74 protein-coding genes, 3 tRNA genes, 1 other RNA gene and 1 pseudogene (1 of these 79 cut by a window edge) are annotated in these 86,311 nt (G+C 67.2%); 36 read left to right on the top strand and 43 right to left on the bottom strand.

Annotated elements, in window-relative coordinates:
* Positions 1 to 133 precede the first annotated feature (133 nt).
* A complete protein-coding gene (locus tag R4P95_RS19705; RefSeq protein ID WP_109329171.1) occupies positions 134 to 475 on the bottom strand; it encodes an oxidoreductase in 342 nt (113 codons plus the stop codon).
* A gap of 327 nt (positions 476 to 802) precedes the next feature.
* Here R4P95_RS19705 and sucB point away from each other — a divergent pair, with 327 nt between their 5' ends.
* The 5 genes from sucB to R4P95_RS19680 all read left to right on the top strand — a co-directional run bounded on the left by sucB (position 803) and on the right by R4P95_RS19680 (position 6,279).
* Complete coding sequence (gene sucB / locus R4P95_RS19700) at positions 803 to 2,572, top strand: 2-oxoglutarate dehydrogenase, E2 component, dihydrolipoamide succinyltransferase (protein ID WP_317746212.1); 1,770 nt, start codon at positions 803 to 805, stop codon at positions 2,570 to 2,572.
* A gap of 96 nt (positions 2,573 to 2,668) precedes the next feature.
* Positions 2,669 to 3,559: a TIGR01777 family oxidoreductase gene (locus R4P95_RS19695; RefSeq protein WP_213572457.1), complete on the top strand. Its 891-nt coding sequence runs from the start codon at positions 2,669 to 2,671 to the stop codon at positions 3,557 to 3,559.
* 47 nt (positions 3,560 to 3,606) lie between these two features.
* Positions 3,607 to 4,386, top strand: a complete 780-nt coding sequence (gene lipB, locus R4P95_RS19690) for a lipoyl(octanoyl) transferase LipB (protein WP_317746213.1) — start codon at positions 3,607 to 3,609, stop codon at positions 4,384 to 4,386.
* A 51-nt stretch (positions 4,387 to 4,437) separates the two neighbouring features.
* Entirely contained in the window at positions 4,438 to 5,448 is a 1,011-nt protein-coding gene (gene lipA / locus R4P95_RS19685; RefSeq protein WP_213572459.1) for a lipoyl synthase, read from the top strand.
* 72 nt (positions 5,449 to 5,520) lie between these two features.
* Positions 5,521 to 6,279, top strand: coding sequence for a DUF4191 domain-containing protein (locus tag R4P95_RS19680; protein ID WP_213572460.1), 759 nt, complete (start codon positions 5,521 to 5,523; stop codon positions 6,277 to 6,279).
* A gap of 86 nt (positions 6,280 to 6,365) precedes the next feature.
* Here R4P95_RS19680 and R4P95_RS19675 read toward each other — a convergent pair whose 3' ends face one another.
* Complete coding sequence (locus tag R4P95_RS19675; RefSeq protein WP_159921625.1) at positions 6,366 to 6,842, bottom strand: RDD family protein; 477 nt, start codon at positions 6,840 to 6,842, stop codon at positions 6,366 to 6,368.
* Positions 6,843 to 7,054: 212 nt separating this feature from the next.
* Here R4P95_RS19675 and glnA point away from each other — a divergent pair, with 212 nt between their 5' ends.
* Positions 7,055 to 8,491, top strand: a complete 1,437-nt coding sequence (gene glnA, locus R4P95_RS19670; protein ID WP_109329159.1) for a type I glutamate--ammonia ligase — start codon at positions 7,055 to 7,057, stop codon at positions 8,489 to 8,491.
* A gap of 222 nt (positions 8,492 to 8,713) precedes the next feature.
* Here glnA and R4P95_RS19665 read toward each other — a convergent pair whose 3' ends face one another.
* Entirely contained in the window at positions 8,714 to 9,448 is a 735-nt protein-coding gene (locus R4P95_RS19665; protein ID WP_213572479.1) for a GAF and ANTAR domain-containing protein, read from the bottom strand.
* A gap of 141 nt (positions 9,449 to 9,589) precedes the next feature.
* Here R4P95_RS19665 and R4P95_RS19660 point away from each other — a divergent pair, with 141 nt between their 5' ends.
* The 6 genes from R4P95_RS19660 to R4P95_RS19635 all read left to right on the top strand — a co-directional run bounded on the left by R4P95_RS19660 (position 9,590) and on the right by R4P95_RS19635 (position 15,489).
* Positions 9,590 to 10,594 carry an antibiotic biosynthesis monooxygenase gene (locus tag R4P95_RS19660; protein ID WP_317746214.1) on the top strand — a complete coding sequence of 335 codons (1,005 nt, stop codon included), beginning with the start codon at positions 9,590 to 9,592 and terminating at the stop codon, positions 10,592 to 10,594.
* A gap of 12 nt (positions 10,595 to 10,606) precedes the next feature.
* Positions 10,607 to 11,707 carry a DUF2332 domain-containing protein gene (locus tag R4P95_RS19655; protein ID WP_317746216.1) on the top strand — a complete coding sequence of 367 codons (1,101 nt, stop codon included), beginning with the start codon at positions 10,607 to 10,609 and terminating at the stop codon, positions 11,705 to 11,707.
* 162 nt (positions 11,708 to 11,869) lie between these two features.
* Positions 11,870 to 12,526: an ABC transporter permease gene (locus R4P95_RS19650; RefSeq protein WP_397517737.1), complete on the top strand. Its 657-nt coding sequence runs from the start codon at positions 11,870 to 11,872 to the stop codon at positions 12,524 to 12,526.
* On the top strand, positions 12,519 to 13,730 hold the full coding sequence (locus R4P95_RS19645) for an ABC transporter ATP-binding protein (protein WP_317746218.1): 1,212 nt from the start codon (positions 12,519 to 12,521) through the stop codon (positions 13,728 to 13,730). Before R4P95_RS19650 ends, R4P95_RS19645 begins: the two co-directional genes overlap by 8 nt.
* Positions 13,727 to 14,497: an ABC transporter permease gene (locus R4P95_RS19640; protein WP_213572481.1), complete on the top strand. Its 771-nt coding sequence runs from the start codon at positions 13,727 to 13,729 to the stop codon at positions 14,495 to 14,497. Before R4P95_RS19645 ends, R4P95_RS19640 begins: the two co-directional genes overlap by 4 nt.
* Positions 14,497 to 15,489 (top strand): glycine betaine ABC transporter substrate-binding protein, encoded by a 993-nt coding sequence (locus R4P95_RS19635; protein WP_317746223.1) that lies wholly within the window; start codon positions 14,497 to 14,499, stop codon positions 15,487 to 15,489. The genes R4P95_RS19640 and R4P95_RS19635 overlap by 1 nt, the downstream gene beginning before the upstream one ends.
* Before the next feature lie 2 nt (positions 15,490 to 15,491).
* Here the strand turns inward: R4P95_RS19635 and R4P95_RS19630 are convergent, their stop codons facing one another.
* The 4 genes from R4P95_RS19630 to R4P95_RS19615 all read right to left on the bottom strand — a co-directional run bounded on the left by R4P95_RS19630 (position 15,492) and on the right by R4P95_RS19615 (position 22,502).
* A complete protein-coding gene (locus R4P95_RS19630; protein ID WP_213572483.1) occupies positions 15,492 to 16,457 on the bottom strand; it encodes an endonuclease/exonuclease/phosphatase family protein in 966 nt (321 codons plus the stop codon).
* Positions 16,454 to 19,468 carry a bifunctional [glutamine synthetase] adenylyltransferase/[glutamine synthetase]-adenylyl-L-tyrosine phosphorylase gene (locus R4P95_RS19625; protein ID WP_317746224.1) on the bottom strand — a complete coding sequence of 1,005 codons (3,015 nt, stop codon included), beginning with the start codon at positions 19,466 to 19,468 and terminating at the stop codon, positions 16,454 to 16,456. Before R4P95_RS19625 ends, R4P95_RS19630 begins: the two co-directional genes overlap by 4 nt.
* 8 nt (positions 19,469 to 19,476) lie before the next feature.
* A complete protein-coding gene (locus R4P95_RS19620; RefSeq protein ID WP_109329144.1) occupies positions 19,477 to 20,817 on the bottom strand; it encodes a glutamine synthetase family protein in 1,341 nt (446 codons plus the stop codon).
* A 116-nt stretch (positions 20,818 to 20,933) separates the two neighbouring features.
* Positions 20,934 to 22,502 (bottom strand): alpha/beta hydrolase, encoded by a 1,569-nt coding sequence (locus R4P95_RS19615; RefSeq protein ID WP_317746225.1) that lies wholly within the window; start codon positions 22,500 to 22,502, stop codon positions 20,934 to 20,936.
* A 182-nt stretch (positions 22,503 to 22,684) separates the two neighbouring features.
* Here R4P95_RS19615 and panB point away from each other — a divergent pair, with 182 nt between their 5' ends.
* From panB to pip, 3 genes are read left to right on the top strand one after another with little or no spacing between them, the layout of a single operon-like run.
* Positions 22,685 to 23,554, top strand: coding sequence for a 3-methyl-2-oxobutanoate hydroxymethyltransferase (gene panB, locus R4P95_RS19610; RefSeq protein WP_109329140.1), 870 nt, complete (start codon positions 22,685 to 22,687; stop codon positions 23,552 to 23,554).
* 38 nt (positions 23,555 to 23,592) lie between these two features.
* Positions 23,593 to 24,051, top strand: coding sequence for a hypothetical protein (locus R4P95_RS19605; protein ID WP_213572486.1), 459 nt, complete (start codon positions 23,593 to 23,595; stop codon positions 24,049 to 24,051).
* Positions 24,052 to 24,070: 19 nt separating this feature from the next.
* The gene (pip, locus tag R4P95_RS19600; RefSeq protein WP_317746412.1) at positions 24,071 to 25,027 is read left to right on the top strand and encodes a prolyl aminopeptidase; all 957 of its coding nucleotides are present in this window, start codon (positions 24,071 to 24,073) and stop codon (positions 25,025 to 25,027) included.
* Positions 25,028 to 25,031: 4 nt separating this feature from the next.
* On the opposite strand, the gene R4P95_RS19595 is transcribed toward pip, so the two are convergent.
* Positions 25,032 to 26,432: an RNB domain-containing ribonuclease gene (locus R4P95_RS19595; protein ID WP_213578095.1), complete on the bottom strand. Its 1,401-nt coding sequence runs from the start codon at positions 26,430 to 26,432 to the stop codon at positions 25,032 to 25,034.
* A 54-nt stretch (positions 26,433 to 26,486) separates the two neighbouring features.
* On the bottom strand, positions 26,487 to 26,672 hold the full coding sequence (locus R4P95_RS19590; protein ID WP_109329136.1) for a hypothetical protein: 186 nt from the start codon (positions 26,670 to 26,672) through the stop codon (positions 26,487 to 26,489).
* Positions 26,673 to 27,053: 381 nt separating this feature from the next.
* On the opposite strand from R4P95_RS19590, the gene R4P95_RS19585 reads away from it, so the two are divergent.
* The gene (locus R4P95_RS19585) at positions 27,054 to 27,500 is read left to right on the top strand and encodes a MaoC family dehydratase N-terminal domain-containing protein (protein WP_213578097.1); all 447 of its coding nucleotides are present in this window, start codon (positions 27,054 to 27,056) and stop codon (positions 27,498 to 27,500) included.
* Complete coding sequence (locus R4P95_RS19580) at positions 27,497 to 27,916, top strand: MaoC/PaaZ C-terminal domain-containing protein (RefSeq protein WP_317746226.1); 420 nt, start codon at positions 27,497 to 27,499, stop codon at positions 27,914 to 27,916. The genes R4P95_RS19585 and R4P95_RS19580 overlap by 4 nt, the downstream gene beginning before the upstream one ends.
* An 11-nt stretch (positions 27,917 to 27,927) precedes the next feature.
* Here the strand turns inward: R4P95_RS19580 and R4P95_RS19575 are convergent, their stop codons facing one another.
* Complete coding sequence (locus R4P95_RS19575) at positions 27,928 to 28,731, bottom strand: alpha/beta fold hydrolase (RefSeq protein ID WP_317746227.1); 804 nt, start codon at positions 28,729 to 28,731, stop codon at positions 27,928 to 27,930.
* Between the two features lie 58 nt (positions 28,732 to 28,789).
* Positions 28,790 to 29,227: RNase P RNA component class A (gene rnpB, locus R4P95_RS19570), an RNA gene on the bottom strand.
* Positions 29,228 to 29,304: 77 nt separating this feature from the next.
* Here rnpB and R4P95_RS19565 point away from each other — a divergent pair.
* Positions 29,305 to 29,832 carry a DUF1697 domain-containing protein gene (locus R4P95_RS19565; RefSeq protein ID WP_317746228.1) on the top strand — a complete coding sequence of 176 codons (528 nt, stop codon included), beginning with the start codon at positions 29,305 to 29,307 and terminating at the stop codon, positions 29,830 to 29,832.
* A gap of 7 nt (positions 29,833 to 29,839) precedes the next feature.
* The gene (locus R4P95_RS19560; protein ID WP_213572490.1) at positions 29,840 to 31,075 is read left to right on the top strand and encodes an SLC13 family permease; all 1,236 of its coding nucleotides are present in this window, start codon (positions 29,840 to 29,842) and stop codon (positions 31,073 to 31,075) included.
* 6 nt (positions 31,076 to 31,081) lie between these two features.
* Here the strand turns inward: R4P95_RS19560 and R4P95_RS19555 are convergent, their stop codons facing one another.
* The 4 genes from R4P95_RS19555 to cobC all read right to left on the bottom strand — a co-directional run bounded on the left by R4P95_RS19555 (position 31,082) and on the right by cobC (position 35,196).
* A complete protein-coding gene (locus R4P95_RS19555) occupies positions 31,082 to 32,194 on the bottom strand; it encodes a bifunctional RNase H/acid phosphatase (RefSeq protein WP_213572491.1) in 1,113 nt (370 codons plus the stop codon).
* Positions 32,191 to 32,928, bottom strand: coding sequence for a zinc ribbon domain-containing protein (locus tag R4P95_RS19550; RefSeq protein ID WP_213572492.1), 738 nt, complete (start codon positions 32,926 to 32,928; stop codon positions 32,191 to 32,193). The genes R4P95_RS19555 and R4P95_RS19550 overlap by 4 nt, the downstream gene beginning before the upstream one ends.
* 88 nt (positions 32,929 to 33,016) lie before the next feature.
* Positions 33,017 to 34,165 carry a Nif3-like dinuclear metal center hexameric protein gene (locus R4P95_RS19545; RefSeq protein ID WP_317746229.1) on the bottom strand — a complete coding sequence of 383 codons (1,149 nt, stop codon included), beginning with the start codon at positions 34,163 to 34,165 and terminating at the stop codon, positions 33,017 to 33,019.
* Positions 34,162 to 35,196, bottom strand: a complete 1,035-nt coding sequence (cobC, locus tag R4P95_RS19540; protein WP_317746230.1) for an Rv2231c family pyridoxal phosphate-dependent protein CobC — start codon at positions 35,194 to 35,196, stop codon at positions 34,162 to 34,164. The genes R4P95_RS19545 and cobC overlap by 4 nt, the downstream gene beginning before the upstream one ends.
* Before the next feature lie 29 nt (positions 35,197 to 35,225).
* Here cobC and R4P95_RS19535 point away from each other — a divergent pair, with 29 nt between their 5' ends.
* From R4P95_RS19535 to R4P95_RS19525, 3 genes are read left to right on the top strand one after another with little or no spacing between them, the layout of a single operon-like run.
* Positions 35,226 to 35,933, top strand: a complete 708-nt coding sequence (locus R4P95_RS19535; protein WP_213572495.1) for an HAD-IA family hydrolase — start codon at positions 35,226 to 35,228, stop codon at positions 35,931 to 35,933.
* Complete coding sequence (locus R4P95_RS19530; protein WP_213572496.1) at positions 35,920 to 36,393, top strand: low molecular weight protein-tyrosine-phosphatase; 474 nt, start codon at positions 35,920 to 35,922, stop codon at positions 36,391 to 36,393. The genes R4P95_RS19535 and R4P95_RS19530 overlap by 14 nt, the downstream gene beginning before the upstream one ends.
* Positions 36,394 to 36,436: 43 nt before the next feature.
* Complete coding sequence (locus tag R4P95_RS19525; protein ID WP_317746231.1) at positions 36,437 to 37,318, top strand: SURF1 family protein; 882 nt, start codon at positions 36,437 to 36,439, stop codon at positions 37,316 to 37,318.
* Here the strand turns inward: R4P95_RS19525 and R4P95_RS19520 are convergent.
* Positions 37,259 to 38,242 (bottom strand): cobalamin biosynthesis protein, encoded by a 984-nt coding sequence (locus R4P95_RS19520; RefSeq protein ID WP_317746232.1) that lies wholly within the window; start codon positions 38,240 to 38,242, stop codon positions 37,259 to 37,261. The two genes, R4P95_RS19525 and R4P95_RS19520, sit on opposite strands and share 60 nt — an antisense overlap.
* A gap of 47 nt (positions 38,243 to 38,289) precedes the next feature.
* Here R4P95_RS19520 and R4P95_RS19515 point away from each other — a divergent pair, with 47 nt between their 5' ends.
* A complete protein-coding gene (locus R4P95_RS19515) occupies positions 38,290 to 38,652 on the top strand; it encodes a DUF5655 domain-containing protein (protein WP_159921579.1) in 363 nt (120 codons plus the stop codon).
* A gap of 111 nt (positions 38,653 to 38,763) precedes the next feature.
* Here the strand turns inward: R4P95_RS19515 and R4P95_RS19510 are convergent.
* The 4 genes from R4P95_RS19510 to R4P95_RS19495 form a co-directional block, all read right to left on the bottom strand.
* Positions 38,764 to 38,835 (bottom strand) — tRNA-Val (locus R4P95_RS19510).
* Positions 38,836 to 38,867: 32 nt separating this feature from the next.
* Positions 38,868 to 39,332 (bottom strand): peroxiredoxin, encoded by a 465-nt coding sequence (locus R4P95_RS19505; RefSeq protein ID WP_109329112.1) that lies wholly within the window; start codon positions 39,330 to 39,332, stop codon positions 38,868 to 38,870.
* Positions 39,333 to 39,370: 38 nt separating this feature from the next.
* Positions 39,371 to 39,796 carry a DUF3052 domain-containing protein gene (locus R4P95_RS19500; RefSeq protein ID WP_213572499.1) on the bottom strand — a complete coding sequence of 142 codons (426 nt, stop codon included), beginning with the start codon at positions 39,794 to 39,796 and terminating at the stop codon, positions 39,371 to 39,373.
* 165 nt (positions 39,797 to 39,961) lie between these two features.
* Positions 39,962 to 40,495, bottom strand: a complete 534-nt coding sequence (locus R4P95_RS19495) for a hypothetical protein (protein WP_213572500.1) — start codon at positions 40,493 to 40,495, stop codon at positions 39,962 to 39,964.
* 225 nt (positions 40,496 to 40,720) lie between these two features.
* On the opposite strand from R4P95_RS19495, the gene aceE reads away from it, so the two are divergent.
* From aceE to R4P95_RS19460, 7 genes and pseudogenes are all read left to right on the top strand, one after another.
* Entirely contained in the window at positions 40,721 to 43,573 is a 2,853-nt protein-coding gene (gene aceE, locus R4P95_RS19490) for a pyruvate dehydrogenase (acetyl-transferring), homodimeric type (protein ID WP_109329106.1), read from the top strand.
* Between the two features lie 80 nt (positions 43,574 to 43,653).
* Positions 43,654 to 44,925, top strand: a complete 1,272-nt coding sequence (locus tag R4P95_RS19485) for a PucR family transcriptional regulator (protein WP_213572501.1) — start codon at positions 43,654 to 43,656, stop codon at positions 44,923 to 44,925.
* Positions 44,926 to 45,052: 127 nt separating this feature from the next.
* The gene (locus R4P95_RS19480; RefSeq protein WP_208961860.1) at positions 45,053 to 45,970 is read left to right on the top strand and encodes an ACP S-malonyltransferase; all 918 of its coding nucleotides are present in this window, start codon (positions 45,053 to 45,055) and stop codon (positions 45,968 to 45,970) included.
* 107 nt (positions 45,971 to 46,077) lie between these two features.
* Positions 46,078 to 46,389, top strand: coding sequence for a meromycolate extension acyl carrier protein AcpM (gene acpM / locus R4P95_RS19475; protein WP_109329100.1), 312 nt, complete (start codon positions 46,078 to 46,080; stop codon positions 46,387 to 46,389).
* Positions 46,390 to 46,397: 8 nt separating this feature from the next.
* Positions 46,398 to 47,648 (top strand): KasA/KasB family beta-ketoacyl-ACP synthase, encoded by a 1,251-nt coding sequence (locus tag R4P95_RS19470; RefSeq protein ID WP_109335018.1) that lies wholly within the window; start codon positions 46,398 to 46,400, stop codon positions 47,646 to 47,648.
* 93 nt (positions 47,649 to 47,741) lie between these two features.
* On the top strand, positions 47,742 to 49,175 hold the full coding sequence (locus tag R4P95_RS19465; RefSeq protein WP_159921571.1) for an acyl-CoA carboxylase subunit beta: 1,434 nt from the start codon (positions 47,742 to 47,744) through the stop codon (positions 49,173 to 49,175).
* A gap of 101 nt (positions 49,176 to 49,276) precedes the next feature.
* Positions 49,277 to 49,357: pseudogene (locus tag R4P95_RS19460) on the top strand (hypothetical protein); the annotation flags it as partial.
* A gap of 144 nt (positions 49,358 to 49,501) precedes the next feature.
* Here the strand turns inward: R4P95_RS19460 and R4P95_RS19455 are convergent.
* The 7 genes from R4P95_RS19455 to R4P95_RS19425 form a co-directional block, all read right to left on the bottom strand.
* On the bottom strand, positions 49,502 to 50,011 hold the full coding sequence (locus R4P95_RS19455; RefSeq protein ID WP_109329046.1) for a DUF3145 domain-containing protein: 510 nt from the start codon (positions 50,009 to 50,011) through the stop codon (positions 49,502 to 49,504).
* 125 nt (positions 50,012 to 50,136) lie between these two features.
* A complete protein-coding gene (locus R4P95_RS19450; RefSeq protein ID WP_213572502.1) occupies positions 50,137 to 50,955 on the bottom strand; it encodes a serine hydrolase domain-containing protein in 819 nt (272 codons plus the stop codon).
* Positions 50,956 to 51,000: 45 nt separating this feature from the next.
* Positions 51,001 to 52,128 (bottom strand): NDMA-dependent alcohol dehydrogenase, encoded by a 1,128-nt coding sequence (locus R4P95_RS19445; RefSeq protein WP_109329042.1) that lies wholly within the window; start codon positions 52,126 to 52,128, stop codon positions 51,001 to 51,003.
* A gap of 110 nt (positions 52,129 to 52,238) precedes the next feature.
* A complete protein-coding gene (locus R4P95_RS19440; RefSeq protein WP_317746233.1) occupies positions 52,239 to 52,757 on the bottom strand; it encodes a DinB family protein in 519 nt (172 codons plus the stop codon).
* Between the two features lie 30 nt (positions 52,758 to 52,787).
* Positions 52,788 to 54,083 carry a wax ester/triacylglycerol synthase domain-containing protein gene (locus tag R4P95_RS19435; RefSeq protein ID WP_213572504.1) on the bottom strand — a complete coding sequence of 432 codons (1,296 nt, stop codon included), beginning with the start codon at positions 54,081 to 54,083 and terminating at the stop codon, positions 52,788 to 52,790.
* Between the two features lie 42 nt (positions 54,084 to 54,125).
* Positions 54,126 to 64,742 (bottom strand): SDR family NAD(P)-dependent oxidoreductase, encoded by a 10,617-nt coding sequence (locus R4P95_RS19430; RefSeq protein ID WP_317746234.1) that lies wholly within the window; start codon positions 64,740 to 64,742, stop codon positions 54,126 to 54,128.
* Between the two features lie 150 nt (positions 64,743 to 64,892).
* Positions 64,893 to 64,966 (bottom strand) — tRNA-Ile (locus R4P95_RS19425).
* A 152-nt stretch (positions 64,967 to 65,118) separates the two neighbouring features.
* On the opposite strand from R4P95_RS19425, the gene R4P95_RS19420 reads away from it, so the two are divergent.
* The gene (locus R4P95_RS19420) at positions 65,119 to 65,439 is read left to right on the top strand and encodes a DUF6480 family protein (RefSeq protein ID WP_397517736.1); all 321 of its coding nucleotides are present in this window, start codon (positions 65,119 to 65,121) and stop codon (positions 65,437 to 65,439) included.
* Here the strand turns inward: R4P95_RS19420 and R4P95_RS19415 are convergent.
* Both R4P95_RS19415 and R4P95_RS19410 read right to left on the bottom strand, forming a co-directional pair.
* Positions 65,380 to 66,612: an AI-2E family transporter gene (locus R4P95_RS19415; RefSeq protein WP_317746235.1), complete on the bottom strand. Its 1,233-nt coding sequence runs from the start codon at positions 66,610 to 66,612 to the stop codon at positions 65,380 to 65,382. The two genes, R4P95_RS19420 and R4P95_RS19415, sit on opposite strands and share 60 nt — an antisense overlap.
* 126 nt (positions 66,613 to 66,738) lie before the next feature.
* Positions 66,739 to 66,811, bottom strand: a tRNA-Asn gene (locus R4P95_RS19410).
* A gap of 137 nt (positions 66,812 to 66,948) precedes the next feature.
* Between R4P95_RS19410 and R4P95_RS19405 the strand changes: the two genes are divergently transcribed.
* Entirely contained in the window at positions 66,949 to 67,197 is a 249-nt protein-coding gene (locus R4P95_RS19405; protein WP_109335012.1) for a hypothetical protein, read from the top strand.
* Between the two features lie 13 nt (positions 67,198 to 67,210).
* On the opposite strand, the gene dnaG is transcribed toward R4P95_RS19405, so the two are convergent.
* From dnaG to R4P95_RS19385, 4 genes are all read right to left on the bottom strand, one after another.
* On the bottom strand, positions 67,211 to 69,142 hold the full coding sequence (dnaG, locus tag R4P95_RS19400) for a DNA primase (RefSeq protein ID WP_317746236.1): 1,932 nt from the start codon (positions 69,140 to 69,142) through the stop codon (positions 67,211 to 67,213).
* A gap of 48 nt (positions 69,143 to 69,190) precedes the next feature.
* Positions 69,191 to 70,396 carry a lipase family protein gene (locus R4P95_RS19395; protein ID WP_317746237.1) on the bottom strand — a complete coding sequence of 402 codons (1,206 nt, stop codon included), beginning with the start codon at positions 70,394 to 70,396 and terminating at the stop codon, positions 69,191 to 69,193.
* An 80-nt stretch (positions 70,397 to 70,476) separates the two neighbouring features.
* The gene (locus tag R4P95_RS19390; RefSeq protein WP_317746415.1) at positions 70,477 to 71,751 is read right to left on the bottom strand and encodes a deoxyguanosinetriphosphate triphosphohydrolase; all 1,275 of its coding nucleotides are present in this window, start codon (positions 71,749 to 71,751) and stop codon (positions 70,477 to 70,479) included.
* Entirely contained in the window at positions 71,751 to 72,443 is a 693-nt protein-coding gene (locus R4P95_RS19385; RefSeq protein ID WP_159921493.1) for a YdcF family protein, read from the bottom strand. The genes R4P95_RS19390 and R4P95_RS19385 overlap by 1 nt, the downstream gene beginning before the upstream one ends.
* Before the next feature lie 69 nt (positions 72,444 to 72,512).
* On the opposite strand from R4P95_RS19385, the gene R4P95_RS19380 reads away from it, so the two are divergent.
* Entirely contained in the window at positions 72,513 to 74,603 is a 2,091-nt protein-coding gene (locus R4P95_RS19380) for a TPM domain-containing protein (protein WP_317746239.1), read from the top strand.
* A 225-nt stretch (positions 74,604 to 74,828) separates the two neighbouring features.
* Here the strand turns inward: R4P95_RS19380 and R4P95_RS19375 are convergent, their stop codons facing one another.
* Positions 74,829 to 76,220: a glycine--tRNA ligase gene (locus tag R4P95_RS19375; RefSeq protein ID WP_109329028.1), complete on the bottom strand. Its 1,392-nt coding sequence runs from the start codon at positions 76,218 to 76,220 to the stop codon at positions 74,829 to 74,831.
* A 219-nt stretch (positions 76,221 to 76,439) separates the two neighbouring features.
* Between R4P95_RS19375 and R4P95_RS19370 the strand changes: the two genes are divergently transcribed.
* Both R4P95_RS19370 and R4P95_RS19365 read left to right on the top strand, forming a co-directional pair.
* Positions 76,440 to 76,784: an ArsR/SmtB family transcription factor gene (locus tag R4P95_RS19370; protein ID WP_159921489.1), complete on the top strand. Its 345-nt coding sequence runs from the start codon at positions 76,440 to 76,442 to the stop codon at positions 76,782 to 76,784.
* A 2-nt stretch (positions 76,785 to 76,786) separates the two neighbouring features.
* Positions 76,787 to 77,215, top strand: a complete 429-nt coding sequence (locus R4P95_RS19365) for a Fur family transcriptional regulator (protein ID WP_317746240.1) — start codon at positions 76,787 to 76,789, stop codon at positions 77,213 to 77,215.
* A 3-nt stretch (positions 77,216 to 77,218) separates the two neighbouring features.
* Here the strand turns inward: R4P95_RS19365 and R4P95_RS19360 are convergent, their stop codons facing one another.
* From R4P95_RS19360 to R4P95_RS19345, 4 genes are all read right to left on the bottom strand, one after another.
* Positions 77,219 to 77,620, bottom strand: coding sequence for a hypothetical protein (locus R4P95_RS19360; RefSeq protein ID WP_109329022.1), 402 nt, complete (start codon positions 77,618 to 77,620; stop codon positions 77,219 to 77,221).
* Positions 77,617 to 78,426: an isoprenyl transferase gene (locus R4P95_RS19355; RefSeq protein ID WP_109329020.1), complete on the bottom strand. Its 810-nt coding sequence runs from the start codon at positions 78,424 to 78,426 to the stop codon at positions 77,617 to 77,619. The genes R4P95_RS19360 and R4P95_RS19355 overlap by 4 nt, the downstream gene beginning before the upstream one ends.
* A complete protein-coding gene (gene recO / locus R4P95_RS19350) occupies positions 78,392 to 79,207 on the bottom strand; it encodes a DNA repair protein RecO (RefSeq protein WP_109329018.1) in 816 nt (271 codons plus the stop codon). Before recO ends, R4P95_RS19355 begins: the two co-directional genes overlap by 35 nt.
* Positions 79,208 to 79,311: 104 nt before the next feature.
* Positions 79,312 to 79,602, bottom strand: a complete 291-nt coding sequence (locus R4P95_RS19345; protein ID WP_213572511.1) for a DUF1905 domain-containing protein — start codon at positions 79,600 to 79,602, stop codon at positions 79,312 to 79,314.
* 154 nt (positions 79,603 to 79,756) lie between these two features.
* Between R4P95_RS19345 and R4P95_RS19340 the strand changes: the two genes are divergently transcribed.
* Complete coding sequence (locus R4P95_RS19340; RefSeq protein ID WP_317746241.1) at positions 79,757 to 80,389, top strand: pyridoxamine 5'-phosphate oxidase family protein; 633 nt, start codon at positions 79,757 to 79,759, stop codon at positions 80,387 to 80,389.
* Between the two features lie 34 nt (positions 80,390 to 80,423).
* Here the strand turns inward: R4P95_RS19340 and R4P95_RS19335 are convergent, their stop codons facing one another.
* The 5 genes in view from R4P95_RS19335 to kdpB are tightly spaced (at most 59 nt apart) and all read right to left on the bottom strand, a layout consistent with a single transcriptional unit that may run on beyond the window.
* The gene (locus tag R4P95_RS19335; protein WP_213572513.1) at positions 80,424 to 81,401 is read right to left on the bottom strand and encodes an iron-siderophore ABC transporter substrate-binding protein; all 978 of its coding nucleotides are present in this window, start codon (positions 81,399 to 81,401) and stop codon (positions 80,424 to 80,426) included.
* Between the two features lie 59 nt (positions 81,402 to 81,460).
* Entirely contained in the window at positions 81,461 to 82,141 is a 681-nt protein-coding gene (locus R4P95_RS19330; protein ID WP_213572514.1) for a response regulator, read from the bottom strand.
* Positions 82,138 to 84,675, bottom strand: a complete 2,538-nt coding sequence (locus R4P95_RS19325; RefSeq protein ID WP_317746242.1) for a sensor histidine kinase KdpD — start codon at positions 84,673 to 84,675, stop codon at positions 82,138 to 82,140. Before R4P95_RS19325 ends, R4P95_RS19330 begins: the two co-directional genes overlap by 4 nt.
* 7 nt (positions 84,676 to 84,682) lie before the next feature.
* The gene (locus R4P95_RS19320) at positions 84,683 to 85,333 is read right to left on the bottom strand and encodes a potassium-transporting ATPase subunit C (RefSeq protein ID WP_213572516.1); all 651 of its coding nucleotides are present in this window, start codon (positions 85,331 to 85,333) and stop codon (positions 84,683 to 84,685) included.
* Positions 85,334 to 85,339: 6 nt separating this feature from the next.
* Positions 85,340 to 86,311, bottom strand: partial view of a potassium-transporting ATPase subunit KdpB gene (kdpB, locus tag R4P95_RS19315; RefSeq protein ID WP_317746243.1) — the 3' portion only. It continues 1,131 nt past the right edge of the window; 972 of the gene's 2,103 nt are visible here — the last part of the coding sequence; its start codon lies beyond the right edge, outside the window; it ends in the stop codon at positions 85,340 to 85,342.

Here is an 86,311-nt window from a genome sequence, read left to right as displayed (position 1 = left end):
GGGGCGCGGGGGCCGGGGGCCACACTTTTTTGGGGTTCCCCCACCACCCCCCCACACGGGGGGGGGGGCGGCGGGGTGTTGTGTGTGGGCCCGCCCCGGCCCCCCCCCCCCCACTCACGGGCGGCGAAGCCGCCTAGAGGTCGCGTTCCCGCTCGCGTCTGCGTTCGATGCGCCGCCGCGCGTCGTGGTCGCGCATGCGCTGCGGGTAACCGGTCTTGCGGACGTCGTAGACGGGGATCTGCAGATCTTCGCCGAGCTTGCGGGCGCCCCGTTCGCCGCCGACGCGGCGCCGGGTCCATTCCCCGTCGGCGGCGACCAAGACCACGGTGACCTCGGTCACCGTGGTCTGCGGCTCCACATAGGCCTCGACGCCGAGGTGGGTGCGCGCCCAGTTCGCCAGATAGGAAGCGTCCTCGGGTGATGCCTGGGATCGGCGGCCCGGTCGTGGCCGCGAGAAACGGTCGAACAACCCCACGTCGGGCCTCCTCGGGAGCGTGCGCCGGTCGGTGTCGGCACGGTTCCCCCAGTTTGCCAGGCAACTTCCGCTCGGTGCCGCGATCGGAAACTACTCGTCAGTAGGGCGAACGTCGCGACACACCCGAGCCGACGTGGGGGAACCCTCGACGGACGCGCGCCTCCGATCAATGGAAAGATGTGGAGCGCCGACACAGCGAGTGGGTGACGACGAATCGGAATTACCTGCGAGTAGCCGCAAGATATGTGCATCTCGAGCACAATGGTTCACGACCACAAGTCGACAAAATTCAACAACCCGAACACAACTGTCGAGGAGTCAAAAGACATGGCCTTCTCCGTCCAGATGCCAGCGCTTGGTGAGAGTGTCACCGAGGGAACTGTCACGCGATGGCTCAAGCAGGAAGGAGACACGGTCGAAGTTGACGAACCCTTGCTCGAAGTCTCCACGGACAAGGTGGACACGGAGATCCCGTCCCCCGTGGCCGGCGTGCTCAGCAAAATCGTCGCTCAGGAAGACGACACCGTGGAAATCGGTGGCGAGCTTGCCGTGATCGGTGACGACGGTGAAGCGCCGTCGTCCGACTCCGCACCCGAGCCTGCCGCGGAAGAGCCGGCCGAAGAGCCGGCCGAAGAACCCGCTCAGGAGGCACCGGCCGCGGAATCCGCACCGGCTTCGTCCGGCAACGGGAGCTCCGACGGCACCCCGGTGACGATGCCCGAACTGGGCGAGTCGGTCACCGAAGGCACCGTGACCCGGTGGCTCAAGGCCGTCGGTGACGAGGTTGCCGTCGACGAGCCGCTCGTCGAGGTCTCGACCGACAAGGTCGATACCGAAATTCCGTCGCCCGTGGCCGGAACCCTCCTCGAGATCAGCGCGCAGGAAGACGACACGGTCTCGGTCGGCGGTCAGCTCGCCGTCATCGGATCCGGCGCTCCCGCCGCGAAGCCTGCTGCGGCACCCGAGCCGACCCCGGAGCCCGCAAAGGCAGAGCCGAAGCCCGAACCCGCAAAGGCGGAGCCGAAGCCCGAACCCGCGAAGGCGGAGCCGAAGCCCGAACCCAAGCCTCAGCCCGCGAAGGCGGAGCCCGCCAAGAGCGCACCGGCACCCTCGGCCGCGACATCGGCACCCGCTGCACCGTCCGGCGACAGCACCCCGTACGTCACTCCCCTCGTCCGCAAGCTCGCCGCGGACAACGGCGTCGACCTGTCCTCGATCACGGGCACCGGCGTCGGTGGACGCATCCGCAAGCAGGACGTCCTCGCGGCCGCGGAGGCCAAGAAGGCTCCCGCTGCAGCACCGGCATCGGCCCCCGCGGCGGCCGCCTCGGCACCGGCGCCCACCTCAGCCGGAGTCCGCCCGGAGCTGGCCCACCTGCGCGGAACCACGCAGAAGGCCAACCGTATTCGCCAGATCACGGCGACGAAGACGCGGGAGTCGCTGCAGACCACGGCGCAGCTCACCCAGACCTTCGAGGTGGATGTCACCAGGATCGCCGCACTGCGTGCGCGGGCCAAGAACACCTTCCTCGAGCGCGAGGGCGTCAAGCTCACGTTCCTCCCGTTCTTCGCGAAGGCTGTCGTCGAGGCGTTGAAGTCGCACCCGAACGTCAACGCCAGCTACGACGAGGCGAACAAGCAGATCACCTACTACGACGCCGAGCACCTGGGCATCGCGGTCGACACCGAGCAGGGCCTGCTCTCCCCGGTGATCCACAACGCCGGTGATCTGTCGCTCGCCGGGCTAGCCCGCGCCATCGCCGACATCGCCAAGCGCGCCCGGTCCGGTGGCCTCAAGCCCGACGAACTGTCGGGTGGCACGTTCACCATCACGAACATCGGTAGCCAGGGCGCCCTATTCGACACCCCGATCCTCGTGCCCCCGCAGGCGGCGATGCTCGGTACCGGCGCGATCGTCAAGCGCCCGGTCGTCGTGACGGACGAGTCCGGCAGCGAATCCATCGGCGTCCGCTCGATGTGCTACCTGCCGCTCACGTACGACCACCGCTTGGTGGACGGCGCTGATGCCGGACGCTTCCTGACCACGGTCAAGCACCGCCTGGAGGAGGCTTCGTTCGAGGCTGATCTCGGCCTGTAGTTCGCGGAGCACACCGAGTCGGTACGGTTCGGATTCGCGCAGGGGCACCATTCATTCCGGAATGGTGCCCCTGCCTTGTGAAGGAGGCTGTTGCACATGCGCGTTGTCATCGCCGGCTCCTCGGGGCTGATCGGAACTGCACTTGTCTCGTCTCTACGCGGCGACGGCCACGACGTCGTCCGGCTGGTGCGGCGGGCGACGGCCGGACCCGACGAATCTCGGTGGGATCCGCAGAAGGACCGGCTCGACACGGCGATCCTCGCCGACGCCGACGCGGTCGTGAATCTGTGTGGTGTCGGCATCGGTGACAAACGATGGACCGGGGCGTACAAACAACTGATCCGGGACAGCCGCATCGCGGCCACCGACGTCCTGGCCGAGGCGGTTGCGGAGGCTCGCGTCCCCGCGTTCGTCAGTGCCAGCGCTGTCGGCTACTACGGCGACACGGGCAATACCGTCGTCGACGAAAGCTCGCCATCGGGTACCGGGTTCCTCGCCGACACCTGTCGCGATTGGGAGGCGGCCGCAGCTCCTGCGGTCATGTCGAACGTCCGGACGGTTTTGCTCCGCAGCGGGATCGTCCTTTCACCGCGGGGTGGGCTGCTCGGCAGGCTGCGGCGGCTGTATTCGATCGGCCTCGGTGGACGCCTCGGGGACGGACGCCAGTACCTGTCATGGATTTCGCTGGAGGACGAGGTGGATGCCATCAAGTTCCTCCTTGCCCGCGACGACGTCGACGGACCAGTCGATCTCACCGGGCCCGCACCCGTGACAAATGCCGAGTTCACTAGTGCGGTAGCGCGGACCCTGCACCGTCCGGCGCCCTGGATCGTCCCGGGTTTCGCCTTGAACGCACTGGTCGGCGAGTTCGCGAGAGAAGGCATCCTGGCGGGCCAGCGCGCCATCCCCACCGTTCTCGAGGCGTGCGGCTTCTCTTTTCGCCACAACACGATCGGTGAGGCACTCGATGCCTGCCTCGTGCGGTGAAGGAGGTCACGTCCGCGGAAACTCGAGCCGGGCGTAATCTCTAGCACATGAGCAGCGTGTCACTTTCCGCCCGTTTCAGCCGCGACCCGATCACCGTCGAAAATCTCGGCCTGATCGATTACGTCGATGCATGGAATCGTCAGCGTGAGCTCGCTGCCCAACGCGCGGAGGACATCGGTGCCGATACGCTGCTGCTCCTCGAGCACCCGCCCGTGTACACCGCCGGGCGTCGGACGCAACCCGAGGACCTGCCGAGCGACGGCACGCCCGTGATCGACGTCGACCGCGGCGGGAAAATCACCTGGCACGGCCCCGGCCAGCTCGTCGGCTACCCGATCCTGAAGCTCGCCGAACCGGTAGACGTCGTGAAGTATGTGCGCCGCCTCGAGCAGGCACTGATCACCGTCTGCACCGACCTCGGCCTGGACTGCGGCCGGGTCGAGGGTCGTTCCGGAGTATGGCTGGCTGCCTCCCTGACCGACGGGCAGTGGCTACCGGAGCGCAAGGTCGCCGCCATCGGCGTCCGAGTGCAGCGGGGCGTCGCTTTGCATGGCTTCTCGCTGAACTGCAACTCGGTCCTCACGGGTTTCGACAACATCATTCCCTGCGGCCTGCGCGACGCCGGAGTCACCACGCTTTCGCGCGAACTCGACCGCGACGTGACGGTCGACGAGGTCACTCCCGCCGTGACCGAGGCGGTCCTGGCGGCACTCGACGGCACTCTGCCGATCACCGATCACGACATCGAACGGGTCGAGTTCGACGCTGCCGCGGCTGCCCAGCGCACCTCGTCGACCCCCACCTTCACTACTGTTCAGTACGGCTGACCGGCGTCCCCGGCCCGCCGGGTGCCTCGGGCCGGGCGTACCATCGTCTGCGTGACTGTGGCCCCAGAAGGACGCAAATTGCTCCGCCTCGAGATCCGAAACGCGGAGACCCCGATCGAACGCAAGCCGAACTGGATCAAGACGAGAGCGAAGATGGGCCCGGAATACTCCGAGCTCAAAAGCCTCGTCAAACGCGAAGGCCTGCACACCGTCTGCGAAGAAGCCGGCTGCCCCAACATCTACGAATGCTGGGAAGACCGCGAGGCCACCTTCCTCATCGGCGGCGAGCAATGCACCCGCCGCTGCGACTTCTGCCAGATCGACACCGGCAAACCCGACGACCTCGACCGCGACGAACCACGCCGCGTCGCCGAGTCCGTCCAGGCCATGGGCCTGCGCTACTCGACCATCACCGGCGTCGCCCGCGACGACCTCCCCGACGGCGGCGCCTGGCTCTACGCCGAAACGGTGCGCCTGATCCACCAGCTCAACCCCGGCACCGGCGTCGAACTGCTGATCCCGGATTTCAACGCCAAACCCGAGCAACTCGCCGAGGTGTTCTCCACCCGCCCCGAGGTCCTCGCCCACAACGTCGAGACCGTGCCCCGCATCTTCAAGCGCATCCGCCCGGCCTTCCGCTACCAGCGCAGCCTCGACGTGATCACCGCCGCCCGCGAGGACGGACTCGTCACCAAGTCGAACCTGATCCTGGGAATGGGCGAAACCCCCGACGAGGTCACCCAGGCACTGCACGACCTGCACGACGCCGGCTGCGACATCATCACCATCACCCAGTACCTGCGTCCCTCGCCGCGGCACCACCCCGTCGAGCGGTGGGTCAAGCCCGAGGAATTCGTGGCGCACTCCACCACCGCCGAAGAGATCGGCTTCGCCGGCGTCATGGCAGGACCACTGGTCCGCTCCTCCTACCGGGCCGGCCGCCTGTACGCACAGGCGATGGCCCACCACGGCCGTGAACTGCCCGCCGGGCAAGCACATCTCGCGGAGGGCGGCAGTGCGTCGCAGGAGGCGAGCTCCCTCATGGCCAGGCTCGCGCAGTAACGCGAACCGGCGACGTCGATCAACACCGGACGGGTCATCGGTCCCGAGTGCTGGGGACGTATCCTGAACAGCATGGCGAACGGCAGTAAATCTGGTAAAGCGGGCAAACCCGGCAAGGAAGCGAAAGCAGCCGCCAAGGCAGCTCGCAGGCAGGCATCGAAGGAGCGTAGAACCCAGCTCTGGCAGGCCTTCCAGATGCAGCGCAAGGAAGACAAGCTGCTGCTGCCGCTCATGCTCGGGACCCTGGTCGGACTCGCGGTGGTGTTCTTCCTCGTCGGTCTGATCTGGGGCATCCAGTGGCTTCTGCTGCCCATCGGTCTCCTGCTCGGCGTCCTCGGAGCGTTCATCATCTTCGGCCGGCGTGTGCAGAAGACGGTGTACGGAAAAGCCGAAGGGCAGGCGGGCGCCGCGGCGTGGGCGCTCGACAACATGCAGGGTGCCTGGCGAGTGACCAGCGCTGTCGCAGGTACCACTCAGCTCGATGCCGTGCACCGCGTGATCGGACGCCCCGGCGTCATCCTTGTCGCCGAGGGATCACCGCAGCGGGTCAAATCGCTACTCGCGCAGGAGAAGAAGAAGACCGCTCGACTCGTCGGTGACACGCCGATCTACGACATCGTCATCGGCAACGACGAGGGGCAGGTACCGCTCTCGCAGCTGCAGAAGTACCTCAACAAGCTTCCGAAGAACATCGACACCAAGCGCATGGACGCTATCGAGTCGCGTCTCGCGGCGTTGAGCAGCCGGAGCGGCGGTGCCGCACTACCCAAGGGCCCCATGCCGGGCGGCGCCAAGATGCGCGGGGTGCAGCGCACCATCCGTCGTCGCTGAGTTCGCCTCTGTCACACAAGCCCGATGCCGGGCCGATGCAGCTCGACTGCATCGGCCCGGCATCGGCGTTTTCATCGAGGTCGAGGTCAGCGTGTGCGCACGAGGGCGGTGCCTGTGGCGCGGTCCTGCATGCCGCGGCCGTCGACATCGGTGATGGTGCCCGGCACGACGAAGACGAGCAGGGCCTGACGCACCAGCGCACGGACGAAGCCGACACGCACGGGGCCGTCCACCCGCGCCACCCGTATTCCCAGGCACAACTGCCCAGGAGTGAAGGAGAACAAGGTGACGGCGGCGATCCCGACGACGAACCACACGAGCAACGTGACGCTCGACAACGGGCCTTCGAGCGGATTGTCTCCGATGATCAGCGCGGCCACGCCCGCCGACGACACCCAGTCGATCATGAGGGCCGCCAGACGGCGGCCGGTGCCGACGAGCGCGCCGGGCCCGTCCGCCGGCAGCCCGAGACGTTCACCTCGATAGGACTGTTGCGCCTCGGCTGCCCCGTTCGGCAGGGCAGCCGAGGGTCCGGAGAGCCAGGAGCCGGTGATACGTGCCATGCTGTCCAGGATAGGCGTCGCCGCTCGGGGCACCTCACACTGGCGTTCGGGCCTGTGTGCGCAGTCACACCCGGCCGCAAAAGCCCAGGACGTTGCGACGCGTAACATGCCGGAAACAAAAGGTTGACCAGCGGGCAACACCAGGTCCATACCGTCTGGCACGACGAATTCGCCAATATCTACTTGGCTGAAGCGACTTAAGGAGCACAAGCGTGGCGTTCACCACGGCCGAAGAGGTCATCAAGTTCATCGCGGACGAGAACGTCGAGTACGTCGACATTCGGTTCAGTGACCTTCCCGGCGTCCAGCAGCACTTCTCGATCCCGGCCTCTGCGTTCACCCAGGATGTCTTCGAGGACGGCCTCGCGTTCGACGGTTCGTCCGTCCGCGGCTTCCAGTCGATCCACGAGTCGGACATGATGCTCCTCCCCGACGTCGCTACCGCGCAGATCGACCCCTTCCGTGCCGCCAAGACACTGAACGTGAACTTCTTCGTCCACGACCCGTTCACGCGTGAGTCCTACAGTCGCGACCCCCGTAACGTCGCCCGCAAGGCTGAGGAATACCTGAAGTCGACCGGCATCGCCGACACGGCGTTCTTCGGCGCCGAGGCCGAGTTCTACATCTTCGACTCGATCCGTTACGACTCGCAGATGAACGGCTCCTTCTACGAGATCGACTCCGTCTCCGCATCCTGGAACACGGGCGCTGAACTCAACGCCGACGGCAGCCCCAACCTGGGCTACAAGGTCCGCCCCAAGGGTGGCTACTTCCCCGTCGCACCGTACGACCACTACGTCGACCTGCGCGACGAGATCTCGACCAACCTGCAGAACGCGGGCTTCGAGCTCGAGCGCGGTCACCACGAGGTGGGCACTGCCGGTCAGGCCGAGATCAACTACAAGTTCAACACGCTGCTCGCAGCCGCAGATGACCTGCAGCTGTTCAAGTACATCGTGAAGAACACCGCGTGGAAGCACGGCAAGTCCGCCACCTTCATGCCGAAGCCGCTGTTCGGCGACAACGGCTCGGGCATGCACGTCCACCAGTCGCTGTGGAAGGACGGCAAGCCGCTGTTCCACGACGAGGCCGGCTACGCGGGTCTGTCCGACATGGCACGCCACTACATCGGCGGCATCCTGCATCACGCTCCGTCGCTGCTCGCGTTCACCAACCCGACCGTCAACTCGTACCACCGCCTGGTGCCGGGCTACGAAGCCCCCATCAACCTGGTGTACAGCCAGCGCAACCGCTCAGCGGCCGTGCGTATCCCGATCACCGGCAACAACCCGAAGGCCAAGCGCCTCGAGTTCCGCGCCCCCGACTCCTCGGGTAACCCCTACCTGAACTTCGCGGCGCAGATGATGGCCGGCCTGGACGGCATCAAGAACAAGATCGAGCCGCAGGCTCCGGTCGACAAGGACCTCTACGAGCTCCCGCCGGAGGAGGCCCGCAACATCCCGCAGGCCCCCACCAGCCTGTCGGCAGTGATCGACCGCCTCGAGGCGGACCACGACTACCTCACCGAGGGTGGCGTGTTCACCTCCGACCTGATCGAGACCTGGATCTCGCTCAAGCGTGAACAGGAGATCGCTCCGGTCAACCTGCGGCCGCACCCCTACGAGTTCCAGCTGTACTACGACGTGTAAGTCGTAGGTCCCCGCCTTCGCGCGGGTCGTTTCTCCGACGAGCCCATCCGTGGTCTCGGCTGCCTGCAGCCGATGCCCGCGGATGGGCTCGTTCGTCTCTCCTGTGGCACACCTGTTTCACTCCAGGCGACTCGGGTAACCGCCACACCAGGCGTTCCAGTGTTCCGGACCATTGGATCGTCCAGGCGGCGCCGGTTCAGAAGTCGAGGCGGCGCCGCCGCCTCACCCTTCCTGCAGCGTCCGAAGCATCTCCTCGGCGATGACGCGCAGCTTGATGTTGCGGTTCTTCGACTCGGTGACCAGAACCTGGAACGCCTCGTCGGCGGAGACCCGGCGGGCCGCCATGATGGCACCCTTCGCCTGCTCGATCACCGCACGCGACTTCATTGCCGTCTCCAGTTGCTCACCCCGCCTGCGCGCCTCTTCGAGTCGCGAGGCGCCGTCGAGGGCGTATCGGACGGCAACGAGAAGCACGTTGAGCACGGCGGCATCGGCCCTGGTGAAACCGTGTGCCTCCCGGCTGTATACGTTCAGTGCGCCGAGGTACTTTCCCTCGAGCAGTATCGGCGCGGACAGGTAGCTCGCGACACCTAAGCGCCGGGCGCTGTGTGCGAACGACGGCCATCGCCGTGTCGCCTCTTCGGAATCGGCCCGCGTGATCGTCTGCGTACGGGCAGCTTCGAGACACGGCCCGTCGCCGGCGTCGTACTGGACACGATCCACGTCGACGACCAAGCGGTCGGTGGCGGCTCTCGTCGTGGCGTCTCCGTTGTCCAGAAGGACTGTGACGCCTGCCAGGTGGGCGCCCGGCACCAGGGCGAGGGCCTCCCGGCTGACTTCTTCGAGGAATTGGTCCGTTCGCCCCGCCGAGTCCAGTTCGGAGTACAAGCTGTGGAGCGCATCCTTCAGCGCGTCGAACTGGTGATCAGCGAGTCCGTCCCCACTCACTCCGCTCATCGTGCACCTTCCGTGAATCTCCGACACTCCATTATTCGTCACCGCCACGGCCGTGGATGGGAGGACTTCCCAGAAGTACAGGAATCTCCTCACCGCCACCGAGACCGGCGTTATGATCCGGAAACCCGGCCGCAGACTGCCATGGCCGAACCGATGGGGGTGAACGCGGTGCCTCGCTCCACCCGCGATTCGGCGCAATCGCCGGTATCGATAATCTTCCGACGCAGAATCGACGACGCCAGTTTCGACGAGTACCTGCGCTGGGAGCACCGCTCAGTCGAAATCCTGTCGGATCGTCCAGGATTCATAGATCAGGACATCATCCCGCCGTCACCGCCCGTGCAGGACGACTGGGTAACGGTCCAGCGGTTCACCACGATCGACGACGCCAGAGCGTGGCTGGACAGTGCCGAACGGACCGCCCTCGTCGCGGAGATCAAGCACGCATTCATCGGCAACGAGGACGTCCATCTACTCACCGGTGAACAGACTGCCGCGCAGGCTGCGTCGTCGGTGGTCATCTCCTGCCGCATCGATCCGGAGGACGAGTCGACCTTCATGGATTGGCAGCGTCGGATTTCCGCCGCCGAAGCCCGGTTCACGGGCTTTCGCGGGCACAAGGTGGAGCGGCCTGTCCGCGGCGTCACCGACGATTGGACGATCGTTCTCAGCTTCGACACCGAAGAGAATCTCGAGCGATGGATGAACTCGGCGGAGCGCGCCGAACTTCTCGAACAGGGGGCGCGCTTCAATCAGGACCTTCGAGTCCGCAGGGCCAGTTACGGTTTCGACTTCTGGTTTCGCGGGGCGAAAGGCGAACAGTCCGCGGAGGTTCCGGTTGCGCGGAGCAACCTTCTGGTACTCCTCGTCTTGTATCCGATGGTGGTGATCTGGGGCCACTTCGTCAGTGCACCGCTCATCGAGGGTCGCGGTGTCCCCGTTGCCGTCGCGCTGTTCATCGGCAATGTCGTCACCACCCAGATCTTGGGGTGGTGGGCGGTTCCGGCCGCGTTCAAGGCCTTCGGATGGTGGATGGACCCGGCGATCTCTCCTCGCAGGCGCAATATCGGATACGCCGTGATGATCGCATTGTTCGGTGTCTCGATCGCCGTGTCCACCCTGCTTTTCGCCATTCCCACCACCTGATGTTCCGGGGAAGTGAGCGCCGAGCTCGTCCAGGTGAAGGTCCGGATCGTGAGTAGGGCCCGCACACTCGCTCAGGTGTACCGAGACTTCGGTGAGGTCGATGCCGCCCCGACATCGCCGCTGTACCATCGCATCGCCGTCGCCCTGAGCGAGTCCGCCGAAGCGCTGCGCGCCATCGAAGTAGCTCCTGCGCGCAAGCGGCACCCCACGATCATTCTCGCCGCACTCCACGACCTCGCGCTCGCCGGACACGCCCCCGCGCTTGCCGCCGCCTATGCCGCCGCGGACCGCGACGCTGCCGCCGGCGCGGCGATCGACACGCTGGTGCACATGACCGACTCTGTGGTCGCCACCGCCGTGCGCCGGCCGATGCGGGCCGACGACACCGGTCGCTGCACTGTGCTGTATCCCGCCATCGCCGAGGCTGCGCGCCGCGTGGGTGCGGAGAGGATTGCGCTGATCGACGTGGGCTGTTCGGCCGGGTTCGATCTCACCGTCGATCGCGTCGGCATCACCTACAGCAACGGACAATTCCTGGGCGACCCGTCATCTCCGGTACAGCTGTCGTCCTCGATCGTGGGAGATCGCCCCGTCCCGACGCGGGCGATGCCCGAGGTTGTCGCCCGGGTGGGCATCGACCTCGATCCGGTCGACGTGACCGACGCGGACGAAGCCCGCTGGTTACGCGCCTGCGTGTGGCCGGATCAGCCCGAGCGGGTCGCCAGGCTCGATGCGGAGATCGCGCTGGCGGCGACGGAGCCTCCGCTGCTGCTCCGAGGTGACGCCGTCGAGGTGATGCCCGACGCCTTCGCCCGTGTGCCCGCGGACGCCCTGCCCGTCGCGACTACGACGTGGGCGCTGTCGCGCTTGCCCCTCGAAAGCCGCCTGCGCTTCCTGCACCGCCTCGGTGACGCAGCTGCCGGCCGGGCGGTGGCGTGGGTGTCGGCGGAGGGAGTCGGGGTCGCGCCGTCCATACCGACGCTCGGCGATCGCCGCGCCTCCGGCCACAGCATCATCGGGCTGGCAGTGTTCGACGCGTCGACTCTGCGCGCCGAGGCCATCGGCCGCTGCTGGTCGCGGGGCCGCTTGCTGTCCTGGCTGACCGGCTCCTGATGTTCTGACCGAGTGAGAGAACGTCCTGCCGAGATCGACGATCCCTGCCCCGACTGACTGTGTCCAACCCACCGAAGATTCGCATTTGCCTGCGTACAGGGCCGGCGCATAGCACTGTGAAATATCTCGAAACAGGTTTCGACGGGTGAAAGGTGTCGCACAGTGGACATCGCGCAGCTGTGGGATTTCGTCTCCGCGCGGAAGCAGCAACTGCTCACGGATTCCTATCTGCACGTCAGCGCGGTGGTGCAATCGGTGGTCATCGCCACGGTCGTCGCGGTGGTCGTCGGCATCGTCGTGTATCGCAGTCCGGCGGGGTCGGCCGTCGCCACAGCGCTCGCGAGCACTATCCTGACCGTCCCGTCGTTCGCCCTACTCGGCCTCCTGATCCCCATCCTGGGTCTCGGTGTGGCTCCCACGGTGACGGCCCTGGTCCTGTACGCCCTGTTGCCGATCATCCGGAACACGATCCTCGGTCTGTCGTCGGTGGACCCGGCGGTGACGGACGCGGCACGAGGTGTCGGTATGAGCCGGATCGCTGTGCTGAGCCGGATCGAGTTGCCGCTCGCGTGGCCGTCGATCCTCACCGGCATGCGGGTGAGCACCCAGATGTCGATGGGAATTCTCGCCATAGCGGCGTACGCCAAGGGGCCCGGACTGGGCAACCTCATCTTCTCCGGACTGTCGCGGGTGGGAAGCCCCACGGCAGTCCCGCAGGCCCTCACGGGCACCGTTTTGATTGTCCTTCTCGCTCTCGTGCTCGACGGTCTTTTCGTGGTCGTCGGCCGACTCACCACTTCCAGGGGGATCCGTGACTGAACTCGACACAGCACGCACCAGTTCTGACACCGTCTCAGGCGTGGAGATCGTCCTCGAGGATGTCGTCAAGAACTATCCCGGCCAGAGCCGACCGGCCGTCGACAACGTCTCGATGCGCATCCCGGCGGGCGAGATCGTCGTATTCGTCGGCCCGTCCGGCTGCGGTAAGACCACGACGATGCGGATGATCAATCGCCTCATCGAACCAACGTCGGGCAAGATCACGATCGGCGGAAACAATGCGCTGTCCATCGATCCCGACAGGTTGCGACGGGGCATCGGTTACTCGATACAGCAGGCCGGGCTCTTCCCGCATCTGACCATCGCCAAGAACGTCGCCACCGTGCCGGGGCTGATCGGGTGGGACAAGAAGAAGATCGCCCAGCGCACCGACGACATGCTCGACCTGGTCGGTCTCGACCCCGACGTCTACCGGGACCGCTATCCCCGGCAGCTGTCGGGTGGGCAGCAGCAGCGTGTCGGGGTGGCCCGGGCCCTGGCCGCCGATCCCCCGGTCCTGCTCATGGACGAGCCGTTCGGCGCGGTGGATCCGATTACGCGCGGACTGCTGCAGGACGAACTGATGCGACTGCAGTCGGATCTGGGCAAGACCATCGTCTTCGTCACCCACGACTTCAACGAGGCCGTGAAGCTCGGCGACCGCATCGCCGTTCTCGGGGATCAGTCGCACATCATGCAGTACGACACCCCGGATGCGATTCTCGCGAATCCCGCGAACGACATGGTGGCCGGCTTCGTCGGCGCGAACGCGTCGCTCAAACAGTTGACGCTGACCCGGGTCCGGGACGTGCCGCTCCTCGACTGCCCCACCGCGTATGCCGACGGTTCGGTCGACGAGCTGCGGGCGGCCATCACACCACGCAAGATCAAGTGGGGTCTGATCCTCGACGCACGTGATCGCCCCATCCGCTGGGTGTCCCTCGGCCACCTGGCACACGCCACCTCACTGCACGACATCGGTGACCCGATCGAGGAGGTCGTCTCCACCCAGTCCACGCTGCAGGATGCGCTCGAGGCGTTGCTCGCCGAAAGTAGCGCCTCGACCGTCGTCACCGGCCGGCGGGGCGAATACGAAGGTCTCATCAGTATCGACACGCTGGTGAACCACCTCTCCGCGATGCGGGAGGAGCACGGGCCGAACAGCGAGAACGGGGAAACGAGCGTAGAGGGGCCGCCGACATGACCACCGCCGTTGTCGCACAGGACATCCCCGCCGCCCGCCGATCCGAACGTGCCCGGTTGCTGGTCCAACCCGTGATCGTGCTCGTACTCGTGGCCGGGGTCCTCGGGTGGGCATTCAACCGCGAACTCACGGCCACTCAGAAGGGCAGTCTCAACGCCGCGAACATCGCCACCCTGACGTGGCAGCATGTTCTGATCACGGTCGTGGTCGTGGCCATCGTCGTCGCCATCGCCGTTCCCCTGGGAATCCTTCTGACGCGCCCCGGTTTCACCAGGCTGGCACCAGTCTTCATCGGTATCGCCAATATCGGTCAGGCCGCGCCGGCGATCGGGCTACTCGTGCTGCTGTTCCTGGCCACCAGCACCACCGGGTTCTGGATCGGCGTTCTGCCCATAGCGTTCTATTCGCTGCTTCCTGTGCTTCGCAACACCATGCTCGGTTTGCAGCAGGTCGATCCCGCCGTCATCGACGCCGGGCGCGGGCAAGGAATGACGGCACGCCTGGTGTTGCAGAAAGTCGAGTTGCCACTGGCCGTTCCGTACATCCTGGCCGGGTTGCGTACCTCGCTCGTCCTCGCCGTCGGCACCGCGACCCTCAGTTTCCTCGTCAGCGCCGGCGGTCTCGGCATTCTCATCGACACCGGATACAAGCTGCGCGACAACGTCACACTGGTCGTCGGCGCGGTGCTCGCGGTCGCGCTCGCGCTTCTGGTCGACTGGTGCGGTGCACTGGCCGAGGAGTTCCTGGGCCCGAAGGGACTACGCTGATGGCCTTGCGACGAGGACTCCGGCGCACACTTGCGGCAACGGCGTTGGCGTGCAGTGTCACTCTCCTGGCCGGCTGCGGTCTCGAATCCGGTGGCGCGCTGCCGCTGTCCGTACTCCCCGGCAGTATTCAACCTGTCCCCGAACTCGAGGGGGTGAAGATCACCGTCGGGTCCAAGGATTTCACCGAGCAGGTGATCCTCGGGTACATCATCGAATTCGCGCTCAGCGCCGCCGGCGCCGACGTGCGCGATCTCACCAACATCCAGGGATCGAACAGCACCCGGGACGCGCAGTTGGACGGGCAGATCGACGTCACCTACGAGTACACGGGAACCGGCTGGATCAACTATCTGGGCAACGAGACTCCTGTGCCCGACCCCGTCGCGCAATTCGAGGCCGTGCGGGACGAAGACCTCGAACGCAATGCCATGGTGTGGGTGGAGCCCGCACCCATGAACAACACCTATGCCCTGGCGATGAACAGGCAGACCGCCGAGCAGACCGGCATCACCACGTTGTCGCAGTACGCAGACCTGGTCAACCGCGACCCTGCGGCCGCCACCACGTGCGTCGAGACGGAATTCAATGTGCGACAGGACGGCTTCCCCGGGCTGGCCGCCACCTACGGCTTCGATCCCGCGAGAGCGAACCGGCAGATCCTGCAGACCGGCATCATCTATCAAGCCACCGCGGACGGCACACAATGCAAGTTCGGTGAGGTGTTCACCACCGACGGGCGCATCATCGCGCTCGATCTGATCCTTCTCGAGGACGACCGGCAGTTCTTCCCGAAGTACAACCCTGCTATCACGATGCGTAAGGACTTCGCCGATGCCCACCCACAGGTGGCGGAGGTCATGGCGCCCATTTCGGACGCCCTGACCAACGAGGAGGTCACCGAGATGAACCGGCTCGTCGACGTCGAAGGACAGGAACCGGCGGACGTCGCTCGTAACTGGCTGGCAGACAAGGGATTTGTGACACTCCCCTGATCTCACGGTCCGAGGGTGATTGTTGCGATCAAGCCCCGATGATCCGAACCGGCGATCGCCACCGACTCGACCGACTGCGCCCGGGCCCCGCTCGTCACGATGTGGTCGATCGCGATCATCGGCGGAAACGGCTGCCGGTCTGCCGGATACGTGTTCTGGATTCCGGCACCCACCTGGTCGGCGGCGTCCCGAAAGCGGCCGCTCACCAGATTGCGGTACTTGACGTGATCGCGGGTGGAATTGAAATCGCCGCTGAGAATCACCGGACCCGAGTCCTCGGGGATCCCGTCGAGCAACGCCTTGATGCGGTCCATCTCCCCCGCCCACACCGCGGAATCCACCGGCCAGGGCGGAACGGGATGCAGGGCGTACACGGCCGCACTCGCGCCGTCCGGAAGGGTTGTCCGCGCCGACAGCGCCGTCAGCAGGAACTCCTCGTGGTGCGTCTGTTCGGACAGCGGATACCGGCTCCAGATCCCGGTTCCAACCCCGCCGGTCCCGGGCCGCAGAAACGAGTGAGGCAACACGGACGAGATACCCGACGCCTCGAGCCGCCCGACAGCCTCGGGCGTCAGTTCGTTCACGGTGACCACGTCGACGTCGTTGTCCTCGATCTGCCTCCTCAGCGAATCGGGATCGGCGTTGCCGAGCCAGATATTGGCCTGCATCACAGTCACTTCCGGACCAGATGCCGGCGCCGATCCGTTCGCCAGATAGAGCGGCGCCTGCGACAGCGTGGCTACCGCCGCGACTGTCAGGGCCACCCCGAATCCGACCCAGTGCCGCGTCACACCGAGAACCAGCACCCCGACCGCTGCCGCGGCCATCAAATAGGGGGCGGCCGACGCCAGCACGAGGAGTCGTTGGTTGTGTACGTCGAGGAATCGGAGCACCACACCGAACACCCCGACGAGCACCGCGCACCACCCGAGGGCGGTGAGCGCTCGCACCCCCCAGACGGCGATCACCCGCCGAAGACCCTCTCCACCACTGCTTTGGCCCGTCGGGTGACGCGCAGGTAATGGTCGAGGAACTCGCCCGCGTCGTCACTACCCCATCCGGCAATCTGCGCGACAGCGGACAGGACGCGACCGGAGCCGGGCAGCTGATCCGTGGGTTTACCGCGTACCAGCACCAGGCAGTTGCGAGCTTTCGTCGCCGTGATCCACGCGTCGCGTAGCAGTTCGACGTCTGCCTCACTGAGCAGTTCTGCGGCCCCGATGGCGTCGAGAGTTTCGAGGGTCGACGTGTTGTGGAGCGACTCGATGTCGTGGGCGTGCCGAAGCTGGATCAGCTGCACAGTCCACTCGATGTCGGCGAGCCCGCCGCGACCGAGTTTGGTGTGCGTGGCGGGGTCGGCGCCGCGAGGCAACCGCTCCGAGTCGACCCGCGCCTTGATGCGCCGGATCTCGCGTACTGCCTGCTCGGACACCCCACCTTCGGGATAACGCGTCTTGTCGATCATGTGGAGGAAGCGCAGTCCGAGGTCGGCGTCGCCGGCGACGTGGTGTGCTCGCAGCAGCGCCTGAATCTCCCAGGCCTGCGCCCACTGTGCGTAGTAGGCCTCGTACGACGCGAGCGTGCGCACGACGGGACCGCTACGCCCCTCCGGCCGCAACCCGGTGTCGACCTCGAGTGGTGGATCCGTGCTGGGCGCACCCAGGAGCGAACGCACCTTGTCGGCGACTCCGTTGGCCCACTTGACGGCGACGGTCTCGTCGACGCCCTCGCGAGGCTCGCACACGAAGAGCACGTCGGCGTCGGATCCGTAGCCCAGCTCACCGCCACCGAGCCGGCCCATCCCGATCACCGTGAACGTTGCGGGCGCCGGTTCGCCCAGCTCCTTCTCGCTCGCATTGATCACCGAGGTCAGCGCGGAGTTGAGGACGGCCGCCCACACCGAGGACAACGCCCGACACACCCCGGGCACGTCGAGCATGCCGAGAATGTCGGCGGAGGCGATCCGGGCCAGTTCGTACCGGCGCAGGGACCGCGCGGCCGCGATGGCGCGCGCCGGATCGTCGTGGCGGGCCGACGCCGTCAGAATTCCCCGCGCGACGTCCTCCGGTTTCGATTCCAGCAGGCGCGGGCCGCCCGGGGAATCGGCGAACAACCGCACCACATCGGGGGCCTTGATCAGCAGGTCCGGAACGTAGGCCGACGAACCCAGCACGGTCATCAGTCGCTCGGCCACGGACGCCTCGTCACGGAGCAGACGCAGGAACCACGTCTGGTCGTTCATCGCATCCGACAGCCTGCGGTAAGCAAGCAACCCCGCGTCGGGGTCCGGTGTGTCACCGAGGAATTCGAGCAACGTCGGCAACAGCAGCGCCTGGATGCGGCCCTTACGGGACGCACCGCTCGTGAGCGCCGTCAGATGTCCGAGGGCGTTCTCGGGTGCCGTGTATCCCAGCGCCGCCAACTGACGGATTGCCGCGTCGGGACTGAGCCGCAGAGCATCCTTGTCGATCCGAGCCACCGATTCCAGCAGTGGGCGGTAGAACAATTTGGCATGCAGGCGCCGCACCCGGTGGGCGTTGCGCTTGATTTCGGCGTTGAGGACGCCGAGGGCATCCTTGCTGCCGTCCGGCCGCATGTGGGCGGCCCGCGCCAGCCACCGTAATGCTTCCTCGTCCTCGGCGGGCGGAAGCGTGTGGGTGCGTCGCAACTTCTGCAGTTGCAGCCGGTGCTCGAGCAGCCGCAGGAACTCGTACGACGCAGCCAGGTTCGCGGCGTCGTCGCGCCCGACGTACCCGCGCGCGGCGAGCGCCGTCAAGGCGTCGATGGTGCTCTGCACGTGGAGCGCCTCGTCCGCACGTCCGTGGACCAGCTGGAGCAGCTGCACCGCGAACTCGACGTCGCGCAGGCTGCCCCGGCCCAATTTGAGCTCCCGCTCGCGCAGTTCGGGCGGAACCATCTCCTCCACCCGCCGGCGCATGGCCTGAACCTCGGGAACGAAGTCGTCCCGCTCGGAGGCCGTCCACACCATCGGGCTGAGGGCCTCGACGTACTGCCGTCCCAGCTCGAGGTCGCCGATCATCGGCCGAGCCTTGAGGAGCGCCTGGAATTCCCAGGTCTTGGCCCACCGCTTGTAGTAGGTGACGTGAGATTCGAGCGTGCGGACGAGTTCGCCGCGTTTACCCTCGGGTCGCAGTGCCGCATCGACGTCGAAGAAGGCCGTCGATCCGATGCGGATCAGCTCACCCGCGATCCGGCTGGCGATCGTATCGGCGGGCTCGGCGACGAAGACCACGTCCACATCGCTCACGTAATTCAGTTCGCGTGCACCACATTTGCCCATCGCGATCACGGCGAGCCGCACCGGGCAGGGCGCTTCCGGACACACTGTTGCGACGGCGACTGCGAGAGCGGCATTGAGTGCGGCGTCCGCCAGATCGGACAACTGATGCCCGACGGTCTGGTACGGAAGTACCGGTTCGTTCTCGACGGTGGCCGCGAGGTCCACGGCTGCCAGGAGCATGAGCTGGTCACGGTACGACTTGCGCAATGCGGCGACAGCGTCCGAGCCCGTCACGGCGGCCCGGTACAGATTCGCCTCGGGATGAACGCCTTCCTCCGGGTGGGCGTCGACGGATGCCAACATCCGGGCGTTCGCCTCTTCCCTCGTCGGCAGGGTCACGTCACCGGCGAGAGTGGTCCACAGCGCAGGGTCCGCGACGAGATGATCGCCGAACGCACTGGAAGCACCCAGCAAGCCGAACAAGCGCCCGCGCAGGGCCTTGTCGGTGCGCAGGGCTTTGTCGAGGGCTTCCCACCCGTCGCCCAGACCGTCCTTCATCCGCACCAACGTGCGGAGCGCGAGGTCGGCGTTGGCTGCACGGGAGAGGGACCAGAGCAGCTCGACGCTGCCCTCGCCTACCCAGCCCAGATCTCGAAGTTCGGCGGGAGCGGTCGGTTCGACGAGGCCCAGTCGACCCGGGCCGGGAACGGCAGAACGCGCTGCCGGAGGCTTCACCATGTTCTTGCTCACAACCCCAGATACGTCTTGAGTTCGAACGGCGTCACGTGGCTGCGGTACTCCTCCCACTCGCGACGCTTGTTGCGGAGGAAGAAGTCGAACACGTGCTCACCGAGTGCTTCCGCGACCAGTTCGGACTTCTCCATTTCCCGCAGCGCCCCGTCGAGGTTCCCGGGGAGTTCGCGATACCCCATGGCGCGCCGCTCGGCCGATGTCAACGCCCACACGTCGTCCTCGGCCTCCGGCGGCAGTGCGTAACCCTTCTCGATACCGCGCAGTCCCGCAGCGAGCAGGACCGCGAAGGTGAGATACGGGTTGCACGCCGAGTCCGGGCTGCGGATCTCGACGCGACGCGACGACGCCTTGTTGGGCGTGTACATCGGGACACGCACGAGCGCCGACCGGTTCGACGGACCCCAGGAGGCCGCGGTCGGAGCTTCTCCACCGTGGATGAGCCGCTTGTACGAGTTCACCCACTGATTGGTGACCGCGCTGATCTCGTTGGCGTGTTCGAGGATGCCGGCGATGAACGCCTTACCGGTCTCCGACAGCTGCATCGGATCGTCCGGGTTGTGGAACGCGTTGGTGTCGCCCTCGAACAGGCTCATGTGCGTGTGCATCGCCGAGCCGGCCTGATCGCTGAACGGCTTGGGCATGAACGTGGCCCGCACCCCCTCGGCGATGGCGACTTCCTTCACCACGTACCGGAAGGTCATGACGTTGTCGGCCATCGACAGGGCATCCGCATACCGCAGGTCGATCTCCTGCTGGCCGGGTGCCGCCTCGTGATGGCTGAACTCGACGGAGATTCCCATCGACTCGAGCGCGTCGATGGCGTGGCGGCGGAAATTGGGGGCAGAGTCGTGGACTGCCTGGTCGAAGTACCCACCGGAGTCTGCGGGCTTCGGCGGCGTGCCGTCGATCGGCCCGTTCTCGAGCAGGAAGAACTCGATCTCGGGGTGCACGTAGCAACTGAAGCCGAGGTCGCTGGCCTTGTTCAGCTGCCGTCGCAGCACGTGCCGCGAATCGGCCCAGGACGGGGACCCGTCGGGCATGGCGATGTCGCAGAACATGCGGGCGGAGTGCTGATGACCCTTGCTCGAGCTCCAGGGCAGAACCTGGAACGTGGAGGCGTCCGGCTTCGCGACGGTGTCGGCTTCGGACACCCGCGAGAACCCTTCGATCGCGGATCCGTCGAAGCCGATGCCCTCCTCGAAGGCACCTTCCAGTTCCGCGGGGGCGATCGCCACCGATTTCAGGTATCCGAGAACATCCGTGAACCACAATCGGACGAACCGAATGTCGCGCTCTTCCAGGGTGCGAAGCACGAATTCCTTTTGGCGATCCATGTCCGCGAGAGTAAGCAAAGTTCGTTAAATCTGTGTTACTTCGTGAATTCACCCGGCTACGATTCCGCATCGTGCCAGCGTGTGGCCACCTCGACCTCTCACCGCGGACGCGCGTGTCAACAGGTGAGGTCTGCGGGCGGCGGCTCGAGGGTCACGAAATAGTCGATGACGGCGTCGTCGACGCATGCTTCGCCATCGAGAACGACGGTGTGCTGAGTGCCCCGGTACGTGATCAGCGCGCCGTTCATCTGCTTCGCCAAGTCCACTCCCGCTTGATAGGGAGTGGCCGGATCCTCTGTGGTCGAGACCACTACGATCGTCGGGATTCCGGGGGCGTCCACCGTGTGCGGTGCACCCGTGCTCGGCACCGGCCAGAACGCGCAGACGTCGAGCGGCGCGTTGCCCGTGCCGCGACCGTCGTCGAGGAACGGAGCCGCCTGCCGGTACCGCATATCGGCCTCGCCGACCTTCGCGCGATCGGTGACCGGCGGATCGTCCACGCACCGGATGGCGTTGAAAGCGTCGTTGAGGTTCGAGTAGCTGCCGTCGTCCGCCCGGCCCTCGTACAGATCGGCCAGCATCAGCAGCGAATCCCCGGTGCCCGTCCGCAGACTCTGCAATCCGCCGCGCAGCGGTCCCCACAGGTTGGGTGAGTACAGCGCCTGCTGGACGCCGGTGATCGCGTCGGTGTAACTGAGTCCTCGCGGATCGGTCGTGGCCGCCGGCTTCGCGATCAGCGGATCGACCAGAGCGCGGAAGTTCTCGTCGGCCTGTGCCGGGTCGGTGCCCAGGGGGCAATCCTGCTGCCTCATGCAGTCCGCGACGAAGGCGTCGAATGCCTTCTGGAAGCCTTCGGCCTGCAAGATGACCTCGTCGGTCGGATCCTGCTCGGGGTCGAGGGCGCCGTCGAGCACCATCGCCCGCACGTTGCCGGGGAACGTCTCCGCATAGGAGGACCCCAGCCGGGTGCCGTAGGAATATCCGAGGTAGTTCAGCTTCGCGTCGCCGAGCACCGCCCGGATGACGTCCATGTCGCGGACGACGTCGTAGGTGCCCACGTGGGCCAGTACATCCGGACCTGTCCGCTCTGCGCACTTGGCCGCGTAGTCACGGTTCTCCGCTTCGGTTTGCGCGATCCCGGAAGGGCTCATGTCGACGTCGTCGTCCCTGCGCTTGGCGTCCACCTCTGGGTCCGTCAGGCAGGTCACTGCCGGGGTGGATGCTCCGACACCGCGCGGGTCGAATCCGACGACGTCGAACTTCTCGGCGAGTTCGGTGCCGTCGGCCACGGATGCCAGAGCCAGACCGGATGCCCCGGGACCGCCGGGGTTGACCAGAAGAGACCCGAGTTTCGGTCCACCCGCCCGGGAACGGGAGATCGCGATCTGCGCCGTGGCGCCGCCCGGGTCCGCGTAGTCGTTGGGCACGGTCACCTTGGCGCAGTCGAGGTTGTCCCCGAGCGGTGTGCCGTCCGTGCTGTACCCCTCGCACGAACCCCAATTCACCTGTTGCGTATAGAAGGCCTCCAGTCCGTCGGGAGCGGACGCTCCCGGCGACGCCGCAGAAGACGAGGGCTCGGCGACGGCCGCGCCGGAATCCCCTCCACTCCCACTGCATCCTGCGAAGACGAGGACAACGGCGACGGCACCCGCGAACGCGGCCGGCACGCGAGCACTGCGAGACATACGACGATCGTGCCAGGGTTCACCGGGTGCGTGCCTCGAGGGCAGGTCAGACCCCGGAGATCGATGTGACCTATCGCACCTGCGCCGGGGGTTCGCACCCCCATGGCCCGGTGGCAGACTGTAGGCGTCATCACCCGCACCCGGGGACCCGTCAAGGGCCTCGAGGCCAGAAAGGGACAACGATGTCCGATAGCAAGACTTCCGAGAGCACGTCCGAGAATCGGCTCTACGGATCAGCCCCCTCCCCCGATGCACCCCGACGCAAGACCAGGACCCACCACCTTCAGGCCATGAAGGCCGAGGGCGAACGCTGGGCGATGCTCACCGCCTACGACTACTCCAGCGCCCGCATCTTCGAGGAAGCCGGCATCCCGGTCCTTCTGGTCGGCGATTCCGCCGCCAATGTCGTCTACGGTTACGAGACCACGGTTCCGGTCACCGTCGACGAGCTCCTTCCCCTGGTACGAGGTGTCGTTCGAGGCGCTCCCCACGCCCTCGTCGTGGCCGACCTCCCGTTCGGCAGCTACGAGAGCTCGCCCGAGCAGGCCCTGGCCACCGCCACCCGGTTCCTGAAGGAAGGCCTGGCCCACGCCGTCAAGTTGGAGGGCGGCGAACGCGTCGCACCCCAGATCGCCGCAATTACCGCCGCCGGCATTCCCGTCATGGCCCACGTCGGCTTCACCCCGCAGAGCGTCAACTCACTCGGCGGCTTCCGGGTGCAGGGCCGAGGTGACGCGGCCGAGCAGTTGGTGGCCGACGCCATCGCCGTCCAGGAAGCAGGCGCTTTCTCGGTCGTCATGGAGATGGTGCCCGCGGAGATCGCCGGGCAGGTCACCCGCAAGCTCACCATCCCCACTGTGGGCATCGGTGCCGGCGCCGAATGCGACGCCCAGGTGCTGGTGTGGCAGGACATGGCCGGTTACACCAGCGGGAAGACGGCAAAGTTCGTCAAGCGCTTCGGCAACGTGGGTGACGAGCTCCGCGCAGCAGCCGCGGCCTACGCAGACGAGGTACGTTCGGGCGCCTTCCCCGCGGACGAGCACAGCTTCTGATCTCTTCTCATCCGGTCCGGCTCCACAATTCGAGAGAGGTGTTCATGCGAGTACGACGTGCGTCGCAGACCGGCCACCGTCGCCGCCCGGCCGCACTCGCGGCCGGGGCGGTCGCACTCGCCGCCGCGCTCACGGGGTGCGCGGGACAGGGCACCGCACCCGCGCCTCAATCCGCTGTTCCCACCAGTTCCCGCGCCGTCGAGCCGGGAGTCGCTGCGGTCCCGGGCGGAGTGACCGAGGCCCAGGCCGCCCAGTTGTGCCGGGATCTCGAGGGGCAGCTGCAGAGCTGGCGTACGTACACGCCGACCATCGGGAAGACCGGACTCAACGGGCTGGTCGGCACCTGGATCGCGCAGAACAACCTCAATGCCCTCGACTTCCTGCAGGATCGCGGTCGCATCGACGTGATCACGACGGCGGCCTGCCCGGACATCCGTCAGGAAGCCGTGACCGCGTTGGAGATACCCGATCTGGCATCCGGCCTGATCGGGTTCTGAGGTGTCCGGCGAGCAGGACCTGCGCACTCTCTACCCCGAGATCCAACCCTTCCGGTTCGGGCATCTCGATGTGGGTGACGGACAGCAGGTGTACTGGGAACTGAGCGGCAATCCCGACGGAAAGCCCGTCGTGTTCCTGCACGGCGGCCCGGGCGGCGGCACCGACCCTGCGTATCGGCAGTTCTTCGACCCGGCCGCCTACCGGATCGTTCTGTTCGACCAGCGCGGGTGTGGTCGTTCCACACCGCACGTCGCCGATGGGGCCGATCTGTCGGTGAACACGACGGACCGCCTGCTCGCGGACATCGAGATGCTGCGTGATCATCTGGACGTGGAGCGGTGGCAGGTGTTCGGCGGTTCGTGGGGTTCCACCCTGGCCCTCGCCTACGCGCAGAAGCATCCGCACCGGGTCACCGAATTGGTGCTGCGGGGAATCTTCCTGCTGCGGCGCAGCGAGATCGACTGGTACTACAACGGTGGTGCCGCACATCTCTTTCCGGAACTGTGGGAGCAGTTCCTGGCGCCGGTTCCCGAGCAAGAGCGGGACGGCGACCTGGTGGAGGCCTACCACCGGCTGCTGCACGCGAACGATGTGGAGATTGCGACGCGGGCCGCGATCGCGTGGTCGGCCTGGGAAGGGGCGACCAGCTCGCTCCTGCCCAAGCCGGAGCGTATCGCCGAAAGTTCGGAGCCTCGGTTCGCGCTCGCGTTCGCCCGCATCGAAAACCACTATTTTCACCACCGCGGGTTCCTCGACGAGGGACAGCTGTTGCGTGACGCGGCGAGGCTCGAGGGGATTCCCGGGGTGATCGTGCAGGGTCGTTACGACGTGGTATGCCCGGCGACGAGCGCATGGGCGCTGCACCGGGCGTGGCCGGGCTCCCAGCTCGACATCGTCGGCGATGCCGGTCATTCGGCGCTGGAGCCGGGGATCGTCGACCGTCTTGTCCGGGCGACCGACCGGTTCCGCCCGTGACGAACTACGCCGGGTAGCTGAACTCGACGGTCCGCTTGTGGACGTCGGCGGCGACGAGCCGGATCTTGACCTGCTCCCCTTCCGCGGGGTCCCCGACGCACTTGCCCATCACCGACACGGAAGGGACGAACACGTCGGCGGTGCGCTTGCCGTTGCGTGAGCGGAGAACGGTGGCATCGAACACGTCCCCCACCCGGTCGGCGAGGACTGTCGCCTCGGCAAGGTCGATGCAGGCGCGTTCCACCTTCCCGGCCAGCGTGTCGGAGCCGCCCATGATCTCGGGCATCGACCCCAGGGCGCCGCGCACCCACGCCGGGACCGCGGCGCCGGACGCTATGGCCAGGCACACTTCCGTCGAATAGCGGTCCGACAGCCGCCGCAGCGGTGCGGTCACGTGTGCGTACGGGGCGCCGATGGCCGCATGCACGGTGAGCTCCGGAACGCTGCCGTCGAAAGCGGCGTAATCGGCGCCGCGCAGCAAGGACGGGGCCTCGGTCATCAGCACGAGCGTCGGCGCCGAATTGGGGTCCAGCCCGGCCAGCATTTCGCCCACACCGACGTCGCGTGGCCACTCGATGCCCAGTGCCGCCGCGGTGCGTCGCAACGCGGCGACGGCGTCGGGTCCGGCGGGCGGCAACGTCCGCAGCAGCCCGATCCTCGCGTCGATCATCATGGCAGCGGCGCACATTCCGGTGAGCAAGGACACCTCGGCGTTCCAGTCGTCGGCCTCGGTGCGCGGCGCCAGATCGATGCGCCACCCCTCGCCGTCCGGTACCACGTCCTGTTCCGGCAGTCGCAGCTCGATGGCACCGCGCGCCACCGCGGCTGCGGCGCGAAGCCGGCCGAACTCGGGCAGCGAGGTGATGGACGGGTGCAATCGGCCCGCGTCCGAATCCGCCTGGACCCCAGGATAGTCGAGCCGCGCCACCGAGCGGACGGTCGCGCGGGATACCGTCCACGACACCGGTGCTGCCTGTTCGTCGAGCTCGATACGCCACAGGGCTGCGGGGCGGATCTGGTCCGGCAGGAGGCTCGCCGACCCCTCCGACAGCTCCTTCGGGTGCAACGGAACCTTGCCGTCCGGCAGGTAGAACGTCTGACCCCGCTTGCGGCTCTCCACCTCCAGGGCACCACCGGGTTCGACGACGGCGCCGACGTCCGCGATCGCATAGTGCAGGACGAATCCGTCCGCGGTGCGCTCGAGGTGGAGGGCCTGATCCAGGTCCATCGACTCCGGCGGGTCGATGGTGACGAGAGGCAGATCCGTGCGGTCTTCACGCTCGGCGGAACAGCGGTCCGTAGCCCGCACGGCCTCGGCCACCGCCTCGGGCGGATAACCGTGCGGAAGGTTGAACTCCTCGCGCACGGCACCGAAATCGATCCCATGCGCGAGAAAACGAGTGATCGGCACCGTGGGGTCGCCCCTTTCACGCCGTAGGCACCCTGACGGTGCGCGCTGTCAGTTGTTCCATTCCTCTTCGGCGCGGTCTGCCGCCTTGTTCCGCTCGGCGGCGATCTGCAGCGCCTTCTCGGCCGAAGCCCGGTCGGGGTACGGGCCCATCCTGGACATCGACGAAGCCGCCTTCCCTTGCGTGACAGATCCGTCGTCGACGTTGTAGTACCAGAGTTGATCTTCGTCAGTCATGTTCCCAGTGTCGCACCGGCGGGGCGTCTGGAGTTGTGGATCATGCTCAGACTGTTACCCTCGGGGCCTGTCCGGTGATTCGTTCCCCGGCGCCGGTACGTGCGGTGTCGTGGCAGCGTGTCCCGCGTGCAGTGCCCGAACAGAGAATGGAGCGAGCATGTCAACGATCATTTTTGATCAGCTACTTCCCTACCTCGGCGCCGAAGGCGCCTCCTACTGGGCCCAGCTTCTGATGGTCGATCCCGTCTGACGGGATGCCGGTCAGCTGATTCGAACGAAGCCCCCGCCGAACTTCTCGACGGGGGCTTCGCCGTTGCCGGAGGCGTAGAGTTCCGGCCGTTTCACTGCGCCCGGCGCCCGTAGTCTCTCTACGCTGTCATGATGGCAGTCAATCGAGCGATCGAGGGACGGGTCTATCCGCCCACCGAGCCGTACCTCGTCGGCCGTGAGAAGATTCGCGAGTTCGCACGGGCCGTCTTCGCCACCAACCCGACGTCCTACGACGTGGAGCGCGCCCGAGCCGCCGGACACGCTGATCTCGTTGCGCCGCCGACATTTCCCGTCATCGTGCAGGAGCGGGCCCTCGCACAGTTGGTCGCCGATCCGACCACGGGAATCGAGCCCGTCAACCTGGTGCACAGCACCGAACACGCGTCGTCCTTCCGCCCCGTAGTCGCCGGTGACGAGTTGTCGGCAGTGTTGACCGTGACCGAGGTGGCCCCAAGAGGTCCGCACACCCTCATCGTGGCCGGCATCGACATCACCGACGCGAGCGGTGCTGTGGTCAGCACGATGACCTCCAGTCTTTTCGTGCGAGGTGAACAGTGAGTTCGCCCGAGCGAATCCTGCTGGGCGACACTGTCGTCAAGGCGCGATACCACCTGACTCGCGAATCACTGGTTCGCTACGCCGGCGCCTCCGGCGACTTCAATCCGATTCACTATCGGGACGACGTCGCCGCGACGGTCGGACTTCCCGGTGTCCTGGCTCAGGGGATGCTCACGCTGGGGCTCGCCACTCAGTGTGTCGTCGAGTGGCTCGGCGACCCGGCGCGAATCACCGGCTACCGGGCCCGCTTCACGAAACCGGTCATCGTTCATGCCGAGGACGGTGCGGTCGTCGATGTGGTCGCCAAGGCCGCTCGAGTGGACGACGACGCCGGGAGCGCCCGGATCGATCTCACCGTGACGTGTGACGGCCATACGGTGCTGGGCAAGTCCCAGGTGTGGATTTCGCTTCGCTGAGGGCGTACCGGTCAGCGCGGCGCAGAGGATGTCGCCGAGCTACCGCCCAGCAGAATGGTGCCGATGAGATCAGGGTCGTCGCTCATGGGAACGTGACCGATTCCGGGGAGCACCAGTAGCCGGGCCTGCGGGAAGGATTTGCGCACGCGTCGCGCCTGGTACACCGGCAGGATGAGGTCGCGCCGCCCCCACGCCACGGTGACGGGGACGGTGGCGTCGACGACGGGCGGCAGCGCGAACGACGCCGTCAGTCCCTGGTCGACCAACACGTTGGTGGTGAGGGATCGGGCGTCGATCACTGCATCCTCGTACGGTACGTGGCTCGGCCTGGCGAAGAAGGCGGCCAGCGACGGATAGCGGACTGCGCGGTAGCTCAGCGCCTTCGGCGCATTCTCCCCCATTGCCCTCGCCACCCTGCGGAGCGCACGGAAGGTGTAGATGGTGCGCGCCTGATCGGCCTTGTTGACGAAGAACCCGGCGGGCGAGAGGGCGGTGGCGGAGGCCACCTCACCCCTGGCCGCGAGCGCGAGGGAAAGCCAGCCCCCGAGAGAGTTCCCGGCGATGTGTGCCCGTTCTCCCGGCGGCGTCACCGACCGGACGAACCCGCTCAGCTCCTCGAGGAGGGCGGCCATCGCATCCACACCGTCGTGCTCGAGAGCCGGGCACTCCCCGTGGCCCGGAAGATCCACCGTGACCACCCGGCGATAGGGCGTCAACTGATCCAGCACGGCGTTCCACGCCTGGCGGCGATGCACCACGCCGTGCACGAGGACGAGCGTGGGGCCGGAGCCGGCGATGTCATGGGGCAAGTCCATGGGCAGATGTTAGCGCTCCCACCGGTAACACTTACAGCTCCCGGAGAAACGAGGAGCGCGGACGAGTTGGCGTATAAGCCGGATCCTGTCCCCGGCACCGAAATGCCGGGTGGCGACCATCCATCTGGGCACACCGTCGCCGGGTACCTCGAGCGGTTCACCCGCAGGCTCGGGCGAGCAGCCCTCGAACACCTGCGCAACCGCACCGGGACCTCGAAAGGCCTGGTGCGGTCTTCAACCTTGCTCCGGGCGGGGTTTACCTAGCCACCCCGGTCACCCGGGGTGCTGGTGCGCTCTTACCGCACCGTTTCACCCTGACCGACGCACATCCCGAAGGGGTGTGACGTCGGCGGTCTGTTTTCTGTGGCACTGTCCCGCGAGTCACCTCGGGTTGCCGTTAACAACCGCCCTGCTCTGTGGAGTCCGGACTTTCCTCGGCCCGGGGCCTGTGCATCTGCATGCTGGTTCCCCGTGCCGCGGCCGCCCGGCCAACTCGTCCGCCCGATCAGGATACGCGTCACGCGCTCGGCCTCCGAACTCGCGGTGTCGTGCCTTCGCACTATGGTCGGATTCATGACTCGATACGTCGCCCTTCTGCGCGGGATCAATGTGGGTGGCATCAACATCAAGATGGTGGATCTGCGCCGCACCTTCAGCAATCTGGGTTTCGAGAACGTGAAGACGGTGCTCGCGTCCGGCAACGTGCTGTTCGATTCTGATCGCACCGACGCCCCCACGTTGAAAAGTGAAATCGAGAAGGCCTTGAGGGCCGAGTTCCATTACGACGCGTGGGTTTTCGTGCTGGACCTCGAGACGGTCCGAAGGATCGTCGACGACTACCCGTTCGATCCCGAGCGGGAAGGCTGGCATCCGTACGTGCTCGTGACGCCCGATCCCGACGTTCTCGCGGGGCTGATCGCCAAGGGCGAGGAACTGGATCCGGCAGTCGAGCGAGTCCAGGCCGGGAACGGGGTCCTGTACTGGGAGGTCGAACGCGGGATGACGCTGAAGAGCGCGTTCGGCAAGAGCACGGGCACGCCGCGGCTCAAGGGGTCCACGACGACTCGCAATCTCCGCACCTTGCAGAAGCTGTTGAAGTAATTCGGCGGTGACAGTTCTGGCAGCGGCCTTGGTCGCCGTAGTCCTCCTGTTCGCGGTCGTCCGCCCGTACCGCCTCCCCGAGGTGGTGGTGGCCGCCCCGGCCGCGGCCGTCGCCGTCGGGGTGGGTCTGGTGACGCCGTCGCAGGCCTGGGACGAGGTACGGGAGATGGCGCCGACCGTCGGGTTCCTCGCCGCAATACTCGTCCTGGCGCACCTGGCGGACGCGATGGGTGTGTTTGCCTGGATCGCGAGCCGGTTACGGCGCGGCGCACGAGGAAAGCCGACACGTTTGCTGACGCTGGTGTTCGGCGCCGCCGCGCTCACCACGGCGGTTCTGAGCCTCGACGCCACGGTGGTGCTTCTGACGCCTGCGGTCATCGCCACGGCGCGGGCGTTGCAGATGGATCCACGTCCACATTCGTATGCCACGGCACATCTGTCGAACACCGCGTCGACACTCCTGCCGGTGTCCAACCTCACCAACCTCATCGCGTTTTCCGCGACGGGCATGACCTTCCTCCACTTCACCGCGGTGATGGCGTTGCCCTGGATCGTGTCGGTCTGCGTCGAATTGGCGCTGTTCCGCGTATTCTTCCGGCGGGAACTACTCGCTCGGCGAGGCGCCGAACCGGCGGCGGAACGCGACGTACCCGCGCCTACTGCGGCGTTGGTGATCGTGGGGGCAACGCTGGCGGGTTTCGCTGTGTCCGGCGTCGTCGACGTCGCCCCGGCATGGGTGGCGGCTCTCGGAGCGTTCTCTCTGGGTGTCCTCGCCTTACGGGAGGGGCGAACCAGGATCCGTCACATTATCTACGCGCTGGACGCGTGGTTCTGCCTGTTCGTCCTTCTCCTGGGCGTCGTGGTGACCGGGGTGGCGAACGGTCCGATCGGTCAGTGGATCAGCGAGCGGCTTCCCACCGGCGCCACCTTCCTCGGCTTGCTCGGCATGGCCGTAGTGGCGGCGGTGGCGGCCAACCTCGTCAACAATCTTCCGGCGACGCTTCTCCTGCTGGCCGGGCTGGGCACTCAGGCCCCACCCGGCCTGGTTCTCGCGATGCTGCTGGGTGTCAACCTCGGCCCCAACCTCACCTACGTCGGCTCGCTGGCCATCATGCTGTGGCGGCGGGTGTCCGCGCGCGCCGGTTCGCCACCCGAGTTGCGGACGTTCACCGCGCTGGGCCTCATCACCACGCCGCTGACACTGCTGTCCTCCGTCACCGCGCTGTGGCTGGTCCTGCGGTGAGCCGGGTCAGAGGTGCGAAGTGTCGTTGACCAGGCGTACCGACGAGCCGCCGTCGGGGTAGAACTCGGCGATACTCAGCGACGCCAGATCCAGGTGCAGTTTGTACAGCAGCGACGGTCCGGCGGCGAGCGCCAACTGGAGAAGCGTCTTGATGGGGGTGACGTGGGTGACCACGAGGATGGTCGAGCCAGCGTAGGAGGAGGTCAGGTCTTCCCGCACCCGCTCGATCCGCTCGCGCACCTCGTCGAAACTCTCCCCGGACGGCGGACGCACAGAGGTGTCCGACAGCCAGCTGCGGTGAAGTTCGGGGTCGCGGGCCGCGGCCTCCGCGAACGTCAACCCCTCCCACTTCCCGAAGTCGGTTTCGGTGAGACCCTCGTGCACGGTGACGGGAAGCCCGAGCGCTTCGGCAGCCGCGGCCGCCGTCTGCTGCGCGCGCCCCAGCGGGGAAGAGACGACCGCCGCGATTCCGCCGCGGCCGGCGAGACGTTTGGCGGCGCCCCCCGCCTGCGCCTGCCCCAGTTCGGTGAGTGACGGGTTGCCGCGCCCGGAGTAGCGGCGGTCGACGGACAACGCCGTCTGCCCATGCCGCAATAGCAACATTCGGGTGGGTGCACCGTGTGCGTCCATCCAGCCCGGCGCGGCAGGGCTGGATTGCGCCGGCGCCGGGGAGGGTGTCGCCGAGGAAAGCGTGGGAGACGGCACGCCCTCGGCCGCATCCATCGCCTCGTTCGCGAGGCGGTCGGCATGCGCGTTCTCCGCCCGCGGAATCCACGTGTACGTCACCTGCTGGAACTGTCCGGCAAGGTCGGCGGCGCGTCGCTGCAACGGAATCATGTCGGGATGCTTGACCTTCCAGCGCCCGGACATCTGCTCGACCACCAGTTTCGAATCCATCCGCACCTCGACCGCGGAGGCACCGAGTTCGGCCGCCGCTCCGAGACCGGCGATCAGTCCCCGGTATTCGGCGACGTTGTTGGTGGCGACACCGAGGCTTTCCTTCCGCTCCGCCAGAACGGTGCCGTGTGCCGAATCGAACACGACGGCGCCGTAGCCGGCCGGCCCGGGGTTGCCCCGCGACCCGCCGTCGGCCTCGACGACCACCCGCCCAACACTCACAGACCGGACTCCTTGGTACGCACCAGGATTGCCCCACATTCCGGGCACCGCACCACGACCTCCGGTGCGGTGGCGGTGATGCGCGAGATTTCGCCGCGGTCCAGTTCGATACGGCATGCGCCGCACCTCCGCGCCTGCAGCAGTGCCGCGCCGACACTGTTCTGCTTACGCTGCTTCTCGTAGATCGCGATCAGGTCCGCGGGGAGGTACTCCGCCAGTGTGGCTCGGTCCGCTGTGCACCGCTGCTCCGCGGAATCGAGGTCGGCCACCGCATCGTCGCGGCGGCGGCGTGCGTCGATCAGTTCGTCCTCGATCTGCGAGAGCTGGGCACCGGCATGGTCGTGATCGGACTGTGACGCTTCACGCCGTTCCATCACTTCGAGCAGTTCGTCTTCGAGGAGACCCTGCCGTCGGACCAGGCTGCCGAGTTCGTGTTCGAGTTCGGTGAGCTGCTTCGACCCCACCGAGCCGCTCTGGAGCAGCGCGCGGTCGCGATCCTCCCGCTTGCGCACCGCGTCGACCTCGCCCTCTAGTTTGCGAATGTCGCGGTCGAGGTCGTCCAGGATGATCTCCACGGCCACCGCCGCATCCTTGCGGGTGAGTCGTTCGGCCTCGAGTCGCTCGACTTCCTGCTGTTCCGGGAGCGCGGTGCGGCGGTAGGCGATCCTCGAGAGCTCCGCATCGACGCCGGCGAGGTCGAGGAGCTTGGACTGGACCTGTGGTTCGACGTTCACGCGTGGTAACTCCTGCTGTCTTCTGTGAAGGGTTCTTCTCTGGAGATGTGTAGGCCAACCGTACCCCGGCCGTGGGCGTCGATCGGCGCTACCGCGAGCAGTCCGATGTCGCGCCGACCGACCATGGATCGGTCCGTACCTGCGACACCCGCGCCTGCCATCCGGGCCTGTCACCGAAGGCGTTGTCCAGTACGCCCTTCGCCTGCGCGCACCAGGGCTGCTCACTGGCCCAATGGGCGACGTCGATCAGCGCGGGACCGCCGGCGCGCAGGTGCTCGTCGGCGGGGTGGTGACGCAGGTCCGCGGTCACATATGCGTCGACGCCCAACCGGGAGACGGCGTCCAGGAAGGAGTCGCCCGATCCCCCGCACACAGCGACCGTGCGTACCGTCGCGTCCGGGTCGCCGGCCGCCCGCACTCCCCACGACGTAGCGGGAAGCGCGTCGGCGACCTGCTGGGTGAAGGTCTTCAGCGACACCGGTTCGGGTAGTTCCCCTACCCGGCCCAGTCCGCGGGGGCTGGGAAACGTGGCGGTCTCGAAGACGTCGAATGCGACCTCCTCGTAGGGGTGCGCGGCCCGCAGAGCCGCGAGCACTCCGGCTCTGATCCGCCGCGGCGCGATCACCTCGATCCGGCTCTCCTCGACGAGTTCGAGCTCCCCGACCGAGCCGAGGGCGGGTTGCGCGCCTTCCGTCGCAAGGAACTGTCCCTGCCCGGTGACCGACCAGCTGCAGTCTCGGTAGTTGCCGATGTGGCCTGCGCCCGCGTCGAACATCGCACGGCGGACCTTCGTGGCATCGTCGACCGGCACCGGCACCACCCATTTGTCGAGTGGCTCGGTGGGCTGCGGCTCGATCGGCCCGGTGACGTTCAGGCCCAGCGCCTCCGCCAGTGCGTCGGACACGCCGGGGTCTGCGGAATCCGCGTTGGTGTGCGCGGTGAAAAGGGCGCAGCCCGCTTTGATCAGCCGGTGGATCAACGCGCCTTTGGGCGTGTGCGCGCCGACGGTGTCGACGCCGCGCAGCAGCAACGGGTGGTGGACGAGGAGGAGGTCGGCGCCTGCGTCGACGGCCTCTGCGACCACCGCAGCCGTCGGGTCCACCGCAATCATCACCGTGGTGACGGAGTCCTCGGGGTCGCCGCAGACCAGGCCGACGGAGTCCCACGACTCCGCGAGGGCCGGAGGATAGGCGTCGTTCAGGACCGCGATGATGTCGCCGAGACGAACAGGATTCACAGGATCTCCTTCATCGCGTCGATCAGTACGTCGGTCTGCTCGCTGGGCCGCACGGCCACCCGCAGGAAGTTCGCATCCAGGCCTGGGAACGTGTCACACCGCCGGACGGCAATGCCCCGCTCCCGGAGGTGCTTGCGCATCAGTTCGCCGTCCGGGAATCGCAGCAGCAGGAAAGGAGCAGATGCGGGCTGGTGCACTGCCACACCGAGGTCGTGCAGTCGCCGGATCATGTCGTCCCGCCAGGAGCCCAGGAGCACGGCACGGTCTCGGGCGGCGGCGACGGCGGCGGCACTACTGCAGGCCGCGATCGCCTCCACCTGCAGGCTTCCCAGCGGCCAGTGAGCCCTGCCTACCTGCAGTCGCTGGAGAAGCTCGGGCGATCCGAGGACGTACCCGCAGCGCAGTCCCGCAAGCGCCCAGGTCTTGGTGAGGCTGCGCAACACCAGGACGTCGGGCAGCGACAGACCGGCCAGCGATTCCACTTCACCGGGCACCGCGTCGGCGAACGCCTCGTCGACAACCAGAATCCGGTCGGGACGGCGCAACCGGAGAATGTCCTCGGCGGGGTGCAGCACCGACGTGGGATTGGTCGGATTTCCGACCACGACGAGGTCCGCCGAGTCGGGCACCGGCGCGTGCTCGAGTCGGTACGGATCCTCGAGCAGTACCCGGGTGACAGGGACCCCGGCCTCCCGCAGTGCCCATTCGGGCTCCGTGAACGACGGATGAAACAGTGCTGCCTGCCGCACACCGAGCCGGGGCAGCAACGAGAATCCCTCGGCCCCACCCGCGAGGAGCAACACCTCGTCCGGTGACCGTCCGTGCCGCTCGGCGACCGCGGTGCGGGCAGCGAGGTCGGCGGCCACCGTCGGGTACGTGCCCAGACTCCCGAGCGCGTCGGCGAGGCGGCGGCGCAACCATTCCGGTGGGCCGTCGCCTTGCACGTTCACTGCGAAATCGAGCAGACCTGGCCCCGCTTCCACATCTCCGTGATGACGCAGGCTCTCCCGGCTACCGGCACGAATGTCCACAGCTGTCGAGCCTAAGGGACAATGGTCCGGTGACTTCGCTCTCCACCGCCCAGTCGACCCTGTCCGCCCCCTCGGCCCTGTCTGCGCCGATCGTGCTGTTCGACCTCGACGGCACGCTCACCGACTCGGCTCCCGGTATCCACGGCGGTTTCCGCCACGCGCTCGCCACCATCGGGCAGCCGGAACCGACCCACGAGATGCTCGACAACGTGATCGGGCCGCCGATGATCGACACCTTCCGTTCACTGGGCCTCGACGAGGCCGATGTCCAGCGCGCACTGGCGGCGTACTTCGACCGCTACGACAGTGTGGGGTGGGCGGAGAACTCTGTATTCGACGGCATCGCGGACGTGCTGGCCGGCGCCCGCGACAGCGGCAGGAGGCTCGCCGTCGCCACGTCGAAATCCGAGCGGTTCGCCGTCCGCATCCTGGAGCATTTCGAGTTGGCCCACTATTTCGAATTTATCGGCGGCGCCAGCAACGACGGGCAGCGCCGCGCGAAGGCAGACGTGATCGCGCATTCTCTGCAGGCCCTGGGTGTCTCCGCCACCGAGGGTGCGACGTCCGATGTGCTGATGATCGGCGACCGCGACCACGACGTGCTCGGTGCGGCGCGGTGGGGTATTCCCGCGGTCTTCGTCGAGTGGGGGTACGGTTCGCCGGCCGAGGCGTCGGGTGCGCACCGTTCGGCGCGCACGGTGACCGAGCTCGGGAAGATGCTCGATGGCGCAGCCTGACCCGCGGTTGCACGTCACCTTCGTGTGCACCGGCAACATCTGCCGCTCCCCCATGGCCGAGAAGATTTTCGGCGAACACCTCAGACGTGCAGACCTGGACCACCGGGTGAGGGTGAGCAGCGCCGGCACGCACGGGTGGCACGTCGGCCGGGAGGCGGACCTCCGGACCAACGAGATCCTGAAGCTGAACGGTTACCCCACCGGCCACACCGCTGCCGAGGTCGGGCCGTACCACCTCGGCGCCGACCTCGTCGTCGCCCTGGCGGCCAATCATGATCGTGAACTCGCTCACCTCGGCGTACCCAAGGAGCGTCGCCGGCTGCTGCGCAGCTTCGACCCGGACGCCGACTCCTCGTCCGTCCCCGATCCGTTCTACGGCGGTCTCGAGGACTTCGAACGGGTGCGCCGCCAGATCGAGGCCGCGGTGCCCGGACTGCTCGAGTGGGTACGCGGTCGCTGACCCGCGATCAGGGATCTCACCTGCGAGCGGCTACCGTGGAAGGGTGCGAAGGCTGAGATTTCTGTTGCGACCCGGCTGGTTGGTGTTGGCCGTGGTGGTCGCCGGATTCGCATTCATGTGCTTCTACGTACTGGCGCCATGGCAGCTCGGCAAGAACACCTCGACGGAACACCGCAACCAGCTGATCGCCGAATCGGTGGAGGCCGAGCCGGTGTCCCTGGAGAGCCTGATCCCGGGGTCGGCGCCGAATCCGGACGACGAGTGGCGCCGCGTCACCGCCACCGGCTCGTACGTGCAGAACAGCGACATCCTCGTCCGGTTGCGGTCCATCGGGTCGGAGCCCGCGTATGAGGTACTGACACCCCTGCAGCTCACGGACGGCCGGGCCATTCTCGTCAATCGCGGATACGTGAGACCGGTCAAGGGAACCGAAGCGCCCCCCGTCGGACCGCCCCCCGCAGGACAGGTCACGCTCGACGGGCGCATCCGCAATTCGGAGGGCACCGTCGCCGGGAAGGACCCGATCACGGAGAACGGGCTGCGGCAGGTCTACTTCATCGACGCCGGTCAGATCGGCGACTTCATCGGCATCGACCTTCTCGACGCCTACGTGCAGCTGGAACCGGATCAACCCGGAGGACTGGGCACCATTCCGCTCCCTCAACTCGACGCCGGCCCCTACCTGTCCTACGGACTGCAGTGGCTGGCGTTCGGGATCATGGCTCCCCTGGGATTGGCGTACTTCGTCCGCGCGGAACTGCGGGAACGTCGCAAGGAGAAGGCCGCCGCAGGCGGCACGTCCCCGGCTTCCGCCCCCGTTCCCGCCGCGAAGAAGACGCCGTTCACGCGGGCCAAGCCCGCCGGCTCAGCCCCGCGGACGGCGGCCGAAGCGAAGATGGCCGACCGCTACGGCAAGAGCCGCTGAGACACACGCCGCACCGCACTGGACAGCGGTCGACAGCCGCACCGCACGGCGCAGGTCGATAGGCGTGGGCATTCGGCCACTCCCCAGCTGCGGGCGCATCTCGACTCCGTGCGCATACTGGGTCCGGCCGCCGAGGGAAATCTCGAGAGCACCCGCGGTCGCGGCTTCCACGACGCCCGCGTTGGGGCTGGGATGCCCCGCCGCATCCCGGCGCCATGCCGTCCAGGCCTGCCTCGGCGAACCATCCACTGCCGGGGCTAGCGCCACGGTGAGAGCGCCCGTCAGCCGGGCAGGCAGAAGGTTCAGAACGTCGTCGCCGCGCGCCGCGGCCCACCCGAAATTGCGGTATCTCGGCGAGCGGTACCCGACCATCGCGTCCAGTGTGTTGAACGCCCGGTAGACGAACAGGCCTGGGATGCCTGCCAGCGCACCCCAGAAAAGTGGTCCCACTGCCGCGTCGGACGTGTTCTCCGCCACCGACTCGAGCGTCGCCCGCGTGATTCCCCGGGCGTCGAGCACGCTGGGATCCCGGCCGCACAGCGACGGCAACAGTGCACGGGCATCGGTGAGGTCCTCACCCGCGAGGTGTTCGGCCATCGCCGCGCCGGTGCGGCCGAGGGACGTTCCGCCGAGCACGGCCCACGTCGCGATCGCGGTCCCGCCTGCCTCGCCTGCCCAGCCTCCCTGCCGCGCAGCCCGCGCGGTGACCACCCCCACTGCTCCGACGACGCCCACGAGCACCGCTGCATGCAGGGCGCCCGACAGCCGCGAGTCGCGGTAGTTAGCTTTCTCGCATGCTGCTGCCGCCCTGCCGAATCCGGACACCGGATGCCACCGGGCCGGGTCGGCCAGCAGTCGGTCGGCGCCGAAGCCGAGCAGCAGGCCTACTGCACGCGCGGTGCCGGGGCGGGAGGTTGGATACACGCCGCTATTTGTATCAACTAACGTTGCAGGGGAGTGAAGGAGCGTCCATGAGTGCCGTGATCGACGAGTATCTGGCCGGGAAAGATCCGGACGCCACGGAGCGTCTTCTGCAGTTCCGGGACCTGGTGCTGGCGTGCGGTGAGGTGGACGAGCGAGTTCACCGGACCGAGATCGCGTGGGCGCGCACCCGCGTCTTCGCCGCCGCGTTCATCTACTCGTCCCGACTCGAGATCGCCCTCGACCTTCGTCGACGCGTGCACCACCCGCAGCTGCGCGACGCTTTCCCCACCACCAAAACGGTGATCACGCATCGGCTCACGATCACCGCCGACGGCCAGCTCGACGACACCCTCGCCGCGCTTCTGACCGAGGCCTACGAGACGGTCGGCCCGGGCACCCGCGCGCGGTAGCCGATGCGCGCGGTTGCCCGCGACGCATCCGCGCACCGATTGGTCGGATGCTGAGAAATTGGCCGGCGAGTCGCGCGAATCGGTGCGCGAATGCGGACAAGACGAAAACGGTGGGCGCGGAGGGTTTCGAACCCCCGACCGCTGGTGTGTAAAACCAGAGCTCTACCACTGAGCTACACGCCCGAACATCCGGCGAGAGGCTCGCCGGATGTGCATCAGGACTCTAGCGTGGCGAGCGCTTTCTCCCAAGCTCCCTGGTCACGGGCTTCTCCGGGGCCGTTCATTTCGGCGAACCGAATGATGCCTTCCTTGTCGATCACGAAGGTGCCGCGGTTGGCGAAGCCCAGCTTCTCGTTGAAGACGCCGTATGCCTGTGCGACCTCGCCGTGTGGCCAGAAGTCGGCGAGCAGCGGGAAGGTGTACCCCTGTTCGGCGGACCAGATCTTGTGCGTGGGCGAGGCACCGACCGACAGTGCGAGAATGGCGGTGTCGTCGTTCTCGAACTTCGGCAGCTCGTCGCGCACTTTGCAGAGCTCGCCCTGGCAGGTGCCGGTGAAGGCGAGGGGGTAGAACACCAGCAGGACGTTCTTCTTCCCGCGGTAGTCGGACAGCGTCACCTGCTGGTTGTTCTGGTCCTTGAGGGTGAAATCGGGGGCGGTGGTGCCCACCTCGAGCGGCATGAGGTGATCCTTCGATGTGTGATGAACGTTCCGGCGGGTCAGCGTTTGCTCACGGGGCGTGACTTCGGCTGCACCAGGCGGCTTCCGGACCAGTCTCCGAGGTTGGCCGCGGATGTCTGGGTCAACCCGGCCGTGGGGGCTGATTCTGCGATCTCGCTGGGTTCCACATGACCGGGCTGGCCGGTCTTCGGAGTGAGGACCCACACGAACCCGTCGTCGGCCAGCGGGCCGATCGCGTCCATGAGGGCGTCGACGAGGTCGCCGTCTTCGTCGCGCCACCACAGCAGCACGACGTCGATCACCTCGTCCGAGTCCTCGTCGAGCATGTCTCCACCGATGGTGTCCTCGACCGCGGCACGCAGGTCGTCGTCGGTGTCCTCGTCCCAGCCCAGTTCTTGTACTGCCATGTCAGCAGTGATCCCGAGTTTCTGAGCGTAGTTCTGGGCGTCCGCCGCGGCGACCACGGTGGGGTCCTCCTTTTGTTGACGGTGCTCGGGTACCCGAACACCGGCCGAATGAAGATCAATTAGGTGAAAGCGAACATGCTCGGACGCTTTCGCGCAAGCCGACCACGCGAAAATTGTGGAGAAAGTGCCGCGTGGTCATCGACCGAGCCTACGGTGCGGAGCTCAGGAAGTGGGGCAGGCTGCCCGAATCGAGTCGCGGAGTTCGTCCCCACGACCCGCGAGCGTGTTCAGATAGTCGCCTCGCTCGCCGCTCTCGACCGCGGAGGCGAGGTCGCGATACGTGGCCGCGTAGTCGACGAAGAGACCCGCCAGATCCGGAGGCAGTGCCGGGCCCGCCTCCTCGGCCCGGTCCGCCGCGGAACGCAGAGCCCCTACGGCCTGAGCGGCTTTCGCGCCGGCGTCCGCGGCGTCGGTGTTGGCCGCGTCGATGAAGGCGTTGTACGAGTCGATGGTGTCGCCGGCGCGGGTGAGGAACAGCGCGCATTCCGCCTCCAGCGCGGCGAGTTCGTCCGCGGCCTTCTGGGAGGACGACGCTGCCGCCATCGACGACGTGACTTCCGCGGCGTACTCGGCCGCCTGCGCTCGGTTCTCTTGTGGGTGACCCTCGACCGGGGCGGAGCAACCCACGACCAGGGCCAGTCCGATCACCGCGGCGGCAGCGCCGAGCAGGGCTGCTCTTTCGGTTCCGGCGCGCATTCGGCTCCCCTGTTCCACGACGACCCCCCACAAGTGAACCGTCAGGCCCCGTAACTGCGCAAACGCTACCGGAGAGTAACCCGAGCGGAGTGTGCCGACTGCGTCGCGATGGGGAAAGATGGGGCTTGCGCCATATTTCATAAAGGAGATGGGTCGGACCTAACAAGGTCCCGATCACATGGAGAGGACGCCACACCGCGCGTCCCACCACAATGAGGAGCAACGTTGTCAGACCTGATCCAGGGACCCGCGTCTCAACCGGATTCCGCCACACCCGGCGCCGGAGCGGCCCAACCTTCCCCCAGTGCGACCCCGGGCTCCGACGGCCGCGTTCGCGTCATCCGTGAGGGTGTCGCGTCGTATCTGCCCGACATCGACCCGGACGAAACCACTGAGTGGCTGGAATCGTTCGACGGACTGCTCGATCGGTCCGGACCGACCCGCGCGCGATACCTGATGCTGCGCATGCTCGAACGCGCCGGCGAGAAGCACGTCGCTCTTCCCGCGCTGACATCCACCGACTACGTCAACACCATCCCCACCGAGAACGAGCCCTGGTTCCCCGGTGACGAGGAAGTCGAGCGGCGCTACCGCGCCTTCATCCGCTGGAACGCGGCGATCATGGTGACGCGTGCGCAGCGTCCCGGCGTCGGCGTCGGCGGACACATCTCCACGTACGCGTCCTCGGCGGCCCTGTACGAGGTGGGCTTCAACCATTTCTTCCGCGGCAAGGACCACCCGGGTGGTGGCGACCAGATCTTCATCCAGGGTCACGCCTCCCCCGGCATCTATGCCCGCGCGTTCCTCGAGGGCCGTATTCCGGCCGAGCAGATGGACGGATTCCGCCAGGAGGCCTCCCACGCCGACGAGGGTGGCGGCCTGCCGTCGTACCCGCACCCGCGGCTGCTGCCCGACTTCTGGGAATTCCCGACCGTGTCCATGGGTCTCGGCCCGATGAACGCCATCTACCAGGCACGGTTCAACCACTACCTGCACGACCGCGGCATCAAGGACACCTCCGATCAGCACGTGTGGGCGTTCCTCGGCGACGGCGAGATGGACGAGCCGGAATCGCGTGGCCTCGCCCACGTGGCCGCAACCGAAGGTCTCGACAACCTGACGTTCGTGGTGAACTGCAACCTGCAGCGCCTCGACGGCCCCGTCCGCGGTAACGGCAAGATCATCCAGGAACTCGAATCGTTCTTCCGCGGTGCCGGCTGGAATGTCATCAAGGTCGTGTGGGGACGCGAGTGGGATGCGCTCCTGCATGCGGACCGCGACGGCGCCCTGGTCAATCTCATGAACGTCACCCCGGACGGTGACTACCAGACGTACAAGGCCAACGACGGCGGCTACGTGCGTGAGCACTTCTTCGGCCGCGATCCGCGGACCAAGGAACTCGTCGCGAACCTGTCCGATCAGGACATCTGGAACCTCAAGCGTGGTGGTCACGACTACCGCAAGATCTACGCTGCCTACGCTGCCGCGATGGCACACAAGGGCCAGCCGACGGTGATCCTCGCGCACACCATCAAGGGTTACACCCTCGGTAAGCACTTCGAGGGCCGCAACGCGACCCACCAGATGAAGAAGCTCACGCTCGACGACCTGAAGAACTTCCGCGACTTGCAGCGCATCCCGATCTCGGACGAGGAGCTCGAGCGAGATCCCAAGATGCCGCCGTACTACCACCCCGGCAAGGACGCACCCGAGATCCAGTACATGCTCGACCGTCGCCGCGCGCTGGGCGGGTTCCTCCCCGAACGTCGCTCCAACGTCGCCCCGTTGCCGATGCCGCCCGACAAGACCTACGACGTCGTACGCAAGGGCTCCGGCAAGCAGCAGGTCGCGACCACGATGGCACTGGTCCGCATCATGAAGGAACTGTTGCGGGACAAGGAGATCGGCAAGCGCATCGTGCCGATCATTCCCGACGAGGCGCGCACGTTCGGTATGGACTCGTGGTTCCCGTCCCTGAAGATCTACAACCGCAACGGCCAGCTGTACACGGCCGTGGACGCCGAACTGATGCTCGCCTACAAGGAGAGCGAGATCGGGCAGATCCTGCACGAGGGCATCAACGAGGCGGGGTCGACCGCGTCGTTCACGGCAGTCGGCACCTCGTACGCCACGCATGGCGAGCCGATGATCCCGCTGTACATCTTCTACTCGATGTTCGGTTTCCAGCGCACCGGCGACGGACTCTGGGCAGCAGCCGATCAGATGGCGCGCGGATTCGTCCTCGGCGCCACCGCCGGCCGGACCACGCTGACCGGTGAGGGACTACAGCACGCGGACGGGCACTCGCTGCTGCTGGCGTCGACCAACCCGGCGGCCGTCGCCTACGACCCGGCGTTCTCCTATGAGATCGCGCACATCATCAAGGACGGTTTGCGCCGCATGTACGGCGGCACCGAGGGTGTCGACGGTTTCGGTGGCGAGAACATCTTCTACTACATCACCCTGTACAACGAGCCGTACTCGCAGCCGGCCGAGCCGGAGAACCTGGACGTCGAGGGCCTGCTCAAGGGCATGTACCTGTTCAAGAAGTCGGAAGGTTCCGGCCCGAAGGCCCAGATCCTGGTCTCCGGCGTCGGGATGCCCGAGGCTCTGCGCGCGCAGGACCTCCTCGCCGACGACTGGGGTGTGGCCGCCGACGTGTGGTCGGTGACGTCGTGGGGCGAGCTGCGCCGCGACGGCGTCGAGTGTGAGAAGCAGGCACTGCGCGACCCGGGCAACGATGCACCACTGCCCTATGTCACGCAGGCACTCTCCGATGCGGCCGGCCCGTTCGTCGCCGCCTCGGACTGGATGCGCGCCGTCCCGGACCAGATCCGTCAGTGGGTCCCCGGCTCGTACACCACCCTGGGCACCGACGGGTTCGGCTTCTCCGACACCCGTCCGGCCGCGCGTCGATTCTTCAACGTCGACGCCGAATCGATCGTCGTCGCCGTCCTCAGCGCGCTCGCCGGGGAAGGAGCGGTCGACCGGTCGAAGGCCGTCGAGGCTGCGTCGAGGTACCGCATCGACGAGGTCGGCGCCGCGGAGGTGTCCTACACCGACACCGGAAGCGCGTAACCCACAGATAGTTCCTCGACTCACTGCCGCCCGGGTGTCCGTCGGACATCTCGGGCGGCGGTGAGCGTAGGTTCTTGACCATGGTCGAGCAGAGTCCGATGGTCTCCCGCAGACGACAGCCCAGAGATCCGTTGCCCGATGCTCTCCTGCGCCGCGTCAAGCAGTTTTCCGGCCGCCTCTCCACCGAGGCCGTCACCACCATGCAGGATCAACTGCCCTTCTTCGACGACCTCGATGCCGCTCAACGCTCCAACGTGCAACTGCTCGTGCAGACGGCGGTCGTCAACTTTCTGGAGTGGCTCAAGGACCCGGACAGCGATATCCGCTTCAGCCTCGACGCTTTCCAGGTCATCCCCCAGGACCTGGCCCGCCGACTCACTCTCCGGCAAACGGTCGACATGGTCCGGGTGGCCATGGAGTTCTTCGAGCAGTGGCTTCCCGCCCTCGCCCGCAACGACCAGCAGTTGATCGCACTGACCGAGGCCGTGCTCCGGTACGGACGCGAGCTCGGCTTCGCGGCCGCCTCCGTCTACGCGAGTGCCGCGGAATCCCGCGGCGCCTGGGACACCCGGCTCGAGGCACTCGTCGTCGATGCCGTCGTCCGGGGCGACACCGGGTCCGACATGCTGTCGCGGGCGGCCACCCTCAACTGGGACGCCACCGCGCCCGCCACCGTGATCGTGGGCACACCGCCGGAGGACGAGCGCGTGTCCGTGGTCGGGACGGTGCACACCATCGCGCAGAAACACGGCCGTGCAGCGCTGGCCGTGGTGCAGGGCTCCCGCCTGGTGATGGTGGTCAGCGGTGAACTACAGGAGGGGTCGGGGCACTCGAGTTTCATGTCGGATCTGCTCGGCAAGTTCTCGGAAGAGCCGGTGATCATCGGTCCGACCACCCCGACGCTCGGCGCAGCCCACTTCAGTGCCGTCGAGGCGCTGGCCGCGATGCAGGCGGTAGCAGGCTGGCGAGGCGCCCCCCGGCCGGTCCACGCCGCCGAACTTCTCCCCGAACGCGCGCTCCTCGGCGACAACGCGGCGGTCACTGCCCTCAACGAACATCTCGTAGCTCCGCTGGCGGCCGCGGGCGGGGTCCTGACGGACACGTTGGACGCCTATCTCGACTGTGGAGGTGCGGTTGAGACTTGTGCACGGCAGCTGTTTGTTCATCCAAATACTGTGCGGTATCGACTCAAGCGAATCGCCGAAGTCACGGGCCGAGATCCGACGAATCCGAGGGATGCGTACGTGCTTCGGGTGGCCGCCACAGTCGGTCGTTTGACACGTTCCCATAACGAACCCATCACACGTTTAACACCAGTCACAGGCTTCCCATTCGGAGAACCAGGGCTGTAACGAACGGTTGTCCAATTTCGATGCGAGGGGCCCACGTGCAATTTTGTAGGAACCCAACAAATCCGCTGACAAAGGTTCATCCGCAACGACATCTCGCAGTACGTACCTGACGGTGTTCTCTTGAAGAGTGATTTCGTTGCTCGCCCCGGGTCAGGGCTCTCAGACACCCGGCATGCTCATCCCTTGGTTGGAGCTGCCGGGTTCTCATGACCGTGTCGCACTGTGGTCGAAGGCTTCCGGCCTCGATCTGGTCCGGCTCGGCACCACAGCGACGGCAGAGGAGATCACCGACACGTCGGTGACTCAGCCTCTCGTCGTGGCCGCCGCCTTGCTCGCTTTCGAGGAGCTCGACACCCGCGGTGTGATCCCCGCCGACGCCATCGCGGCCGGGCACTCGGTCGGGGAACTCGCCGCGGCGGCTATCGCCGGTGTGCTCTCCACAGATGATGCTGTCGCCCTCGCCGCGATCCGCGGCGCGGAGATGGCCAAGGCCTGCGCCCTCGAACCGACCGGAATGTCCGCCGTCCTCGGCGGCGACGAAACCGTGGTCCTCGCCCGCCTCGAAGAGCTGGGCCTCGAGCCGGCCAACCGAAACGCTGCCGGCCAGATCGTGGCAGCGGGTCTGCTCTCCGCGCTCGAAGAGCTCGCCGCCAACCCACCGGAGAAGGCACGGGTGCGCGCACTCCCCGTCGCCGGCGCCTTCCACACCCGGTTCATGGCACCCGCCCAGGAAGCCGTCACCGAAGCGGCGTCCAAGATCAAGCCCGACGAACCCACTCGCACACTGCTCTCCAACGCCGACGGCGCACCGGTCGCATCTGGAGCCGACGCACTGACTAAGCTGGCTGCGCAGGTGACCCGACCTGTGCGTTGGGACCTGTGCACCGCGAGTCTGCGGACCGCTCAGGTCTCCGCGATCGCGGAACTTCCACCAGCTGGAACCCTGGTCGGCATCGCCAAGCGTGAAATGCGCGGTACGCCGACTCTGGCACTCAAGACCCCGGGGGATATCTCCGCGCTGGCCGAACTCACACAAGTCGGCTAGTTTGCTGCGCGCACCTCAGGTGCGTGCAGGGCCCGCGGGCGCGGCCGATGGGGACGCGTCCGCACAACTCCAGATACATCTACACCGAATCAGAAGGGAGCCACTCAGTGGCCGCCACCCAGGAAGACATCATCGCCGGACTCGCGGAGATCATCGAGGAGGTCACCGGCATTGAACCCTCCGAGGTGACCATCGAAAAGTCCTTCGTCGACGACCTCGACATCGACTCCCTCTCCATGGTTGAGATCGCCGTTCAGACCGAAGACAAGTACGGCGTGAAGATCCCCGACGAGGATCTCGCAGGCCTGCGCACCGTCGGTGACGCCGTGTCCTACATCCAGAAGCTCGAAGCCGAAGGCGGCGCCGAGGCTGACGCCGTGAAGGCCAAGCTCGAAGCAGCCAAGAACGACGAGGAGTGAGCTCAACCGTGACTTCCGCCTCGACCAACGGGAAACAGTTCCCCAACATCGTCGTCACGAGCCTCGCGGCCACGACGTCGATCGCTGGTGATGTGGATGCCACGTGGAAGGGCCTGCTGGCCGGCGAGAGCGGCATCGACACCATCCAGGAGCCCTTCGTCGCCGAGAACGACCTTCCGGTGACGATCGGTGGCAAGCTCAAGGTGTCGCCCGACGAGTCGCTGTCCCGGGTCGAGATTCGCCGGATGAGTTTCGTCGAGCGGCTGGCGCTCGTCCTGGGCCGTCAGGTCTGGGAGAACGCCGGCAGCCCGGAGGTCGACAAGGACCGACTCGGAGTCGTCATCGGCACCGGATTGGGCGGCGGCGAGGCTCTCATCGACGCAGTCGAGAAGATGAAGGCCGGCGGCTATCGCAAGGTGTCGCCGTTCGCGGTGCAGATGGTGATGCCCAACGGTCCGTCGGCCACCGTCGGACTCGAACTCGGGGCCCGCGCCGGGGTCATCACACCCGTCTCGGCCTGCTCTTCGGGCTCCGAGGCCATCGCCCATGCGTACCGCATGCTGGTGATGGGTGACGCCGACATCATCGTCGCCGGTGGTGTGGAGGGTTACCTCGACGCCGTGCCGATCGCGAGCTTCGCGATGATGCGCGCGCTGAGCACCCGGAACGACGATCCGAAGGCGGCTTCGCGGCCGTTCGACAAGGATCGCGACGGCTTCGTCTTCGGTGAAGCCGGCGCAATGATGGTTCTCGAGACCGAGGAGCACGCCAAGGCTCGCGGTGCCACCATCCACGCCCGTCTGCTGGGCGCGGGAATCACCTCCGACGGGTTCCACATCGTCGCTCCCGATCCTTCGGGTTCGGGCGCTGCGCGGGCCATGACGAGGGCAATCGAGACTGCTGGGTTGACGAAGAAGGACATCCAGCACATCAACGCGCACGCCACGGCCACGCCGATCGGTGACACAGCAGAGGCGAACGCCATCAAGGCTGCTGTCGGCAACCATGCTGCGGTGTACGCACCGAAGTCCGCGTTGGGGCACTCGATCGGCGCCGTCGGTGCGCTCGAGGCGGTGCTCACGGTCCTGAGTCTGCGTGAGGGAGTCATTCCGCCCACGCTGAATCTCGAGAATCAGGATCCAGAAATCGATCTGGATGTCGTCAAGGGCGAAGCCCGTTACGGCGAGATCGAGTTCGCGATCAACAACTCGTTTGGTTTCGGTGGGCACAACGTCGCGCTCGCCTTCGGCCGGGTCTGACAAGCCGGTCCAGCTAGATCGCGGGTGGAGACCTCCTTCCTCAGGGGGTCTCCACCCATCGACAGCCCCTCAGGGCCGCTACAAGGAGACGCGATGACAATCTTGGCACCCGCAACGAAGTCCGATGCGTCAGTCGATCCACGCGACCCCCTTGCGCGCCTGGAAAAGCTGTTCGATGCCGGGACCGTCGTCCCCTTGCACCCGCGTGACAAGTCCGGTGTGCTGGCTGCGGCCGGCAACATCGACGGTGTCCGCACCATCGCCTACTGCTCCGATGCCACCGTCATGGGCGGTGCCATGGGGGTCGAAGGTTGTAAGCACATCGTCACGGCGATCGACACCGCCCTCGAGGAAGATGCCCCCATCGTCGGGCTCTGGCATTCGGGTGGTGCGCGCCTCGCCGAAGGCGTCGAGGCGCTGCACGCCGTCGGACTCGTCTTCGAGGCCATGGTGCGTGCCTCCGGTCGCATCCCCCAGATTTCCGTAGTCCTCGGCTTCGCCGCCGGCGGAGCCGCATACGGCCCCGCCCTCACCGACATCGTCATCATGGCGCCCGAGGCCCGCGTTTTCGTGACCGGCCCCGACGTGGTGCGCAGTGTCACCGGCGAACAGGTCGACATGGTGTCCCTCGGCGGCCCCGACACTCACACCAAGAAGTCGGGTGTGGCGCACATCGCCGCCCACGACGAGGCCGATGCCCTGCATCGGGCGCGCCGCCTCGTGTCGATGTTCTGTGAGCAAGGCGAATTCGACCAGGCCGCAGCCGAACACGGTGACACCGATCTCCGCGCCCTCATGCCGGAGTCGGCCAAGCGCGCCTACGATGTTCGCCCGATCGTGCACGAACTACTCGACAACGTCGAGGGCGAGTCGAGCTTCGAAGAGCTGCAGGGCAATTACGCGCGCAGCATCGTCACCGGGCTGGGCCGCCTCGGCGGCCGCACGGTCGGCGTCATCGCCAACAACCCGCTTCGCCTCGGCGGTTGCCTCAACTCCGAAAGTGCGGAGAAGTCGGCGCGTTTCGTGCGCCTGTGCAACGCGTTCGGGATCCCCCTCGTCGTCATCGTCGACGTCCCCGGTTACCTCCCCGGCGTCAGCATGGAATGGGAAGGCGTGGTTCGTCGCGGCGCCAAGCTGCTCCACGCCTTCGCTGAGGCCAAGGTTCCGCGGGTCACGGTGGTCACGCGCAAGATCTACGGTGGCGCCTACATCGCCATGAACTCTCGCGCGCTCGGGGCCACCGCCGTCTACGCCTGGCCCGACGCCGAGGTCGCCGTGATGGGCGCCAAGGCTGCTGTCGGCATCCTGCACAAGCGTGCGCTCGCCGCCGCTCCCGAAGAAGAGCGTGAGGCGCTGCACGAGCGTCTGGCCATCGAGCACGAGAGCATCGCCGGTGGTGTCGATCGCGCCGTTGCGATCGGCGTGGTGGACGAGGAGATCGACCCGGCCAAGACACGCAGCGTCATCACCGCCGCCCTCGCGGCCGCCCCCGCGCATCGCGGCGATCACAAGAACATCCCGCTCTGATTCGGTAGACCACACCGCGGTCGATTCGGTGTGAGTCATATCGGAGTGCCTACGTCGGTGCGAAGAGCAACAGTCCCGCCCTCGTCTACCTACACGGCGGTGTGGACCACCCGGGCGGTGACCACCTCGCAGCCCCTTTGCGCGCCGAGTCGCTGCGTGATCTGCGGCCCGCGCTGATCATCGCCGCGGAGGTCGACCCGATTCGGGACGACGCCGAGGCGTACGCGCAGCGGCTGCGACGGCGTCCCCGTCTCCCCAGACGAGGTATGCCGGCGTCCTCCAACACGAAGTTCCGCCAATATCTTTCCGGGCCAAATGACCCGCGGTCAGCCGACTTCCCTGCGCAGCCAGGTGACCTCTGCGCCTTCCCCTCCGCTGCGGTAGGGCTCGAGTTCCTCGTCCCACGCAGTGCCCAACGCGTAGTCGAGTTCGGCGGCGATGTCGCCACCGGCCTCCATCAGGGCCCGGAGTCGCATCTCCCCTACGACGACGTCGCCGTTGGCGCTGGTGGAACCGTGCCACAGACCCATGCCGGGAACGTGGCTGTATCGCTCGCCGTCCACACCTTCGCTGGCATCCTCAGTTACCTCGAATCGCAGCATCGGCCAGGCTCGAAGCGCATTGACCAGTCGGGAGGCGGTGCCGACGGGGCCGACCCAACTGGTGGTGGCGCGCAGAACCCCTTTGGAAGCCGGCTGCGAGGTCCACTTGAGATTGGGTGGGCAGTCGAGGGTTGCGGTCAACGCCCACTCGATATGGGGGCACAACGCGGCGGGCGACGAGTGGATGTAGACAACTCCAGCCGTCGCGTCCGCGAACTGATCCAATGCGCGCACTCCAGCCTCCTGCTTCGACGAGGGACGTCTTCCCCAACGGCCTCAGTCGATGCGTGCAGCACGCTCGGTGGACCAGTGTGCCTTGTGTTGCCCGTGTTGCGCCAGTGATTCGCATATTCGGTGTGTCATGATCGCCTGCCCTCCGCCAGCACCGCGTCGCTCACCTCGGTCCAGAGCGGCTTGGCCCAGTCACCGAATGGGCGATCCGTCAGCACCACACACGCCAGCCCCGCCGCGGGATCGGTCCACAGGAACGTGCCCGACTGGCCGAAGTGCCCGAAGGTGCGCGGCGAGTTACTCAGGCCCGTCCAGTGCGGGCTCTTGTGGGAACGGAGCTCGAATCCCAGACCCCAGTCGTTGGGACGCTGAGACCCGTAGCCGGGCAGAACGCCGTCCAGGCCCGGGAATTGCACCGACGTGGCCGCATCGACCGTCTCCTGCGACAACAGCGCAGGCCGGAGCAACTCGGCGGCGAAACGTCCGAGGTCGCCCGCCGACGACTCCGCGCCGTGGCCGGCGGGACCGAAGAGCGCGGACGCCCCCATCTTCAGCGGCGCGAAGACGGATTCGGCCAGATAGTCGGCGAAGTCGATCGACGTCTCGGCGGTGACGAACTCGGCGAGCACTTCGTAGCCTGCGCTCGAGTAGATCCGCTTACGCCCCGGCGTGGTCTGCGCCCGATTGTCGTCGAAGGCGAGGCCCGACGCGTGCGCCAGGAGGTGACGCACCGTCGAACCCTCAGGGCCTGCGGGCTGGTCGAGTTCGACGGCCCCCTCCTCGGTGGCCACCAGGACTGCGTACGCGCAGAGCAATTTGGTGACCGAGGCGAGCGGGAAGACGCGCTGTTGGTCGCCGTACTCGCCGATCACCCCTTCGTCTCGCGACAGGACGACCGCCGCAGCGTTGTCCACGGGCCATCGGGCAATCTGATCGAGACTCTGCACCCGGTCAGCCTACGAGAGCACCCCGTGGTCTGCTGCGGCGAGCCGTCACCAGTCGGCTTCGGTGTACCGGATGACGCCGCGAATGTTCTTGCCGTCGAGCATGTCCTGATACCCGTCGTTAACCCCTTCGAGGGTGTAGGTGCGGGTGATCATGTCGTCGAGGTTCAACTGCCCCGACTTGTACATGGCCAGCAGGTTCGGGATCTCGACCCGGGCGTTTCCGCCGCCGAAGATGGTGCCCTTCAGGTCCTTCTGCAGCATCGAGAAGAGGAACAGGTTCAGCTTGACGTCCATGTCGGTCATCGCGCCCATGGCCGTGACGACACAGGTGCCGAACTTACTGGTGAGCAGCAGGGCTTCCTCGACATACTCGCCGCGCATCTCCCCGACCGTGATGATCGTCTTCTGCGCCATCAACCCGTTCGTGAGGGCGATGATCGGCTCGATGGCGGCCGCGGCGCTCTCGAACGCGTGGGTGGCCCCGAACTTCAGTGCCTGCTCCCGCTTCCACGGAACGGGATCGATGGCGAAGATCTGGCGCGCTCCGGACGCCACCGCACCCTGCAGGGCGCTCATGCCGACGCCGCCGACACCCATGATGACGACGGATTCACCCGGCTTCACCTCCGCCATCCGCGTGGCCGACCCCCACCCGGTGGGAACTCCGCAGCCGACGAGGGCGGCGACGTCGAAGGGAATGTCCTTGTCGATCTTCACGACCGAGGTCTCGTGCACGACCATGTAGGGCGAGAACGTGCCGAGGAGGCACATCGGAATGACGTTTTCGCCGCGCGCGTGGATGCGGAAGGTGCCGTCACTGATTGCCAACCCGCTCAGGAGCCCCATCCCGAGGTCACAGAGATTCTGGTGTCCCGCCGAGCACGCCGGACAGCGTCCGCAGGCAGGCACGAACGAGAGCACCACGTGGTCGCCGACTTCGAGGTCCTTCACCTCCGGCCCGAGCTTGGTGATGACGCCGGACCCTTCGTGGCCGCCCATCACCGGGAAGGATGCCATGGGCATCGAGCCGGTGACGATGTGATGGTCGGAGTGGCACATGCCGGCGGCTTCCATGCGAATCTGCACCTCGCCCGCAACCGGATCGCCGATCTCGATCTCCTCGACCGACCACGGCTCGTTCAGGCCCCACAGGATCGCACCCTTGGTCTTCATGTGTCTTCCAACCCTTCATTCATGTCTGCGCATCTGCTGATGTGACGATAGACACAATCAACCCGAATTGGAACACGTTCTACCGAATCGGGCCCCAGAATCCGAAACTGTTACCGGGTCACGTCGTGGAGGTGGTGGATCGGATCGTGGACGAAGTACTTCGCCAGCGACTCCACCGTGAACGACGCGCCGTCACTACGCCGCCCGGTCCGGTGGCGTCGCTCGGCTTCGACGGCGTCGAAGGCATCCGCCACGCGGGCCGCCGCCGCAGCGAGCTCCCTCCCCACCACCACAGGGTCCTGTTCGTTGTACCGCTCCGCCACAGCTGTCTCGTCCTGATCCCAGTTGAGGAACACCGGATCCGTCTCGTCCAGCATCGACTGCAGTCGCTTGTCGAAGATGCGGAACACGTCACGCACGTGGGCGGCGTACTCGAGCGCCGACCACGTCCCCTCGTCCGGGCGCACAGCCACGTCTGGCCGCTCCAGAACCGGTACCCACGCCGCGGCGTTCGCGCGCACGAGATCGGGAATGTCCGTGTACCGGACCTCCGCGGAGTCGAACCCGCAGTCGGGACAAGCCCGTTCGAGAACCCAGGTCCAGTTCTTGGTGTCGGGAGTGATCGCCATGTCCGTCATCGTAGGGTTCGGCGATCACCCTCACCCGATCGCCGCCCTGCGCAGTTCCGCGTACGAGTCGTCGATCGCGACCGCAAGCCGGGCGACATCGGGCAGCGTCGCCGGATCGGTGCAAAGCCCGATCCCGATGCTCCCGGCGCACGAGATCGCGGCGATACGGAGGGCGTGGTGCGCGGCCGGCTCCGAAGAGGAGAAGAGATGCTCGACCCGGCGACCGGCCACCCCCACGGGTACGGCCGGGCCTGGAACGTTCGAAATCGACAGGCTGAATTCTCGCGCGCTCCCGGCGAGCCGCTCCACAGCGCTGCCGAGGTGCTTCGTGCGCCCGAGGGCATGGAACAGGTCGTAGAGTTCTTCGGCATCGCCGAGGAGTTTGCGCTCCGTGGTCTCTCGGGCAATCCGGTCGAGCCGCTCGAGCGGGTCGGTCTCCCCGAGCGGCAGATCGATGTTGAGGAACGAGTCCCGATTCCCGAACTCCCCCGCGCTCTCCGTTCGGTGATGGAGGCTGACCGGAACCTGGGCACGAAGTCGCGGAAGCCCCGCCGCGCCGTCGCCGAGCCATCGGCGCACCCCGCCGGCGACGATCGCGAGGAGAACGTCGTTGACCGTTGCGTGGACGGGACGTGACTTCCCGATCGACTTCAGCTCTGCCAGCGGGGCGACCGTGAAGGCCACCTCCCGGGAGACACCGATCGGGCGGTCGAAAGGAGAGCGCGACCCGCGCGAGACGAGTTCCCGCCAGATCGCTCCGGGCATCCGCCGGGCCTCGGCGAACCACGAGCGCTTCGCCGGAGCCGGGCGAATGCCCGGTCGCGCCCCCTGGCCGGAGTCCGGATGCGGGTGCGGATCCCAGAGCACGGCATCGAGGAAGCGGACCGCCGTGATCCCGTCGGCCATCGCATGGTGAATCCGGACCGCGATCGCTTCGCGGCCGTCACCGAGCGGGCCGATCACGTCGATTGTCCACAACGGTCGGTCATGGTCGAGTCGCTCGGACATCAGCCTGCTGACGGCCCGCCACAGATCTGCCCGCGAGACGCAGGCGGGCTCTGCCAGACGCCGGACATGGTCGCTGATCGCGAAGTCGGCGACGTCGACCCAGCGCGGCTCCGGTCCCGACGTGTCGACCCGCTGCCTCGCGCGGGGTCGACCGGGAAGTCGCGCCGCTACCGAGGATCTCAGGGCGTCGAGGTCGAGCGGTCCGGCATCCGGCTCGAGGACGACCAACTTCAGCGTATGACCGGTGATTGCCGCCGATTCCAGCGCCAGGATGCGCGCGTCATCGGCGGAGAGCCGATCGGGATCCTCGCTGGCCACTCGTCCGAACCTACCCTCGCGCGCAGTCTGTAGTCCGGCGGTTCACAAACCGCGGTCGATCAAATCGAGGATCTCCTCACTGGTGGCGGCGTGAATCTTGTCGACCGTGTCGGCGTGCGCCTCTTCGGGCGCCGCCACCTCTGCCAGCAGACTTTCCAGCCGCTTCGCGACGGCCGACCGCGCCTCGGTGTCGGTGCCGAGCTCGGCGATGGCGGCGCGAAGTCGGTCGACGTCGGACAAGGCGACGGACACCGGATCCGGAACGAGCTCTCCGCGCAGGAATTCGGCGACGGCACGCGGACTGGGGTGATCGAACACCATTGTCGGCGGCAACCGCAGGCCGGTGGCGGCGCCGAGGTAGTTGCGGAGCGCAACGGCGGCCAGCGAGTCGAAGCCGAGTTCCTTGAAGGCCTGGTCGGCGTCTACCGCGTCCGGAGAGTCGTAGCCGAGGACGGCTGCAGCCCCACCCCGAACCAGTTCGAGCATCAGGTGCCGCTGCTCGGGCGTCGACCGATCAGCAAGGCGCTGACCCCAATCCGAGGTCCCGGACCCGCTGGATCCGGTCGCCACCGAGTCCGAACCTGCGGCGCGCGGACGCACCTCCCGTATCAGACCACGCAGTGGCGCGGGAACGTACGGAGCGGCCGAACCGGACAGGTCGAGCCGAGCCGCCGCCACGGTCGGCACACCGGCGGTCAACGCACTGTCGAAGAGAGCCAGGCCTTCGGCAGCGGTCATCGGGACCATCCCGCTGCGACGGGCACGAGCGAGATCGATCGCACCGAGGTTGTCGGTCATGGCACTCGGCGGTGCCCACATGCCCCAGGCGATCGACAGCGCGGGCCGTCCGAGGGCGTTGCGGTGACGGGCGAGCGCGTCGAGGAACATGTTCGCGGCAGCATAGTTCGCCTGCCCGGGCGCCCCGAGGACTCCGGCGAGCGAAGAGAACATGACGAACGCGCGCAGATCGCAGGCTGCGGTCAGCCGATGCAGATTCCAGGCCGCGTCGACCTTGGGCCGCAGCACGGCGTCGAGTCGCTCGGGGGTCAGCGAGGACAAGGTGGCATCGTCGATCACTCCGGCCGCGTGAATCACAGCCGTGAGTGGGTGCTCCTCCGGTATTCGGGACAGCAAGTGGGCGACTGCCGATTCGTCGGAGGTATCGCACGCCACGATGCTCACCTCGGCTCCCTGGCCGCTCAGTTCTCTCCGCAGTTGTTCGCAACCCTCGGCGTCGGGTCCGCGCCGGCTGGTCAACAGCAGGTGCCGGACCCCATGCTCGGTGACCAGGTGGCGAGCGACCAGTGATCCCACGGTGCCGGTGCCGCCGGTGAGGAGAACGGTCCCGCGGGAATCGAAGGGCGAGCGGGGATCGAGGGCCGAGCCGGATTCGTCGACGGCGCGAAGACGCCGCAGCCGAGGCGCGAGCAAGGTGTTGTTCCGAACTGCCAGCTGAGGTTCTCCGCTCGCCACCGCCGCGGCAACGGCGGGTTCGACGTCCGACGCATCGTCGAGGTCGATCAGGACGATCCGGCCCGGGTTCTCGTTCTGCGCGGAGCCGACGAGACCCCACACTGCCGCAGCCTCGAGGTGATCGCCTCGGTCCCGACCGTCCTCGGTGACCATCGCATCACGGGTCACGATCACGAGCGCGCTGTCGGCAACCTCGTCGTCGTCGAGCCACGACTGCAGCAGTCGCAGCACCCGAGCACACAGCGCATGGGTCGCTTCCGGCCCGCCTCCGCCCTCGGTGCCACACCCGACGAGCACCGTCCACGGACGTCGGTCGTCTCCGTCGGGCAGCGACTCCCGTGCGGCCCGCAATGCCGCCATATCGGGATAGTTCGGCAAGGTGGAACCGATCCCGTCGTCGCCGAATCCCTCTGCGCCGAGGATGACCGACGGGCCGAGGTCCGGCTCGGCGGCTCCGCCCTCGACCGGAATCCACGTGAGCCGGTGCAGCGGCAGGCCTGCCGAGCGGCCCGCTCCTTCCCCGCTGACCGCCCGCGGCACCACCTTCAGCGCATCGATGGTCAACACAGGCGAACCCTCGGGGTCCGCAGTGACGATGCGGTATCGCCCGTCCTCGGTCGTCGAGAAACGTACCGATACTGCCTCCGCACCGACGGTGTGCAGACGGATTCCCGACCATGTGAGTGGCCAGCCGTCGCCTCCGAGGAGGGGCTCGAGCGCTGCCTGCAGAAGCTCCGGATGGATGCCGAAGCCGCTGGTGTCGACGCCTTCACCGAGGCGAACTTCGGCATCGTCGTCCGCGGAAACGTGCTGGCGTACATCCGATTCGGAGCTGACGACGTCGTCGATGGTCGCCGACGCGTTCCGAACCCAGGTGTCTACGCTGCCGGCCTCACTCACGTTCGACGAAATGGTGACGGTGCGGCCGCCGGTGTCGTTGTTCGGCGACACCAGCACGCGAAGTGAGGCCAGCCCGGACGCCGGGAGGGTAAGTGGGTGGTGCAGCGTGAGTTCGTCGATATGGTCCAGACCGACGTGGTGGGCTACGTGCAACGTGAGCTCGACCAGCACTGCGGGCATTACCGTGTGCGAATCGTCGGCCGTCGATGGGCTACCGTCTTCGGCCGGCGGCGGCACGAGCCATGAATCCCGGTGCAGCGAGAGCTGTCCGGTGAACAACGTCGCGTCGTCGTCGAGTGTCACCGCCGCGCCGAGCAGTGGATGATCCGCCGGACTCAGCCCCAGCTCCGTCGGATCGCCGGCGTTACGCGCCGCCGCGGACGGCCAGAAGGAACGGCGCTGAAATGCGTAGGTGGGCAGAGGTACCCGGCGACGACCCGGCATCACCCGCTCCCAGTCGACCGAGACACCCGACACATAGGCCGCCGCGACGACTTCCATGATTTCGTGCGCCTCGTCGCCGCGTCCGGGCAGTGCGGCGAATGCAGTCGGGACGACCTCCGCGGCGTTCGCGGCCAAGGCTGCGCCGGGACCTACTTCGACGAGTCGGGTGACGCCCAGATCGTCCAGGGCCACAATGCCGTCGGCGAACAACACCGGTTGGCGGATGTGCTGCGCCCAGTATCTCGGGGACGTGAGCTCCTCGGCGGAGGCGATCCGCCCGGTCACGTTGGAGACGACCGGAATCTTCGGCGGCTGCGCGGTCAACCTCGACACTACGGAGACGAACTGGTCGAGGATGGGTTCCATCAGGGTCGAATGGAAGGCTCGCTCCACCCGCAAGCTCGTCGTCTTCATTCCCGCGGCGGACAGCTCGGTTGCGGCGGCGTCGATGTCGTGCTCGCTGCCCGCGAGCACCACCGACTCGGAACCGTTCACGGCCGCGAGATCTACCCGGCCGTCGAGCTGCGCCACGACATCGTCCGCGCGTGCCCGTACCGCGATCATCCGGCCCGGACGGGTGGACTGCATCAACCGTCCGCGCTCACCCACCAGGGCGGCGGCATCGGGCAGGCTGAACACTCCCGCGACGTGCGCTGCGGTGATCTCGCCGATCGAATGACCGATCAGGTAGTCAGGGGTGATACCCCAGTCCCGCAGCAACCGGGAGAGCGCGACCTCCACCGCGAACAGCGCCGGTTGGGTGTATTCGGTACTGTCGAGCTTTGCGCCGCCACCGTCGGATTCGTCCCACATCACCTGCCGGACAGCGCTTTCCACATGCTCGTCGAGGGCGGAGCAGACTTCGTCGAGGGCCCTGGCGAACACAGGGTAGGCACCGTAGAGACCGCGGCCCATCCCGATCCGTTGCGCACCCTGGCCAGTGAACATGAACGCAGTCTTGCCGCGAGAACTCGTCCCGCTGAGGACGTTGCCGCCAGGTCGGCCCAGGGCGATGCGAGCCAGACCGTCGCGCAGATCGGTCAGCGTTTCCCCGACCACCGCGGCGCGGTGGGAGAAACCGGATCGAGTGGTGGCCAGCGAGTAGGCGAGGTCGGCGGGATCCGGGAGTTCCGCGTCATCGCGATCGAGGAAGGCGGTCAACCGTGCGGCCTGCGCGCGTAGTGCCTCCCCGGTCTTTCCGGAGATCACCCAGACCAACGGCGATGCCGACGGGGGCGAGACCTTCGGCGTGGCCGAGCCGGCCGGCTGCTCCAGGATCATGTGCGCATTGGTGCCGCTGATGCCGAACGACGAAACCCCGACCCGGCGGGGGTGTCCCGTCTCAGGCCAGGCAACCGATTCGCCCAGGAGAGAGACCTCACCCGCCGTCCAATCGACGTGCCGCGTCGGGGCGTCACCATGCAAACTCGGGGGCAGCATCCCGTGCCGCATGGCCATCACCATCTTGATCACACCGGCCACGCCCGCCGCCGCCTGAGAATGGCCGATGTTCGACTTGACCGAACCGAGCCACAGCGGCCGTCCGTCCCGCTCCTGCCCGTACGCAGCCAGCAGTGCCTGCGCTTCGATCGGGTCACCGAGCGTCGTGCCGGTGCCGTGTGCTTCCACGGCGTCGACGTCCGCGGGTCCGACCCCGGCATTGGCCAGCGCTTGGCGGATCACCCGCTCCTGCGACGGCCCGTTCGGTGCGGTCAATCCATTGGAGGCACCGTCCTGGTTGACCGCCGATCCGCGGACGATCGCCAATACCTGGTGACCGTTGCGTTCTGCGTCGCTGAGCCGCTCGAGCACCACCATCCCCGAGCCTTCACTGAGCCCTGTGCCATCGGCCCGATCGGAAAACGGTTTACACCGCCCGTCCGCGGCGAGCCCGCGCTGGCGGCTGAACTCGATGAGAACACCGGGCGTAGCCATCAGCGTCGCTCCACCGGCCAGCGCGAGAGTACATTCGCCGTCGCGCAGCGCCCGCGCCGCGAGATGCATGGCCACCAGCGACGACGAGCAGGCCGTGTCGACGGTGACTGCGGGACCGGTGAATCCGAGGGAGTACGAAATCCGACCGGAGGCCACGCTGTTGCTGGTCCCGGTCATCAGATAGCCCTCGGCATCGACATTGCGTTGGCTCATCAGGTGGAAGCCGTAGTCACCGCCCATCATCCCCACGTACACGCCGGTGTCGGTGAGGTCGGGGGAATCGGGCCGTATCCCCGCCGCTTCCAACGCTTCCCAGGCACACTCCAGCAGCAGGCGGTGCTGGGGGTCCATCGCGACGGCCTCGCGCGGACTGATTCCGAAGAATGCGGCGTCGAATTCGTCGCCGTCGTAGAGGAACCCTCCTTCACGCATGTACGTTGTGCCGCTGCGATCCGGGTCCGGGTCGTACACCTCGTCGAGATTCCAGCCTCGATTGTCGGGATACGCCCCCACCGCGTCGTGACCGTCGCGGACGAGCCGCCACAAGTCGTCCGGGCCGTACACCTTCCCCGGATATCTACACGCCATTCCCACAATGACAATCGGGTCGTCGTCTCTGCGGGTTCGCGCTTTCTGGGTCGGTTGCGGAGCAGCAGAACTGCCGAGAAGTCGCGCGACCAACTCCTGAGTCAGCGCGTCAGCAGTGGGATGGTCGAAAACGACTGTCGCCGCGAGCCGCACGCCGGTGGCAGTGGTCAGTTGATTTCGCAGTTGCACGGCGGTCAGCGAGTCGAAACCGAGTTGCTTGAACGCCCGTTCCGGGTCGATCGCCTCCTTCCCCTCGTGCCCGAGTACGGCCGCAACGTGGGTGGTGACGATGTCCAGCACCCGGCTGTGCCGCTCTGCGGGACCGAGTGCGCGCAACTCGTCGGCCAGGCCGGTCGGCCCGTCGGCGGCGGCAGCGCGGCGGTGACGGATACCCAGCACGCGACGCAGGATGGGCGGCACCGACTCACCGTCGGACTTCGAGGAACGCGCCGACAGCCGTATCGGCACGATCAACGGACGATTGACGGCAAGCGCCGCGTCGAACAGCGCAAGCCCCGACTCCGGGCTGAGGGTGTCGATGCCCGTGCGCTGCAACCGGTCGAGGTCGGCCGCATTGAGATGGGACGTCATCCCGCTCGGGCGGTCCCACAATCCCCAGGCCATGGAGATCGCCGGCAGTCCGCGGAGGCGGCGGTGCTGCGCGAGTGCGTCGAGAAAAACATTCGCCGCTGCATAATTCGCTTGGCCGGCGCCGCCGAGCACACCCGCCGCAGAGGAAAACAGCACGAAAGCCGACAACTCACGGTCGCGGGTGAGTTCGTGCAGATGCCAGGCACCGTCCACCTTGGGACGCAGAACGGCGTGCAATTGCTGCGGGGTCACGGCAGCGGCGGTGGCATCCTCGAGCACACCGGCAGCGTGGATGACGCCGGACAGGTCGGGAATGTCGGCGAGCAGGTCCGCCACAGCTGCGCGGTCGGCCACGTCGCAGGCGACTGCGCGGATCTCTACACCCGGCTCGGCAACCTCCTCCCGCAGTCGTGCCGCGCTCTCGGCATCGAGCACGTGCCGGCCCGTCAGCACGAGCCGCCGCACCCCGTACCGCGCCACGAGGTGGCGCGCGATCAGTCTGCCGATAGTCCCGGTCCCACCTGTGATCACGACCGTGCCGGCCGGACCGAAGGGTGCCGGTCCCGCGTCGGGCGGCGCCGCGGCGGGCGCTGCCGCGGCGAGCATGGGTGCCAGCAGCACCCCTTCGCGGATGGCCAGCTGAGGTTCGTTGCACCCCAGCGCCATGGACAACAGCGTGGGATCGGACAGGTCGGCGGGCGGCACGTCCAGGTCGACCAGGGTGACGCGGTCCGGATGCTCGTGTTGCACCGCCCCGATCAGTCCCCACGCGGGCGCGGCAGAGATGTTGTCGATCGGTTCGTCGTCGCGGACGGCTACCGCGAGCCGGGTCGTGACCAGTAGGTGGGTCTCGGCGAGACGCTCGTCCCGGAGCCAGGATTGGACCGCCCGGAGCGTCGACTCGGCGACGGCGTGCGCCCGCGTCGGCACGTCCGACTGATCACCCGGTTCGCCGGCCAGCCACAGCACGCGGCCGTCGGGTTCGGCTCCGGAGAGCGCCTCCGCGAGGGGCAGCAGCTCGGCCGGGGCCGCAGCGGATGCACCGACGGGCATCCACTCCACGCGGTAGAGGCTTTCGCCGGCCCCGGTGGGTGGTACCCCGGTTTCTCCCAGCGGCCGGAGCGCCAACGAGTCTGCGGTCAGCACCGACTTGCCGGCGGAGTCGTAGGCCGATACCCGATATCGCTCGGGCCCGATGGTGGTGATGTGCACGTGCAAGGCGGTCGCGCCTACCGCGTGCAGTTGCACTGTCCCCCAGGCGAACGGCAGCCGGACGTCGCGTGCGCCGGTGTCTGCGACTCCGAACGCGATAACGTGCAGCGCGGCGTCGAGCACGGCCGGATGAATACCGTATCCCGCCACCGCCGCGGCCGGGTCCTCTCCGCCCAGCCGCACCTCGCCGAACAGCTCGTCGCCGCGGCGCCACGCTGCGCGCAACCCCCGGAACATCGGGCCGTACCCGTAGCCGGCGTCGTCTAGCACTTCGTACAGCCCTCTGACGTCGATCGGTGTGACATCGGCCGGCGGCCACTCTTCGGGGGAGTCCGCGCTGTCCACGTCTGCGGTGAGCACGCCGGTGGCATGCCGGGTCCACGGAGCATCCCCCGACGCATCCGCCGATCGAGAATGCACCGATACCGTCGAATGGCCGGCCTCGTTGTCGGCGAGCACGCTCACCTGCACGGCCACCTCACCGTCGCCGGGGATCATCAAGGGCGCCTCGATGGTGAGTTCTTCGAGCCGTCCGCACGCGACACGGCTTCCTGCGTGCAGGGCGAGCTCTACGAAAGCTGTGCCCGGCAGGATGACCGTGCCGTTCACCGCGTGATCACTCAGCCACGGAACACGTTGCGGCGACAGCACTCCCGTGAACACAGCGCCACGCCCGTCGCCGAGTTCGACCGACGCACCGAGCATCGGGTGTCCCCCGGTCTCCATGCCCGCCGATGCCACATCGCCGTGCGGCACCGAACTTTCCAGCCAGTAGCGGCGGTGGTGAAAGGCGTACGTGGGCAGGTCGACCCACTGCTGCCGATCGTCGCGGTGAGCCCACCGCACCCGGTCCCACTCGACGTGCACTCCGTGTACCTGGGCTTCGGCGAGTGCGACGGTGAACTGGCGCAGGCCTGCATTGTCGCGCCTCAGGGTGCCGATGGCTCGTCCGGCGACGCCCGCTGCCTCGAGCGTTTCCTGCAACGGCACGGTCAGGACAGGGTGGCCACACGACTCCACGAAGAATCGATATCCGTCTGCCACAAGGGCTCTCGTCGCTTGTTCGAATCGAACCGTGCGGCGCAGATTCCGGTACCAGTAGTCCGCGTCGAGCGCGCTGCCGTCCAACGCACCACCTGACACCGACGAGTAGAACGGAATCTGTGACCGGTGCGGCTCGATCGAGCCCAGGGCGTCGAGAATCGGTTGGCGCAGCACCGAAACGTCGGCGCAATGGGAGGCGTATTCCACCGCGATCCGCCTTGCTTGGACGCCGTCGCCCTGCACCTGCCCGACGAGGATGTCGAGGGCATCGACGGGACCTGAGACCACCGTCGCAGTCGGGCCGTTGATCGCCGCAACCTCGATGGCACCGGACCAGGATTGGATCTTCTCCCGCACGATGTCGTGCGGCAATGCCAGCGAGGCCATCCCACCGCCACGCCGGGCCGATGCGGCGATCACCTTGCTTCGCGCCGCGACGACCAGCGCCGCGTCGGACAGGCTCAGTGCGCCGGCGACGTAGGCGGCCGCGATCTCGCCCTGCGAGTGACCGACCACCGCCGCCGGGTCGACGCCGTGTGCACGCCACAACTGCGCGAGACCGACCATCATCGCGAACAGCGCCGGCTGCACGATATCGACCCGGTCCAGTGAGGCCGGATCTCGATCGCGCAGTACCTCGAGCAGCGAGAAGTCCGTGAAGGGGGCAAGCGCGTCGGCACACTCCTGCACACTGTCGGCGAAGACCGGCGAAGAATCCAGTAGCTCCGTGGCCATCCCCACCCACTGCGAGCCCTGCCCGGGAAAGACGAACACCGGCCGGTCCCCGGCTTCCAAGGCCACGCCACTGACCACGTGAGGGCTGGGCATGCCTCGGCTGAGCGCGTCGAGGCCGGCCAGCAGCACCTGCGGCTCCGCCCCGATCACCGCGGCCCGGTAGTCGAAGGTGGCACGTGAGCCGAGCAGTGCGCCGGCTACCGCGGCAGGCGTCAGTTCGGGATGGTCTGCGGCGTAGTCGCGCAACTTCGCGGCCTGGGTGCGCAGCACGGGTGCGGTGTGCCCGGACACGCACCACGCCACGACTTCGCCTGCCGGAGAAGGCGATCCGGTGGCTACCGGCTCGATCGTCGGGGGCTGCTCGAGAATGACATGGGCGTTGGTGCCGCTGATGCCGAACGACGACACCGCTGCCCGGCGGGGCCGATCGACCTCGGGCCACTTCCGTTGCTCGGTGAGCAGAGATACCGCACCGGCCGACCAGTCGACGTGCGGGGTCGGCCGGTCGACGTGCAGCGTCTGCGGGAGAACCCCGTGCTGCATCGCCATGATCATCTTGATCACGCCGGCAACGCCGGCGGCGGCCTGGGTGTGTCCGAGATTGGACTTCACCGAGCCCAGCCACAGCGGCTGGTCGACGGGACGATTCCGGCCGTAGCCGGCCAGCAGGGCCGATGCCTCGATCGGATCGCCCAGCTTGGTGCCGGTTCCGTGCGCCTCGACCGCGTCGACGTCGGCCGGTCCCAGCCCCGCGTTGGACAGTGCCTGCCCTATCACCCGCTCCTGGGCCTGCCGGTTCGGAGCGGTCAGGCCGTTGCTCGCGCCATCCTGGTTCACCGCACTGCCGCGGACGACGGCCAGGATCCGGCGACCATTGCGCTCTGCGTCGGAAAGACGTTCCAGCGCCACTATCCCCGCGCCTTCACCCCACGCCGTGCCGTCTGCCGCGGCCGAGAACGCCTTGCACCGCCCGTCGCGAGCCAGTCCGCGCTGGCGACTGAACTCGACGAACACCGCGGGGGTCGACATCACGGTCGCGCCGCCGGCCAGAGCCAGTTCGCACTCACCGCTGCGCAGCGCTTGCATGGCGAGGTGCATGGAGACCAGCGACGACGAGCAGGCAGTGTCGACCGTGATCGCCGGTCCGCTGAGGCCGAAACTGTATGCCACCCGGCCGGAGGCAACGCTCATGGCGTTGCCGGTGATGAAGTACCCCTCGAGGTCCTCGGGCGGCATGCCGCCCGCCCGCGCCGCATAGTCGATTCCCGACAACCCGGTGAAGACGCCGACCTGGCGACCGTGCATGGACCGCGGATCGATGCCGGCATGTTCGAACGTTTCCCAGCTCGTTTCGAGAAGAAGCCGCTGCTGCGGGTCCATGGCCAGCGCTTCGCGGGGTGATATGCCGAAGACCTCCGGGTCGAAGCCCGCGGCATCGTCGAGAAAGCTGCCCTGCACCGTGTACGTCTTGCCGGCCTGCTCGGCTTTCGGATCGTAGAGATCCGCCAGCTCCCAGCCGCGGTCCTCGGGGAACTCGGTGACGGTATCGGAACCCGATTCCACCAGGCGCCACAAATCCTGCGGTGACCGCACCCCGCCAGGGAACCGGCAGCCCATTCCGATGACGGCGATCGGTTCGCGACTGACCCCCTCGGCCTCGCGCAACTTCGCCCGCGCCTGATAGAGCTCTGCGGTGACCCGCTTCAAATAGTCGAGGAGTTTCGCCTGATCGGCCATCCGAGATCAGCTCCAATCCGAGAGCCCCCCCGGTCCAGCGCAGAAACCCGATTCTATCCGCGACCACGGCTCGGACGCAGGCGATCGGCTCATCGCTGTGGCAGGGAATTCCGGGCGCCGGTCGCGAATTCCGCGCCACAGTGAAAGGGGTGGGGCGGGCGGGGCTCGAACCCGCGACCAATGGATTATGAGTCCACGGCTCTAACCGACTGAGCTACCGCCCCATCGCCGCGGCATGTCCGGACTGCGGCGAGCCGATGTTACCGTGCCGCCGCCGTGAGGTGGCACGCGGGATGCGGCGCGAATCTCGGGGCTTCCGCGGCGTCGCGTCCTTGTCGCCTTGGGCTTTCGAGACGCCCCGCTTCGGCCGTCGGTCGTGGCGCTGGGTGTGTGGGATGACGCGGTCGCGGGTACCTCTGCTGTCAGCCGTCGTCGCTACGTGATCGCGGTTCGTGAAGGGAGCAAGGTGAGCACTCGAAATCCAGGACCGGACCCGGATGATGCACCCGCACTCGACGAGGGCGGTGGCGTTCCCGCTGGGGATACACCACCAGATGCGGGGCAGACCTCTGGCTTGTCTCATCCTCAACCGATGCCGGGACGCAGTTTGCCGGTGCTCACTTTCGTGCTGGTCGGCCTACTCATCCTGGGGATCGCGGCCTTTTTCGTCGCGCGCGTGTTCGCGCTGTTCGACTGAGGTGACTGTCGACTGTCCTTGGGCGGGCTGCCCTTCGTCGGGCGGCCCTTCGTCGGGCTGCCCTGGGTCGATCGGTCTCTCGTCGGCGACGAGTTCGTAACGTCGCCCGTAGGTTTCGACCAGCGATTGGATCGCCGCTACCACCGGCACGGAGATCAGTGCCCCGACCGCGCCGAACAGCGACGCGCCGACGATGACCGATCCGAATGCGACCGCAGGGTGGATCGACACCGTCCGCGAGGTGATTCGCGGGTGAAGGATGTAGTTCTCGACTTGCTGATAGACCGTTCCGAACACCACTACCCACACGCCGTCGATCGGCTGGGCCGCCGCCGCGATGATCGCCGGCAGGGCAATGGCGAGATATGTGCCCAGGGTGGGGACGAACTGCGAGACGACCCCGGTCCACAGCGCGAGCGGCAGCCAATAGGGGACGCCGATGATCACGAGGAAGATTCCGGTGGCGACTGCACTCACCGCGGCAAGGATCAGTCGCGACACCATGTATCCGCCGGTCTTCTCGACGGAGATTTCCCAGACCGTGGAGATGACGCGCTGTTGCCGTGCCGGGAACCAGCTCGAGATCGTCCGGCGGAGGGTGGGGCCCTGCGCGGACATGTAGAACACGAACAACAGCAGCGTCAACATCTGGAACACGACGCCGAGTAGCGAGGACAAGACGCCCAGAACCCCTGGGGTGAAACGCTGCGCAAGGTCGCGGATGGTGTCGGGGGTGAGATGAATCAAGTCGTCGCCCGTCGCGAAGTCGGTGTCGAGAACGCGATTGGACCATTCGGTGACCGAGGAGAGCGCGCCGGGCAGTGCCTTCAGCAGCTGGGCCAGCTGCTGGGCGAGCAGTGTTCCGAACAGCGCCAGGAAGGCGATGGCCGCGACGAACAGTGCGAAGAGAACCAGTCCGGTGGCGGCGCCCCGGCGAACACCTCGAGAGGCCATCCAATCGACGAGCGGCTCGATCGTGATGCTGAACAACCACGCGAGGAACAGCAGTCCCAGGAAGCCTCGCAGGTTGTGGAACAGCCAGCCCGACATCTGGTAGGCGGCGACGGCGAGGAGCACGTAGAAGACGGCCGGTCGCAGCCAGCGTGGGGCGTCGTGCGGACCGATGCCTCCGGCTGACCGGGTCCGCTCCGCCTGGCCGCCGTCCTCGCTCATCGCACACCCCGCGGTCGTTTGCTGCCGATACAGCGGGAATGTACCCGCCTGGCACGCGCACCGATCGGGATTGGCCCGGGACAGCAGAAACCCCCGCCCGGGAAGATCCGGGCGAGGGTTTCGTTGCTCCCCCGGCTGGACTCGAACCAGCAACCGTCCGATTAACAGTCGGAAGCTCTGCCAATTGAGCTACAGGGGATTATTCTGCTGTGCTTCGCCGTTCCCGGCGACGCCTGAGAAACTGTAGCGCATAGCCCTACCCCAGTACCAAATCGGCTGCCTGTCGACGTATCAGGCAGGATGGGGACGGTCGATGTGCACCGGGAGGAAGCGGGAATGATGCGGTTGTTGATCGGTATCGCGGCGGGGTACGTGCTGGGTACGCGGGCGGGACGTGCACGCTACGAACAGATCAGCCGGGCGACGAGGGCTGTGGCCACCAGTCCGGCCACCAAGAAGGTGTTGCAGGTGTCGCGTCAGAAGCTGTCCGATTCCCTGAACACGCAGCCCAAACTCGAGCCGATGAAGCCGATCGACGAGGACACCACGGTGTTCGTCCCGCACGAGCAGTTGAAGAACCGGTGAGCGCCGCAGGCGGTCAGCCGGCCATCCCGTCCCTGGTGGTGTCGCCGATCGCCTGATCGAGGAGGCTGCGGCGGTACTGCTCCAACGCGACGAGGTCGCCGAGGAGCGAGTGGAATTCGTCCGATTCGGTGGCCGGGGAGATGCGCTGAAGCTTGGACTTCAGCTCGGCCACCTGTTCACCGACCCACACCTCTTGCAGGCGCGCGAGTACGCCCGAAATGTATCGGGGCACTCGATCTTCTTCGACGGGGAGCGGCTCGACGGCGAGCTCGGAGACGAGCGATGCCGCGGTGATGTCTCCCACTCCCTTGCTGACGGCGTCGACCCATTCGCCGCCGCCGAGGCCTGCACTGGTTCCACCTGCTGAGATCATCGACTCGCGGATCATCACGTACGCCGGGTGTGTGAAAGTCTCGACGGGCAGTGAGTCGAACACCGTGCCGGCGATCGACGGGTGCTGCAGCGCGCTCTTCAGCGCCTCCCGCTGCGCCCACAGCGTGGGGTCGCTGGGCCGGGGACGGGACAGGCCCACCGGAAGCTGCGGCGCATCGCTGTCGTCCCTGCCCGCTTTGCGGCGCGGCGGAGCAGGCACCGAACCCCGCGTCGACGCCCGCTTGCGCGCCTCATCGCGCACCCGCTGACGAACGGCGGCGATATCGTCCCAACCCACCCAGCCGGACAGCTGGACGGCGTAACTGTCACGCAGCGTCGCTTCTTTGATCTGAGCCACCACCGGCACCGTGCGGCGCAGCGCCTCCACACGTCCCTCCGCGGTCTCGAGGTCGTGCTCGGTGAGGATCGACTTGACCACGAATTCGAACATCGGTGTCCGGCGCGCCACCAGATCGCGGACAGCCGCGTCACCGGACTTCTGCCGCAGTTCGCACGGGTCCATACCATCGGGGGCGACGGCCACGAAGGTTTGCCCGGCCATCTTCTGATCACCCTCGAAAGCCTTCATCGCCGCGGCCTGCCCGGCTGCGTCGCCGTCGAACGTGTAGATGATCTCGCCGCGAAAATAGCTGTCGTCCATCAAAAGACGACGCAGCATGGCGAGGTGGTCCTCACCGAACGCGGTTCCGCAGGCGGCAACGGCCGTCTTCACCCCGGCGAGGTGCATCGCCATCACATCGGTGTAGCCCTCGACCACGACCGCCTGATGCCCTTTGGCGATGTCGCGCTTGGCGAGATCCAGACCGAAGAGCACCTGAGACTTCTTGTACAGCATGGTTTCCGGGGTGTTCACATACTTCCCCGGCATCGTGTCGTCGTCGAAGAGTTTGCGCGCACCGAAGCCGATGACGTCACCCGACAGGTTGCGGATCGGCCAGAGCAGCCGACGATGGAAGCGATCGATGTGACCGCGGCGGCCGGCCTTCGACAGCCCCGCCGCCTCGAGCTCCTTGACGTCGAAACCCTTGCCCAGCAGATGCTTCGTGAGTATGTCCCAGCCGTCGGGCGCGTAACCGCAACCGAACTGCTGCGCGGCGTGCGCGTCGAAGTTGCGCTCCGTCAGGTAGTCGCGGGCCGCCTGCGCGTCCGGTTCCTGCAGACGCGCGGCATAAAATTCCTGGGCAGCGGCATTGGCCGCCACCAGCCGCGCACGAGTGCCGCGGTCGCGTTGGACGGAGGTGCCGCCACCCTCGTACGAGATCGAGTAGTTCAGGCGATCGGCCAGCTGCTCGACGGCCTCGACGAAACTGATGTGGTCGATCTTCTGCAGGAACGAGTAGACGTCGCCGCCCTCACCACAGCCGAAGCAATGATAGTGCCCATGATTGGGCCGAACATGGAACGACGGCGACTTCTCGTCGTGGAACGGGCACAGGCCCTTCATCGAGTCACCGCCGGCACGCTTGAGGGACACGTACTCCCCCACGATGTCCTCGATGCGGGTGCGCTCGCGAATGGCCGCAACGTCTCGATCAGGGATTCTGCCAGCCACGGCACACAGTCTAGGCGCTCCGCCGGGGCCGCAATTTCCGACTCGGAATCAGCAGTTCGACGGCGCCGGAATCCCCGCGAACCGGTCACCGAGGTAGCTGAACGCAGGACCCACACCGAGCACGGTGGCGCTGCCGTGGTCGGCGCCCGGGATCACGTCGAACTGAACCCTCGCGCCCTGCGCGCAGTACTTGTCGACGGTCTCGCGTACCGGCCCGATGTTCACCAGCGGATCCGCACTGCCGTGCCATACGTACATCGGCGTTCTCGGCACGCCCGGGTACAGCTGCACACTGTTCTCGTCCATGACCGACCGTCCCGAGGGATCGGTGAGGATGCTCGGACCGTCGGTGAGTTCGGCCAGCGACATGCCGGCACCGGCAGCCAGGATCGAATCGGTGCACAGGTTGCTCATCCGGTCGCGGAGCTGGAGACCCTCGTCGTTGAGGCCGTTTCCCAGGGGCGAGCGCGTCGGATACTCGCGTTCGAGTCCGATGGCGGCCGCGAAACCCAGACCGAAGGCGTCCGAGGGGGTGCCGCCCAACCGGTCGGCCAACTCGCCGATGTTCACCGGGGTACCGCCCTGGGCTGCGCCCACGATGTTGAGCTCGGGCGAGTAGGTCGGCGCGAGTGCCGCCGCCCAGTTCGTTGCCATGGCGCCACCGGAGTAGCCCGCCAACCCGACCGGGCCGGCGCCGAGACCGGTCTGCGGCAGCCGCTGCGCTGCCCGGATCCCGTCGAGGACCAGACGCCCGCCCAGCTTCGCCGCACCGTATGCACTGGATGGCCCGAGATGATCGGGCACCGCGACGGCCCATCCGCGCGCGAGAAGAGCGTTGAGGGCCGGTGTCTCCTGCAGTCCGCCGACGAACAGTTTATGCGACGGCGCGCACTGCAATCCGAGCGAATTGACGAACGGCTGGTACGAGACGAGCGGCCGGTTCACGGGAGCGCCGCGGGGCACGAGCACGGTGGTGACGGCGGCGATCGGGACGCCGGCCGAGTTGGTCGATTTGTACTGGATCTGCCAGGCCTCGGCCGTCGGGAAACCGGTCGCGGCGACGGATCTGCTGGCCAGTACGTCACCGTCGGCACGTGTCCCGACATCGGCGGGCGCGTTGTAGAACGGGTCGGGGTCGGCGAACGGATATGCCGGGGCGGCGTATCCGTTCGGAGCAGCAAGCACAGCGGCGCCGACCGCAACCACCAGGGCAGCGGACGTCGAACCGATGATCTTGCGCAGTACAGACTTCATCCGGGCTCCCTGTGCAGGTGGTGTGAGCGCTCTCGCACCGTATTCGTAGCACCGGAGCGGGCGGATTGGTCCGTTTCTCGTCAGCCCCAGCTCGCTTGCGCTCCCAGGCTGGCCTTGTCGACGCGTTCGAGCCTGCTCTCGGTGTACGACGCGATCTGGTCGACGACCACCCGGACCCGCGCGGAATCGTCGCCGGCCTTGTCCCAGGCCGGCAACAGCAGGGGATCGAGTCCCGCCGGAGCGGTGGCCAGGAGCCATTCGGCCACTCGGTGAATGCGGTCGCGCTGCCGCTCCTGCCGCGCCTTGTGACCGGAGTCGGACATCACGTAATACAGCGCAACGGTCTTCAAAAGGGCCACTTCGGAGGCCACCACCGGGGGAATCACCAGGTCCGCGTCATACCGGGCCAGCGGCTCGTCCCCGTTGACCTTCCGCGTGCCGCTGATTGCGGCCGTGGCGAAACGGCCGACCAACTCGCTGGTCAGATTCTTCAACGCGACGGCACTGGTCAGCGTTCCGTCGTAGCTGCCCACCTCCACCACCACGGGCAAAAGGCTGAGCCGATGCGCCGCCTCGACGAGATCGTCGACGACCAGCCCGGGGAACTCGGAGACACCCAGTTCCGCCAGCGCCCGCTGTTCCACCGGGTCGGCGAGGGAGCGCAGATCGATGCGCCCGGCGATCACCCCGTCCTCGACGTCGTGAACCGAATACGCTACGTCGTCGGCCCAGTCCATCACCTGCGCCTCGAGGCACCGACGATTCTCCGGTGCGCCCCTGCGCACCCAGATCAGCACTTCGGCGTCGTCGTCGTAGGCCCCGAATTTGGCACCCGGCCGGGGCCTCGTCCACGGATATTTGATGGCCGCATCCAGCGCCGCGCGCGTGAGGTTGAGTCCGGCGCTGACGCCCGAGGGGTCGAGGACCTTGGGTTCGAGGTTGGTCAGGATTCGCAGATTCTGGGCGTTACCTTCGAAGCCGCCGCAGCTCGCCGCCACCTCGTCGAGCGCCTTCTCACCATTGTGTCCGTAGGGCGGGTGGCCGATGTCGTGCGCGAGCCCCGCGAGATCCACCAGATCGGGGTCACATCCGAGTCCGTCCGCAATTCCCCGCCCGATCTGCGCGACCTCGATCGAATGAGTCAACCGGGTACGGGGTGTGTCACCGTCCCTCGGTCCCACCACCTGTGTCTTGTCCGCGAGCCGGCGTAACGCAGCGGAGTGCTGCACGCGGGCGCGGTCCCGGGAGAAATCGGAGCGGTGCTGGGCCGCGGCGATCTGGCTCCCCGGCAGACCGGCCCGTTTGGGCGGCTCGGAGACGCGCCGTGCGACGTCATGGGTCGAGTATCCGGCCATCATTGTCCTGCCGTGTAGGGGAAGTCCGCGGAGAAGTGGGTGAGCTGGTACCAGATCAGGGCCCCGGTTTCCCGCGCTATCCCGTGTAGCTGGGATTCGCGCGTGAAGACGGCCGGGCCCTGCCGGGTGGGCGCAGTCCAGGCATCGAGTCCGGCGTCGCGCGCCATCGTGCGGGTGCGTAGTGAATGCCAGGGGTCGCTGACCAGGACCGCCGAGTTGATGCCCTGCTCCCCCATGGTCTCGCTGACGGCCTCGATGCTCAGCAGGGTGTCGGACCCCTCCTCGACCGCGGTGATGCTGTCCGCGGGGACCCCGCGCGAGATCAGGTAGTTCTTACCCGACGCCGCCTCCGTGTACTCGTCACCCTCCTGCTTCCCGCCGACGGTGATGACCTCGGGAGCCACGCCTTGTTCGTACAGCTTGTAGGCCTGTTCGAGTCGGGCCTCGAACACCGACGACGGGGTCCCCGAGTACTGCGCGGCTCCCAGGACGACGATGGCGTCGGCGCTCGAGCTGTCGTCGATTCGCGCCACCTGCCATACCCGGACTGCCGTGCCGAACACCAGGGCGACGGCGATCAGGACCACTCCGACGATCACCCGGCGGGTCCACCGTGCGAACGTGCCGACGAAACCCAGACGCGCCTCGGCGCGCGGCAGGTCGTGGCGTTCACGGCTCGGTGCAGTATTCACTCCCCGATTCTGCCAGCTGCCGTCGAACTGTCCCGCTGACGACTCGCCACACCGGATAGATTTGCTGCCATGCCAGTCGCATCGTCACTCGAGCAGTTGCCGTCGTCCCGCCGACGATTCCTCGCTCCACCTGCTCGACGGTTCTCGGTCCTGGGTGCGGTCGCGGCCGTCCTCGGTGTGGTGACGATCCTGTGGGGACCGGCGGTCGCGTCGGCCGATGCACCCTTGCGGTTGCCCACTCAGGTGACGGACAACGTGGGCGCGCTGGACGAGGATCAGCGAACCGAGGTCGAGGCCGCGATCGATCAGCTCTACGACGAACACAAGGTGCGGTTGTGGGTGGTCTACGTCGCCGACTTCGACGGTCTCGGCGCAGGACCGTGGGCCGATCGCACCGCGCAGGCCTCCTCGCTCGGCGACCGGGACGCCCTTTTGGCTGTCGCCACCGTCGACCGCGAATACGCTCTCATCGCCTCGGACGGCCTCGAGGACATCACGCCCGATGAAGCGGAGAGCATCCGGGTCGACGCCGTCGAACCCGCTCTGCGCGAGGATGACTGGGCGGGTGGCGCCATCGCCGCGGCGGGCGGTCTCGGCGATGCGATGAGCGCGAGCGGCGGAATGTCGGTGCGCACACTGCTCATCGGCGGCGGCGTGGTGGCGGCGGGCGTCGGCGGAATTGTCCTGTACTCCCGTAAGAAGAAGAACGACCGGGCCGCGGACGCTGTCGCGGCCGCGAGGAACATCGACCCCGAGGACACCGACGCACTTGCCGCCCTGCCGCTGCCCACGCTGGATGAGCGGGCCAGGGAAATTCTGGTCGACACGGACAACGCGCTGCGTACCAGCCGCGAAGAACTCGACCTCGCCCGCGGCGAGTTCGGGGAGCAGTCGACCGCGTCGTTCACCACGGCGTTCGAGGAGGCGGAGGCGGCCCTGGCCGCCGCGTTCACCGTCCGGCAACGACTCGACGACGCGATTCCCGAGACTCCCCAGCAGCAGCGAGAGATGCTGATCGACATCATCTCCTCCTGCGGCCGGGCAGACCGGGAACTCGACGAACGGGTTCAGGAATTCGACGGTCTGCGAAATCTCTTGATCAACGCACCAGAGCGACTCGACGCGCTGACCCGCGACATCGTCGCGGCAAGCGTCCGCATTCCGGAGTCCACCCGCACACTCGAGGCACTGCACACCCAGTTCCCGGCCGAGACGCTGGCGTCCGTCGCGGCCAATGTGACGATGGCGCAGGAACGGCTGGCGTTTGCGGAGGAGGCAGTGAGCGAGGCGCGGGACACCATCGCCCTGCCGCCGGGAAAGCAGGGGCCGGCCGTGTCGGCGATCCGCGGTGCCGAGGGCGCACTCGAGCAGGCCCGGACGTTGCTCGACGCCGTCGATCACGCAGCCGACAACATTCGCCACGCGATCGCCGCCCTGCCCACGGTGATCACCGACCTCGAGAACGGGGTGGCCGCTGCCGCCCAGTTCACCGAGCAGGGTGCACCCCCGCTCGAGTCGGCGCGGGCCGCGGCCCAGGCAGCGCTCGCATCGGCACGCACCTCGAGGGATGCCGACCCGCTCGGCACCTTCACCGCGATCATCAAGGCAGACGCCGAACTCGACGCCGTCCTGGCAGCAGCCCAGGAATCCCGCCGACAGACCGAACGCGCGCAGCAGCATCTCGACCAGAACCTGGTGGCAGCGCAGTCACAGGTGACCGCGGCCTCGGATTTCATCGGCACCCGGCGCGGTGCAATCGGTGCGGAGGCCAGGACCCGGCTCACCGAGGCACAGCGTCATCTCGCCGCCGCGCGTCAGCTCCGCGAGACCGATGTCTCCGGCGCCCTGCAGCATGCGCAGGCCGCGTCGACTCTCGCCGTCGACGCCCTGAGTTCTGCCCGAAACGACGTGCAGGACTGGGAACTTCGTCAAGGCGCCGGGCCGGGGACCGGCGGGAACCTCGCCGGCGCGGTACTGGGCGGAATCCTGATCGACAGCGTCATGCGAGGCGGATTCAGCGGCCGCGGCAGCTGGGGAGGCCGAGGCTCCCGTGGCGGTTTCGGTAGTGGCGGATTCGGTGGTGGCGGTTTCGGGGGTGGACCGGGCTCTTTCGGTGGTCCGCGCAGCTCGGGCCGAATCAGCGGAGGCGGCCGCTTCTGACGTTCCGCGGGCCTACTCGACGTCGCTGTACGAGCGGGCACCAGCCGACCCGAACAGGGCCACCGCCAGTCCCAGAAAACCTGCGCTCCCGATCAGCAGCGCACCGCATACCAGCACATCACTCATCAATGCCCCCGTTTCGTCTGAGGCAATTACAACAGATCCCCGGTTGCGGTCGGGAATCGACCGCAACCGGGGATCTGCTCACCCTGCTCGTCTTCCGGATCAGCAGCCGAGAAGGCGCTGGGCCAGGTAGCCCTCCACCTGGTCGAGCGCGACACGCTCCTGAGCCATCGAGTCACGCTCACGGACGGTGACCGCATGATCCTCGAGGGTGTCGAAGTCGACGGTGATGCAGAACGGCGTACCGATCTCGTCCTGACGACGGTAACGGCGTCCGATGGCGCCGGCGTCGTCGAACTCGACGTTCCAGTTCTGACGAAGCGTCGCGGCCAGATCCTTGGCCTTGGGCGTCAGATCGGCGTTGCGGGACAGCGGCAGCACCGCGGCCTTCACCGGCGCGAGGCGACGGTCCAGCCGCAGCACCGTGCGCTTGTCGACGCCACCCTTCGCGTTGGGTGCCTCGTCCTCGGTGTAGGAGTCGACGAGGAAGGCCATCAGCGACCGGGTGAGGCCGGCAGCGGGCTCGATGACGTATGGCGTGTACCGGTCACCACTGGCCTGGTCGTAGTAGCTGAGGTCGGTGCCCGAGTGCGTCGAGTGCGTCGACAGATCGAAGTCGGTGCGGTTGGCCACACCCTCGAGCTCGCCCCACTCGCTGCCCTGGAAGTGGAACCGGTACTCGATGTCCACGGTCCGCTTGGAGTAGTGCGACAGCTTGTCCGCGGCGTGCTCGTACAGGCGCAGGTTGTCCTTGTTGATACCCAGGCCCGTGTACCAGTCCATGCGGTAGTCGATCCAGTACTGGTGCCACTCCTCGTCCTCACCGGGCTTGACGAAGAACTCCATCTCCATCTGCTCGAACTCGCGGGTGCGGAAGATGAAGTTGCCGGGGGTGATCTCGTTGCGGAAGCTCTTACCGATCTGGCCGATGCCGAAGGGCGGCTTCTTACGCGACGTGGTGAGCACGTTCGCGAAGTTGACGAAAATGCCCTGCGCCGTCTCGGGGCGCAGGTAGTGCATTCCCTCTTCGCTCTCGACCGGGCCGAGATACGTCTTGAGCATCATGTTGAAGTCGCGGGGCTCGGTCCAACGCCCCACCGTGCCGCAGTCGGGGCAGGCAATGACGTCCATGGTGACGTCGTCGGGGTTATCGAGACCCTTCTTCTCCGCGTACGCCTCCTGCAGGTGGTCCTGACGGTGACGTTTGTGGCAGTTGAGACACTCGACCAACGGATCGTTGAACACGCCGACGTGGCCGGACGCCACCCATACCTCACGCGGCAGAATTACCGACGAGTCGAGACCGACGACGTCTTCGCGGCTGGTGACCATGTTGCGCCACCACTGCTTCTTGATGTTGTCCTTGAGTTCGACACCCAAGGGGCCGTAATCCCAGGCCGACTTCGTGCCCCCGTAGATCTCACCGCACGGATAGACGAGGCCACGACGCTTGGCCAGGTTGACGACGGTTTCGACTTTGGATTTCGGTGCCACTCGAGTGCTCTCCATCTGGGTAATAGATGCATGGTTTACGTGCAGTTTTCGGCTCCTAGCCTATCTGCCCGTTTCCGTCCGGTTCACCCGCCTGGTTGACATGCGAATTCATGCATATCAAAATGGAATCGATTTGCAATAAGATGGGCGACGAGCTGACCGAAGGTGCTCCCCGACCATTCTGTCGCTTCGTGTCCGGCATACCGAAGGAGATCCGCTGTGAGCGTGACCGATACCGGCGATCTTCATCCGTTCGACACCGCGCCGCCCGCGCCTGTGCCGTCGAAGGAGACATTGGCTGCGGCAGGTGACATTCTGCGCGCCCTCGCTGCACCGGTCCGAATCGCCATCGTGCTGCAACTCCGCGAATCGGAGCGCTGCGTGCACGAACTAGTCGGGGCGCTGGGAGTCACCCAGCCGCTGATCAGCCAGCACCTTCGCGTCTTGAAGGCTGCCGGGGTGGTGCGCGGCGAACGAACCGGGCGCGAGGTTCTCTACCGGCTCGTCGACGACCACCTCGCACACATCGTCGTGGACGCCGTCGCGCACGCCGAGGAAGGATGAGAATGCCCACCCAGAACGCCGAGCATCGCAAACCTGTGGTCGTCGGAGTGCGCGCCACCAAGCAGCGCAGTGCGATCTCCGCCCTCCTCGACGACATCGAGGAATTCCGCTCGGCACAAGAACTCCACGACGAACTCCGGAAGCGTGGAGAAGGCATCGGTCTCACCACCGTCTACCGCACGCTGCAGACGCTGGCCGATGCCGGGACGGTCGACGTCCTGAGAACAGACACGGGCGAATCGGTGTACCGCAGGTGCTCGTCGGGGCACCACCATCACCTCGTGTGCCGCAGTTGCGGCTACACCGTCGAGGTCGAAGGACCCACCGTGGAACAGTGGTCGCAGTCGATCGCCGACAATCACGGATTCTCCGACGTCAGCCACACCATCGAGATCTTCGGCATCTGCAAGGACTGCAACGCGCCGCGGTGAGCTTCAGGGGATCAGTCCCTGCCGAGCCGTGTCCGCCCCGGACAGCGCCAGAAGCAGCATCGTGGTCAGGGCCTCGTCCTCGAGGCCTGCAGCGGGGAACGTGTAGCGCAGGATGACATCAGCGAGTCGGCCGTGTCCGAACACGGCGATCGAGCCGAACTGGAGGGCGCTGTTTCGTTCGGCCACCTTCTTGTGCAGAGACGCACTGACGGGGCGATCCCAGGCGAGGACACAGGTCATCGACAACACGTCCAGTCCCTCGGTCAGGGTCATCGCACTGATCGAGCACAGCGCTCCGGCGTACTCGAAACTGAGCGAGCCGTCGTCCGCCCTGTCGACCGTGGCGAAATGAGCGAGTGCATTCTCGGCGCGCGCCAGAAGTGCCGGCGCTCCGTCGGCCGTCACTTGACGCCACCGAATCTGCGGTCCCGAGAGGCGTATTCGACGCAGGCCGCCCACAAATCGCGCCGGTCGAAGTCGGGGAACAGCTTCTCCTGATAGACCATTTCCGCGTACGCGGACTGCCAGATCAAGAAGTTGGACGTTCGTTGCTCACCGGACGGCCGCAGGAACAGGTCGACATCCGGCATGTCCGGCTCGTCGAGGTACCGGGCCACCGTCGCCTCGGTGATCTTCTCCGGATCGAGTTGTCCGGCCGCCACCCTGCGTGCGATTTCTTTCGTCGCATCGGCGATCTCGGCGCGACCACCGTAGTTGACGCACATCGTCAGGTTCATCACCGTGTTGTGCTTCGTCAACTCCTCGGCGATCTCGAGTTCCTTGATCACGCTGCGCCACAACCGTGGTCGGCGTCCCGCCCAGCGCACGCGCACGCCCATCTCGTGCATTTCGTCACGGCGCCTGCGGATCACGTCCCGGTTGAAGCCCATCAAGAAGCGGACTTCTTCTGGACTGCGTTTCCAGTTCTCCGTCGAGAAGGCATACGCCGACAGCCATTCGACACCCATCTCGATACAACCGCAGACCGCGTCCATCAGCACGGCTTCACCGCGTTCATGGCCGGCAGTCCGGGGCAGTCCCCGTTCCTGCGCCCAACGGCCGTTCCCGTCCATGACCAGCGCGATGTGCCGAGGTATCAGTTCGGTCTGCAGGCCCGGCGGCCGAGCCCCCGACGGATGCGGGTCGGGCGGCCGAATGTGGCGTTCGGCCGCACCGTCAAGCGGAGTTCGAGGTTCGCGTCGTCGAATCACGGTCCCCATCCTGCCTGACCGAATTCTCCGGCCCGACGGCCGGATGCGGACGGGACCGTTCGATCAGGGGAAGGGTGCGCAGCTGTCGTTCGAGATGCCACTGCAGGTGCGCGGCGACGAGTCCGCTGGCCTGACTGCGCAGCGGCGCCGCCACATTCTCGGTTTCCGCCCAGTTCCCACGGAACAGCGCATCCATCAGCGCGAGCACCCCGGGAGACGGGGTGGCCGCCCCGGGTGGGCGGCAGTGGGTACACACCGCGCCGCCAGCGGACACGTGGAATGCCCGGTGGGGTCCGGGCGCGCTGCACCGCGCACACTCGTCGAGTGCAGGTGCCCATCCCGCGTAACCCATAGCCCTCAGCAGGAAGGCATCGAGAATCAGCTCACACGGCCGATGGTGTTCGGCTACGGCGCGCAGCGCACCCACCGTCAGGCGGTGCAGTTGCAGCGCGGGAGCGCGCTCTTCACCGGCCAGTCGCTCGGCGGTTTCGAGGATCGCACACGCCGTGGTGTACCGGGAGTAGTCGTCGACGATGTCGGTGGCGAACGCATCGACAGTTTGCACCTGGGTGACGATGTCGAGGTTGCGGCCCGGGTACAACTGCACGTCGATGTGCGCGAACGGCTCGAGCCGGGCGCCGAACTTGGACTTCGTGCGGCGCACCCCCTTGGCCACCGCGCGTACCAGACCGTGCTGCCGGGTGAGGAGTGTGACGATACGGTCGGCCTCGCCCAGCTTGTGCTGGCGCAGGACCACCGCATTGTCTCGATACAACCTCACCGGTTCAGTCTCCCACGTCGAGGCGACCACATTCCGCAGGCCGAGCCGGATGCGACGGTCAGGGCTCGGTGCGCCTGCGCCCGCACACCCCGGCGCCGCCCGCGTCAGCTGAAACGCTGCTCGAGGTGCACCGTCACCTCCACTCCGGCACCGTCCTTACCGATCAGCGTGCACAGTGCGATCTTCAGAGGAAGCCAGTGCGGACCTTCACCCGAGGGCATCAGGGTGGCGTTGAACGGGTGGCCGTCGATCGTCCCGCCGACCTTCACCGGCCGTCGCGTTCCGAGAAGTTCGGCGGAGCCCGGCACGGTCAGGTACGTCGCGAACGCCCCGTCCTTCTGGATCGGCGCCGTGAAGGTGTGCGCGAGTGGTTGCGGGGTCTTCGGTGCGGGCATTCGTGGCTCCTCCGGTCGAGTGTGATGTTGCGGTCGAAGGTAGGACTCCCGGAGCGGGCCGGAATCATCGGTCGTGAGTCCGAAGGCCACGGGACACCCGAAAGCGCCGAAGGGTACCCTAACTCGAACGGCCCTCGACGAACGGAACACTCCCGTGGCAGCGCACGCCCCCTCACCGGAGCACACGATCACCACCCTCGACGAACTTCAGCAGGTACTAGGCGTTCCCCACCCCTCCATCGTCACCAAGCACACCGATCACACGATGCCCCTGATCCGCCGCTTCATCTCCGAGGCGCGGTTCTTCGTCCTCGCCACCGCCGACGCGAACGGTCACTGCGACTGCTCGCCGCGCGGAGACATCACACCGAAGACGATGTTCCTCGACGACCGGACCCTGGTGATCCCAGACCGGCCGGGCAATCGGCGCGCGGATTCGCACCGCAACATCCTCGACAACCCGCACGTGGGCATTCTGTTCGTCGTACCGGGAATCGACGAGGTGGTCCGCGTCAACGGAACCGCCACCCTGACCGTCGATCCCGAACTGCTGCAGTCGATGTCGATCAACGGCAAACCCGCCAACCTCGGTGTCGTGGTCCGGATCGACGAGGTCTACACCCACTGCGCCCGGGCGATCCTCCGGTCACGCATGTGGGACCCGGAGTCGTGGCCGGACCCCGACCAGATCCCGTCGCTGCGGGAAATGCATTCGGAGCAGCACGGGCTGGACCACAGCCCGGATACGCCTCGCCGACAGGAGTTCTACCGCACGCTGCTCTACTGAGGGATGTGTCTACCGAGGGGCGTGCCGGGCCAGGTCACCGCAGCCGCTCGGACACCAGAGGCACGACGGTGTCGAGTGCGTACCGCAACGACAGCACGGAGTTCGTGGAGTACGCCTTCGCGACGTTCGGATCGTCGAACACGAGGGACCGTCCGTCGCGCACCGCCGGGATCGCTTGGAACAGCGGCCGGTCCGTGACGTCGGCGGCCGGCCTGCCGACCGGGAAGACGACCACCATGTCGGCGTCCATCACGCCGAGATTCTCCTCCGACACCGGGACGGAGAACTTCACCGCCGGCTGCGCGTCCACCGCCGGATTACTGACGAATCCGAGTTTCTTCATGAACTGGAGGCGCTCGGTGTCGGCCGTGTAGGCGCCCCACCCCGCCCCCGAGAACGCGCCGACGGTGATCGTCTTCCCCGCGAACTCGGGATGGGCCGCGGCCGCTTCCGCGAATCGCCGGTCGATGTCGGCGAGCAGCGCATCACCCTGCTCCGCCGCGCCGAGAGCGTTCGCGACCATCGACACCTGGCTCTCGATCGGAGTCTTGTAGTTGTCGGCGCCCTCCGGCAGCGCGATCGTCGGCGCGATCTGCGACAGGTGGTCGTAGCGTTCCTTGTCGCCGGCACTCTTCGTGTCGAGGATGACGTCCGGTTCGAGCGCCGCAATCTGCTCGTACGACGGTTCGAGGGTTCCGATGATGGCCGGCGCGGTGGTGTACATGTTGTCCGCCCACGGTCCGACGCCGTCGCCGCCGAAGGCGACCCAGTCGCTGGCCCCGACGGGTTCGACACCGAGCGCCAGCGCGGTTTCGGCGTCACCCCACCCGAGGGCGACCACGCGCTCGGGCTTCGACTCGACTGTGACGTCGCCGAATTTCGTGGCGACGACGGCCGGAAACACGGCATCGCCGGTGCCTGCCACTGCCTCGCGTTCGCCCTCGCTGTCGCTCCCGCAGCCGGCCAACGCGAGGGCCAGCAGTGACACCGAGAAGAGACTCCTCATTCGCATAAGGCAAGGCTAACCAACACCCGGTCGGGTGCTGGTTCCGGCCCCAACTATTCGCCGACTCACACCTGGAACCGGTAGCCCATCCCGGCCTCGGTGATGAGGTGACGCGGGTGGGACGGGTCGTCCTCGAGTTTGCGTCTCAGCTGCGCCAGATACACCCGCAGGTAGTGGGTCTCGGTGGCATACGCCGGACCCCACACCTCCCGCAGCAGTTCCTTCTGCCCCACCAGCTTGCCCTTGTTGCGCACGAGCATCTCGAGCATTCCCCACTCGGTCGGCGTCAGGTGCACCTCGGTCCCTGCCCGCCGCACCGTCTTCGCCGCCAGATCGACCGTGAACGAATCCGTCTCCACCACAGGTTCACTCGTGTCGACGACCGTCGTCGCCCGGCGGGCGGCCGCACGCACCCGCGCCAGGAACTCGTCCATCCCGAACGGCTTGGTGACGTAGTCGTCGGCGCCGGCGTCGAGAGCGTCGACCTTGTCCGCGGAGTCCGTCCGCGCCGACAGCACGATGACCGGTGCGGGGCACCACCCGCGGAGGCCGGCCAGCACCTCGGTGCCGTCCATGTCGGGTAGCCCGAGGTCGAGCACGATCACGTCCGGCGGTCGCTCGGCCGCGGCGCGCAGGGCGGCCGCCCCGGACGCGGCCGTCACCACGTCGTACCCGCGCACGCTCAGATTGATCCGCAGGGCGCGGAGAATCTGCGGTTCGTCGTCGACGACGAGAACTCTCGTCATGAATGCTCCCCTCCCGCCCCGGCCAGCTCCACCACCATCGTCAGACCACCGCCGGGGGTGTCGGTGGCGCTGGTGGTTCCGCCCATCGCGTCGACGAATCCGCGGACGACGGAGAGCCCGAGCCCGACTCCCGTGGTCGTGTCGCGGTCCCCCAGCCGCTGGAACGGGGCGAACATCTCGTCTGCCCGCCCACGCGGAATTCCCGGCCCCGTGTCGGCGACGGTGATGACGGCGCGGTCGCCCACCGCCGCGGCACCGACCCGGATCACGGAGTCCTCACCGTAGCGGAGTGCGTTGTCGATCAGATTGGCGAGCACCCGCTCGAGCAGGCCCGAATCCGCCATCGCCGTCACCGTTCCGACGTCGACTTCCACCCTTTCCCGGGCCCGGGTCCCGGTCCGGCCGCCGATTCCCAGACCCACCAGCGCCCGGTGCACCACCTCGTCGAGGTACACCGGCCGCAGCGTCGGGGTCACCACTCCCGCCGCGAGACGGGAGGAGTCGAGCAGGTTCCCGACGAGAGAGGTCAGCACGTCGGCCGATTCCTCGATGGTCGCGAGCAGTTCGGCGGTGTCCTCCGGGGAGAAGTCGACGTCGTCGCTGCGCAGGCTGGACGCGGCGGCCTTGACCGCGGCCAGTGGGGTCCGGAGGTCGTGGCTGACGGCGGACAGCAGCGACCGCCGCAACCGGTCGGCCTCGGCCAGCGCCTGCGCCTGCCCCGCCTCCTGCGCGAGCTCGGTCTGCCGGATCATGCCCACCGCCTGGTTGGCGACGGCGAGGAGCACCCGACGGTCCCGGGCGTGCAGTTCGCTGCCGCGCAGGGCGAGCGCGTATTCCCCTTCCCCCACCTCGCAGACGGTGTCGGCGTCGGCGATGCTCACCGGTGGGTGCGGCCCGACGGACCCCACCGGACCGCGGTCCCGGTGCAGCACGCTGACCGAATCCTGGCCGTAGGTCTCGCGCACCTTCTCGAGCAGCGTGTCGAGGTCGGCGCCGCGCAGCACCGATCCGGCGAACAGTGCCAGCAGCTCGGCTTCCTGCGACGCCCGGCGGGCTTCCCGTGAACGTCTGGCGGCCGCGTCGACCAGGACCGCGACGGCGACGGCCACCACGAGCAGCACGACCGTGGTGATGAAGTTGTCCGGCTCGGCGATGGTGAAGCTCCGCACCGGCGGCGTGAAGAAGTAGTTGAGGAACAGACCCGAGATCAGCGCGGAGAACGCGGCGGGGGCGACACCCCCGAGCAGCGAGACGAGCAGCACCACGATGAAGAACAGGGCTCCCTCGCCGACCAATCCGAGCCACCGGTCGACGGCACTCAACACCAGCGTGGCCACCGACGGTACGAGGACGGCGGCGATCCAGGCGATCGCCGTGCGCGAACGGGAGCCCACCGGCGACAACCGCCGCGGGCGGTGGGATTCGCCGTGCGTCACCATGTGCACGTCGATCGACCCGGACTGTTGCACCACGCTTGCGCCGATGCCCTCGTCGAAGATCCGCGCCCACCGTGAGCGTCTCGACGTGCCCAGCACCAGTTGTGTGGCGTTCGCGGTCCGGGCGAAGTCGAGCAACGTGGTCGGGACGTCGTCGCCGACGACGCTGTGCAGACTCGCGCCGATATTTGCGGCGAGGGCCCGTACCTTGCCCATCTCCGGAGCCGAGACACCCGCGAGGCCGTCGCCGCGCACCACGTGCACGACGATCAGTTCGGCGCTGGATCGCGACGCGATCCGGCCGGCGCGCCGAACCAGCGTCTCCGATTCCGGTCCGCCCGTCACCGCGACCACCACCCGTTCCCGAGCCTCCCACGTGTCGGTGATCTTGTTCTCCGCACGGTATTTCGCGAGTGCGGCATCCACCTGGTCTGCCACCCACAGCAGGGCCAGTTCGCGGAGTGCGGTGAGGTTCCCTTTCCGGAAGTAATTGCTCAGTGCCGCATCGACTTTGTCCGCGGCATAGATGTTGCCGTGGGACAGCCTGCGGCGCAGAGCCTCCGGAGTGATGTCGACCAATTCGACCTGGGTGGCGGCGCGCACCACCTCGTCGGGAACCGTTTCCTGTTGCACCACTCCGGTGATCCGCTGCACCACGTCGTTGAGGCTTTCGAGGTGCTGGACGTTGAGCGTCGAGAGGACGTCGATCCCCGCGGCGAGGAGTATCTCCACGTCCTGCCAGCGTTTCTCGTGGACGCTGCCCGGTGTGTTCGTGTGCGCGAGCTCGTCTACGAGGACCAGCGCCGGCCTGCGGGCCAGCACCGCCTCGACGTCGAGTTCCCGGCCGAGCGTGCCCCGGTAGGCGATCAGGTTGGGCGGAATCAGTTCGAGGTCGCCGAGCTGCGCCGCCGTGCGGTCACGGCCGTGGGTCTCCACCACGGCCGCGACCACGTCGCACCCCCGCTCCCGGCGGCGGTGCGCCTCACCGAGCATCGCGAACGTCTTGCCGACACCCGGTGCGGCTCCGAGATAGATGCGCAGTTCACCGCGTCGGCGTTCGGCGTCCCGGCGCACGCCCTCGGTTCCGGTACCACTCACCTCGCCATCATCCACCAGCGGTCGGGGCGGTGCACTCGGGAGCGGTCAGGCCGAGGGCCAGGTTCAGTTCGAGGACGTTCACCCGTTCCTCACCGAGGAAGCCGAGTTGCCTTCCCTCGGTGTTCTCGTCGACGAGTTGCCGGACCCGGGTCTCGCTGAGACCGTTCTCCGCAGCCACCCTCGGCACCTGCAACGCCGCGTACGCGGGGCTGATGTGCGGGTCGATGCCCGAGCCCGATCCGGTGACCGCGTCCGCCGGTACCTTGGAGGGGTCCACCCCCTCCCGGGTCGCGATCGCCGCCCGCCGGTCGGCGATGAACGTCGCCAGGATCTCACTGCTCGGCCCCTGGTTGGTGGGCAGGGCGGCGGCGGGATCGCCCGGCGCGAACGGATCCTGTTCGGCCACCGACCCGGTGACCCGGTTGTGGAAGAACGGATCCGGCTCCCCCGCAGGCACCTGCGGGTCGACACCGACCCACCGGCTCCCGACGACGCACCCGGTGCTGTCGCGCACCGCAGACCCCTCGGCCGCTCCTGCGCCGATCCTGCTCACCCCCCACACTGCGGCGGGATAGAGCACACCGAGGACTGCTGTGAGTGCGAGCAGGACGAGTAGTCCGGCCCAGGTCTGCCGGAGCAGGCCGATGAGAAATCGCATGCGGGATCACCCAATTCCGGGAATGAGACGGACGACGAGGTCGATGAGCCAGATACCGGCGAACGGCGTGATCACACCGCCGAGACCGTAGATCAGCAGGTTGCGGCCCAGCAGCGTCGACGCCGGCGACGGACGGTAGCGAACGCCTTTCAGCGACAACGGGATCAGCGCGACGATCACCACGGCGTTGAAGATCACCGCCGACAGGATGGCCGATTCCGGGGTGGCCAGCCGCATGACGTTCAGCGTATCCAGCTGCGGATAGATTCCGCTGAACAGGGCGGGGAGAATCGCGAAGTACTTGGCCAGGTCGTTGGCGAGCGAGAACGTGGTGAGCGCCCCGCGGGTGATGAGCAGTTGCTTGCCGATCTCCACCACCTCGATGAGCTTGGTGGGATCCGAATCGAGATCCACCATGTTCCCGGCTTCCTTCGCCGCGGACGTGCCGGTGTTCATCGCCACCCCGACATCCGCCTGGGCCAGCGCCGGGGCGTCGTTGGTGCCGTCCCCGGTCATCGCGACGAGCCGGCCGCCCTCCTGTTCTCTGCGGATCAGCGCGAGCTTGTCCTCGGGTGTCGCCTCGGCCATGAAGTCGTCGACACCGGCCTCGGCCGCGATGGCCTTCGCCGTCAACGGGTTGTCGCCGGTGATCATCACCGTGCGAATCCCCATGGCCCGCAGTTCCGCGAACCGCTCGGCGATGCCCGGTTTCACCACGTCCGACAGCGCGATCACGCCGAGGACGGTCGCTGCGTCTCCGTGAACGGTGGCGACCACCAACGGCGTTCCCCCGGCCTGCGCGATCTGGTTCACACTGTCGGTGACCGCGGGCGCCGACTGCCCGCCGAGCGCCTGCACCCACGTCAGCACGGCGTCGCTCGCGCCCTTGCGGATCCGGGCGCCGTCGATGTCGAGTCCGCTCATCCGGGTCTGCGCCGTGAACGGCACGAACTCCGCCGCTCTCTCCGCCTCGGACGG

It is taken from the genome of Rhodococcus sp. IEGM 27 (genome assembly GCF_033142305.1).
GTDB lineage: Bacteria > Actinomycetota > Actinomycetes > Mycobacteriales > Mycobacteriaceae > Rhodococcus_F > Rhodococcus_F oxybenzonivorans.
This window is presented reverse-complemented; position numbering and strand designations above follow the sequence as displayed.

Bases quoted from the DNA above. Each gene is read 5' to 3' on its own strand.
- R4P95_RS19625 (WP_317746224.1), bottom strand. From the start codon at position 19,468: ATGGTGAAGCCTCCGGCAGCGCGTTCTGCCGTTCCCGGCCCGGGTCGA.
- R4P95_RS19505 (WP_109329112.1), bottom strand. From the start codon at position 39,332: ATGCCGCTCGAGGTGGGCACCACCGCCCCCGATTTCACCCTCAAGGAC.
- R4P95_RS19565 (WP_317746228.1), top strand. From the start codon at position 29,305: ATGACTCGATACGTCGCCCTTCTGCGCGGGATCAATGTGGGTGGCATC.
- panB (WP_109329140.1), top strand. From the start codon at position 22,685: ATGTCCGATAGCAAGACTTCCGAGAGCACGTCCGAGAATCGGCTCTAC.
- R4P95_RS19415 (WP_317746235.1), bottom strand. From the start codon at position 66,612: ATGAGCGAGGACGGCGGCCAGGCGGAGCGGACCCGGTCAGCCGGAGGC.
- R4P95_RS19320 (WP_213572516.1), bottom strand. From the start codon at position 85,333: ATGCGATTTCTCATCGGCCTGCTCCGGCAGACCTGGGCCGGACTACTC.
- R4P95_RS19515 (WP_159921579.1), top strand. From the start codon at position 38,290: ATGAGTGCCGTGATCGACGAGTATCTGGCCGGGAAAGATCCGGACGCC.
- R4P95_RS19380 (WP_317746239.1), top strand. From the start codon at position 72,513: ATGCCAGTCGCATCGTCACTCGAGCAGTTGCCGTCGTCCCGCCGACGA.
- R4P95_RS19530 (WP_213572496.1), top strand. From the start codon at position 35,920: ATGGCGCAGCCTGACCCGCGGTTGCACGTCACCTTCGTGTGCACCGGC.
- R4P95_RS19390 (WP_317746415.1), bottom strand. From the start codon at position 71,751: ATGGCCGGATACTCGACCCATGACGTCGCACGGCGCGTCTCCGAGCCG.
- R4P95_RS19395 (WP_317746237.1), bottom strand. From the start codon at position 70,396: ATGAAGTCTGTACTGCGCAAGATCATCGGTTCGACGTCCGCTGCCCTG.
- R4P95_RS19635 (WP_317746223.1), top strand. From the start codon at position 14,497: ATGGCCTTGCGACGAGGACTCCGGCGCACACTTGCGGCAACGGCGTTG.
- R4P95_RS19430 (WP_317746234.1), bottom strand. From the start codon at position 64,742: ATGGCCGATCAGGCGAAACTCCTCGACTATTTGAAGCGGGTCACCGCA.
- R4P95_RS19330 (WP_213572514.1), bottom strand. From the start codon at position 82,141: ATGACGAGAGTTCTCGTCGTCGACGACGAACCGCAGATTCTCCGCGCC.
- R4P95_RS19660 (WP_317746214.1), top strand. From the start codon at position 9,590: ATGGCCGAACCGATGGGGGTGAACGCGGTGCCTCGCTCCACCCGCGAT.
- R4P95_RS19465 (WP_159921571.1), top strand. From the start codon at position 47,742: ATGACAATCTTGGCACCCGCAACGAAGTCCGATGCGTCAGTCGATCCA.
- R4P95_RS19640 (WP_213572481.1), top strand. From the start codon at position 13,727: ATGACCACCGCCGTTGTCGCACAGGACATCCCCGCCGCCCGCCGATCC.
- R4P95_RS19665 (WP_213572479.1), bottom strand. From the start codon at position 9,448: ATGAGCGGAGTGAGTGGGGACGGACTCGCTGATCACCAGTTCGACGCG.
- R4P95_RS19485 (WP_213572501.1), top strand. From the start codon at position 43,654: ATGGTCGAGCAGAGTCCGATGGTCTCCCGCAGACGACAGCCCAGAGAT.
- R4P95_RS19495 (WP_213572500.1), bottom strand. From the start codon at position 40,495: ATGCGCGCCGGAACCGAAAGAGCAGCCCTGCTCGGCGCTGCCGCCGCG.
- sucB (WP_317746212.1), top strand. From the start codon at position 803: ATGGCCTTCTCCGTCCAGATGCCAGCGCTTGGTGAGAGTGTCACCGAG.
- R4P95_RS19585 (WP_213578097.1), top strand. From the start codon at position 27,054: ATGGCAGTCAATCGAGCGATCGAGGGACGGGTCTATCCGCCCACCGAG.
- R4P95_RS19405 (WP_109335012.1), top strand. From the start codon at position 66,949: ATGATGCGGTTGTTGATCGGTATCGCGGCGGGGTACGTGCTGGGTACG.
- R4P95_RS19445 (WP_109329042.1), bottom strand. From the start codon at position 52,128: ATGAAGACCAAGGGTGCGATCCTGTGGGGCCTGAACGAGCCGTGGTCG.
- R4P95_RS19615 (WP_317746225.1), bottom strand. From the start codon at position 22,502: ATGTCTCGCAGTGCTCGCGTGCCGGCCGCGTTCGCGGGTGCCGTCGCC.
- R4P95_RS19695 (WP_213572457.1), top strand. From the start codon at position 2,669: ATGCGCGTTGTCATCGCCGGCTCCTCGGGGCTGATCGGAACTGCACTT.
- R4P95_RS19365 (WP_317746240.1), top strand. From the start codon at position 76,787: ATGCCCACCCAGAACGCCGAGCATCGCAAACCTGTGGTCGTCGGAGTG.
- R4P95_RS19590 (WP_109329136.1), bottom strand. From the start codon at position 26,672: ATGACTGACGAAGATCAACTCTGGTACTACAACGTCGACGACGGATCT.
- R4P95_RS19575 (WP_317746227.1), bottom strand. From the start codon at position 28,731: ATGGACTTGCCCCATGACATCGCCGGCTCCGGCCCCACGCTCGTCCTC.
- R4P95_RS19345 (WP_213572511.1), bottom strand. From the start codon at position 79,602: ATGCCCGCACCGAAGACCCCGCAACCACTCGCGCACACCTTCACGGCG.
- R4P95_RS19440 (WP_317746233.1), bottom strand. From the start codon at position 52,757: ATGGCGATCACTCCCGACACCAAGAACTGGACCTGGGTTCTCGAACGG.
- R4P95_RS19675 (WP_159921625.1), bottom strand. From the start codon at position 6,842: ATGGCACGTATCACCGGCTCCTGGCTCTCCGGACCCTCGGCTGCCCTG.
- R4P95_RS19335 (WP_213572513.1), bottom strand. From the start codon at position 81,401: ATGCGAATGAGGAGTCTCTTCTCGGTGTCACTGCTGGCCCTCGCGTTG.
- R4P95_RS19620 (WP_109329144.1), bottom strand. From the start codon at position 20,817: ATGGATCGCCAAAAGGAATTCGTGCTTCGCACCCTGGAAGAGCGCGAC.
- lipB (WP_317746213.1), top strand. From the start codon at position 3,607: ATGAGCAGCGTGTCACTTTCCGCCCGTTTCAGCCGCGACCCGATCACC.
- R4P95_RS19680 (WP_213572460.1), top strand. From the start codon at position 5,521: ATGGCGAACGGCAGTAAATCTGGTAAAGCGGGCAAACCCGGCAAGGAA.